Annotated in this window: 94 protein-coding genes and 2 pseudogenes (2 of these 96 cut by a window edge); 35 read left to right on the forward strand and 61 right to left on the reverse strand. The window is 72.3% G+C overall.

What is annotated here, in order from left to right; all coding sequences use genetic code 11:
• From ACZ4M3_RS23510 to ACZ4M3_RS23530, 5 genes are all read right to left on the reverse strand, one after another.
• Positions 1-1037 carry the 5' portion of a phosphocholine-specific phospholipase C gene (locus ACZ4M3_RS23510; protein ID WP_467735630.1) on the reverse strand. The gene continues 1024 nt to the left of window position 1, outside the view, so the window shows 1037 of its 2061 coding nt (coding positions 1-1037); its start codon is at positions 1035-1037; the stop codon falls past the left edge of the window.
• A 398-nt stretch (positions 1038-1435) separates the two neighbouring features.
• A complete protein-coding gene (gene msrB / locus ACZ4M3_RS23515; protein WP_467735632.1) occupies positions 1436-1849 on the reverse strand; it encodes a peptide-methionine (R)-S-oxide reductase MsrB in 414 nt (137 codons plus the stop codon).
• Positions 1850-1870: 21 nt separating this feature from the next.
• Positions 1871-3289 (reverse strand): UDP-N-acetylmuramate--L-alanine ligase, encoded by a 1419-nt coding sequence (gene murC / locus ACZ4M3_RS23520; protein WP_467735634.1) that lies wholly within the window; start codon positions 3287-3289, stop codon positions 1871-1873.
• 46 nt (positions 3290-3335) lie between these two features.
• Positions 3336-3803, reverse strand: a complete 468-nt coding sequence (locus ACZ4M3_RS23525) for an indole-3-glycerol phosphate synthase (protein WP_467735636.1) — start codon at positions 3801-3803, stop codon at positions 3336-3338.
• 147 nt (positions 3804-3950) lie between these two features.
• Positions 3951-4724: a pyrimidine reductase family protein gene (locus tag ACZ4M3_RS23530; RefSeq protein WP_467735638.1), complete on the reverse strand. Its 774-nt coding sequence runs from the start codon at positions 4722-4724 to the stop codon at positions 3951-3953.
• Between the two features lie 84 nt (positions 4725-4808).
• Between ACZ4M3_RS23530 and zapE the strand changes: the two genes are divergently transcribed.
• From zapE to ACZ4M3_RS23550, 4 genes and pseudogenes are all read left to right on the forward strand, one after another.
• The gene (gene zapE / locus ACZ4M3_RS23535) at positions 4809-5867 is read left to right on the forward strand and encodes a cell division protein ZapE (protein ID WP_453354091.1); all 1059 of its coding nucleotides are present in this window, start codon (positions 4809-4811) and stop codon (positions 5865-5867) included.
• Between the two features lie 87 nt (positions 5868-5954).
• Positions 5955-6380 (forward strand): OsmC family peroxiredoxin, encoded by a 426-nt coding sequence (locus tag ACZ4M3_RS23540; protein ID WP_467735640.1) that lies wholly within the window; start codon positions 5955-5957, stop codon positions 6378-6380.
• A gap of 124 nt (positions 6381-6504) precedes the next feature.
• Positions 6505-7386: pseudogene (locus tag ACZ4M3_RS23545) on the forward strand (PPK2 family polyphosphate kinase).
• An 18-nt stretch (positions 7387-7404) separates the two neighbouring features.
• Positions 7405-8295 carry a polysaccharide deacetylase family protein gene (locus tag ACZ4M3_RS23550; RefSeq protein WP_467735642.1) on the forward strand — a complete coding sequence of 297 codons (891 nt, stop codon included), beginning with the start codon at positions 7405-7407 and terminating at the stop codon, positions 8293-8295.
• Positions 8296-8321: 26 nt separating this feature from the next.
• On the opposite strand, the gene ACZ4M3_RS23555 is transcribed toward ACZ4M3_RS23550, so the two are convergent.
• Positions 8322-8996 carry an AIM24 family protein gene (locus tag ACZ4M3_RS23555; RefSeq protein WP_467735644.1) on the reverse strand — a complete coding sequence of 225 codons (675 nt, stop codon included), beginning with the start codon at positions 8994-8996 and terminating at the stop codon, positions 8322-8324.
• Positions 8997-9067: 71 nt separating this feature from the next.
• Between ACZ4M3_RS23555 and ACZ4M3_RS23560 the strand changes: the two genes are divergently transcribed.
• The 4 genes from ACZ4M3_RS23560 to ACZ4M3_RS23575 all read left to right on the forward strand — a co-directional run bounded on the left by ACZ4M3_RS23560 (position 9068) and on the right by ACZ4M3_RS23575 (position 14716).
• Positions 9068-9841: an aminoacyl-tRNA hydrolase gene (locus tag ACZ4M3_RS23560; protein WP_467735646.1), complete on the forward strand. Its 774-nt coding sequence runs from the start codon at positions 9068-9070 to the stop codon at positions 9839-9841.
• Positions 9842-9970: 129 nt separating this feature from the next.
• Positions 9971-11275 (forward strand): MbnB/TglH/ChrH family RiPP precursor modification enzyme, encoded by a 1305-nt coding sequence (locus ACZ4M3_RS23565; protein ID WP_467735648.1) that lies wholly within the window; start codon positions 9971-9973, stop codon positions 11273-11275.
• A complete protein-coding gene (locus tag ACZ4M3_RS23570; RefSeq protein ID WP_467735650.1) occupies positions 11272-12279 on the forward strand; it encodes a TIGR04222 domain-containing membrane protein in 1008 nt (335 codons plus the stop codon). The genes ACZ4M3_RS23565 and ACZ4M3_RS23570 overlap by 4 nt, the downstream gene beginning before the upstream one ends.
• Before the next feature lie 814 nt (positions 12280-13093).
• The gene (locus ACZ4M3_RS23575; RefSeq protein ID WP_467735652.1) at positions 13094-14716 is read left to right on the forward strand and encodes an alpha/beta hydrolase; all 1623 of its coding nucleotides are present in this window, start codon (positions 13094-13096) and stop codon (positions 14714-14716) included.
• 112 nt (positions 14717-14828) lie between these two features.
• Here the strand turns inward: ACZ4M3_RS23575 and hemQ are convergent, their stop codons facing one another.
• Positions 14829-15542, reverse strand: a complete 714-nt coding sequence (hemQ, locus tag ACZ4M3_RS23580) for a hydrogen peroxide-dependent heme synthase (protein ID WP_467735654.1) — start codon at positions 15540-15542, stop codon at positions 14829-14831.
• Between the two features lie 23 nt (positions 15543-15565).
• A complete protein-coding gene (hemG, locus tag ACZ4M3_RS23585) occupies positions 15566-17026 on the reverse strand; it encodes a protoporphyrinogen oxidase (RefSeq protein WP_467735656.1) in 1461 nt (486 codons plus the stop codon).
• Positions 17027-17171: 145 nt separating this feature from the next.
• On the opposite strand from hemG, the gene ACZ4M3_RS23590 reads away from it, so the two are divergent.
• Positions 17172-18554: an FAD-dependent oxidoreductase gene (locus ACZ4M3_RS23590; protein WP_467735658.1), complete on the forward strand. Its 1383-nt coding sequence runs from the start codon at positions 17172-17174 to the stop codon at positions 18552-18554.
• 109 nt (positions 18555-18663) lie between these two features.
• Here the strand turns inward: ACZ4M3_RS23590 and hemE are convergent, their stop codons facing one another.
• A complete protein-coding gene (gene hemE / locus ACZ4M3_RS23595) occupies positions 18664-19728 on the reverse strand; it encodes a uroporphyrinogen decarboxylase (RefSeq protein ID WP_467735660.1) in 1065 nt (354 codons plus the stop codon).
• A gap of 91 nt (positions 19729-19819) precedes the next feature.
• On the opposite strand from hemE, the gene ACZ4M3_RS23600 reads away from it, so the two are divergent.
• From ACZ4M3_RS23600 to ACZ4M3_RS23610, 3 genes and pseudogenes are all read left to right on the forward strand, one after another.
• Positions 19820-20476: a DUF3000 domain-containing protein gene (locus tag ACZ4M3_RS23600; protein WP_453356590.1), complete on the forward strand. Its 657-nt coding sequence runs from the start codon at positions 19820-19822 to the stop codon at positions 20474-20476.
• A gap of 273 nt (positions 20477-20749) precedes the next feature.
• Complete coding sequence (locus ACZ4M3_RS23605) at positions 20750-21412, forward strand: helix-turn-helix transcriptional regulator (protein WP_007267191.1); 663 nt, start codon at positions 20750-20752, stop codon at positions 21410-21412.
• Between the two features lie 136 nt (positions 21413-21548).
• A pseudogene (locus tag ACZ4M3_RS23610) lies at positions 21549-22815 on the forward strand (HRDC domain-containing protein).
• Positions 22816-22844: 29 nt separating this feature from the next.
• Here the strand turns inward: ACZ4M3_RS23610 and ACZ4M3_RS23615 are convergent.
• On the reverse strand, positions 22845-23006 hold the full coding sequence (locus ACZ4M3_RS23615) for a hypothetical protein (protein ID WP_467735663.1): 162 nt from the start codon (positions 23004-23006) through the stop codon (positions 22845-22847).
• Positions 23007-23738: 732 nt separating this feature from the next.
• Here ACZ4M3_RS23615 and ACZ4M3_RS23620 point away from each other — a divergent pair.
• The 3 genes from ACZ4M3_RS23620 to ACZ4M3_RS23630 all read left to right on the forward strand — a co-directional run bounded on the left by ACZ4M3_RS23620 (position 23739) and on the right by ACZ4M3_RS23630 (position 28119).
• Positions 23739-24965, forward strand: a complete 1227-nt coding sequence (locus ACZ4M3_RS23620; RefSeq protein ID WP_463409602.1) for a thiolase family protein — start codon at positions 23739-23741, stop codon at positions 24963-24965.
• Positions 24962-27091, forward strand: a complete 2130-nt coding sequence (locus ACZ4M3_RS23625) for a 3-hydroxyacyl-CoA dehydrogenase NAD-binding domain-containing protein (RefSeq protein WP_467735665.1) — start codon at positions 24962-24964, stop codon at positions 27089-27091. Before ACZ4M3_RS23620 ends, ACZ4M3_RS23625 begins: the two co-directional genes overlap by 4 nt.
• A 107-nt stretch (positions 27092-27198) precedes the next feature.
• Positions 27199-28119, forward strand: coding sequence for an endonuclease/exonuclease/phosphatase family protein (locus ACZ4M3_RS23630; protein WP_467735667.1), 921 nt, complete (start codon positions 27199-27201; stop codon positions 28117-28119).
• On the opposite strand, the gene ACZ4M3_RS23635 is transcribed toward ACZ4M3_RS23630, so the two are convergent.
• The 3 genes from ACZ4M3_RS23635 to ACZ4M3_RS23645 all read right to left on the reverse strand — a co-directional run bounded on the left by ACZ4M3_RS23635 (position 28116) and on the right by ACZ4M3_RS23645 (position 35178).
• Positions 28116-29564, reverse strand: coding sequence for a hypothetical protein (locus ACZ4M3_RS23635; RefSeq protein WP_467735669.1), 1449 nt, complete (start codon positions 29562-29564; stop codon positions 28116-28118). The genes ACZ4M3_RS23630 and ACZ4M3_RS23635 overlap by 4 nt on opposite strands.
• A gap of 37 nt (positions 29565-29601) precedes the next feature.
• Positions 29602-33324: a bifunctional glycosyltransferase/CDP-glycerol:glycerophosphate glycerophosphotransferase gene (locus ACZ4M3_RS23640; protein WP_467735670.1), complete on the reverse strand. Its 3723-nt coding sequence runs from the start codon at positions 33322-33324 to the stop codon at positions 29602-29604.
• Positions 33325-33675: 351 nt separating this feature from the next.
• Positions 33676-35178 (reverse strand): hypothetical protein, encoded by a 1503-nt coding sequence (locus ACZ4M3_RS23645; RefSeq protein ID WP_467735672.1) that lies wholly within the window; start codon positions 35176-35178, stop codon positions 33676-33678.
• Between the two features lie 307 nt (positions 35179-35485).
• Between ACZ4M3_RS23645 and ACZ4M3_RS23650 the strand changes: the two genes are divergently transcribed.
• Positions 35486-36553, forward strand: a complete 1068-nt coding sequence (locus tag ACZ4M3_RS23650) for an LCP family protein (protein WP_467735674.1) — start codon at positions 35486-35488, stop codon at positions 36551-36553.
• Positions 36554-36601: 48 nt separating this feature from the next.
• On the opposite strand, the gene ACZ4M3_RS23655 is transcribed toward ACZ4M3_RS23650, so the two are convergent.
• The 11 genes from ACZ4M3_RS23655 to ACZ4M3_RS23705 all read right to left on the reverse strand — a co-directional run bounded on the left by ACZ4M3_RS23655 (position 36602) and on the right by ACZ4M3_RS23705 (position 52841).
• On the reverse strand, positions 36602-38098 hold the full coding sequence (locus ACZ4M3_RS23655; protein WP_467735676.1) for an amino acid permease: 1497 nt from the start codon (positions 38096-38098) through the stop codon (positions 36602-36604).
• Positions 38099-38202: 104 nt separating this feature from the next.
• Complete coding sequence (dxs, locus tag ACZ4M3_RS23660; RefSeq protein ID WP_467735678.1) at positions 38203-40119, reverse strand: 1-deoxy-D-xylulose-5-phosphate synthase; 1917 nt, start codon at positions 40117-40119, stop codon at positions 38203-38205.
• A gap of 253 nt (positions 40120-40372) precedes the next feature.
• The gene (locus ACZ4M3_RS23665; RefSeq protein ID WP_467736041.1) at positions 40373-41662 is read right to left on the reverse strand and encodes a sugar ABC transporter permease; all 1290 of its coding nucleotides are present in this window, start codon (positions 41660-41662) and stop codon (positions 40373-40375) included.
• A 26-nt stretch (positions 41663-41688) separates the two neighbouring features.
• Positions 41689-42477: an ATP-binding cassette domain-containing protein gene (locus ACZ4M3_RS23670; RefSeq protein ID WP_053684862.1), complete on the reverse strand. Its 789-nt coding sequence runs from the start codon at positions 42475-42477 to the stop codon at positions 41689-41691.
• 169 nt (positions 42478-42646) lie between these two features.
• Positions 42647-43759, reverse strand: a complete 1113-nt coding sequence (locus ACZ4M3_RS23675) for a sugar ABC transporter substrate-binding protein (RefSeq protein ID WP_467735680.1) — start codon at positions 43757-43759, stop codon at positions 42647-42649.
• Between the two features lie 117 nt (positions 43760-43876).
• A complete protein-coding gene (locus ACZ4M3_RS23680; protein WP_467735682.1) occupies positions 43877-45091 on the reverse strand; it encodes an ROK family transcriptional regulator in 1215 nt (404 codons plus the stop codon).
• Between the two features lie 210 nt (positions 45092-45301).
• Positions 45302-46228 carry a carbohydrate ABC transporter permease gene (locus tag ACZ4M3_RS23685; RefSeq protein WP_467735684.1) on the reverse strand — a complete coding sequence of 309 codons (927 nt, stop codon included), beginning with the start codon at positions 46226-46228 and terminating at the stop codon, positions 45302-45304.
• Positions 46229-46241: 13 nt separating this feature from the next.
• The gene (locus tag ACZ4M3_RS23690) at positions 46242-47186 is read right to left on the reverse strand and encodes a carbohydrate ABC transporter permease (protein WP_467735686.1); all 945 of its coding nucleotides are present in this window, start codon (positions 47184-47186) and stop codon (positions 46242-46244) included.
• Between the two features lie 22 nt (positions 47187-47208).
• Positions 47209-48657 (reverse strand): N-acetylglucosamine/diacetylchitobiose ABC transporter substrate-binding protein, encoded by a 1449-nt coding sequence (gene ngcE, locus ACZ4M3_RS23695; RefSeq protein WP_467735688.1) that lies wholly within the window; start codon positions 48655-48657, stop codon positions 47209-47211.
• 313 nt (positions 48658-48970) lie between these two features.
• On the reverse strand, positions 48971-51685 hold the full coding sequence (acnA, locus tag ACZ4M3_RS23700) for an aconitate hydratase AcnA (RefSeq protein ID WP_467735690.1): 2715 nt from the start codon (positions 51683-51685) through the stop codon (positions 48971-48973).
• Between the two features lie 154 nt (positions 51686-51839).
• Complete coding sequence (locus ACZ4M3_RS23705; RefSeq protein ID WP_467735692.1) at positions 51840-52841, reverse strand: LacI family DNA-binding transcriptional regulator; 1002 nt, start codon at positions 52839-52841, stop codon at positions 51840-51842.
• A gap of 165 nt (positions 52842-53006) precedes the next feature.
• Here ACZ4M3_RS23705 and ACZ4M3_RS23710 point away from each other — a divergent pair, with 165 nt between their 5' ends.
• On the forward strand, positions 53007-54902 hold the full coding sequence (locus ACZ4M3_RS23710) for an amidohydrolase (protein WP_467735694.1): 1896 nt from the start codon (positions 53007-53009) through the stop codon (positions 54900-54902).
• A gap of 128 nt (positions 54903-55030) precedes the next feature.
• On the forward strand, positions 55031-56560 hold the full coding sequence (locus tag ACZ4M3_RS23715) for a helix-turn-helix domain-containing protein (protein WP_136212660.1): 1530 nt from the start codon (positions 55031-55033) through the stop codon (positions 56558-56560).
• Positions 56561-56593: 33 nt separating this feature from the next.
• Here ACZ4M3_RS23715 and ACZ4M3_RS23720 read toward each other — a convergent pair whose 3' ends face one another.
• Complete coding sequence (locus ACZ4M3_RS23720) at positions 56594-56863, reverse strand: hypothetical protein (RefSeq protein ID WP_467735696.1); 270 nt, start codon at positions 56861-56863, stop codon at positions 56594-56596.
• A gap of 153 nt (positions 56864-57016) precedes the next feature.
• On the opposite strand from ACZ4M3_RS23720, the gene ACZ4M3_RS23725 reads away from it, so the two are divergent.
• Positions 57017-58429: a cytochrome P450 gene (locus ACZ4M3_RS23725; protein WP_467735698.1), complete on the forward strand. Its 1413-nt coding sequence runs from the start codon at positions 57017-57019 to the stop codon at positions 58427-58429.
• On the opposite strand, the gene ACZ4M3_RS23730 is transcribed toward ACZ4M3_RS23725, so the two are convergent.
• Complete coding sequence (locus ACZ4M3_RS23730; RefSeq protein WP_467735700.1) at positions 58426-59979, reverse strand: MFS transporter; 1554 nt, start codon at positions 59977-59979, stop codon at positions 58426-58428. The two genes, ACZ4M3_RS23725 and ACZ4M3_RS23730, sit on opposite strands and share 4 nt — an antisense overlap.
• A 97-nt stretch (positions 59980-60076) precedes the next feature.
• Between ACZ4M3_RS23730 and ACZ4M3_RS23735 the strand changes: the two genes are divergently transcribed.
• The gene (locus tag ACZ4M3_RS23735) at positions 60077-62128 is read left to right on the forward strand and encodes a S9 family peptidase (protein ID WP_467735702.1); all 2052 of its coding nucleotides are present in this window, start codon (positions 60077-60079) and stop codon (positions 62126-62128) included.
• A gap of 64 nt (positions 62129-62192) precedes the next feature.
• Here the strand turns inward: ACZ4M3_RS23735 and ACZ4M3_RS23740 are convergent, their stop codons facing one another.
• The 14 genes from ACZ4M3_RS23740 to ACZ4M3_RS23805 all read right to left on the reverse strand — a co-directional run bounded on the left by ACZ4M3_RS23740 (position 62193) and on the right by ACZ4M3_RS23805 (position 78513).
• Positions 62193-63173 (reverse strand): ABC transporter ATP-binding protein, encoded by a 981-nt coding sequence (locus ACZ4M3_RS23740; protein WP_467735704.1) that lies wholly within the window; start codon positions 63171-63173, stop codon positions 62193-62195.
• The gene (locus tag ACZ4M3_RS23745) at positions 63170-64162 is read right to left on the reverse strand and encodes an ABC transporter ATP-binding protein (protein ID WP_467735706.1); all 993 of its coding nucleotides are present in this window, start codon (positions 64160-64162) and stop codon (positions 63170-63172) included. The genes ACZ4M3_RS23740 and ACZ4M3_RS23745 overlap by 4 nt, the downstream gene beginning before the upstream one ends.
• Positions 64162-65148 (reverse strand): ABC transporter permease, encoded by a 987-nt coding sequence (locus ACZ4M3_RS23750; protein ID WP_467735708.1) that lies wholly within the window; start codon positions 65146-65148, stop codon positions 64162-64164. Before ACZ4M3_RS23750 ends, ACZ4M3_RS23745 begins: the two co-directional genes overlap by 1 nt.
• Positions 65145-66095, reverse strand: coding sequence for an ABC transporter permease (locus ACZ4M3_RS23755; protein ID WP_467735710.1), 951 nt, complete (start codon positions 66093-66095; stop codon positions 65145-65147). The genes ACZ4M3_RS23750 and ACZ4M3_RS23755 overlap by 4 nt, the downstream gene beginning before the upstream one ends.
• Before the next feature lie 20 nt (positions 66096-66115).
• On the reverse strand, positions 66116-67861 hold the full coding sequence (locus ACZ4M3_RS23760) for an ABC transporter substrate-binding protein (protein ID WP_467735712.1): 1746 nt from the start codon (positions 67859-67861) through the stop codon (positions 66116-66118).
• A gap of 134 nt (positions 67862-67995) precedes the next feature.
• A complete protein-coding gene (locus ACZ4M3_RS23765) occupies positions 67996-68706 on the reverse strand; it encodes a GntR family transcriptional regulator (protein WP_467735714.1) in 711 nt (236 codons plus the stop codon).
• Positions 68707-68746: 40 nt separating this feature from the next.
• Positions 68747-69691 (reverse strand): ornithine cyclodeaminase family protein, encoded by a 945-nt coding sequence (locus tag ACZ4M3_RS23770; protein WP_467735716.1) that lies wholly within the window; start codon positions 69689-69691, stop codon positions 68747-68749.
• Positions 69688-70743 carry a proline racemase family protein gene (locus ACZ4M3_RS23775; protein WP_467735718.1) on the reverse strand — a complete coding sequence of 352 codons (1056 nt, stop codon included), beginning with the start codon at positions 70741-70743 and terminating at the stop codon, positions 69688-69690. Before ACZ4M3_RS23775 ends, ACZ4M3_RS23770 begins: the two co-directional genes overlap by 4 nt.
• Positions 70740-71744 (reverse strand): proline racemase family protein, encoded by a 1005-nt coding sequence (locus ACZ4M3_RS23780; protein WP_467735720.1) that lies wholly within the window; start codon positions 71742-71744, stop codon positions 70740-70742. The genes ACZ4M3_RS23775 and ACZ4M3_RS23780 overlap by 4 nt, the downstream gene beginning before the upstream one ends.
• Before the next feature lie 17 nt (positions 71745-71761).
• The gene (locus tag ACZ4M3_RS23785; RefSeq protein WP_467735722.1) at positions 71762-72685 is read right to left on the reverse strand and encodes a dihydrodipicolinate synthase family protein; all 924 of its coding nucleotides are present in this window, start codon (positions 72683-72685) and stop codon (positions 71762-71764) included.
• Positions 72686-72771: 86 nt separating this feature from the next.
• Positions 72772-74190: an FAD/NAD(P)-dependent oxidoreductase gene (locus ACZ4M3_RS23790; RefSeq protein WP_467735724.1), complete on the reverse strand. Its 1419-nt coding sequence runs from the start codon at positions 74188-74190 to the stop codon at positions 72772-72774.
• Positions 74171-74485 carry a (2Fe-2S)-binding protein gene (locus ACZ4M3_RS23795; RefSeq protein WP_467735726.1) on the reverse strand — a complete coding sequence of 105 codons (315 nt, stop codon included), beginning with the start codon at positions 74483-74485 and terminating at the stop codon, positions 74171-74173. The genes ACZ4M3_RS23790 and ACZ4M3_RS23795 overlap by 20 nt, the downstream gene beginning before the upstream one ends.
• A gap of 328 nt (positions 74486-74813) precedes the next feature.
• Positions 74814-75983 (reverse strand): NAD(P)/FAD-dependent oxidoreductase, encoded by a 1170-nt coding sequence (locus tag ACZ4M3_RS23800; protein WP_467735728.1) that lies wholly within the window; start codon positions 75981-75983, stop codon positions 74814-74816.
• A 115-nt stretch (positions 75984-76098) separates the two neighbouring features.
• Positions 76099-78513 carry a collagenase gene (locus tag ACZ4M3_RS23805; RefSeq protein WP_467735730.1) on the reverse strand — a complete coding sequence of 805 codons (2415 nt, stop codon included), beginning with the start codon at positions 78511-78513 and terminating at the stop codon, positions 76099-76101.
• Between the two features lie 209 nt (positions 78514-78722).
• On the opposite strand from ACZ4M3_RS23805, the gene ACZ4M3_RS23810 reads away from it, so the two are divergent.
• The gene (locus ACZ4M3_RS23810) at positions 78723-80093 is read left to right on the forward strand and encodes an aminopeptidase P family protein (RefSeq protein ID WP_467735732.1); all 1371 of its coding nucleotides are present in this window, start codon (positions 78723-78725) and stop codon (positions 80091-80093) included.
• Between the two features lie 34 nt (positions 80094-80127).
• Here ACZ4M3_RS23810 and ACZ4M3_RS23815 read toward each other — a convergent pair whose 3' ends face one another.
• Positions 80128-80382, reverse strand: a complete 255-nt coding sequence (locus ACZ4M3_RS23815; protein WP_467735734.1) for a hypothetical protein — start codon at positions 80380-80382, stop codon at positions 80128-80130.
• Positions 80383-80744: 362 nt separating this feature from the next.
• On the opposite strand from ACZ4M3_RS23815, the gene ACZ4M3_RS23820 reads away from it, so the two are divergent.
• The 5 genes from ACZ4M3_RS23820 (at position 80745) to ACZ4M3_RS23840 (ending at position 83634) form a co-directional block, all read left to right on the forward strand.
• Positions 80745-81041, forward strand: coding sequence for a hypothetical protein (locus tag ACZ4M3_RS23820; RefSeq protein WP_467735736.1), 297 nt, complete (start codon positions 80745-80747; stop codon positions 81039-81041).
• Complete coding sequence (locus tag ACZ4M3_RS23825) at positions 81034-81897, forward strand: hypothetical protein (RefSeq protein ID WP_467735738.1); 864 nt, start codon at positions 81034-81036, stop codon at positions 81895-81897. The genes ACZ4M3_RS23820 and ACZ4M3_RS23825 overlap by 8 nt, the downstream gene beginning before the upstream one ends.
• 167 nt (positions 81898-82064) lie before the next feature.
• Positions 82065-82319 carry a hypothetical protein gene (locus ACZ4M3_RS23830; protein ID WP_467735740.1) on the forward strand — a complete coding sequence of 85 codons (255 nt, stop codon included), beginning with the start codon at positions 82065-82067 and terminating at the stop codon, positions 82317-82319.
• Positions 82316-82609, forward strand: coding sequence for a hypothetical protein (locus tag ACZ4M3_RS23835; RefSeq protein ID WP_467735742.1), 294 nt, complete (start codon positions 82316-82318; stop codon positions 82607-82609). The genes ACZ4M3_RS23830 and ACZ4M3_RS23835 overlap by 4 nt, the downstream gene beginning before the upstream one ends.
• Before the next feature lie 164 nt (positions 82610-82773).
• Positions 82774-83634, forward strand: a complete 861-nt coding sequence (locus ACZ4M3_RS23840; protein ID WP_467735744.1) for a helix-turn-helix domain-containing protein — start codon at positions 82774-82776, stop codon at positions 83632-83634.
• Positions 83635-83660: 26 nt separating this feature from the next.
• On the opposite strand, the gene ACZ4M3_RS23845 is transcribed toward ACZ4M3_RS23840, so the two are convergent.
• The 3 genes from ACZ4M3_RS23845 to ACZ4M3_RS23855 all read right to left on the reverse strand — a co-directional run bounded on the left by ACZ4M3_RS23845 (position 83661) and on the right by ACZ4M3_RS23855 (position 85616).
• Complete coding sequence (locus ACZ4M3_RS23845; RefSeq protein WP_467735746.1) at positions 83661-83996, reverse strand: hypothetical protein; 336 nt, start codon at positions 83994-83996, stop codon at positions 83661-83663.
• A 100-nt stretch (positions 83997-84096) separates the two neighbouring features.
• Positions 84097-84495, reverse strand: coding sequence for a RidA family protein (locus ACZ4M3_RS23850; protein ID WP_467735747.1), 399 nt, complete (start codon positions 84493-84495; stop codon positions 84097-84099).
• Entirely contained in the window at positions 84492-85616 is a 1125-nt protein-coding gene (locus ACZ4M3_RS23855; protein WP_467735749.1) for an acyl-CoA dehydrogenase family protein, read from the reverse strand. The genes ACZ4M3_RS23850 and ACZ4M3_RS23855 overlap by 4 nt, the downstream gene beginning before the upstream one ends.
• Before the next feature lie 98 nt (positions 85617-85714).
• Between ACZ4M3_RS23855 and ACZ4M3_RS23860 the strand changes: the two genes are divergently transcribed.
• The 3 genes from ACZ4M3_RS23860 to ACZ4M3_RS23870 are packed head-to-tail and all read left to right on the forward strand — an operon-like array spanning position 85715 to position 89057.
• Complete coding sequence (locus tag ACZ4M3_RS23860) at positions 85715-87334, forward strand: AMP-binding protein (RefSeq protein WP_467735751.1); 1620 nt, start codon at positions 85715-85717, stop codon at positions 87332-87334.
• 4 nt (positions 87335-87338) lie between these two features.
• Positions 87339-88142, forward strand: a complete 804-nt coding sequence (locus tag ACZ4M3_RS23865; protein ID WP_467735753.1) for a PaaX family transcriptional regulator — start codon at positions 87339-87341, stop codon at positions 88140-88142.
• Between the two features lie 51 nt (positions 88143-88193).
• A complete protein-coding gene (locus tag ACZ4M3_RS23870) occupies positions 88194-89057 on the forward strand; it encodes a GNAT family N-acetyltransferase (RefSeq protein ID WP_467735755.1) in 864 nt (287 codons plus the stop codon).
• On the opposite strand, the gene ACZ4M3_RS23875 is transcribed toward ACZ4M3_RS23870, so the two are convergent.
• The 5 genes from ACZ4M3_RS23875 to ACZ4M3_RS23895 form a co-directional block, all read right to left on the reverse strand.
• Positions 89054-91303, reverse strand: coding sequence for a bifunctional salicylyl-CoA 5-hydroxylase/oxidoreductase (locus ACZ4M3_RS23875; RefSeq protein WP_467735757.1), 2250 nt, complete (start codon positions 91301-91303; stop codon positions 89054-89056). The two genes, ACZ4M3_RS23870 and ACZ4M3_RS23875, sit on opposite strands and share 4 nt — an antisense overlap.
• 4 nt (positions 91304-91307) lie before the next feature.
• Positions 91308-92135: an enoyl-CoA hydratase family protein gene (locus tag ACZ4M3_RS23880; RefSeq protein ID WP_467735759.1), complete on the reverse strand. Its 828-nt coding sequence runs from the start codon at positions 92133-92135 to the stop codon at positions 91308-91310.
• 114 nt (positions 92136-92249) lie between these two features.
• A complete protein-coding gene (argF, locus tag ACZ4M3_RS23885; RefSeq protein WP_467735761.1) occupies positions 92250-93272 on the reverse strand; it encodes an ornithine carbamoyltransferase in 1023 nt (340 codons plus the stop codon).
• Positions 93273-93375: 103 nt separating this feature from the next.
• Complete coding sequence (locus tag ACZ4M3_RS23890; RefSeq protein ID WP_467735763.1) at positions 93376-94602, reverse strand: arginine deiminase; 1227 nt, start codon at positions 94600-94602, stop codon at positions 93376-93378.
• 66 nt (positions 94603-94668) lie between these two features.
• Positions 94669-95166 carry a hypothetical protein gene (locus tag ACZ4M3_RS23895; protein WP_467735765.1) on the reverse strand — a complete coding sequence of 166 codons (498 nt, stop codon included), beginning with the start codon at positions 95164-95166 and terminating at the stop codon, positions 94669-94671.
• A 241-nt stretch (positions 95167-95407) separates the two neighbouring features.
• Here ACZ4M3_RS23895 and ACZ4M3_RS23900 point away from each other — a divergent pair, with 241 nt between their 5' ends.
• Positions 95408-96217: a serine/threonine-protein kinase gene (locus tag ACZ4M3_RS23900; RefSeq protein ID WP_467735767.1), complete on the forward strand. Its 810-nt coding sequence runs from the start codon at positions 95408-95410 to the stop codon at positions 96215-96217.
• Positions 96218-96229: 12 nt separating this feature from the next.
• On the opposite strand, the gene mmuM is transcribed toward ACZ4M3_RS23900, so the two are convergent.
• On the reverse strand, positions 96230-97108 hold the full coding sequence (mmuM, locus tag ACZ4M3_RS23905; protein WP_467735769.1) for a homocysteine S-methyltransferase: 879 nt from the start codon (positions 97106-97108) through the stop codon (positions 96230-96232).
• A gap of 15 nt (positions 97109-97123) precedes the next feature.
• Complete coding sequence (locus ACZ4M3_RS23910; RefSeq protein WP_467735771.1) at positions 97124-98047, reverse strand: LLM class F420-dependent oxidoreductase; 924 nt, start codon at positions 98045-98047, stop codon at positions 97124-97126.
• 203 nt (positions 98048-98250) lie between these two features.
• Between ACZ4M3_RS23910 and ACZ4M3_RS23915 the strand changes: the two genes are divergently transcribed.
• Positions 98251-98499 (forward strand): hypothetical protein, encoded by a 249-nt coding sequence (locus tag ACZ4M3_RS23915; RefSeq protein ID WP_467735772.1) that lies wholly within the window; start codon positions 98251-98253, stop codon positions 98497-98499.
• Between the two features lie 47 nt (positions 98500-98546).
• On the opposite strand, the gene ACZ4M3_RS23920 is transcribed toward ACZ4M3_RS23915, so the two are convergent.
• The 4 genes from ACZ4M3_RS23920 to ACZ4M3_RS23935 all read right to left on the reverse strand — a co-directional run bounded on the left by ACZ4M3_RS23920 (position 98547) and on the right by ACZ4M3_RS23935 (position 101399).
• Positions 98547-99032 carry a DUF6099 family protein gene (locus ACZ4M3_RS23920; RefSeq protein WP_467735774.1) on the reverse strand — a complete coding sequence of 162 codons (486 nt, stop codon included), beginning with the start codon at positions 99030-99032 and terminating at the stop codon, positions 98547-98549.
• A 123-nt stretch (positions 99033-99155) separates the two neighbouring features.
• Positions 99156-99569: a nucleotide pyrophosphohydrolase gene (locus tag ACZ4M3_RS23925; RefSeq protein WP_467735776.1), complete on the reverse strand. Its 414-nt coding sequence runs from the start codon at positions 99567-99569 to the stop codon at positions 99156-99158.
• A complete protein-coding gene (locus ACZ4M3_RS23930; RefSeq protein ID WP_467735778.1) occupies positions 99566-100933 on the reverse strand; it encodes an AAA family ATPase in 1368 nt (455 codons plus the stop codon). The genes ACZ4M3_RS23925 and ACZ4M3_RS23930 overlap by 4 nt, the downstream gene beginning before the upstream one ends.
• 67 nt (positions 100934-101000) lie before the next feature.
• Positions 101001-101399 carry a cell division protein SepF gene (locus ACZ4M3_RS23935; protein ID WP_136212627.1) on the reverse strand — a complete coding sequence of 133 codons (399 nt, stop codon included), beginning with the start codon at positions 101397-101399 and terminating at the stop codon, positions 101001-101003.
• Positions 101400-101621: 222 nt separating this feature from the next.
• Between ACZ4M3_RS23935 and ACZ4M3_RS23940 the strand changes: the two genes are divergently transcribed.
• Positions 101622-102539, forward strand: coding sequence for an NADP-dependent oxidoreductase (locus ACZ4M3_RS23940; RefSeq protein ID WP_467735780.1), 918 nt, complete (start codon positions 101622-101624; stop codon positions 102537-102539).
• Positions 102540-102609: 70 nt separating this feature from the next.
• Here ACZ4M3_RS23940 and ACZ4M3_RS23945 read toward each other — a convergent pair whose 3' ends face one another.
• From ACZ4M3_RS23945 to ACZ4M3_RS23970, 6 genes are read right to left on the reverse strand one after another with little or no spacing between them, the layout of a single operon-like run.
• Complete coding sequence (locus ACZ4M3_RS23945; RefSeq protein WP_467735782.1) at positions 102610-103941, reverse strand: LLM class flavin-dependent oxidoreductase; 1332 nt, start codon at positions 103939-103941, stop codon at positions 102610-102612.
• A gap of 38 nt (positions 103942-103979) precedes the next feature.
• The gene (locus ACZ4M3_RS23950) at positions 103980-104900 is read right to left on the reverse strand and encodes an ABC transporter permease (RefSeq protein WP_467735784.1); all 921 of its coding nucleotides are present in this window, start codon (positions 104898-104900) and stop codon (positions 103980-103982) included.
• A complete protein-coding gene (locus ACZ4M3_RS23955) occupies positions 104897-105727 on the reverse strand; it encodes an ABC transporter ATP-binding protein (protein WP_467735786.1) in 831 nt (276 codons plus the stop codon). Before ACZ4M3_RS23955 ends, ACZ4M3_RS23950 begins: the two co-directional genes overlap by 4 nt.
• An 8-nt stretch (positions 105728-105735) precedes the next feature.
• Entirely contained in the window at positions 105736-106776 is a 1041-nt protein-coding gene (locus tag ACZ4M3_RS23960) for an ABC transporter substrate-binding protein (RefSeq protein WP_467735788.1), read from the reverse strand.
• 38 nt (positions 106777-106814) lie between these two features.
• The gene (gene ssuE / locus ACZ4M3_RS23965; RefSeq protein ID WP_467735790.1) at positions 106815-107372 is read right to left on the reverse strand and encodes an NADPH-dependent FMN reductase; all 558 of its coding nucleotides are present in this window, start codon (positions 107370-107372) and stop codon (positions 106815-106817) included.
• Positions 107373-107417: 45 nt separating this feature from the next.
• Complete coding sequence (locus ACZ4M3_RS23970; RefSeq protein WP_467735792.1) at positions 107418-108365, reverse strand: TauD/TfdA dioxygenase family protein; 948 nt, start codon at positions 108363-108365, stop codon at positions 107418-107420.
• A 1796-nt stretch (positions 108366-110161) separates the two neighbouring features.
• On the opposite strand from ACZ4M3_RS23970, the gene ACZ4M3_RS23975 reads away from it, so the two are divergent.
• The 3 genes in view from ACZ4M3_RS23975 to meaB are tightly spaced (at most 9 nt apart) and all read left to right on the forward strand, a layout consistent with a single transcriptional unit that may run on beyond the window.
• On the forward strand, positions 110162-112021 hold the full coding sequence (locus ACZ4M3_RS23975; RefSeq protein ID WP_467735794.1) for a methylmalonyl-CoA mutase family protein: 1860 nt from the start codon (positions 110162-110164) through the stop codon (positions 112019-112021).
• Entirely contained in the window at positions 112018-114210 is a 2193-nt protein-coding gene (gene scpA, locus ACZ4M3_RS23980; RefSeq protein WP_467735796.1) for a methylmalonyl-CoA mutase, read from the forward strand. The genes ACZ4M3_RS23975 and scpA overlap by 4 nt, the downstream gene beginning before the upstream one ends.
• 9 nt (positions 114211-114219) lie before the next feature.
• Positions 114220-115103, forward strand: the 5' portion of a protein-coding gene (meaB, locus tag ACZ4M3_RS23985; RefSeq protein WP_467735798.1) for a methylmalonyl Co-A mutase-associated GTPase MeaB. It continues 103 nt past the right edge of the window; 884 of the gene's 987 nt are visible here — the first part of the coding sequence; it begins with the start codon at positions 114220-114222; its stop codon lies beyond the right edge, outside the window.

A 115103-nucleotide genomic window follows, 5' to 3' on the forward strand; every position in this document is an offset into this window, starting at 1 on the left:
TCGTCGTAGGTGATGAAGAACGCCGTCTTCGCCCACACCGCGGGGTTGGCGGTCAGCGCGTCAAGGACCTGCGAGATGTACCAGGCGCCGAAGTTGACCGGCCAGTTCGGGTGCTCGCTGAACGCCTCGGGGGCGGCGATCCAGGAGACCTGGGGCAGGGTGCCGGCCACGACGTCCGCACGGAGCTTGTCGAAGTAGCCGTCGCCGGCCTTGGCGTTGGTGCCCGTACGGGCCTTCTCGTAGAGGGCGCTGCCCGGCTGGGCGTCGCGGTAGCTGTTGAAGTACAGCAGCGAGTTGTCGCCGTAGTTGCCGCGGAACGCGTCGCTGATCCAGCCCCAGGAGCCGGCCGCGTTCAGGCCGTCGCCGATGTCCTGGTAGATCTTCCAGGAGACCCCGGCCGCCTCCAGCCGCTCGGGGTAGGTCTTCCAGCCGTAGCCGGCCTCCTGGTTGCCGAGGACCGGGCCGCCGCCGACGCCGTCGTTGCCCGTGTAGCCCGACCACATGTAATAGCGGTTGGGGTCGGTGGCGCCGATGAAGGAGCAGTGGTAGGCGTCGCAGACGGTGAAGGCGTCGGCGAGCGCGTAGTGGAACGGGATGTCGTTCCGCGTCATGTACGCCATCGTCGTCGCGGTCTTGGCCGGGACCCACTTGTCGTACTTGCCGTTGTTGTAGGCCTGGTGGCCGCCCGCCCAGTCGTGGTTGAGGCCCTCGACGAACTGCATGCCCAGGTCGGCCACCTGCGGGTTGAAGGGGAGGACGTCCTTCGTGCCGTTGGACTGGTAGAAGACGGACTTGCCGTTGTCCTGGAGCACGGGCCTCGGGTCGCCGAAGCCGCGGACGCCCTTCATCGTGCCGAAGTACTGGTCGAAGGAACGGTTCTCCTGCATCAGGACGACGATGTGCTCGATGTCCTGGATGGTTCCGGTGCTGCCCTGTGCCGGAATGGCGGCGGCCCGAGCGATGCTCTCGTTCAGCATGGCGGCGGCGGCCGTGCCGCCCGCGATCTGCAGGAACCTGCGGCGGTTGAGTTCAGCCACGGTGAAGACCTCTGGGGGTGTGGAGGGGGTCGAGGGGCGCCCCAAGGACAGCGGTCCCGGGGGGCCGGACGGAGATCCTCGTCTGACCTTGCGCCGTACAAATGGAGAACGGAAGGGCTCACGGAACCGGCCCGCGCTCCGCCGGGGGAACGGTACGACGCCCGGACCGCGGCCAACAGACTCCGTACGCAAGGGACTTGACGCGCGGGTCGGCTACTCGGGCACCGCACACGGCCCGAGGACGCGCTCTCCTCCGACGAGCTCCACCGGGAAGCGGCCCGCCACACCGCTCCGCCCGGCCCGCTCGGACGGCCTGACACGTGAGCCCCCGGCCACCATCGGTGGCCGGGGGCTCACGGCAGCTCGGGGCGTGGCCGGCTACGGCATGCGCGCGTCGGTCAGCCCGCGTCCGCGGCCGGGGTCAGCCGCAGGGAGATGCTGTTGATGCAGTACCGCTGGTCGGTCGGCGTCGGGTAGCCCTCGCCCTCGAAGACGTGGCCCAGGTGGGAGCCGCACTTCGCGCAGCGGACCTCGGTGCGGACCATGCCGTGCGAGGTGTCCGCGATCAGCTCGACCGCGTCGGTGTCCTTCGGGTCGTAGAAGGACGGCCAGCCGCAGTGCGACTCGAACTTCGTGTCGGAACGGAACAGCTCGGCGCCGCACGCCCGACAGGAGTAGACGCCTTCCGTCCTGGTGTCGGTGTACTCACCACGGAAGGCCGGTTCGGTGCCCGCGAGACGCAGCACCTGGTACTCGGACGGGGTCAGCTCCGCCTGCCACTGCTCGTCCGTCTTCTCGACCTCGTACGCCATGACGTTCCCGCTCCCTCTGGCCTAGCTCGACAGGCGGGCGAGGATCTGCGGTCCCAGATCCGTGACGTCGCCCGCGCCCATGGTGAGAACGAGATCACCGGGCTTCGCCATTCCCGCGATGACGTCGGCGACGGCGTCCTTGTCGTGCTCGGCCGCGACGTCGGCGCCCGCGGTCCGGGCCGCTTCGATGATGAGCTCGCTCGTGACGCCGGGCAGCGGGTCCTCGCGGGCCGGGTAGATGTCCAGGACCACGGAGGCGTCGGCCAGGGCCAGGGCCAGGCCCATCTCCTTGCCGAGTTCCTGCGTGCGGGAGAAGAGGTGGGGCTGGAAGACGACGAGGATGCGCGAGTCCCCGGCGGCGCCGCGGATGGCCTCCAGGTCCGCGGTCATCTCCGTGGGGTGGTGCGCGTAGGAGTCGATGACCTGCACGCCCGCGGCCTCGCCCTTGAGCTGGAGGCGGCGCTTGACGCCGGTGTACTTGCCGAGGGCGGAGGCGAGGTTGTGCGCCGGGATGCCGAGCGCGACACCGGCGGCCAGGGCGGCGACGGCGTTGTGCGCGTAGTGCCGGCCGGGGACGGAGACGGTGAAGGTGAGCATCCGCCCTCCCCCGGCCTCCGCCGTGGGGGACCCCAGGACCACGGTGACCTCGCTGGTCAGACCGCGCGGAGTGATCTTCGTGATCCGGACGTCGGCGTCCGCCTCCTCGCCGTACGTGACGACCCGCAGACCCTCCCGGCCGGCCACCCGGGCGGCGATCTCGGCCGCGCCGGCCTGGCCGTGGGCGACGACCAGGGTGCCGCCGGGGACGATGTTCGAGACGAAGGTCTCGAAGGACTCGTAGATCTCCTCCATCGACGCGTAGTTCGCGTGGTGGTCGAGCTCCGCGTTCAGGATGATCGCGACCTGCGGGGCGTACTTGTGGAAGCTGCGGTCGCTCTCATCCGCCTCGGCCACGAAGATGTCGCCCTCGCCGTGGTGGGCGTTGGAGCCCGGGGCGTCGAGGTCGCCGCCGATGGCGTAGGAGGGGTCCAGGCCCAGGGCCGAGAGGGACACCGCCAGCATGGAGGTGGTGGTGGTCTTGCCGTGCGTGCCCGCCACCGCGATCGGCCGCAGGCCGTCCATCAGGGCGGCCAGGGCGTCGGACCGGTGCACGACCGGGATGCCGAGTTCGGCGGCGCGGGCCAGCTCGGGGTTGTCGGCGCGGATGGCGCTGGAGACGACCACGCAGGTGGAGTCGTCCGCGAGGTGGCCGGCGGCGTGCCCGACGTGCACCGTGGCGCCGTGGGCGCGCAGCGCCTGGGCGGTCTCGGAGTCACGGGCGTCACTGCCGGCCACCCGCGCGCCGCGCTGGGCGAGGATCTTCGCGATGCCGGACATGCCGGCCCCGCCGATGCCGATGAAGTGGGGCCGTTCCATGGCGGTCGGCAGGCCGGGCTTCATTCAGGTCGCTCCAGGAATCGATTGCTAGGGGTGAGCCGGGGCCAGCCTATTCGTTGTGGGCGAAGAGCTTGAGCACCGGAACGCCGACCTTGTGCCGCGCGCGGGAGGCCCAGTCGCGGTGGAAGAACTCCTCGACGAAGTGCGGCGCGGTCAGCACGATCACCTCGTCGGCCGCGGTCTCGTCCACGACGGCCCTGAGCCGGTCGAGGGGGTGGTCCTCGACGAGCTGGCCGACGGCCTTGGCGCCCTTTCTGCGCAGGGCTTCCAGCGAGTGTTCCAGGGCCTGGGCGGCGGGGCGGCGGGCGGCGGTGCCCTCCGGCTCGGCGCCCTCGTGGAGCGCCTCGGGGAGCTCGCCGAGCGCGACGTCGTCGATGGCGCGCAGCAGCCTGTCCTGGTCCCCCCTCGGTTGCATGAGGACGATGAACGACACTTCGTCGTCTCCGTGCAGGGTGGTGACGAAGTCCACGTCCACCGGGGTCAGCGGCTGCTCGATCATCAATACGCTCGTGAACACGGACGCCCTCTCCTTCATGGGCCGAGGCCGGGGGGCCGGCCTCTGCGGAAACCATCCTGCCCCGCTCTCGCGCGGGCTTGCGCGGATATATCTGCCCAGGTATGTGCCCACCGGAAGCAAAGCGGAACGGCGAATTCCGCCCCTTGTTCAGATTCGACGGTAACTGGTGAAGAGGAACCCGGCCTCCTCCAGCACACTCGCCGCCGCGAGCCGGTGCGGAACCGTGACGGAGGGGCCTCCGGCGATGCGCTGGGCACCGCCCGCCGTGAGCATCGGGGAGATCGTCAGGCACAGCTCGTCGAGCACGTCGGCGGCCACGAACTGCCCCAGCAGCCGGGGACCGCCCTCGGTGAGCTGGCGGCGCAGTCCGCGCGCGGCGAGTTCCCGTACCGCCCGGGCGGGGTCGACGGCCGCCCCGTCGCCCGCGAGCACGACCTCGGCCCCGGCCGCGGCCGCCTGCGCCACCCGGTCGGCGGGGGCGGCGGCGCCGGTGACGACCAGCGTGGGCACGAGGGGGGAAGTGAACAGCGGCAGGGAGAAGTCCAGGTCCATGCTGGCCGTGATCACCGCGATGGCGGCCGCCGGGCCCTGTCCCGCGGCGCTGCGGCGCTCTGCGAAGGCCTCCCGGGCCCGCGCCGGGCGGTAGCCCTCCTGGCGAACCGTTTCCGCGCCGACGACGATCACGTCCGCCAGGGCGCGCAGGGTGCCGAAGATCTGCATGTCGGTCTCGCCGGAAATGGGCTGCGAGCGGCCGTCGTGCTGGGCGGCTCCGTCGAGGGTCGAGACCATGTTGGCCCGCAGCCAGTGGCCGTCGGGGCCGAGCGGGGGGTACGCGTAGGCCTCCGCGAGCTCCTCCAGCGACCACGGCCGGTCGCTCCGGTCTGCTGATGTCTGATCGGTCACAGGGAACAGGCGTCGCATCGATGCAGTGTGCCACGGCCCGTAGAGTTAAGGGCTGTGTCAACCTCTCTCACGACCTCCGGTCAGGCCTCCGGGCGGCAGCCGATAGCCGACGCGGGTCCCCAGGCCCTGTGTGCCCGGGCCCCCCGCGTGCCCGCCGAACGACTGGTCGCCGAGATGGTGCCGCCGCCGCGTTTCGACTCGGTGCGCTTCGACACCTACGAACCCGACCCCACCCAGCCCAGCCAGCGCGAGGCCGTCACCGTGCTGAGCGCCTTCGCCGCGGGGCTGGGCGGGGCGCACGCCAGCGGCTCGGGCAGGCGGCGCTGGTTCTCGAAGAAGCCCGCTGCCCCGGCCGCCGCCCCCGGCGGGGTCTACCTCGACGGCGGCTACGGCGTCGGCAAGACGCACCTGCTGGCCTCGCTGTGGCACGCGACCCCGGCCGAGCCCGCGCTGAAGGCCTTCGGCACCTTCGTGGAGCTGACGAACCTGGTCGGCGCGCTCGGCTTCCAGCAGACCGTGCAGACCCTGGGCGGGCACCGGCTGCTGTGCATCGACGAATTCGAGCTGGACGACCCGGGCGACACCGTACTGGTGTCCTCGCTGCTGAGCCGGCTCGTCGAGCAGGGCGTGGCGCTGGCCGCGACCTCCAACACGCTGCCCGGCAAGCTCGGCGAGGGCCGGTTCGCCGCGGCCGACTTCCTGCGGGAGATCCAGGGCCTGTCGGCGCACTTCCGGCCGCTGCGGATCGACGGCCAGGACTACCGGCACCGCGGGCTGCCGGAGGCGCCGGCGCCGTTCTCCGACGAGCAGGTGGCCAAGGCGGCGTACGCGACGCCGGGCGCGAGCCTGGACGACTTCCCCGGGCTGCTGGAACACCTGGCGAAGGTGCACCCGAGCCGCTACGGAGCGCTGACGGACGGGATATCCGCGGTGTGCCTGACCGATGTCGGCCCCGTCCCGGACCAGTCGACGGCGCTGCGGCTGGTGGTCCTGGCCGACCGGCTGTACGACCGCGAGATACCGGTCCTCGCCTCGGGCGTGCCCTTCGACCGTCTGTTCAGTGAAGAAATGCTCAACGGGGGTTATCGGAAGAAGTACTTCCGCGCCATATCCCGGCTCACCGCCCTGGCACGCGACGCGAAGGGGCTGGTGGCCCAGTAGGTTGGGTGGCGCCGGGCCGTTCGCGCGTACGGATCGTCATGCGTACGGCCGGTCCGGTCGTTTCCCACTTCTGCGAAGGGATCCACCATGGCCACCACGCGTACCGCGCACACCACCTGGGAGGGCAACCTCCTCAAGGGCAGCGGTGTCGTCTCCCTCGACTCCTCGGGTCGAGGATCGTTCGACGTCTCCTGGCCTTCGCGCGCCGAGGCCGCGAACGGCAAGACCAGCCCGGAAGAGCTGATCGCCGCCGCGCACTCCAGCTGCTACTCGATGGCCCTCTCCCACGGCCTCGACGGTGCCGGCACCCCGCCCACCCGGGTCGAGACCAAGGCCGACGTGACGTTCCAGCCGGGTGAGGGCATCACCGGCATCCACCTGACGGTGCGCGCCGAGGTTCCGGGGCTGGACGCCGAGGCCTTCGCGGCCGCCGCCGAGGACGCGAAGAAGAACTGCCCGGTCAGCCAGGCCCTGACGGGTACGACCATCACCCTGAGCGCCGAGCTGATCTGACGCGGCTCCCGGCCCGGCCGGTCGCTCGCGGTGGCGGACCCCGCCCTGCCGGGCGGCCGGCCGTGCGCCGCCGCCCCCGATGCCCGATGATCGACGGAGTCGACTGATCGGGGTGGTGGACGCGATGGCGAAGAAGAAAGGCGCTCGGCGGCCGGCGGAGGCCGGGCCGCCGCCCGCCCTGCGCGAGGTGCTGCGCGTCCCGGCCGGCCGGGTCGACCTCGGCGCCGTCGACACGTCCGCGACCCCGGGCGGCCCCTCCCGCAAGGCGGACGGCGTGGCCGACACGGCCAGGATGGCCGGCCCGCTCGCCTCGCTCCAGGAACGGCTGTACGCCGCGAGCACCGCGGGTGACCGGCGCCGGCTGCTGCTCGTCCTCCAGGGCATGGACACCAGCGGCAAGGGCGGCACGGTCAAGCACGTGATCGGCTTCTTCAACCCTTCGGGCTGCCGGGTCCAGGCCTTCAAGGCCCCCACCCCGGAGGAACGCAGCCACCCCTTCCTGTGGCGGGTCACGAAGGCCCTGCCCCGGCCCGGGGAGATCGGCATCTTCGACCGCTCGCACTACGAGGACGTGCTGATCGCCCGCGTCCGCGAACTGGTTCCCGTGGAGACGGTGGACCAGCGGTACGAAGAGATCAACCGGTTCGAGGAGTCGCTCGCCGACGACGGCGTGACCGTGGTGAAGGTCTTCCTCCACATCTCCTACGAGGAGCAGCGCGAGCGGCTGCTGGCCCGGCTCGACGACCCGACCAAGCACTGGAAGTTCAGCCCGGGCGACATCGACGAGCGCGCGCTGTGGCCGGCCTACCAGCGGGCGTACGAGCTGGCGCTGGAGCGCTGCTCCACGGATGCCGCGCCCTAGTACGTCGTACCCGCCGACCGCAAGTGGTATCGGAACTGGGCCGTCGGCAGGCTCCTGACGGAGCATCTGGAGGACATCGGTCCGCGCTATCCGAGTGCTGATTTCGACGTAGCCGAGTGCCGCGCGCGGCTACTTGCCACATAGTCGGATATTTTGCCTGGCGTGACCCTCTCCGTAGCAGTGCGCAAAGCCGCGGCCGTGGCCGCCCTCGGTGCCGCCCTCGCCGGCTGCGGGGCCGGCGGCGGCTCGCCGAAGCCGGCCAACGAAGCCCGGATGGGCACCCCGGCGGCTCCCCCGTCCGGCTCCCCGTCCGCCGCAGCTTCGGGCTCCCCGAAGGCCGGCGCGCCGGCCGCCGTTCCGGTGCTGCCGCCCGGCCCGAACGGACTGACGCCGGTCTTCGAACGGGCGAAGCAGCGCACGGACAAGACGGTGGCGCTCACCTTCGACGCGGACATGACGTCCGATCAGGGGCCGCGCGCCGCCTCGGGGGAACGTTTCGACAACCCGGAGCTGATCTCGTCCCTGCGCGCCCTCAAGGTGCCCGCCACCATCTTCATGACCGGCCGCTGGGCGGAGGAGTACCCCGACCAGGCGAGGGCCATCGGCACCGATCCCAACTTCGAGATCGCCAACCACTCGTACAGCCACCACGCCTTCAAGTCCCCCTGCTACGGGCTCCCCGCGCTCGACGCCGCCGCCGCGAGGGCCGACGTGGACCGGGCCTTCGACGCCTTCCGGAAGGCGGGCGCGGTCAACACCGTCCCCTACTTCCGCTTCCCCGGCGGCTGCTACGACGACCAGGCGCTGCGGGCGCTGTCCCCGGCCAAGGTGACGGCCGTGCAGTGGGACGTGGTCAGCGGCGACGCCTTCGCCAAGGACCCCGACGCGGTGGCCGAACAGGTGCTGGCCGGGGTCAGGCCGGGCTCGGTGGTGGTCATGCACTGCACGCGCAGCGCCGCCCCGGTCACCGAGCAGGCGGTCCGCAAGGTGGTCCCGGAGCTGCGCAAGCGCGGCTACCGCTTCGTGAAGGTCTCCGACCTGATCGGGAAGTAGCCCGGGCCGTTGCCGGAAGGGGCCGTTCAGTGCGCCGCGGTCACCTCGGTGACCTCGCTGGGGCGGACGATGACGAAGCCCTCCCCGCTCAGCTTGAGCTGTACGGCCTCCCCGGAGCCGCCGCGGATCATCGACCCGATCGACTGGGAGCGGTGCAGCCCGGTCTCCAGGGCCGCGCTCCAGCCGACCACGGCGTCCGTGTCCACGTACACCGGGGCCTGCGCGGTGACCGGGATGATGATCGGGTTGCCCTCGCAGATGACCGCGAGTTTGCCGGTGCCGGTGAACAGGCTGTTGAACAGTCCGCCCCCGGCCATGCCCGCGCCCTTGACCATCCTGATCTCGTAGGAGAGCGACGGGTCGAAGCACAGGACGTTGCGTCCGTTGATGGTCAGGGCGTCGCCGGGCTCGAACTCGACGATGAAGCAGTTCGCGGCCTGGTGGGCGAACCAGGCCTCGCCCTGGCCGCGCACCGACATCAGGGCCAGCCCCTCGCCGGTCACCGCCCGCTTGAGCATGCCGCCTATGCCCTGCCCCTTGCGCTCGAACTGGAGGTTGCCGCGGAAGGCGACCATCGAGCCCTGGCGGGCCAGCATCTCCCCGTTGACGGTGTACTTGACGGACTTCGCGTTCTGGAGGGTCATCCCCGCCACGGCGGCGGGCTGGACCAGGTTCTCGGACGCGAAAAGATCACTCTTCATGGGCCCGATCCTCGCCCGGACGGCACCCCTGCGGCATCCTCCTGAAGTCGGAGGCTGGCAGACTGGGCCGGATGAGCACCGAGGACACCCAGGCCCCCCGGGACACCGCCCCCGTACCGGCCGTGGGGGCCGACAGCCCCTTCCGCAAGGAGCACGCGGCCCGCGACGAGGCCCCCCAGTTCGTGCTGCCGCTGGTCGTGCGGATCGAGAAGACCGCGCCGCCGGCCAGGACCGACGCGCTGGAGACGGCGGCCCGCGCGGTGCTCGTGCTGCTGACCGACGAACGCTCGCACGGCGAGGGCGAGTGGGCCGGGGCCGTCCGCGACTGGCAGGACGCCCGGATCCGCAAGGTGGTCCGACGGGCCCGCGGGTCGGAGTGGCGCAAGGCCGGGACCCTGCCCGGGGTCACGGTCGGCGGTGACGGCCCGTCGGGTGCGCAGACCGAGGTACGGGTCTTCCCGCCGGTGCCGCTCGACGGCTGGCCCAAGGAACTGGCCAAGCTCCAGGTGTCGGGCACCGACCTCGACGACCCGGAACCGGTTGCTCCGGCGGCACCGGGCGTGCCCGTGCTCTGGCTCAACCCGGACCTGGACATGTCGGCCGGCAAGGCGATGGCCCAGGCCGGCCACGCGGCGCAGCTGGCGTGGTGGGAGCTGACCCCGGCGGAGCGCGACGCCTGGCGGGACTCCGGTTTCCGGCTGGCCGTACGGACGGCCCCGCGCGAGCGGTGGGCGGAGCTGAGCGGGAGCGGGCTGCCGGTGGTACGGGACGCGGGGTTCACGGAGATCGCGCCGGGCTCCTGCACGGTGGTCTCGGACCATCCGGCGCTGCGGGCGCGGCTGTAGCCCCGCCGGAGCCCGTCCCGCCCGTGGGCGGAACCTCAAATCCAGCTCTGAACGTCCCCTGCGGCGGGTTGGGCGAACTCCGCCGGGGCCATCACATCGGCGTAGGACCGATGGAAGGGGGCGGGGGACATGAAGCCCATGGCACACCTGGGGGTCGGCATCGGCTGGCGGCCCGAGATCGCGGAAGCGGTGGAACGGCTGCCGGGCCTGGAGTGGGTCGAGGTGGTGGCGGAGAACATCTGCCCGGGCCACCTGCCGGCCCCGCTGACCCGGCTGCTGGAGCGCGGCGTCCGGGTCGTCCCGCACGGGGTCTCGCTCGGCCTCGGCGGCGCCGACCGCCCGGACGCCGGGAAGCTGGCCGCACTCGGGGAGCGGGCGGTGGCGCTGGGTGCTCCGCTGGTCACCGAGCACATCGCGTACGTACGCACCTCCTCGCCGGCGCTGGAGGCCGGGCACCTGCTGCCGGTGCCGCGCACCCGGGAGGCGCTGGACGTGCTCTGCGAGAACGTCCGCATCGCGCAGGACGCGCTGCCCGTGCCGCTGGCGCTGGAGAACATCGCCGCGCTGTTCCCGTGGCCCGGGGACGAGCTGACGGAGGGGAGGTTCCTGACCGAGCTGGTGGAGCGGACCGGGGTGCGGCTGCTCATCGACGTGGCGAACCTCCACACCAACCGGGTGAACCGGGGCGAGGACCCGGCGGCGGTGCTGGACGCGATCCCGCTGGAGGCGCTGGCGTACGTGCACGTCGCCGGGGGCGTGGAGCGGGACGGGGTGTGGCACGACACGCACGCGCACCCCGTACCGGGGGTGGTGCTGGACGTACTCGCGCAGTTGCGGGAACGGGTGGAGCCGGCCGGGGTCCTGCTGGAGCGGGACGACGACTTCCCGCCGGAGGGTGAGCTGGCGGGGGAACTCCGGGCCGTGCGGGAGGCACTGGCCGCCGGGGTCGCCGGGGCCGCCCCGTCGAAGCGGGTGCCGGCTCCCCGGGACCCGGTCCCGGACGCCGTACGGTCCCCCGTGCCGGACGGGGTCCGGACCCGGCTCGGGCTGCGGCAGGCAGCGCTGCTGTCGGCGCTCGTCGCGGGCACTCCCGTACCGGAGGGCTTCGACCGGCAGCGGATCCGGGTGCAGGCCCGGGCGCTGGCCGCCAAGCGGGCGTCGGTGGTGGCGAAGCTGGCCCCCGAGCTGCCGGCCGTCCTGGGCGGCGAGGACGCGTACCGCACCGCGTTCCTCGGCTACGCCCGCGGCCGCCCCATGACGGCCGGATACCGCCGGGACGCGCTGGACTTCGCCGAGCACCTGCTGGTCCGGGACCTCCCGGCCGACCCGGCCGCCCGCCGCCGACTCACCGCCTGGTGGCGGGAGCGGGCCGGGGCGCGGCCGCCGGGCCGGGTCGCGCGCTGGGCGCGGGCGCTGGTCGGGAAGGCCGCGTGAACGCGCTCGCCGTGGCGGTCTGGCTCGCCGTGGCGGCCTCCACCGTGCTGCTCTTCCGCGGCCCGGGCGGCGGACGTTCCGCGTCGTCCGGGGCGGCGGCGTACCTGCACGACCTGTCCGAGGCCGCGTTCCTGGTGGGCGGCCCGGGGACGGTCGTCGACAGCGCGCTCGTCGCGCTGCTGTGCGACGGCCGGCTGGTGGTCGGCGGCCCGGGAATCGTGCAGGCCAGGCCCGGGGTGCGGGGCGCCGACGTCGCCGAGCGCGCCGTGCTACAGGCCCTGGGACGGGCGCCGTCCGGGTGGCTGTACCAGGTGCGGTACGCGGCCATGGCCGACCCGGCCGTACAGGAGACGGGGGACGCCCTGGCCGACCGGGGGCTGATCACCGTGCCCGGTTCGGGGCGGGGGCGGCGCCGTTGGGGGCTGGTCCAGGCGGTGGTGTGCGCGCTGCTGGTGCCGCCGTCGCTCGTACTGACCTTCGTGGCGTGGGATACGGATTCCGGGTTCCAGGTGCCGTTCGTCTGCGAGGTGCTGCCCGTTCTGGTGGCCGGGTTCGGCTTCGGCATCGCCGGCGCCCGGCGCGCCCGGCGGCGGATCACCCCGGCGGGGCGGGAGGCGCTGGGCGCGATGCGGGCCCGGTACGCGGGCGACCACACCCCGCGGGTCCGGACGGCCCTGTTCGGGCTGCGCGGCCTGCGCGACCCGTACCTGCGGCAGCAGCTGGTACCGGCCGCCCGCGGCACCCGCCTGGCCGCGGCGCAGTCCAGCGCGCGGCGCACCGCCGGTTCCGACTCGTCCGGCTCGGCCGCCGAGTTCGCGCCGCTGGTGTGGTGCGCGGCGACCGACACCGGCCCCTCCTGCGGCTCGTCGGGATCGAGCTGCTCGTCCAGCTCCGGCTGCTCGTCCAGCTCCGGCTGCTCGTCCGGATCCAGCTGCTCATCGGGGTCCAGCTGCTCATCGAGCTCCAGCTGCTCGTCCGGGTCCAGCTGTTCCAGCAGTTCCTGACCGCCCATCGAACCACGCGCGGGGCGCGGGCGAGGCGCCGCGGCCGGCAGCGACGCTCGCGGCCCGCCGGTCCACCCAGGCCGAGGCCCGGGCAGGCCGGGGTCCGATCGCCGGGGCCGGGGCAGCCCCAGGCTGACCGACTTGCCGTCGACAGGGCCAAGCCACCGCCCACTCGGCCCAACAGGCCCGGGGTCCGGTCGCCGGGGCCGGGGCAGCCCCGGGCTGACCGACTTGCCGTCGACACGGCAACTCCCCGCCCGCTCGGCCTGACCAGGCCAAGGGCACGGATGGCCGGGCAGGCCGGGCGCCGAAGCACGCCGGGGGCCGATCAGGCCGAGGTTGGGCGGTTAGCCGTAGCCCACGGCACCGCCACCCGCCGCCCGACCCGACCAGCCCCGGGGCACCGGGCAGGCGGGGGGGGGCCGAGGCACCCGGGGGCCGACAGGCCGAGCCCTCCGTGCAGGTCGGCGCCAGCAGGCCCACGGCACGACGGACCCAGGCAGGGGCGCGCCGGCAGAGCTGATCAACCGGGCAGGCCGGGGGCGCCGGACAGGCCGAGGCAGAGGCGCCGGGCAGGCCCGGGCGCCGGGCGGTTGGCCGTGGAGCACGGCGACGCCACCGTGCGCCCGGCCCGAAAAGGCTGGGGGGCTCCAGGGCCGCCGGGCGGGCCGGGCGGTAGCAGGGTCGGGCAGGGCGGAGGGCGGCTGGGGTACGGCAATGGGGGGAAGGGTGGGCGACACCCGGGGTGGGGTGCTGTACACGGGGGCGACCGGCAGCATCTGATCGGACCAGCCGATGAGATGCGAGGGCCGCCATGCGGAGGAAGCTCACACGCCGCGCGGTCACCGCGGCAGTCCTCGGCCTCGCCCTGGCCGGTCCCGTCCCCGCCCGGGCGGCCGACGGGGACGCCGAGGCGACCGGGGCCGAGCTCGTCGCCCGCAACCCGCCCCCGCTCGCCTTCGGGCCCTGCCCCGACGCCGAGGCGCTGCCGGACCCCGTCCGGTGCGCGACGCTGCGCGTCCCGCTCGACTACGCCCGCCCCGACGGCCCCCGGATCTCCCTCACCGTCAGCCGCGTCCCGGCCACCGGCCGCGGCGGAGCGGCCCGCCAGGGCGCCCTCGTCTACAACCCGGGCGGCCCCGGTGCCTCCGGGATGGCCTTCCCGCTCTTCGGCGGCCTGCCCGCCTGGGAGCGCGTCGCCGCCGCCTACGACCTCGTCGGTTACGCCCCGCGCGGGGTCGCCCGCTCCGCCCCGCTGTCCTGCCAGGGCCCCGCCGCCCGCGCCCAGGCGCCCACTCAGGTCCCGGCCGATCCCTCACCCGCGTACAAGCGGCAACGGCTCGCCGCCGCCCGGGCCTACGCCCGCGGCTGCGCCCGGCGGGCCGGCGCCGCCCTGCCGTACTACACGACCCTGAACAACGTGCGGGACCTGTACGTGCTGCGCGCCGCGCTCGGCGAGCCGGAGCTGAACTTCCTGGGGGCCTCGTACGGCACCTACCTCGGGGCCGTCTACGCCACCCGCTACCCGGCCCACCTGCGCCGGATGGTCTTCGACTCGGCGGTCGACCCCGACCCGCGCCGCGTCTGGTACCGCGACAACCTCGACCAGGGCCCCGGCTTCGAGCGCCGCTGGTACGACTTCCGCGCCTGGACCGCCCGGCACCACGACACGTACGGCCTCGGCAGCACCCCGGAGGCCGTGCTCGGCGCCTACGAACGCGTCCGGGACGCGGTGGCCCGGACCCCCGCCGGCGGGGTGGTGGGGACGGGCGAACTCCACGCCGCCTTCCTCCAGACGGCGTACTACGACGACGTCTGGCCGGACCGGGCCCGGGCGCTGGCCGCCTTCCTGCGCGGTGACCCGGGCCCGCTGACCCGGCAGGCCGCGCCGGATCCGGCCCGCGCGGCCGCCGTGGAGAACGCCACGGCCGTGTACACGGCGGTGCTGTGCAACGACGCCGACTGGCCGGCCGACTGGGAGACCTGGGACCGGGACAACACCGAGGTGGCGCGCCGGGCGCCCTTCGAGACCTGGGCGAACGCGTTCCTCAACCTGCCCTGCGCCTCCTGGCCGGTGCGCGAGCGGCAGCGCCCGGTGGACGTGCGGGCCGGGCTGCGAGGGCTCCCCCGCACCCTGATCGTGGCGGCGGAACGGGACGGGGCGACCCCCTACCGGGGCGCGCTCGAACTCCAGCGGCGGCTCGGCGCGCGGGCCGCGCTGGTCACCGAGGAGGGGGCCGGTCACCACGGGGTGTCCGGCGGCCGCAACGACTGCGTCGACCGGCACGTGGAGCGGTACTTGCTGACGGGTGACACCCCGGGGCGGCGTGCCACGTGTGCGCCGCATCCGGAGCCCGCACCGGTGTCGCTGGACGAGCGGGCGGCGGCGGGCACCCCGGGGAATGCTCCCAGGGCGCTGCTGCCGCCTGTCGTCTGAACTTCCGGGCGGGGTCTCCGGCTGCGTCGATTCGGGGGCGGGGCCTCCCGATCACCGGCGGCCGCCCCAAGTCACGGAGGCACTGCGCCGGTCCTTCCCCCCAGGGGAGGTATCAGGCGAGCCCGGCCACCAGATCGGCGACGGACTTGCGGCGTCCGGTGTAGAAGGGCACCTCTTCCCGGACGTGCATACGGGCCTCGGAGGCACGCAGGTGACGCATGAGGTCGACGATGCGCCACAGTTCGTCGGCCTCGAAGGCCAGCAGCCACTCGTAGTCGCCGAGCGAGAACGAGGCGACGGTGTTGGCGCGCACGTCGGGGTAGCCGCGGGCCATCTTGCCGTGGTCGGCGAGCATCCGGCGGCGGTCGTCGTCGGGCAGCAGGTACCAGTCGTACGAGCGCACGAACGGGTACACGCTGACGTACTCGCGCGGGTTCTCGTCGGCCAGGAACGCCGGGATGTGGGACTTGTTGAACTCGGCCGGGCGGTGCAGGGCCATGTTCGACCAGACCGGCTCCAGGGCGCGCCCGAACGTGGTGCGGCGGAACAGGTTGTAGGCGGTCTGCAGTTCGTCCGCCGTCTCCGCGTGCCACCAGATCATGATGTCCGCGTCGGCCCGCAGGCCGGAGACGTCATAGGTGCCGCGGACGGTGATGTCCTTGGCGGCCAGCTGATCGAAGAGTTCCTGGACCTCGTCGGCGAAGCCGGTGCGGTCCTCCGGGAGAACGTCCTTCAGCTTGAAGACGGACCACAGGGTGTAGCGAATGACCTCGTTCAGGTCCTTCGCCTTCTTCCCCGCGTTGGGAATCTTCTCTGGTGCAGTCATGTGCCTATTGTCCCGTGTGCTGATCAGTGGTCTGTGCCAGGGGTGCCGAACGTGCCGCCGAGGGCGCCGAGCACCACGTCGGCGGCCTTGTCGGCGCTCGCGACGCACGCCGGGATCCCCACCCCGTCGTAGAGCGCACCGCACACCGCGAGGCCGGGCAGGGCGGCGACGGCGGCCCGGATCCGGGCGACCCGGGCGAGGTGGCCGACGGGGTACTGGGGCAGGCCGTCGTCCCAGCGGGTGACGGTGGAGGCGACCGGGCGGGCGGCGAGGCCGACGGCCGCGCCGAGGTCCCGCAGCGAGACCTCGACCAGCTCGGCGTCCTCGCGCTCCAGCACGGCCTCGTCGCCGTAGCGGCCGACGGACGTGCGCAGCAGGAAGAGGTCCGGGTCGGCGCCCGACCAGGCCCATTTGTTGCTGGAGAAGGTGGCGGCCTTGATGGTGCGGCCGTCGACGGGCGGCACGAGGAACCCGCTGGCGCCGCCGCCGGTGATCGTGGGAGGCAGGTCGGAGCGCCGGAAGGCCATGGTCACCAGGGCCATGGAGGCGTACTCGACGCTGCGCAGCTCGGCGGCGGCCGTGGGCGCGAGCGCGTCGAGCAGCCGGGCGGCGGGTCCGGCCGCGGTGGCCAGGACCACGCCGTCGGCCTCGATGACCTCGGACCCGGCGACCACCCGCCAGCCTTCGGGGGTACGCAGCACCTCCCGCACGGGACGACCGGTGTGCAGGCCCGCTCCGGCGGCCCGGCAGGCGTCGGCTACGGCGAGCGGCAGCCGTCCGATGCCGCCCTCGATGCCGGCGAAGACCGGACCGGCCGCCTGGGGCAGCGCCGCCGCCCGGTGCTGCAGTTCCCGTACGCCGTCGCCGAGCAGCGCGTGGGTGCGGGCGGCCGCGTAGAGCTGCGGCACGGCGGCCCGCATCGAGATCCGGTAGGCGTCGCCCGCGTAGACCCCGCCGAGCAGCGGTTCCACCAGCCGGTCGACGACTTCGCGGCCGAGGCGGGCGGCGACGTACTCGCCGACGGCGACGTCCTCGCCGATCTCGGCCGGCGGCAGCGTCGGCTCGGCCCCGATCCGGGCGAGGCCTTCGGCGGAGAGCACCCCGGAGGCGGCGAGCGGCTCCAAGTCGCCCGGCACGCCCATGACATGGCCGCGCGGCATGGGCCGCAGCGCGCCGCGGGTCCACAGCCGGGCGGTGGCGGTGGCGGGCGCCCGGAGCGCGTCGCCGAGCCCCACCGCGCGGGCCAGGGCCACTGCTTCGGGGCGGCGGGCGAGCATGGATTCGGCGCCGAGGTCGACGGGGGCCCCGGCCAGCTCGCCGGCGTGCAGCTTGCCGCCGAGGCGCGGCCCGGCCTCCAGGAGCGTGACGCGGACGCCGTCGCCGAGCAGCCGGTGGGCGACGGCGAGGCCGGCGATGCCACCGCCGATGACGACGACGTGACCGGGGGTTCCCGGCCGGTCCGTACGCATGTCCGCTTCGTGCATGGACACATCGTCGCAGACCGATCAGCGGGGCCGGACGCCTCGTCCCCGCGGCCGGGCGGCGGTCGGGAACGGAACACGCATTCGGCCGTTCGCCCGTAGCGTGTCCTGCACGTGACGGTGGCGCAGGCGGAGGACGGTGCGGACGATGGCAGCGGAACGACTGGTGGTGGTCGGCGGCGACGCGGCGGGGATGGCCGCCGCTTCCCAGGCCCGGCGGTTGAAGGGCCCGGCGGAGCTCGCGATCACCGCGTTCGAGCGCGGGCACTTCACCTCGTACTCGGCGTGCGGCATCCCGTACTGGATCGGCGGACGGGTCACGGACCGGGACGACTTGATCGCCCGTACCCCGCAGGAGCACCGGGCCCGGGACATCGACCTGCGCACCCGCACGGAGGTGGTCGAACTCGACCTGGCCGGGCAGCGGGTCCGCGCCCGGGACCTCGAATCGGGCGAGGAGGGCTGGACGGGGTACGACAAGCTCGTGCTGGCGACGGGCGCCCGCCCGGTCCGCCCGCGGCTGCCCGGCATCGGCGCGCACGGGGTGCACGGGGTGCAGACCCTGGACGACGGGCAGCGGCTGATGGACACCCTGGAGCGGACCGCGGGCCGCAGGGCGGTGGTGGTCGGGGCCGGCTACATCGGGGTGGAGATGGCCGAGGCCCTGGTGGTGCGGGGCTACGAGGTGACCGTGCTGCACCGGGGGGAGCAGCCGATGGCCACCCTGGACCCGGACATGGGCGCGCTGGTGCACGGCGCGATGAACCGCATGGGCATCCGGACGGTGGCCCGGGCCGAGGTGACGAAGATCCTCACGGACGAGGAGGGCCGGGCCGTGGCGGTGGCCACGGCTTCGGGTACGGAGTTCCCGGCGGACGTGGTGGTGCTGGGCATCGGGGTCGAGCCGCGTACCGCCCTGGCCCGGGCGGCGGGGCTGCCGCTGGGCGAGTCGGGCGGGCTGCTGACGGACCTGTCGATGCGGGTCCGGGGCCACGAGAACATCTGGTCGGGCGGCGACTGCGTGGAGGTCCTGGACCTGGTGGCGGGCCGCAACCGGCACATCCCGCTGGGCACGCACGCCAACAAGCACGGCCAGGTGATCGGCTCGGGCGTGGGCGGCGGCTACGCGACGTTCCCGGGGGTGGTGGGCACGGCGGTGAGCAAGGTGTGCGAGCTGGAGATCGCGCGGACGGGCCTGCGCGAGAAGGACGCGCTCTCGGCGGGCCTGCGCTTCGTGACGGCGACGATCGAGTCGACCACCACGGCGGGGTACTACCCGGGCGCGGCGAAGATGACGGTCAAGATGCTGGCGGAGCGCCGTACGGGCCGGCTGCTCGGCGTCCAGATCGTCGGCGGCGCCGGGTCCGCGAAGCGGGTGGACATCGCGGCGGTGGCCCTGACGGCGGGGATGACGGTGGACCAGGTGGTGTCCCTGGACCTCGGCTACGCGCCGCCGTTCTCGCCGGTCTGGGACCCGATCCTGGTGGCGGCCCGCAAGGCGGTGTCCGCGGTGCGGGCGGCGGACGCCTAGGCGGCCCTGCGGGGCCGTCCCCGTTCCCCGGGGCTCCGTCCCGGACCCCGCGCCTCAAGCGCCGGCGGGGCTGGTCTTTCCAGCCCGTCCGGCGTTCGAGGCGCGACGGCTAGCGCTGCGTGCGGGTGTGGACGTAGTCCACCAGGCGGGTCAGGGCGTCCGGGTCCGTGGTCGGCAGGACGCCGTGGCCGAGGTTGAAGACGTGGCCCTCCAGGCCGGCCGCGGCCGCGAGGACCTCGTCCGTCTTGGCCTCGACGGCCTCGGGGGTCGAGAACAGCACGGCCGGGTCCAGGTTGCCCTGGAGCGCCTTGCCGGGGCCGACGCGGCGGGCGGCCTCGTCGAGCGCGACCCGGTAGTCGACGCCCACGACGTCCGCGCCGGCCTCGCCCATCAGGCCGAGCAGCTCGCCCGTACCGACGCCGAAATGGATGCGCGGGACCCCGTACGAGGCGACCGACTCCAAGACCTTCGCCGAGGCCGGCATCACCGAGCGCCGGTAGTCCGCCGGGGCCAGCGCGCCGACCCAGGAGTCGAAGAGCTGGACGGCGGAGACGCCGGCCTCGATCTGGACCTTGAGGAACGCCGCGGTGATCTCCGCGAGCCGGTCCAGCAGGTCCGCCCAGAGCTGCGGGTCCCCGTACATGAGGGCCTTGGTGTGCTCGTGGTTCTTCGACGGGCCGCCCTCGACCAGGTAGCTCGCGAGGGTGAAGGGCGCTCCGGCGAAGCCGATCAACGGCGTGGCGCCGAGTTCACCCGTGAGCATGCCGATCGCCTCGGTGACGTACGAGACGTCCTCGGGGGTGAGGTCGCGCAGCTGTGCGAGGTCCTCGCGGCGACGGATCGGCTGGGCCACGACCGGGCCGACGCCGGGCTTGATGTCCAGGTCGACGCCGATGGCCTTGAGCGGCACCACGATGTCGGAGAAGAAGATCGCCGCGTCCACCTTGTGGCGGCGCACCGGCTGGAGCGTGATCTCGGTGACCAGGTCGGGCCGCATGCAGGAGTCCAGCATGGCCGTGCCCTCGCGCACCTTGCGGTACTCGGGGAGGGAGCGCCCGGCCTGCCGCATGAACCACACCGGGGTGTGCGGCACCGGCTCGCGCCGGCACGCCTTCAGGAAGGCGGAATCGTACGTCTGACTCGGCTGGCCCGTGGGGCGGTGGATGGCGCTCACGAGCCAAATCTTCGCACGTATGAAGAAGTGCCCGGCCCGGTGCGGGTGTCCCTGCGCCGCACGGGCGCTCGTTCCGCCTAGTCTTCCCCGCATGGCTGCGGCTCAGGGACGATTTTCAGATGGCGCTGACGGTGCGGACAGCGCGAAGGAGAGCTCCGTCCCGCTCCCGTTCCGGCGGGCGGTCGACGGCTTGAAGAAGGCGCGGCTGCGTTCCGGCATCGAGATCGAACCGACGAAGCCGCCGCAGCGGCTGGCCCCGCACGCCTACGCGCTGGAGGCCGCGGTGGTCGACGGTGAGGACGACCTCGCCGACGGCCGGCTGATCCTGCTCCACGATCCGGCCGGGCACGACGCCTGGCAGGGCACCTTCCGGCTGGTGACGCTCGTACGGGCGGAGCTGGAGCCGGAGATGGCCGCCGACCCGCTGCTGCCGGAGGTGTCCTGGTCCTGGCTGACGGGGGCGCTGGACGCGCGCGGGCTGACGTACGGGGAGGCGAGCGGGACCGTCACGATGGCGAGCTCGCACTACTTCGGCGGTCTCGCGGAGCGGCGTCCGGCCACCCAGATCGAGATCAGGGCCTCGTGGACGCCCCGCGAGGGGGTGGGCGGGGTGCCGGACACCGCGGCGCACCTGTCGGCCTGGTGCGAGTTGCTGTGCCAGATCGCCGGGCTGCCGCCGGTGGGTCCGACGGACTCGGGCACCGGTGTGGTCTCCCTGCCACAGCGGCGCGGCCCGCACCACCCGTAGCCGGGGGGCCGGACGGCCCACGGGACGGACGGCGGGGCCGCCGCCGGCCCCGCGCCGGGAGTGCCGGACGCTCGGAACGGGGCGCTCCGTGCGGCCTTCTGATCATCGCTTGATCGATCATGCGTCCGAATTGCCCGAATTGTTACTCACCAAATCGTGATCATTCCCTAAAGCCGGGCGGGTGACGTGCCGAAAGAGTCAGTGACCATCAGCACGGTGCGACCGGCTTCCTTCCCCGAGCCGGACGCCCCGCCACTCCCCCAGGAGGCCTAGGTGTCCGTTCTTCTCGAGCAGCCCGCAAGCCTGGTCGCCTACCGCCCGAACAAGCCGACGGCCATGGTCGTCGTGGCCGACCCGCGCGTCCGTTCCACCGTGACCCGCCATCTGTGGGCCCTCGGAGTACGTGATGTGATCGAGGCGTCGTCCATCGCGGAGGCCCGCCCCCGCGTCGGCAGCCCGCGCGACATCTGCGTTGCCGACGTACACCTGCCCGACGGCTCCGGTCTCACCCTGCTCTCCGAGACCCGCGCCGCCGGCTGGCCGAACGGCCTGGCCCTGTCCGCCGCCGACGACATCGGCGCCGTACGCAACGCCCTCGCGGGCGGAGTCAAGGGCTACGTCGTCACCGGCACCCGGACCAACATCGGGCTCCCCACCCGTCCCGGCGCCGCCCCCATCGGCGCCGCGGCCGCCCGTATGCACCGCCGCCCCCCGGGTGCCCCGAGCCACCCGGGCGGCTACCGCGAGCTCTCCGGCCGTGAGGTCGAGGTACTGCGCCTCGTCGCGGAGGGCCAGTCCAACAAGGCCATCGGCGTATCGATGGGCCTGTCCGCCCTGACCGTCAAGTCCCACCTCGCCCGGATCGCCCGCAAGCTGGGCACCGGCGACCGGGCCGGGATGGTCGCCGTCGCGCTGCGGACCGGGATCATCCACTGACCCCGCCCGGAGGCTCCTGGGCGACGTCCCGGGGAACCCCCGGGAAACGTCCGCCCCGCACCCCCGCTCCACTCCCGCGCCCGTCGACGGAACGTTCCGGCGACGGGCGCGTCACATCCACGGATACCCTTGAGCGGTGACCGACGCCCAAGAGACCGCAGCAGACCTGCGCACCACCACCGGGGGCGGCCCCCCGGACGACGTCGACAAGGCGCCGATTCCCTTGCTCGAACCCCGCGAGGGGATCCCTCCGGTGGTCGCCGACGAGGACGCACTGGCCCGGGTGGTCGCGGCCTTCGCCGCGGGCACCGGACCCGTCGCCGTCGACGCCGAACGCGCCTCCGGGTACCGCTACGGCCAGCGCGCGTACCTGGTGCAGCTGCGCCGCGAAGGTGCCGGATCGGCGCTGATCGACCCGGTGGGCTGCCCCGACCTGTCCTCGCTGGGCGACGCCCGGCACGGAGTGGATCCTGCACGCCGCCACCCAGGACCTGCCGTGCCTGCGTGAAATAGGCATGACCCCCACCTCCCTGTTCGACACCGAGCTGGCGGGCCGGCTGGCCGGGTTCCCGCGGGTCGGACTGGGCGCGATGGTCGAGGGCGTGCTGGGCTACGTGCTGGAGAAGGGCCACTCCGCCGTCGACTGGTCCACCCGGCCGCTGCCCGAACCGTGGCTGCGCTACGCCGCGCTCGACGTGGAGCTGCTGGTGGACCTGCGGGACGCGCTGGAGAAGGAACTGGACCGGCAGGGCAAGCTGGAATGGGCCCGCCAGGAGTTCGAGGCCATCGCCTCGGCACCACCCGCGCCGCCGCGCAAGGACCCGTGGCGCCGTACGTCCGGCATGCACAAGGTGCGCCGGCGCCGGCAGATGGCCGTCGTACGGGAGCTGTGGGAGTCGCGCGACCGGATCGCCCAGCGGCGCGACGTGTCGCCGGGCAAGGTGCTGGGGGACGCCGCGATCGTCGAGGCCGCCCTGGCGCTGCCCGCGAACGCCACCGCGCTGTCCGCGCTGCCCGGCTTCGGGCAGCGGATGGGGCGCCGGCAGCTGGAGCAGTGGATGGCCGCGGTGGACCGGGCGCGGGCGCTGCCCGAGAGCGAGCTGCCGCAGCCGGGGGCGACCCCGGCCGGCCCGCCGCCGCCGCGGTCCTGGGCGGACAAGGACCCGGCCGCCGCGGCGCGGCTGTCGGCGGCCCGCGCGGCCGTCTCCGCTCTGGCGGAGGGGCTGAACCTGCCGCAGGAGAACCTGATCGCCCCGGACACGGTCCGCCGGCTGTGCTGGGAGCCGCCGCAGCGGCTGGAGCCGGAGGCGGTGTCCGAGGCCCTGACCGGCTACGGCGCCCGCCCGTGGCAGGTCGAGCAGGTCACCCCGGCCCTGGTCGAGGCCCTCGCCGCGACCGCCTGAACCGGTCGGCGCGGGCTTGCGCGGGGTCCTCACACGATGGGCGTGAGGGCCCCGTCCTCGTCCCGGTCGCAGGCACCCGAGGTCGCGCCCTCGGCCTTGCCCCGCTTGAGCCCGTGCTCGGACATGGTGTGCACCAGGGCCGCCCGGCGCTCCCACGGCACCTGGCGGCTCGCGCAGGAGATCCGGAACATCGGCTTCTTCGAGCCGGGATGAGCCGGTAGAGCTCGGGGAGCCGGCCACCGGACCGCCCCATGTGGCGCCGTCCGGGGTCGGTCGCCGTGATCGCGTCCCAGACGATGTCGGCCATGCCGGCCTCGCGCTGGTCCGGGCGGTGCACGTCCTTGTCCCAGCCGGTCTGGAATCCGGACTTCGTCCCGACGGTCGTCGGGAAGCCGAAGGCCGCCGCCGGGGCGGACCCCGGCAGGGTCACCGGCGCGCCGAAGTCGGTCCCGGCGTAGGCCGGCGTGCCGGTGCAGACCGCCGCGTCCCGCCCGTGGGCGTGCCGTTGCGTTCCCGGACGAAGAGCTTGACGGGCTCGCCGGTGTCCGCGGGGATGGTGGAGTCGTGGGACACGTAGTGGTCGTGACGACGGGTGCGGGCATCGCGGCGCTCCATGGTGTCGGCGGCCCCGGGTGGGTACCGGGCGGCCCCAGGGGTGGGTGGCGGCGGTCGTCCGGTGCCACTGACGTGACCGGGCCGGGCCGTCGCGCAACCCGGCCGGGGCGGCGCCGGCGCTCCGACCGCCCGGGCGCGCGGCCGGGGCGCACGGCTCGGCCGGGTGATCCGGAGTGTGACCTTCGCCGCTGTTCCGGGTGGGGGTGTGCACATTGGTTACCCGCAAGTAGCATGGGCCGGGTGAGCGGCCGCTCAGTGAGTGGCGCCCACGCGCAGCAGTGCCATCCCGCACCTGGAGGAGAGCCAACGTGCCTCGTACCGTCAGGGACGTCGTCTTCGTCGACGGCGTCCGCACCCCGTTCGGCAAGGCGGGCCCGAAGGGCATCTACCACGAGACCCGCGCCGACGACCTCGTCGTGAAGGCGATCCGGGAGCTGCTGCGCCGCAACCCGGACCTGGACCCCAAGAAGATCGACGAGGTCGCCATCGCCGCGACCACGCAGATCGGCGACCAGGGCCTGACGCTGGGCCGCACGGCCGGCATCCTCGCCGGTCTTCCGCAGTCGGTCCCGGGTTACTCGATCGACCGCATGTGCGCCGGTGCGCTGACCGCCGTGACCGCCGTCGCCGGCGGTGTGGCCTTCGGTGCCTACGACGTCGCCCTCGCCGGCGGTGTCGAGCACATGGGCCGCCACCCCATGGGCGAGGGCGTCGACCCGAACCCGCGCTTCGTCTCCGAGAAGCTGGTCGACGAGTCCGCCCTGTTCATGGGCATGACCGCCGAGAACCTGCACGACCGGTACCCGACGATCACCAAGCTCCGCGCCGACGAGTACGCCGTGCGCTCGCAGGAGAAGGCCGCCAAGGCGTACGCCGACGGCAAGATCCAGCAGGACCTGGTCCCGATCTCGGTGCGCAACACCAACGAGGCGGCGGGCGAGACGGGCTGGGGCCTGGTCACCTCCGACGAGCCGATGCGCCCGGGCACCACGCTGGAGAACCTGGCGAACCTCAAGACTCCGTTCCGTACGCACGGGCGGGTCACCGCGGGCAACGCCGCCGGTCTCAACGACGGCGCCACCGCCGCGATCATCGCGTCCGAGGACTTCGCCCGGGAGAACAACCTCCCGGTCAAGATGCGCCTGGTCGCGTACTCCTTCGCCGGTGTCGAGCCGGAGGTCATGGGCTACGGCCCGATCCCGGCCACCGAGAAGGCCCTCGCCCAGGCCGGTCTGACGATCGACGACATCGGTCTGTTCGAGATCAACGAGGCGTTCGCGGTCCAGGTCCTCGCCTTCCTGGAGCACTACGGCATCGCCGACGACGACGCCCGGGTGAACCAGTACGGCGGCGCGATCGCGTTCGGCCACCCGCTCGCCTCCTCGGGCGTGCGCCTGATGACGCAGCTGGCCCGGCAGTTCGAGGAGCAGCCGCACGTCCGCTACGGCCTGACCACCATGTGCGTCGGCTTCGGCATGGGCGCCACGGTCATCTGGGAGAACCCGAACTTCAACGCCGAGGGAGACTCCAAGTGAGCACCACCGCTGAGCTCCTGAAGGGTGCGGCCGAGCTGTTCCCGGACGAGGTCGTGACCCAGGCGCACGTGCGCCACCTGGACCTGCCGTTCGGCGCCGGGCGCTTCGCGCTCATCACGCTGGACAACGGTTTCGACCACACCAAGCCGACCACCTTCGGCCCGCAGTCCCTCGCCAACCTGAACGCGGCGATCGACCAGGTCGAGCAGGAGGCCACCGCCGGCTCCATCGTCGGCGCGGGCATCACCGGCAAGCCGTTCATCTTCGCGGTCGGCGCCGACCTCAAGGGTGTCGAGCTGCTCAAGAACCACGACGAGGCGCTCGCCATCGGCAAGGGCGGCCACGACGTCTTCAAGCGGCTGTCGGCCCTGGCCGTCCCCACCTTCGCGTACTACAACGGTGCGGCGATGGGCGGCGGCGTCGAGGTCGGTCTGCACTGCACCTACCGCACCGTCTCGAAGGCCATCCCGGCCTTCTCGCTCCCCGAGGTCTTCCTCGGCCTGGTCCCCGGCTGGGGCGGCTGCGCCCTGCTGCCGAACCTGATCGGCCCGGAGCGCGCGGTCTCGGTGATCATCGAGAACTCGCTGAACCAGAACCGGCAGCTGGGCGGCAAGCAGGTCTTCGAACTCGGCATCGCGGACGCGCTGTTCGAGGGTGCGGACTTCCTGGAGCAGTCGCTGCTGTGGACCGCCCGCGTCCTGAACGGCGAGACCGAGGTCGTCCGCGCCGAGATCGACCGCGGCGACGCCTGGGACGCGGCCGTCGCCAAGGGCCGCTTCATCGCGGACTCCAAGGTGCACGGCGCGGCCCCGGCCGCCTACCGCGCGCTGGAGATCATCGCGGCCGCCAAGGACGGCGACCTCCAGGCCGGTTTCGACGCCGAGGACAAGGCGCTGGCCGACCTCATCATGGGCGGCGAACTGCGCTCGGGCATCTACGCCTTCAACCTGGTCCAGAAGCGCGCCAAGCGCCCGGCCGGTGCCCCGGACAAGTCCCTGGCCCGTCCGGTCACCAAGGTCGGCGTGGTCGGCGCGGGCCTGATGGCCTCGCAGCTGGCGCTGCTGTTCCTGCGCCGCCTGGAGGTGCCGGTGGTCCTCACCGACATCGACCAGGAGCGCGTGGACAAGGGTGTGGGCTACGTCCACGCCGAGATCCAGAAGCTGCTCGGCAAGGGCCGCATCAACCAGGACAAGGCCAACCGCCTGACCGCCCTGGTGAGCGGTGTCCTGGACAAGGCCGAGGGCTTCGCGGACGCGGACTTCATCATCGAGGCCGTGTTCGAGGAGATGTCCGTCAAGCAGAAGGTGTTCGCGGAGGTCGAGGCGGTCGCCCCGGCGCACGCGATCCTCGCCACCAACACCTCCTCGCTGTCGGTGTCGGAGATGGCCTCCAAGCTCCAGCACCCGGAGCGCGTGGTCGGTTTCCACTTCTTCAACCCGGTCGCGATCCTGCCGCTGCTGGAGATCGTCCGCGGTGAGCAGACCGACGACGCCTCCCTGGCCACCGCCTTCGGCGTGGCCAAGAAGCTGAAGAAGACCGCGGTCCTCACCAAGGACGCCCCGGCGTTCGTGGTGAACCGCATCCTGACCCGCTTCATGGGCGAGATCCAGAACGTCATCGACGAGGGCACCCCGGTCGCCACGGCGGAGAAGGCCATCGAGCCCCTCGGCCTGCCGATGTCGCCGCTGGTGCTGCTGGAGCTCGTCGGCCCGGCGATCGGCCTGCACGTCTCCGAGACCCTGAACCGCGCCTTCCCGGAGCGCTTCACCGTCTCCCCCAACCTCAAGCGGGTCGTCGAGGCCGGCAAGCGCGGCTTCTACGTCTACGATTCCGGCAAGCCGGAGCTGGACCCCGAGGTCGCCGCCCTCCTCGTGCAGGGCGACTCGGCCTTGACCGAGGAGCAGGTGCGCGACCGCGTCCTGGACGCGGTGGCGCAGGAGATCGGCCTGATGCTGGAGGAGGGTGTCGTGGCCGAGGCCCAGGACATCGACCTCTGCCTCATCACGGGCGCCGGCTGGCCCTTCCACCTGGGCGGCATCACGCCGTACCTGGACCGGGAGGGTGTCTCCGAGCGGGTGAACGGCAAGAAGTTCCTCGCTCCGGGTGTGGCGAGCGTGCCCGCGTAGCACCCCCGGCACGATCCGGTTGCCCGTCCGCGGAAACCTCCGCGGGCGGGCAACCGTACGTCTGACCAGGTCGCATGACGATCCGATCACTGGCCTATGATGCGGGGATGCCCTGGGATACCCGTCTGTTCCGTAAGCGCCGGGCACTCGTCCCGGCCGTGGCGGGTGCGCTGGTGTGCGTCCTGGGCGCGGTCTACGGCGTTCACGCGAGCGGGCAGCGGCAGGACCGTTCTGCGGACCTCCCGTTCGATCTGCCGTCGGCCGCCGCCCACGACGCCCGGTTCGTCACGTGGAACATGTGCGGCGTCCCCCAGTGGGACTGCAAGGACATGGCCGGCACCGCCAGGACCGAGGAGCTCTGGAAGCTGGCGTCGGCCGCCAACACGCGGGCGGTCCTCCTCCAGGAGGTCTGCTCCGGTGACCTCTCCCAGGTGGCGGGCAGGCTGGGCGCGTCCTGGCACACCTCCTTCCGGCCCTACATCACCGTCGCCAAGACCGGGGACCGCAGCCCGGTGCTCTGCGAGAACCCGGACCGGGGCAGCGCGGGGTTCGCGATCCTGGCCCACTCCGAGCTGACGAAGGTCTTCCTCCTGCCCACCCCGCAGCCGAAGGAAGGGCTCCAGCGCGGGGTCCTGTGCGCCTCGCTGGCGGCAGAGGACATCCGCGTCTGCTCCGCCCACCTCACCCCGAAGGGCGACGACCGGGAGCTGCGGGGCGACCAGCTGCGGGAGATGGTCCGCGTGTCCGTGGGGAAGCGGGCCGTGGTCGGCGGGGACTTCAACGGGGTGCCGCCGGGGCAGGACAACCCCAACACGTGGATGTGGCCGTCCGAGTTGTACTCCAAGCTGCGCGAGTGCGACCAGCGGGGCTCCTCACGGGCGGGGCGGCCCACCCACGAGGACGGCGACAAGATCGACTACCTCTTCACCTCGCTGACCCGGTCGGGCTGCGAACTCGCCCCCTGGGGCGTATCGGACCACCGTGCGCTGGTGCTGCGCGTGCCCCTCGGGGACGCTCCGTCGTCCTAGAACCTCGGGGCGGCGTACATGCCCTGTACGGTGAACGAGGCCACGGCGGGAGCGGATTCGACGCCGTTCACGTCCAGGGCGACCACCTCGACCGCGTGCGGGCCCGCGGGCCAGGCCCAGCCCGCGTCCCAGAACCAGGCGCCGTCCTGGGCCACCGGGCACACACCGAGGACGGCGCCCCGCTCCCGGAAACCGACCTGCACCGCGCCCGGCGCGAAGCCCGTGAACTGCACCGCGGGACCCTGCTGCCCCTGGAACTCCGGTGAGACCACCACCGGGGGGTGCGGCTGACTCGGCAGCGCGGCGGGGGCCATGGTCCGGTCCACGACGGTGAAGGCGACCTCGACGCGGTCCGAGTGGAGGTTGCTCGGGTCCACGCCGAACAGGCGGACCGCGTGCCGGCCCTTGCGCATCGGGGTGGTCGGTTCCCAGCTCCAGCTGCCGTCGGCGGCCACCGGGGCCGAGTCGAGGTACTTGCCGTTCTCCCAGAGGCTGACCCGTACGGCGCCCACGGCGGTTCCCGCCAGCAGGACCTGGTTCTCGGGCAGCAGCCCCTCGTGCGCCGGGGCCAGGACCACGGGCCGGGGGAACACCGAGTCGTCCCGTATCTGCGAGGTGGCCGAGAGGTAGCTGTCGATGGCGGAGGTGTCGCGGCCGGGCTGCTCCCCGCCGCTCTTCACCATGCCGATGCGCGGGGCGATGCCGCTGACCAGCATGCCGAGCAGCCCCATGATGGTGGGGATGCTCCAGTAGGTCACCTTCGCGTGGTTCTCGATGAGGACCGAGTCGTTGAAGATGAGGTTGAAGTTCTCGTACCCCTGGAAGAGTGCGAGGAAGGGCTCGACCTGTTGCGGGAACTGCTCGTCCTGGGGCGAGGACAGCACGTAGATGTTGGCCCGCCGGTTCGGGCTGCGCTGGACCAGGTCGGGCAGGACGGCGTCGAGGTACCGGACGTGCTCGTCGGTGACCGCACCCATCATGTGCTCGGCCACCGCCGGGAGTTCCGCGCGCACGTAGCTGCCGACGAGGAACTGCGGAATGACGGACACGATGTTGCCGAAGCCGTACTTCAGGCCGAAGTACAGCGCGGCCGAACCGCCCTTGGAACCGCCGAACATGGTGCAGGCGCCGGGGCTCAGTCCCAGGGCGTTCATCACGCGCGTGATGACGGCGGCCACGGACCGCTCCACCGCGAAGTCCAGGTTGCGGCACAGGTAGTAGGTGTTGCGGCCGTCGAACACGTCCCGGATCCAGAGGATGTTGGACTGCGTCTTGTCCAGAATGCCGTTGCACCAGCCGTAGTCGTCCGTCGCCGCGAAGTTGGCGAACACGACGAGGAGGTGGCGGTTGCCGTTCTTCGCGTGGGAGAAGCGGTACTCGACCGGGACCTCGCCGGAATCGTCGACTCCCGTGACGATCTGACCGCTCTTCGCTGCCTGGGACATGTGGGGGAATTCTCTCCTGTCGAAGGTCTGCCAAGACCTAGCGGCCGGGCCAGGCCGACACGTCGGCGCTCGTCATGTGTGCTTCCCGCTGCATGGGCAGCCCGGCGAGGGCCCGGTGTCCGGCGGCGGGCACCGGGCCCGCGACGGGGGCGGGCGCCTGGGCCTGGCTCTCGTCGAGGTCTCCCCCGGCGACGAGCAGCCGGTCGGCCAGTCGCGCGGAGGCGAATCCGTCGTCGAGGTCGCAGAAGTCCTGCTGGAACCGCCGGTAGTGCCCGTCGTAGTTGGCCCGTACCTGGTCGGCATGCCTGATCGCGGAGATCAGCTGCTCGGAGTCGAAGAGCAGCGGCCCCGGGGCGTTCTGCTCGAAGTCGAAGTAGAAGCCGCGCAGCGTGTCGCGGTAGTGCTCCAGGTCGTAGGTGAAGAAGAGGATCGGGCGCCCGGTGTTGGCGAAGTCGAACATCAGGGACGAGTAGTCGGTGATCATCACATCGGTGATGAGCGACAGCTCCGCCATGTCGGGGTAGTCGGACACGTCGAAGACGAACCCGTCGCCCGCACCGGGGACCGGGTCCACGACGTTCGGGTGCCGGCGGACCATGAGGACGTGGTCGGCGCCCAGGCGTGCGCGGGCGTCGTCCAGGTCGATCCTGAAGTCGAACTTGTACTTGCCGGGTGCGTAGAACTGGTCGTCGCGCCAGGTGGGGGCGTACATGACGACCTTCTTGCCGGGCGGCAGGCCGATGCTGCGGCGGATGGCCTCCGCCCGGCCCTGCACGCCGGGGCGGCGCAGGATGTCGTTGCGGGGGTAGCCGCAGGCGAGCATCTCGCCGGGAAAGCCGAAGGCCCGCTGGAGGATCGGGGTGGAGAAGCTGTTCGGGGACACCAGGATGTCCCAGTTCTGCACCTCCTTCTCGACGCGCTCCAGGTAGCGCTGGTCGGCGAAGTGCACGGCTTCGATGTCGTGCCCGATCTTCTTCAGCGGCGTGCCGTGCCAGGTCTGGACGACGATCTGGTCGTCACGCTTCAGGAACCAGTCGGGCAGGTGGTTGTTGGCGACGACGTACTTCGACCGGGCCAGGGCCTCGTACCACTCCTGCGACCACATGCGGACGGCCCGGGCGGTGGGGGGCACGTCGACCTGGTCGTCCTTGACGACCCACAGGTGGTCCAGCGGGGTCCCGCGCCGGACGAGTTCCTCGTGCAGCGCGCGCGGGCTGTCGGAGTACTGCGTGCCCTTGAAGGCGTCGAAGAGCACCGCGGGAAGGACCGGCTTGCGCCGGGCGGCGGGGTACGTCTCGGTGCGCAGCAGCTTCTGCCGGTAGGGGCCGCGGGCGGTGTCGGGCATCGCGGAGTGCACGAGGAGGGAGAGCCGGTCGTATGCCTCGGCCTGGACCTCGTAGCGGCGTCCGGCGGGGTCCTCCAGCTCGCCGGGGAGCGCCCGGATCAGGTCCTGCTCCAGCTTGATCATCCGGTCTTCGCGGCGGTCCTCGCGGGCGACCGAGGACGGGTCCTGGGTGCGCAGGAAGAAGTCCCAGCGGCCGGCGGCGAGCGGCACGGTGCCGGCGAGGGTGCGGACCTCGGCGGGACGGACGACCGCGCTGAAGGACCCGCCCGACCAGGTGAGGGGAAAGGCGCGTTCGGCTCCCTGGGCGCGCGAGCGGACGACCAGGTGGGAGGCCGTGTAGTCGGAGTGGGAGAGGCGGTCGACGGCCGCGTAGTAGCCGTCGATCTCCAGCGCGCCGTCCTCCTCCCGCCAGTCCACGCGGGTCGCCATCGGGAGGGTCGCGCGCTCGAAGAGCACGAGGTACCCCGAGCCGTTGCGGTGGACGACGACCTCGCGGTCGCCGTCCGCGTCCTGGAGGTCGCGTGGCATGCGGTAGTGGCCGTCAGCGGTGTCCTCGGCCACCACGGGATACAGGGGGGCCTTGCGGCCCTCCACGTGCATCGTGGTCTTCCACCCGTTGCTGCCCATGTTCCAGGAGGCGGGGGCGCCGCCGTCCGCGTCGGAACGCGAGCCGGGCACGAGGTTGGACAGCGGGACGCGGGTGACGAAGGTGCACCACCCTTCCCCGCCCGCGGTGAACTGGACCCAGGAGTCGTGCTGGGCGGCGCCGGCGAGGCTGCGCACCCGGAACTTCCCCCACTCCGGCACCTTCGGGCCGAGGTACACGCCGCCGAGTTCGATGTGGTTGCCGACGATCCGGTGGCGGGTGATCCGGCATCGGACGACCTCGACGCGCAGCTTGAGGCTTCCCTGGAGGAAGAGCGGCAGGACGCGGGTGTTCTTCTCGACGTAGACGTACGGCGGGGAGGCGGCGCTTCCCGCACTACCGCGGGCCAGCCCCTTGTACCGGAAGAGGCCGCGGCTCAGCACGCCGGCGGCGACGTCCCAGGTGCCCTCGACCCACTTGCCCTTCTGCTTGAGGCGCGTGACGTCGAAACTGGTCTCGAAGCCGGACCAGTCGTAGCAGTAGCGGCTCTGGCCCGACTGCTCGGTGGCCTGCGGGTAGTAGGTGGTCTTCGCGACGTTGACCAGGGTCCGGCCCTGCTTCTTGTTGCGCAGCGCGATGGCCTTCACCGACATCCGGCGCTTGTGCACGTTGATGAAGCGGATGTACGCCGCGCCCTTGATGTGCAGTTCCTCGTCGACCCACGCCATGTCGGCGACCTGGCCGTGCAGGGACAGCTCCTTGTCGAGGCGGTACGCCTTCTTGTCCAGGCCGAGGTTGCGGTCGCCGAGGTGGGGGTAGTTGAGGTAGCGGTGGAAGCGGCGCCGCACGGGCATCGGGCCGCCCTTGCGCTCGAACTCGATGACTTCGAGGAGTTCTTCGAACTTGCCGCAGCGCACCAGGTGCCACTTCACGCGGGCGTCGGCGGGCAGCTCGTCGATGATGTCCTCGTCGGCCTCGTCGAGGAACTGGTTGGCCCACTCCATGAAGGCGTTGTGGTATTCCTCGTCCGCGTCGGGCAGCACCTTCAGGTGGAGCATGAGGTCCGACTTGAGGCAGGCGAGGTCGTACTTGCGCTTGTGCTCGGTGAAGGCGCGCGAGCGGTGGGAGCCGAGGAACCGGCTGACGGACTGCACGGCGGCGACGCGGTCGCGGAGGTTGGTCAGTTCGGTGTGGCGCTGCGTGATGGAGGGGGCCGAGGAGCCGTCGCGGCGCCGCCAGAAGTAGACGAAGTCGGTGATGACGTCGACCTTGGCGGCGCGGAAGTGGGCGACCATGTTGACCCAGGAGTCCTCGTACAGGACGCCCTCGGGGAACTCCATGAAGTGGTAGTCCCAGAAAGACCGCCGGAAGAGCTTGTTCCACACGGTGCGGTCGTAAATGAGCGCCTCGAACCGCGTGATGTGCGTGTGACGCCGTTCCTTCGCCATCGGCGTCTTGTGCAGGGGCGACTGCCACTTCTTGCTGGAGTTCATCATCTGGACATTGCCCGAGACGAAGTCGGACTCCGAGCCTTCGAGCCGGCGCACGAGGAGTTCGTAGGCGTACTCGGGTATGACGTCGTCGCCGTCGACGAATGCCAGGAACTCGGCCTCCGGGTGCGCCGCGCGTATGCCCGTGTTGCGCGCGTGTCCGGGGCCCTGGGAGTGCTGGCGGATGAGGCGGAAACGGGGGTCGCGGGCGCAGAAACCGGCGGCGATGCGTGTCGAGCCGTCGGTCGAGCCGTCGTCGACGAGGATGACCTCAAGGTCGGTGAAGGTCTGCCGCGCGATCGATTCCAGACACTCGTCGAGGTATTCCTCGACGTCCATGAACGGGACGACGACACTCAGCCGAGGTCTTGGCGACAACACGTGCTCCTCCGATGACGCGCCCCGCAGCGGCGTATCCACCCCCGTGAACGCAGTCTGACGCCAACAAGAACAGATGTGATCAGTTATCTGTCCTTCACAGGTAGCCTCATACTAGATCACGTCCAAGTCTGAACGAATCCCCGACTGCATCGCACCCGATTGGGGTACATCGGGTAAAGATGTGGTATAGCGCAGGCCCGGCAATGATCAATCGCAAACAGCGAATCCCTCCCCCCTGCGACAGTGGGGAGGGACTCGGCAGGGCTCGTGACCGCCCGTCAGCCTGCCCGCGCCGGGCAGGCGTACTGGTCAGGCCAGATCCAGCCAGGGTTCGAAGGCGAGGGCCTGCTCGTCCGGAGCCTGGCGCGCCACCGCGAGACGGGCTCCCGGCCCGAGTGTGGCGATCATCACCCGCTCGTCCCGGTCCCGGACGACGGCCGGGGGCATCAGGGTCCGCTGCCCGGTCGTTGACCACCAGACCCCGGAGTCCGGCCGGCCGTCCACGTGGGTCCCGATGATGCAGTGGCCCTGCTCGTCCTCGGCGGCCAGCACCGTGCAGCTCCAGCCGCCGACGGCGACCCCCGGCGCGGCGCTCACCCGGCCGCGGACCGTCGGGCCGTTCAGGCCCACCGGTCCGTACGCACCCCACCCCCACTGGCACAGTTCGCCGGTCTCGGCGTACCGGTAGCGCAGCGCTCCGCTTTCGGGCGCCGCGGCGAGACTGCCCGGCAGGGCGTGGACGTTGGGACCTCGGTCCGACTCCCACGCCCACTTCGGCGCGGCGCGGTACCAGCGGACCACGCCCGGCTCGTCGCGCATCCGCGCGATGAGGTCGATCCTTCCGTGCGGCGTCCGCATCGCCACGATCTCGTCCGCGGCCTTGTGGCCCCCAAGGTGGAACCAGGGCGCCCAGCTGCCGTCCGCCCGCTGGTGCCGGGCGTTGAGCGTGTCGTAGCCGTTGCGCAGGAACACGTACAGCGTGCCGCCGTCGTCGTAGGCCGCGACGGGGGCGCCGACGTAACGTCCCAGCAGCGGCTCGCCGCGGTGCGGGTTGGCCAGCACGCGCCAGGGTCCGAGCGGCCGGCCCGTCTGGTACTGGAGCGCAACGACGACCTCGACGTTCCAGTCCTCCTTCCCGCGCCGGACGCGGCGCAGGCCGACGAGGGCGGGGTAGCCGTCCGGGCCCTGCGCGACCGACAGCGCGGGCAGCAGACCGGGGGCGTCCAGCAGCTGCGGGCCCGTCCACCGCCCGCCCGCGCCTTCGGTCCACCGGGCCACGGCGCCGGGCACCGGCAGGTAGGCGGAGACCCGCCCGTCGGTCCCGCGGACCGCCCACGCGGTCGGCGCGGGATAACGCGGGCGGGACACCGGTGCGGGCCAGGCAAGGCGGTCCAGGACCCGGCAGTCGGTGAAGACCGGGTACCCGGTCTCGCGCTGGTACTCCTCCACCGCGTCGAGCACGGCCAGCGCCAGGGCGCCCTCCCGTTCGCCGGCGTCGTCCGCCTCGGCCACGTCCCGGCCGGCGAGCGGGTCGCACGTCAGGACCCGGTCGGGCGCCACGTCGTGCAGGTGCCGTAGCAGGGCCCGTTCGAGGTTCTCGGCGGGCAGGCCGCGCGGGGGGCCGTCGACCGGGCAGCCGCGGCTGCCGGCCTCCGCCGCGGCCCGGCTGAAGTCGGCGCGCTCCGACTCCGTACCGGCCTCCAGGCAGAGCACGGTGACGTGTCCGGGGCCGGTCTCCTCGCCCAGGAGTACGGCCGCGGTCCCCGGCCCGGGCGTGATGAGGAGGATCCGGCTGCCCCCGGCTCCTGCCACGGAGTCCCTTGCGACCTGCGGTTGTGCGCCGTGGCGGTCACCGCCTCGACGTTTGGCCGAGTGCCCCATGCTTCTCCCTGCTTCCTCTCCGTGCCCGCCGCAAGTCTCACGCAGCATGCGCGAGCACGATAAGGGCACTCCCGTTCGACGTGCACGTTTGCCTATAGTGACCCGGGTACCGCACCACCCTGGCAACCCCGAGGCCCCGGTCCGGCTGCCGCGCGCGTCCGACCGCCCCTGGCCCCCGCAAGACGGCGGTCACTATCTCACGACGACCGACCCATCGGGATCAGAGGACACCTACGGCATGACCCAGGCAACCGAAGCACCCTCACTCTCCCCCCAAGCTCCGCGCAAGGCCCGTGGGAAGAAGCGAATATTCGGCATCATCTCGCTCGTCCTGCTGGTCCTGCTCCTCGGTGCCGGCGGCGTGGGCTGGTGGATGTACAGCAGCCTGAACAGCAACATCTCCAGCGTCGACCTGGACAAGGCGATCGGTGACAACCGGCCGCCCAAGATGGTGGAGAACGCCCAGAACGTCCTGGTCCTCGGCTCCGATTCGCGGGCCGGCGCGAACGGGGAGCTCGACCACGGCGACGTCAGCGGAGCCCGCTCCGACACCGCGATGCTGGTGCACATACCCGAGGGCCGGTCCCGGGCCACCGCGGTCAGCATCCCCCGCGACACCCTGATCAGCCGGCCCGAGTGCAAGGACAAGGACGGCGCCACCGTGCCGCCCGCGAACCGGGTCATGTTCAACTCCGTCTACTCGGTGGCCGGTCCGGCCTGCGTGGTCAAGACCGTCGAGCAGCTCTCCGGGATCCGCGTGGACCACTTCGTCGAGGTGGACTTCGCCGGCTTCAAGGAGCTGGTCGACGCCCTCGGCGGGGTCACCGTCACCCTCGACAAGCCGATGAGCGGGGCCAAGGGCGGCCTGAAGCTCGACGCGGGCACCCACCGGCTGAACGGCACCGACTCGCTCAAGTTCGTCCGTACCCGGTACGGCTACGGTGACGGGAGCGACCTCGGACGCATAGGCCTCCAGCAGAAGTTCATGCTGGCCATGCTGGCCGAGATGAAGAAGCAGGACGCCCTCGGCAACCCGGCGCGGCTCTACAAGCTCGCCGACGCCGGGACCAAGTCGCTCACCACCGACTCCCAGCTCGCCTCGCTGACCGCGCTGGCCGACTTCGCGCAGAGCATGAAGGGCGTCGACCCGGAGACGATGGAGACCATCATGCTGCCGGTGGCCTACGACAAGGTCGACCCGAACCGGGTGATCGTCGCCCAGCCGCAGGCGACCCAGCTGTGGGACGCCCTGCGCGCCGACCAGAAGATCCCCGCTTCGGCGAAGGACTCCCCGGCCAAGGGCTGACCCGTCGGTGCGGCCGTCGGGTGCGACGGCCGCACCACAGGGCTTCCGTCAGTACTCGGCGTCCGCTCCCGCCTTGGCGAGGCGGCTGTTGTGGCGCCCGTAGAGGAAGTAGACGAAGAAGCCGATCACCATCCAGATCGCGAACCGCAGCCAGGTCTCGGCCGGCAGGTTGAGCATCAGCCAGAGCGACGCGGCGATCGACAGGATCGGCACCACCGGCACCCATGGAGTGCGGAAGGCCCGGTGCAGGTCGGGGCGGGTGCGGCGCAGGATGATCACGCCGAGGGCCACGACCACGAAGGCGAACAGCGTGCCGATGTTGACCAGTTCCGCGAGCTTCTCCAGGCTCGTGAAGCCCGCGACGACGGCGATGATCACGCCGAGCGTGATGGTCGCCCGGTAGGGCGTGCGGTACTTCGGGTGGGTGACGGAGAAGAAGCGGGGCAGCAGTCCGTCACGGCTCATCGCGAAGAACACCCGGGTCTGGCCCAGCAGCAGGATCATGCACACCGTGATCAGGCCCACGGACGCCCCGAGGCTGATGGCGCCGGAGAAGAAGGGCTGGTTCACGGACTTGAAGGCCTCGGCGAGCGGGGCGGTGGCCGACATCTCCGTGTACTTCTGCATGCCGGTGACCACCAGCGTCACGGCGACGTAGAGCACCGTACAGATGATCAGGGAGCCGATGATGCCGCGCGGCATGTCCCGTTGGGGGTTCTTGGTCTCCTCCGCCGCGGTGGCCACGACGTCGAAGCCGATGAAGGCGAAGAAGACGAGGGAGGCCGCGGTGAAGATGCCCATGACACCGAAGTTGGTGGGCGCGTAGCCGAAGAGCAGCTGGACCAGCGGCGCCTTCCAGCCGCTCCCGGCGGGCTGCGGCTCGGCCGGCGGGATGAACGGCTTGTAGTTGTCGGCCTTGATGAAGAACAGGCCCCCGATGATGACCAGCAGCACCACCGTGACCTTGATGGCGACGACGATCGCGGTGATCCGGGCCGACAGCTTCGTCCCCACCACGAGGATCGCGGTCAGCACCAGGACCAGCAGGAAGGCCAGCAGGTCGAAGGTCCCTCCCCCGTCCGGCCCCGACAAAGCGGCCGGCATGTCCCAGCCCAGGTTGGTGCTCATGAGCTGGCGCAGGTACCCGGACCAGCCGACCGCCACGACGGCGGTGCCGAGCGCGAACTCCAGCACGAGGTCCCAGCCGATGATCCAGGCCGGCAGCTCGCCGATCGAGGCGTACGAGAAGGTGTACGCCGAACCGGCCACCGGAACGGTGGAGGCGAACTCCGCGTAGCAGAGCGCCGCGAGGGCGCAGACGATGCCCGCCGCGACGAAGGCCAGGGCGGTGGCGGGTCCGGCGTTGTTCCGTGCCGCGATGCCCGTGAGGACGAAGATGCCGGTGCCGATGATGACGCCCACCCCGAAGACCGTCAGGTCCAGGGCGGAAAGCGACTTCCGGAGCGCGTGTTCCGGCTCTTCCGTGTCCCGGATGGACTGCTCCACCGTCTTGGTCCGGAAGGGACTTTTCAGATCCTTGCTCACCGACGCACCTCCGGCTGGTGACGAGGCACACGAACGGGCCGGGAGGCCCACCCCTCAAGGGTGATCTCCCGGCCCGTCACGTGCAACCGCGAGTAGCCCGCCGGTCAGTCGACGGTGGCGGCCGGCTCGCTGTCGTAGCGTCCGTCCAGCTTGGCGACCAGACCCGTCACCTGCCGGGCGATGTCGGGCGCGGTGAGCCCGATCTCGGCCAGGATCTCCTTGCGCAGCGCGTGGTCCAGGAAGCGCTGCGGGATGCCGAAGTCGCGCAGCGGTACGTCGACCCCCGCGTCGCGCAGGGCCTGCGCGACGGCCGCGCCCACCCCGCCGGTACGGCCGTTGTCCTCGACGGTGACGACCACCCGGTGCTGCTCCGCGAGCGGGGCCAGCGCCTCGTCGACGGGCTTGACCCAGCGCGGGTCGACGACGGTGGTGGAGATGCCCTGCTTGTCGAGCAGGTCGGCGACTTCCAGGCACATCGGGGCGAGCGCGCCCACCGAGACGAGCAGTACGTCCGGCCGGGTGACCTCCGGGGCCGGGGTGCGCAGCACGTCCATGCCGCCGATCCGGCCGACGGCCGGGACGGCCGGGCCCACGACGCCCTTGGAGTAGCGCACGACGGTCGGCGCGTCCTGTACCCCGACGGCCTCGCGGAGCTGGGCGCGCAGCTGCTCGGCGTCGCGCGGGGCGGCCAGCCGCAGGCCCGGAACGACCTGGAGGATGGACATGTCCCACATGCCGTTGTGGGAGGCGCCGTCGTCGCCGGTGACGCCGGCCCGGTCCAGGACGAAGGTGACCCCGCACTTGTGCAGGGCGACGTCCATCAGGACCTGGTCGAAGGCCCGGTTGAGGAAGGTCGCGTAGACCGCGAAGACGGGGTGGACGCCGCCGGTGGCGAGGCCGGCCGCGGAGGTCGCGGCGTGCTGCTCGGCGATGCCGACGTCGAAGATGCGGTCGGGGAAGGTGTCCGCGAACTTCTTGAGGCCGACCGGGTGGAGCATGGCCGCGGTGATGGCGACGATGTCCTCGCGCTCGTGGCCGAGCTTGACCATCTCGTCGGCGAAGACGGAGGTCCAGCTGGCGGCGGCGGCCTTGACGGGCAGACCGGTGTCCGGGTGGATCGGGCCGATGCCGTGGAAGCGGTCGGCCTCGTCCTGCTCGGCGTGCGTGTAGCCGCGGCCCTTCTGGGTGAGGCAGTGCACGATGACCGGACCGCTGAACCGTTTGGCCCGCTGGAGGGCCGACTCCAGGGCCTCGATGTCGTGGCCGTCGATGGGGCCGATGTACTTCAGGCCCAGGTCCTCGAACATGCCCTGCGGGGCGATGAAGTCCTTGAGGCCCTTCTTGGCGCCGTGCAGCGTCTCGAAGAGCGGCTTGCCGACGACCGGGGTACGTTCCAGGAGTTCCTTGCCGCGGGCGAGGAAGCGCTCGTAGCCGTCCGTGGTGCGCAGGGTGGCCAGGTGGTTGGCCAGGCCGCCGATGGTGGGCCCGTAGGAGCGCTCGTTGTCGTTGACGACGATGACGAGCGGGCGGTCCTTGGCGGCGGCGATGTTGTTGAGCGCCTCCCAGGCCATGCCGCCGGTCAGCGCGCCGTCCCCGATGACGGCGGCGACGTGGTGGTCCTCGCGGCGGAGCACCTCGTTGGCCTTGGCCAGTCCGTCGGCCCAGCCCAGCACCGTCGACGCGTGGGAGTTCTCGATCACGTCGTGGTCGGACTCGGCGCGCGAGGGGTAGCCGGACAGGCCGCCCTTGGAGCGCAGGTTCGCGAAGTCCTGGCGGCCCGTGAGCAGCTTGTGGACGTAGGCCTGGTGGCCGGTGTCGAAGAGGACCTTGTCCTTGGGCGAGTCGAAGACCCGGTGCAGGGCGATCGTCAGTTCGACCACGCCGAGGTTGGGGCCGAGGTGCCCGCCGGTCTTGGAGACGGCGTCGACGAGGAAGGACCTGATCTCGTCGGCGAGCTGAGTGAGCTCCTCCTGGCTGAGCCGGTCCAGATCGCGCGGTCCCTTGATGCGGGTCAGCAGCACCCGTGCCTCCTTGCAGTTGCTTGCTGGTCTGTCGAGTCTAATGTTCCGCTCGCGACGAGCATCATCGGGCGGTACCGGGGCGGTCACGCCTTTGTCATACCTGTACACGTCCTCGCACGCTCACACATCCCAAACGGGCGCATACCCGCACAGGCGTACGCACACATGTACGCACACGTGCCCGGCGCCACACGAAGTGGCACCGGGCACTGTGACGGTTCTTACCGCCGGGTCTCCGCCTGCGGCCGCGCCGTCAGGCGCGTCCGGCGGTCTTCTGGGTCTTGCGGGTGACCGAGTCGATGACCACGGTGGCCAGCAGGACCGCGCCGGTGATCATGTACTGGATCGGCGTCGCGATGCCTTCCAGGGCCAGACCGTACTGGATCGAGGTGATGACCATGACGCCGAGGAGGGCGTTCCAGGTCCGGCCCCGGCCGCCGAAGAGGCTGGTGCCGCCGATGACGGCCGCCGCGATCACGTTCATCAGCAGGTCGCCGGCGCCGGCGCTCTGGTTGGCGGCCGCGATCTTGGAGGCCCAGAAGAGGCCGCCGATGGCGGCGAAGGTGCCCGCGATGGCGAAGACCGCGATGCGGATGCCGGTGACGTTGATGCCCGCGCGGCGGGACGCCTCGACGCTGCCGCCGAGGGCGAAGATGTTGCGGCCGAAGGAGGTACGGCGCAGGACGAAGTCCGTGCCGACCAGCACGACCAGGAAGAGCACCACCGCGAGCGGGAGGCCCTTGTACTGGTTGAACACCGCGGCCGGGCCGAACGTGAACACCGCGAGCACGGCCGTGCGCAGCACGATCTCGCCGAGCGGCCGGGACGGGACGCCCGCGGCCTGCCGACGGCGGTTGTCGAAGAAGGAGGCCAGGAAGTAGGCCGCGACCGCGATCGCCGCGAGGCCGTAGGCAGCCGCCACGTCCGTGAAGTAGTACGTGGTGAGCTGCCCGACGACGCCCTCCGGGTCGAGGTTGATCGTGCCGTTGCTGCCGAGGATCTGCAGCATCGCGCCGGACCAGAACAGCAGGCCCGACAGGGTGACGGCGAAGGCCGGGGCGCCGATCCGGGCGAAGAAGAAGCCGTGGATGGCACCGATCAGCGCGCCGCCCGCGACGGCGACGAGGATCGCGAGCCACTCGTTCACCCCGTGGGTGACGGCGAGGACGGCGACGATCGCGCCCGAGACACCGCTGACCGAGCCGACCGAGAGGTCGATCTCGCCGAGCAGCAGCACGAAGATGATGCCGACGGCCATCATGCCGGTGGCGACCATCGTGATGGCGATGTTGGTGAGGTTCTCCGGGGAGAGGAAGTTCGCGTTCAGCCCCTGGAAGATGCCCCAGATGATGATCAGGCCGAGGACGACCGGGATGGAGCCCAGGTCGCCGGCCTTCATCTTGCGGCCGAACTCGCTGAGGTAGCCGGAGAATCCCTGCTCGCGGACGAGCAGGCGGGGGTCGACGGCCGGGATGGCGTCCGTCGCGGCGGCCGGGTTGACCGGATCGACGTGCTGCGCCTGGCCGGCGGGACCCTTGTCCAGCGGACCGGCGGGAGGGTTCTGGGTGCTCACTTGCGGGCCTCCCCGGTACGGGCCGCCCGGCGGGTCACGGCGTTGTCCGTGGCCCCGGTGATGGCGGAGATGATCTCTTCCTGCGAGGTGTCGGCGACGCTGAAGACGCCGTTGTTGCGGCCCAGCCGCAGCACCGCCACCTTGTCGGCGACGGCCTTCACATCGGCCATGTTGTGGCTGATGAGGATGACGGCGTGGCCGCGCTCGCGCAGCCGCTCCACCAGGTCGAGGACCTGGGCGGTCTGCTCGACGCCCAGGGCCGCCGTGGGCTCGTCGAGGATGACGAGCTTGGGCTCGCCCAGCATCGAACGGGCGATCGCCACGGTCTGGCGCTGACCGCCGGACAGCGAGGCGATGGGGATCCGGACACTGGGGATCCGGATGGACAGGGTGGTCAGGAGCTCGCGGGCGCGGCGCTCCATCTCCACCTCGTCGAGGATGCCGCGGCGCTTGAGCTCGCGGCCGAGGAAGAGGTTGCCGACGACGTCGATGTTGTCGCAGAGCGCGAGGTCCTGGTAGACCGTCGCGATGCCCAGGTTCTGGGCGTCGTGGGGCTTGCCGATGGAGACCGGGCGGCCCTCCCACTCGATGACTCCGTCATCGATCGGGTGCACGCCGGCGATCGTCTTGACCAGCGTGGACTTGCCGGCGCCGTTGTCACCGACGAGGGCGACCACCTCACCGGAGTGGATCTCGAGTTCTACGTCGGTCAGGGCCTGGACGGCGCCGAACCGCTTCGAGACCCCTCGCAACGCCAGCACGGGCGCAGCGGACACATGAACCATCTCCTTCGCCGCCTGACCGGCGGGGATGTCGTGCAAAAGAGCAGGAACGCGAATGGGGCTATGGGGGAAATTCAGAGAAACGTTTCTGTACGGCGCCCCGCGGATGGCGGGGAAAGGACGCGGGGCGCCGTACAGGCGCGGGGGCCGCCCCGTCCGGGGCGACGGGGCCTTACTTCAGGCCGAGGCTGGCGCAGGCGGCCGCGTACTTGTCGGTGCAGATCTCGTCGGCCGTGTAGACGCCGTCCTTGATGACGGTGTCCTTGATGTTGCTCTTGGTGAGCGAGACGACCGGGATCAGCACGGACGGGACGCCCTTGGTGGTCGGGCTGTCGACGTTCTGGTTGACGATGTCGCTGATCTTCTCGTGCTTGGCGAGGGCCACGGCCATCTCGGCGGCGGCCGAGGCCTCCGGCGCGTACGGCTTGTAGACGCTCATGAACTGCTCACCCGCGACGATGCGCTGCACACCGGCGAGCTCCGCGTCCTGGCCGGTCACCGGCGGCAGGGGGGACAGGCCGGCCGCCTTCAGGGCGGTGATGATGCCGCCGGCCATGCCGTCGTTGGCGGAGTAGACGCCGATCACCTTGTCCTTGCCGAGCGCCGAGAGCGCTCCCGCCATGTTGGTGTTGGCGTTCTCCGGCTTCCACTCCTTGGTGTCGTACTCCTTGCCGATGGTCACCTTGCCGTCGAGGACGGAGTGCGCGCCCTTCTTGAAGAGGGCGGCGTTCGGGTCGGTGACGGAGCCGTTCATCATGACGATCTGGCCGTCCTTGGCCTTGTCGCCCAGCGCGTCGAGCAGCGCCTTGCCCTGGACCTTGCCGACCTCTTCGTTGTCGAAGGAGGTGTAGGCGTCGATCGGGCCCTCGGCGAGGCGGTCGTAGGCGACGACCGGGATGCCGGCGTCCTTGGCCTTCTTGACCGAGCCGGCGATGGCCTTGGCGTCGACCGCGTCGACGATCAGGACGTCCACCTTGTTGGTGATCATCGTGTCGACCTGCGAGTTCTGCGTGGTCGCGTCCTGCTTGGCGTTGGCGTAGACGACCTTGGCCTTGCCGCCGGTGAGGTCGGCGACCTTCTTCTCGATGAGCGGCTTGTCGAACTTCTCGTATCGGGCCGTCTGGTTCTCCGGAAGGAGCAGGCCGACGGTGATCGCGTCACCCTTGGCGGCAGCCGATTCCTTCGTCTTGTCGCCGGACTCCTTCGCGCTCCCACAGGCGGCGAGGGAAACGGCCATGGCGCCGGCGGCGACGGCAACAGCGGCTCTGCGCATACGAGTGTTCATTGGTTGAACCTCCCTGACGAGGCCGCGACAGTGCGGCCGAGGTGGATGCGAGTCAACCCCGGCCACAGTTTGCCGTCAAGGAGTGAATCCTTAACGAGATGACAACGGTGCCATCCGTTATCTAACTGAAGACATCAGGGCGGGAGCCCGCACTCCGATTCCATTTTCCGCCAAAAGCGTCGAATCGCCCATCTCGCTCAGTACGAGAGCCAGTGCGCCGAGTACTTCCGCGCGGCCGCCCAGCGAGCCGGTGAGCACCGAGAGTTGCCGGGCCGCGCTGGGGATCGCGTACCTCCCCACTGATTCACGGATGGGAGCCAGGACGAGTTCACCGGCTTCGGCGAGCGAGCCGCCGAGCACCACCCGGCTGGGGTTCAGCAGGTTGCACAGGCTGGCCACGCCGCTGCCGATGTGCCGGCCCACGTCGGTGATGACCCGGCGGCAGCCGGGGTCGCCCTCGCGGGCCAGTTCGACCACCCGTTCCATCGTCAACTCGGCTCCGTGGCTGCTCTGCAGGAGGGGCAGGACGTAGCGTGCGGCGGCGAAGGTCTCCAGGCAGCCGCGGTTGCCGCAGCGGCAGACCGGGCCAGACTCGTCCAGGGTGATGTGCCCGATCTCGCCCGCCGTGCCACCGGGTCCGCGGTAGATCTGGCCGTTGATCACCAGGCCGGCGCCGACACCGCTCGCGACCTTGATGTAGGCCAGGTCCTTGACCCCCCGGCCGCTCCCCCAGACCAGCTCGCCGAGCGCGCCGAGGTTGGCGTCGTTGTCCACGTACACGGGTACGCCCAGCCGGCTGGACAGCTCCTGGCGGGGGTTGATCCCGGCCCAGCCCGGCAGGATCGCGGTGGAGCCGAGGGTGCCGGACTCCACGTCGATGGGGCCGGGGACGCCGAGGCCGACGCCGATGACCTTGTCGCGGCTCACCCCGACGCCTTCGATCAGCCGTCCGACCAGCGCTTCCGCGCGGTCGAAGCCCTCGGTCCAGGAGGCGTCCACGTCCAGCGGCTCGGAGTCCTCGGCGAGCACCTGGTGGGCGAGGTTGCCCACGGCCACCCGCAGGTGGGTGTGGCCGAAGTCGACGCCGATCACGATGCCGGCGTCCCCGCTGAGCGAGACGCTGCGGGCGCGCCGGCCGCCCGCCGAGGTGTCGGTGACCTCGACGGTCCCGCCTTCCTTCAGTTCGCGGACGATGTTGGAGACCGTGGCCGCCGACAGTCCGGTGGCCCGGGCGATCTCCGCCTGCGTCAGTGAACCCGCGAGCCGGACGGCCCGCACGACGCGTTCGAGGTTCGCGCGATGCAGCGACGACTGCGATCCGGGAGTCTGCACGACTCATCCACTCCTGCCCATAAGCGACGGCCGGCCGTCGCCCCCCGGCCGGCCTCAGGGCTGAGTGCTCCGAGACGCCGGCGTCTCTCCAACTTGTGAACCTTAAGTCGAGCCTTTGGGCCGTCAGACGTCAAGAGGCTGACGCAGCACGAATCGGTCACTAAAGGGCATATGGAGTGAAACACGGCCGCACATATCGTGTGAGCGGTCCTACTTGAGGGTGGCGGAGGTCAGGCCGGCCTGGATCTGGCGCTGGAAGGAGAGGTAGACCACCAGCATCGGGATCATCGCGATGGTCACGCCGGCGAACAGCACCGGCAGGTCCGTCTCGTAGCCCATCTGGTACTGGAGCTGGATCAGGCCCTGGGTGAGCAGGTAGCGCTCGGGGTCCGATCCGCTCTGGGGCTGCATCAGCACGGAGGGCAGGATGTACTGGTTCCACTGGCCCAGGACATTGAATATCCCGACGCTGATCAGGCCGGGCTTGGCCATCGGCAGCATCACCTGGAAGAAGATCCGGGTGTCGGAGGCCCCGTCGATCACCGCCGCCTCGTGGACGGCCGTGGGCAGCGTCCGGAAGAACGAGTGCATGAAGAAGACGGTGAACGGCATCGAGTACGCCACGTAGACGAGGATCAGGCCCTGGTACGTGTTGAGCATGTCCAGGCGCTTGACCATGAAGAACAGCGGGACGAGCGCCAGGAAGACGGGGAACATCGCCCCGCTGACGAAGAAGTAGTAGACCACCCGGTTGCCCGGGAAGGGGTAGCGGGCCAGTACGTACGCCGCCATCGACCCGAGCAGCATGGTCAGCGGGACCGAGAACACCAGCACGATCAGGGTGTGGGCGAAGTAGTCCCCGATGCCCTTGTCCCAGGCGCGGGAGAAGGCGTCGAAGTGCCAGTGCGAGGGCCAGCTCAGGGCCGAGCCGCCGATCTGCGAGTCGGTCTTGAAGGAGCCGAGCGCGAGCCAGACCAACGGCAGGACGATCAGTATCGCCCAGAGGGCCAGGAACCCGTGCGAGAAGACGTTGAGCACCGTGCCGTCGGAGCGGCCGGTGCCGCCCCCCTTGGCGCGGCCGGCGCCGCCGGGACGCTCGGCGGCGGCCTCTCCGGGGGCCTTGATCACTGTGGTCATCGGTGTCTCCCGCTCAGAACTCGATGCGCTCGCGGCGGGTGGCGCGCAGCGTGACGATGGAAAGGATCATGGTCAGGACGAGCATGACCACGCCCATGGCGCAGGCGTATCCGCTCTTGCCGAAGTAGAGGAAGTTGCGCATCAGCACGGTGGCCATGACCTCGCTGTGGTGGTCCGGGCCACCGCCGAACTGGCCCGAGGTCATGGTGGACACCAGGACGAACATGTCCATCGCGGCGATGCCCAGGTAGACGGCGGAGGTCTGCACCGAGTCCCACAGCAGGGGCAGGGTGACCTTGAAGAAGGTCTGGGCGCGCCCGGCACCGTCCAGCAGCGCGGCCTCGTAGATGTCCTTCGGGATGGACTGCATCGCGGCGGAGAAGAGCACCAGGTAGAAGCCGACGCCGTGCCAGACGACCACCAGGAGCAGGCACCAGAGCACCAGGTTCGGCTCGTTGAGCCATTCGACGGGGCGGGTGGGGTCGACGAGGCCGATCTTGGTCAGGAAGCCGTTGAGCAGGCCGCCCGCGTCGCTGCGGTACACGGCGCCGAAGAGCACGGCCAGGATGGCCAGGGAGAGGACCTGCGGGAAGAAGTAGACGATCTTGTAGATGCCCGATCCGCGTACCCCCCGCACCCCGCCGGCACCGCTGCGGCCGCCCGCGTTCACCATGAAGGCGAAGAACAGGGCGAGCAGGATTGTGATCACCGGGACGAACACCAGGAGCAGCAGGTTGTGCCAGAGGGCGCCGCGGAAGACCTCGTCCTTCATCAGCGCCGCGTAGTTGTCCAGGCCGACGAATCCGAACGTCGGGGACTGCCCCGACCAGTTGGTGAAGGAGTAGCCGAACGTCTGGATGTAGGGCCAGATGACGAAGGTCAGGTACAGCGCGAGCGGCAGGATCAGGAAGCCGGTGATGAAACCGCCCCGTCCTCTGCTGCGGGCAACGTGGCTCATGATGTCCGTCCCGTCCGTGACGTCAGCTGCGGCGGTTGTTCTTCGCGTTCGGGTCCTTGGCAGCCTTGTCTACCGCAGCCTGGGCCCGCTTGATCCATTCCTTGGGCTGGATCCGCTGGGCCATCAGCTCATTGGACGCGTTCTGGATCTCGGTGTCCATTTCGCTGTACCAGTCGGGGTACAGGTAGTTGAAGGTGTTGGTCCCGGCCGCCTTGACCGCCGCCACCGCCGACGCGGTGCCCGGCCGCAGTTTGACGCCGGGATCCACGCCGTCCTTGACGACGGTGAGGGAGTTGGCCTGCTGGGCGAAGGTGGTCGACCATTCGCGTGACAGCATCGAGCGCAGGAATTCCAGTCCGCCGGCCTTGTTGGCGGCCTTCTCCGGGACGATGAAGGGTTCGCCCGCCCCCGCCCGGATGGCCTCGAAGGGCAGCTTGCTGTCGGCCAGCAGCGGGACCGGCAGGAACTTCATGTCGAAGTCCTCCGGGGTCTGCTTGAGCTGCTCGTTCTCCAGCCAGGAGCCGGAGGGGATGAAGGCGGCCTTGTACTGGTTCCAGGCGGTCTGGGACTCCGTGTGGGTGAGGCCGTTGGTGCCCGGCATCAGCAGGCCCTTCTCGACGACCTCGTACACCGCCTCGACCGCCGCGAGGGCCGCGGGGTTGCCCTCGAAGGCGTTCGGTTCGAGGTTGTCGATCGCCTTCATCGCCTCCAGACCGCCCTTCTTGGCGATCAGGTCCATGATGACGACGTTGATGTAGTACGGGTACTTGCCCTGGTGGGCGAGCCCGCCGAGGCCGGCCTCCTTGGCCTTCGTACAGACGGCCAGGAACTCGTCCCAGGTCTTGGGCTCGGTCCAGCCCTTCTCCTTGAAGAGCTTGCCGGAATACCAGAAGCCGAACACGGTGTAGACGTAGTAGAGGGCGACGAACTTGCCGCCCTGGGTGCCCTGTTCGACGGTGCCGGGGATCAGCATGTCCCGGACCTTCTTGGCCGGGTCGTCCAGGGAGGGCGCGTCGAGGACCTGGGTGAGGTCGGCGAGCTGGCCGCCCTTGGCGAGGACGTCGACCTTGATCTGCTGGGCGCCCGAGTCGTCGATGACGTCCGGCGGGTTGCCGCCGTTGAAGCGCGGCTGGAGCTTGCCGGTGATCTCCTGGGTGCCCAGGTGGGAGCTGGTGGTGCCCCACTTCTTGTCGAAGGCGGCTTCCCAGGCCTTGGCGTAGTCGTCGCCGAACCCGCCCTTGAAGACGACGACGTCCATCTTGCCGCCCTTGGCCACGCCGAAGGGGTTCTCCTTGGAGACGGCTCCCTTCGCGGGGCCGTTCGTCGTCGTGTCGCCGCCGGAGGCGCAGGCGGAAAGGAAGCTCATCGTCGGGACGGCGATCAGGCCGAGTGCCGCGGAGCGCTTGATCAGGTCCCGGCGGCCGAGGCCCTCACCGGTGCTGTGCTCGCCGTGGGCGGAGGTGGATCCCATGCTCAAGTCCTCGCCTTCGTCAGGAGTGTGAAGGAGGAAGGAACACCACGGCGGCTGCCGTGCGCGCGGCATCGCCGCAGGTCCCCACCGTCCCCCCGTCCGGGGCCGCTCGTCTCGCGGCGGCCCGGACGGCCACAGGTATAGTCCACTTCCGCTCGGGTGAGCAAGATCGTGCACAAGTATCTGCCCCGGCTTTTCCGAGTTGAGACCTCACCGTCACCTGGCTGGCCGATACCCGACGGTCCGAAAAGGCGGAAGGGCCGTACCCCCTTTCGGGGATACGGCCCTCGGGTGCCGCTCGGCGTCCGCGTGGCTAGCCGCGGATCAGGTTGCGGAGCACGTACTGCATGATGCCGCCGTTGCGGTAGTAGTCCGCCTCACCAGGGGTGTCGATGCGCACGACCGCGTCGAACTCCACACCGGTGTCGGTGGTCACCTTGACCGTGCGCGGGGTGGTGCCGTTGTTCAGCTCCTCCACACCGGTGAAGGAGAAGGTCTCCTCGCCGGTGAGGCCCAGCGCGGCCGCCGAGGCGCCCTCGGGGAACTGGAGCGGGAGCACGCCCATGCCGATCAGGTTCGAGCGGTGGATGCGCTCGTAGGACTCGGCGATGACGGCCTTGACGCCGAGCAGCGCGGTGCCCTTGGCCGCCCAGTCGCGGGACGAGCCCGAGCCGTACTCCTTGCCCGCCAGGATGACCAGCGGGATGCCGGCGGCCTGGTAGTTCTGCGAGGCGTCGTAGATGAACGAGACCGGCGCGCCGTCCTGGGTGAAGTCGCGGGTGAAGCCGCCCTCGGTGCCCGGCGCGATCTGGTTGCGCAGGCGGATGTTGGCGAACGTACCGCGGATCATGACCTCGTGGTTGCCGCGGCGGGAACCGTAGCTGTTGAAGTCGCGGCGCTCGACGCCGTGCTCCGTGAGGTACTTGCCGGCCGGGGTGTCGGCCTTGATCGCACCGGCCGGGGAGATGTGGTCGGTGGTGACCGAGTCGCCCAGCTTCGCCAGCACGCGGGCGCCGGCGATGTCGGAGACCGGGGTGGTCTCCATCGTCATGCCCTCGAAGTAGGGGGGCTTGCGCACGTAGGTGGACTGCGGGTCCCACTCGAACGTGTTGCCGGTCGGGATGGACAGCGCCTGCCACTGGGCGTCGCCCGCGAAGACGTCCTGGTAGGACTTGTTGAACATGTCCTCGCCGATGGCGTTCGCCACGACGTCGTTGACCTCGGCCTCGGAGGGCCAGATGTCCTGGAGGTAGACCGGCTTGCCCTCGGTGTCGATGCCGATGGCGTCCTTGGTGATGTCCACCTTCATGGAGCCCGCGATGGCGTACGCGACGACCAGCGGCGGGGAGGCCAGGTAGTTCATCTTGACGTCGGGGTTGATCCGGCCCTCGAAGTTGCGGTTGCCCGAGAGCACCGAGGTGACCGCGAGGTCGGCCTCGTTGATCGCCTTCGAGATCTCCTCGTCCAGCGGACCGGAGTTGCCGATGCAGGTGGTGCAGCCGTAGCCGACCAGGTTGAAGCCCAGCTTGTCCAGGTACGGGGTCAGGCCGGCCTTGTCGAAGTAGTCGGTGACCACCTTCGAGCCCGGGGCCAGGGTGGTCTTCACCCACGGCTTGCGGGTCAGGCCCTTCTCGGCCGCCTTCTTCGCCACGAGCGCCGCGGCGACCATGACGTAGGGGTTCGAGGTGTTGGTGCAGGAGGTGATCGCGGCGACGGTGACGGCGCCGTGGTCGATCTCGAACGAGGTGCCGTCGGCCAGCGTGACCAGGGTCGGCTTGGTCGGGATGCCGTTGGCGGAGGCCGGGGCGTCGGACGCCGGGAAGGACTCCTTGCCGGCCTCCTCGTCGTCGCTGACGTAGTTGCGGACGTCGACGGCGAACTGCTCGGCGGCGTTCGCGAGGACGATGCGGTCCTGCGGGCGCTTCGGGCCGGCGATGGAGGGGACGACCGTGGAGAGGTCGAGCTCCAGCTTCTCGGAGAAGTCCGGCTCGGCGGCCGGGTCCAGCCACAGGCCCTGCTCCTTGGCGTACGCCTCGACCAGCGCGACCTGCTGCGCGTCGCGGCCGGTCAGGCGCAGGTACTTCAGCGTCTCGTCGTCGATCGGGAAGATCGCGGCGGTCGAGCCGAACTCCGGCGACATGTTGCCGATGGTGGCGCGGTTCGCGAGGGAGGTGGCGGCGACGCCCTCACCGTAGAACTCGACGAACTTGCCGACGACGCCGTGCTTGCGCAGCATCTCGGTGATGGTCAGCACGAGGTCGGTGGCGGTGGTTCCGGTCGGCAGCTCGCCGGTCAGCTTGAAGCCCACGACGCGCGGGATCAGCATGGAGACCGGCTGGCCGAGCATCGCGGCCTCGGCCTCGATGCCGCCGACGCCCCAGCCCAGCACGCCCAGGCCGTTGACCATGGTGGTGTGCGAGTCGGTGCCGACGAGGGTGTCGGGGTACGCCTGGCCGTTCCGGACCATGACCGTGCGGGCCAGGTGCTCGATGTTGACCTGGTGGACGATGCCGGTGCCCGGGGGGACGACCTTGAACTCGTCGAAGGCGGTCTGGCCCCAGCGCAGGAACTGGTAGCGCTCCTTGTTGCGGCCGTACTCCAGCTCCACGTTCTGGGCGAACGCGTCGTTGGTGCCGAACTTGTCGGCGATGACCGAGTGGTCGATGACCAGCTCGGCCGGGGCCAGCGGGTTGATCTTCGAGGGGTCGCCGCCGAGGGCCTTCACGGCCTCGCGCATGGTGGCGAGGTCGACGACGCAGGGGACGCCGGTGAAGTCCTGCATGATCACGCGGGCCGGCGTGAACTGGATCTCCTCGCTGGGCTGCGCCTGCGAATCCCAGTTGCCGAGGGACCGGATGTGGTCGGCGGTGATGTTCGCGCCGTCCTCGGTACGGAGCAGGTTCTCCAGCAGCACCTTCAGGCTGTAGGGAAGGCGGGCCGCGCCCTCGACCTTGTCCAGCCGGAAGATCTCGTACGACTCGTCGCCCACCTGCAGCGTGCTGCGGGCGTCGAAGCTGTTCGCCGACACGACAGTCTCCTTCATGCATGATTTCGCGCGTATAACCGCATCCTGCCGCCACGCCCCATGGCCAATCCGCTAAGGTAAGGCTAAATTAGGTAACCCTTACCAGCGGGGGCGGCTGCGGTACGCCTTCGGCAGATATCTCGATGTCGAGATAACTCTAGTACATGTCCGGGGGAAGGGACGAGGCGCGCACCCGCAGTCCTGCCGCGACGGTCAGCTGGCCGGGCGATTCCGCTTCCCCGGACTCGATCAGCGCCACCAGCGCGGACACCGCGCGGACGGCGATCCGCTCCGGATTCAGGGTGACGGTGGTCACGGGCGGTTGGTTCTCGGCGTACCCGGGATCCTCGCTGGCGCAGACCAGCAGCAGGCCGTCGGGCGTACGGATGCCGTGGCGCGCGGCGGCGGCCAGCGCCTGCCGGCCGCCAGGGTCGTACACGCAGTAGACGGCGTCGGGCCGGGCGGCCGACCCGAAGGCGCGGTCAAAGGCGTGACCTGCATGGTCGTCGGGATCGAAGGGGATCACCAGCGGCTCGGCGCCGCGCCGCGCGCACCACTGTTCGTAGGCGGACGTGACGGCCCCGGTGTAGAACTCCCGGCCGTAGCCGGAATGCAGTGCGATCCGGCGGGCTCCCGAGGTCGCGAGGTGGTCGAGCACCTCTCGCGTGGTGCTCGCGTGGTCGTTGTCCACCCATATGTCCGACGGCCACGGGTCCGGCGGGCGGCCGTCGAAGACCAGCGGCAGGCCCCGGGCCCGCAGGGCGCGCAGCACCGGGTCCCCGGCCGGGCTGTCCAGCAGCAGCATCCCGTCGACGGCGAGGGTGTGCCACAGCGGCTCGCCGCCGCGGTCGGCGGGCAGGGTGGTCAGGGCGTAGCCGTGGGCGTGCGCGGCGGAGGTGGCGGAGGTCAGCAGCCGGGAGAAGTAGGCGATGCCCGCGAAGTCCCAGGCGGAGCCCGCGTACGTGGTCACCGCCACCCCGAGGGTGCGGGTGCGGGGGCCGCGCCGGGAGCCGTAGCCGAGGCCGGCCGCCACCTCGCGGACCCGGCGGCGGGTGCCGTCGGCGAGGCGGCCGGTGCCGTTGAGGGCGTGCGAGACGGTCGCGGTGGAGACCTCCGCGGCGCGCGCGATGTCGGCGATGGTCGGTCCGGGGCCGGGCACGGGGTCATCGTACGGGCGCGGGCGGGCGGCCCCTCGGCGACGGGATGCGCTCCGCCCGGGGGCGGAGTGCGGAATCCGTCGCTCGGGGCGGGTTCTGGTTAACGGGTTAATCACCCAGTGTCCACGCCACGTACCGACACCGCCGTACCGATGTCTGGAGTGGCCATGACCCCTTCCCCCCTGTCCCGCCGAGGGCTCCTCGCGTCCGCCGGGGCCGCCTCGGCGGCCACCCTGCTCGGCGCCGGCGCGGCCTCCGCCGCCTCCTCCGGGCCTTCCGGGGGCCGGGGTTCCGCCGCCCTGGTGTTCCACAACGCCCGGGTGTACACCGGCCGGGCGGGCGGGCCGCAGGCCGAGGCCGTCGCGGTGGGCCGGGACGGCCGGATCCTGGCCACCGGTACGAGTGCGTCCGTACGCCGGCACGCGGGCCGGGACACCGAGGTGGTCGACGCCCGCGGCAACACCGTGATGAGCGGCATCCACGACGGGCACGTCCACCCGCTGGGCGCCGGGGAGCGGTCGCTGCGCCCGTCACTGGCGAGCGCGGAGACCACCGTGGCGGAACTCACCGCCCTGCTGACCGGGTTCCTCGCCGACACCGGCGGGGCGGGCGCGGAGCCCGACGGCTGGCTGGTGGTGGAGGACTGGAACCCGGTCGGGCTGCTGCCCGCGGGGACCGCCCCGCACCACGCGATGCTGGACGCGCTGCCCACGCGGCGCCCCGTCGTCCTGGTCGGCGGTGACGGGCACAACCTGTGGGCGAACCAGCGGGCCCTGGACATCGCCGGGATCACCGCGGCCACCCCGGACCCGGTCGGCGGCAAGGTGGTCAAGGGGAGCGACGGACAGCCGACGGGCGTGCTCAAGGACGACGCGCAGGAACTGGTGAAGCGGCACCTCCCGGAGCCCTCCACCGCCGAACTGGTCGCGGCCTGCGCGAAGGTACTCGAACTCGCGGCGGCGTCCGGGGTCACGACCATGATGGACGCCCTGGTCGGCCGGCACGAGCTGGAGCTGTACCGGGCGCTGTCGGCGGCGGGGAAGCTGCCGCAGCGCATCGTGCCGGCCATCCGGCTGGACGCCGGGCAGGCCAAGGACCCGGCGGCCTCGCTGGCGTACGCGCGCGGCCTGCGGCGGGAGTTCGAGGGGGTCCGGGGGCTCCGGTTCGGGATGATCAAGGTGTTCCTGGACGGGGTCATCGAGTACCCGGCGCAGACGGCCGCGCTACTGGAGCCGTACCTGGACGGATCGGGCAGACCGACCGGCAACCGGGGCGAGCTGTACACGTCGGCGGGGGACTACGGCCGGCTCGCCGCGGCGTTCAACGCGGCGGGCTGGCAGATGCACGCCCACGGCCTGGGTGACCGGGCGGTCCGTACCGCTTTGGACGGGTACGAGTACGCCAGGCGGGTGACGGGGCATCGGGACGCACGCAACGCGATCGCGCACCTCCAGATCGTCGATCCGGCCGATCTGCCCCGTTTCGCCCGGCTCGGCGTGGCCGTCTGCATGCAGCTCCAGTGGGCTTCGCGCGACACCTGGACGATGGAGGCGCTGCTGCCCTACATCGGCCCCCGCCGCCACCGTTGGATGTATCCGGCACGGAGCATCGAGAAGGCGGGGGCGCGGCTGACCGGCGGCTCGGACTGGCCGGTGGACGTCCTCCAGGTGTGGAACCAGCTGCGGACGGCGATCGACCGGCAGGGCGCGTTCGGCGAGGGCGAGCTGTACCGGGAGCTGGAGGGGCTGAGCCGGGACTCGGTCCTGCGGATGCACACCTCGGGCACGGCCTGGCAGTTGCGCCAGGAGGAACTGACCGGCACGGTGGAAGCGGGCAAGGCGGCCGACCTCGTCCTGCTGGACCGGGACGTGACCCGCTGCCCGGTGGCCGACATAAGCGACACGGGCGTACGAATGACCCTGGTCGGCGGACGCGTGGTGCACGACGCGGAGTCGGCGACGGGCCGGGCGGCCACCGCCCGCGCGCAGCGCGCCCGGTCGGCCCCGCGGCCGGCCTCGTACGCGGCGGTGCACGGCGGCCGGCACCACGCCTGCGGGCACTGAACGGGCCCGCGACCAGGGGCCGGTCGGCTGACCCGGGGTCAGCCGACCGGCCCCCCGGCCACGGTGGGTAACACCCGTCCGCCACACCCCGTTCGGCCCCCATCTCATATCTGAGATACGGTGCACCCATGGCAGACGACTACCTCGTACGTATCGGCAAGCTCATCCGTGACGCCCGTCAGCACCGGGGCTGGACGCAGAGTCAGCTTGCCGACGCGCTCGGCACCAGCCAGAGCGCCGTCAACCGGATCGAACGCGGCAACCAGAACATCAGCCTTGAGATGATCGCCCGAATCGGCGAAGCCCTCGACAGCGAGATCGTCTCTCTGGGCTACGCCGGACCCATGCACCTGCGGGTCGTCGGCGGCCGCCGCCTCTCCGGTGCCATCGACGTCAAGACGAGCAAGAACGCGTGTGTCGCGCTGCTGTGCGCCTCGCTGCTCAACAAGGGCCGTACGGTGCTCAGGCGGGTCGCCCGCATCGAGGAGGTCTACCGCCTCCTCGAAGTCCTGAACTCCATCGGGGTGCGCACCCGCTGGATCAACGACGGCGTGGACCTGGAGATCGTCCCGCCGGCCCGCCTCGACATGGACGCCATGGACGCGGACGCGGCCCGCCGCACCCGCAGCATCATCATGTTCCTGGGTCCGCTGCTGCACCGCATGGACCAGTTCCGGCTGCCCTACGCCGGCGGCTGCGACCTCGGCACCCGCACCATCGAGCCCCACATGATCGCCCTGCGCCGCTTCGGCCTGGAGATCACCGCGACCGAGGGCATCTACCACGCCCAGGTCGCCGCCGGGGTCAGTCCGGACCGCCCGATCGTCCTGACCGAGCGCGGGGACACGGTCACCGAGAACGCGCTGCTGGCCGCCGCCCGGCACGACGGCGTCTCCGTCATCCGCAACGCCTCCTCCAACTACATGGTCCAGGACCTCTGTTTCTTCCTGGAGACCCTGGGCGTCAAGGTGGAGGGCATCGGCACCACCACCCTCACCGTCCACGGCGTCCCGAACATCGACGTCGACGTGGACTACTCGCCCTCCGAGGACCCGGTCGAGGCGATGAGCCTGCTGGCCGCGGCCGTGGTCACCGAGTCCGAACTGACCATCCGCCGGGTGCCGATCGAGTTCATGGAGATCGAGCTCGCGGTCCTGGAGGAGATGGGCCTCGACCACGACCGCTCGGCGGAGTACACCGCCGACAACGGCCGCACCCGCCTGGTCGACCTGACGGTCCGCCCGTCGAAGCTCGAAGCGCCGATCGACAAGATCCACCCGATGCCGTTCCCCGGGCTGAACATCGACAACGTCCCGTTCTTCGCGGCCATCGCCGCCGTCGCCCAGGGCCAGACCCTGATCCACGACTGGGTGTACGACAACCGGGCCATCTACCTGACCGACCTCAACCGCCTCGGCGGCCGGCTCCAGCTCCTGGACCCCCACCGCGTCCTGGTCGAGGGCCCGACCCGGTGGCGCGCGGCGGAGATGATGTGCCCGCCCGCCCTCCGCCCTGCGGTGGTCGTCCTCCTGGCGATGATGGCGGCCGAGGGCACCTCCGTCCTGCGCAACGTCTACGTCATCAACCGCGGCTACGAGGAACTGGCGGAACGCCTCAACTCGGTCGGCGCCCAGATCGAGATCTTCCGCGACATCTGACCCGCGCTGCGGATCTGAGACGGGCCCCCCGTCTCAGATCCGCACCCACTCCACGGGCGGACTCCGCCCGACGGAAGCCGCTGCGCAGAGCTTCGGAATGTGGGAGGCGTCCGTGGAAATCACCTTCACCGGGCCGCCCGAAGCGGCGGCGGTGGCCACGACGAGCGAGTCCACGACGTTCTCGTGGCCGTCCGGACCCGCGCCCTCCAACAGCCTCGCGGCGCGATCAGCGATGTCCTCGGTGACGGGGATGACGGTGAGTCGTGACCTCAGCCACGCGAGCCGCTGGGCGACATCGAGCACGAGCGTGACCTTGCGGTCGTCATCAGCTATCCCACTCCGAGTGGGATACGAGTAGCGGCCGGGACCAACGGCGGGATCCGGCCAGGCCGGAGCGGACCGGGGGCGGGGGGAGCGGCAGAATCGGGGGCTCGGGACGGCGTCGAGGGGGCGGCCATGACAGTGGACGGTACGACGGGAACACGCGCGGGTACGGAGGTGCCGGTGCTGGCGGGGGCGCCGTTGCTGGGGTCGCTGTTCGACCTGACCTCGGATTCGCTCGGTACCTACCTGCGCGCCCAGCAGCGGCACGGTGACGTCGTGCGCGTCAGCGCCGGGCCGCCCGGCCTGCGCACCGAGCTGTACTGCGTCTTCTCCGCGGAGGGCGCGCAGCAGGTCCTGGCATCGGAATCGGCCAACTTCCGCAAGGACAACCCCTTCTACCAGGAGATCCGGGAGTCCCTCGGCAACGGCCTGCTGACCAGCCAGGACGAGGAGTACCTGCGCCAGCGCCGACTGGTGCAGCCGCTGTTCACCCGCCGCCGCGTCGACGGCTACGCGGACGCCGTCGTGGCCGAGACCCGGGCGACGCTCGACAGCTGGGCGGAGGCCGCCGACGGGATCGTCGACGTCTCCGCCGAGATGATGCACCTCGCTCTGCGCGCGGTGGCCCGGATCCTGTTCGGCACCGATGTGGACGCCGCCGTCGACGTCATCGACCGGTCCTTCCCCGTCATCACGGAGTACGTGCTGCGGCGCGGCTACTCCCCCGCCAACATTCCCCGGAGCTGGCCCACCCCGGGCAACCGGCGGGCGGCCGCCGCGATGGAGGAGCTGTACGCGGTCTGCGACCGGATCATCGCCGAGCGGCGGGGCGCACCGGCAGGCGAGGACGGCGCAGACGGCACGGAGGCGGACGACCTGCTGACGCTGCTCGCCGCCGCGCAGAGCGCCGACGACGCCGCCTTCGACGCCACCGAACTGCGCGACCAGGTACTGATCTTCCTGCTCGCCGGCCACGAGACGACCGCCACCTCGCTGGCCTTCACCCTGCACCTGCTGGGCCGCCACCCCGAGCACCAGGAGCGGGCGTACGAGGAGGTCTCCCGGGTGCTGGGCGACCGGGCACCCGAGGCCGCCGACCTCGACCGGCTGCCGTACCTCACCCAGGTGCTCAAGGAGGCGATGCGCCTCTACCCCGCTGCGCCGGTGATCGGCCGCCGCGCCGTCGCCGCGAGCCGGGTCGGCGGACTCACCGTCCCGGCCGGCGCCAACGTGATCCTCGCGCCGTGGGTCACGCACCGCCACCCGGCCTACTGGCCGGACGCCGACCGCTTCGACCCGGAGCGCTTCACCCCCGGGGCCGAGGCCGACCGCCCGCGCTACGCCTGGTTCCCCTTCGGAGGCGGCCCGCGCGCCTGCATCGGGCAGCACTTCTCCATGCTGGAGTCGGTGGTCGCGCTCGCGGTGCTGCTCCGGGAGTACGAGTTCGAGGCCGTGGACCGGGAGGTCCCGGTCGGCGTCGGCATCACCCTGCGCGCGGACGGCCCGGCCCGCTGCCGGCTGCGCCGGCGGGCGCGAGACGCCTAAACGGCCGCGGTCGGGGTGTGGTTGCCCTGGAGGCGGGCCAGGTCCGAGGGGCGGACCTGGATGACCACCAGGGCGATCACCGCGGCGATCAGGGCGAACGCGGCCCCCACGATGAACGCCGCGCTCACGCCGGAGGCCAGCACCTGGTCGCCCCAGGGGTCGGGGAGCTGGCCGGTGCGCAGGAAGAGGGCGCGCTGCCCCGGGTCGGCGGTGGCGAGGAAGGCCGGGACCTGGGTGTGGGCCTCGTTGCGGCTGGCGGTGCCGAAGACCGTGACCAGGATCGACAGGCCGAGCGACCCGCCCACCTGCTGCGTGGTGTTGAGCAGTCCGGACGCCGCTCCCGACTCCCGGTCGGGGACGTTGGACAGGGCCATCAGCGTCAGCGAGACGAACTGCATGCCCATGCCGATGCCGAAGATGAGCATCGGGCCCAGGATGCTGCCGAGGTACGTCGAGTCGACGTCGGTCTGCGTCAGCCAGGCCAGTCCGGCCGCCGTGCAGAGCGCGCCGCCCACCATGAAGGGTTTGGGCCCGAACCTCGGCAGCAGTTGGGAGGCGAGGCCCGCGCCCATCCCGATGACCACGCTGACCGGCAGGAACGCGAGGCCGGCCCGCAGCGGGCTGAATCCCAGCACGTTCTGGACGAACAGGGTCAGGAAGAAGAACATGCCGAACATCGCGCAGGCCAGGAAGAGCATGATGCCGTAGGTCCCGGCCCGGTTGCGGTCGGCGAACATGTGCAGGGGCGTGATCGGCTGCGCCGAGCGCCGTTCGTTGATGATGAAGAGGGTCAGCAGCACCACGGCGAGACCGAACGAGCCGAGGGTCAGGCTGTCGCGCCAGCCCTCCTGGGACGCGCGGATGAACCCGTAGACGAGGGCGACCATGCCGGTGGTGCACAGCAGCGCGCCCGCGAGGTCGAAGTGCCCGGGGTGGCGCTCGGACTCCCGGATGACCCTGACGGCCGTCAGGGCGATGGCCAGCGCGATCGGGACGTTGACGAAGAACACCCAGCGCCAGTCGAGCCATTCGACGAGGACACCGCCGGCCAGCAGTCCGATCGCGCCGCCACCCGCCGAGACGGCGGCGAACACGCCGAAGGCCCGGTTGCGGGCCGGTCCTTCACGGAAGGTCGTGGTGATCAGTGCCAGAGCGGTCGGGGAGGCGATGGCGCCGCCGATCCCCTGGAGGGCGCGGGCGCCCAGCAACTGGCCTTCGTTCTGGGCGAGTCCGCCGAGCAGGGAGGCCAGGCCGAAGAGCAGCACGCCGAAGATGAAGACGCGTTTGCGGCCTAGGATGTCGCCCGTGCGGCCGCCGAGGAGCAACAGGCCGCCGAAGGTGAGGGTGTAGGCGCTGACCACCCACGACAGGCTCTCGGTGGAGAACCCCAGCGCGGTCTGGATGTGCGGCAGTGCGATGTTCACGATGGTGATGTCGAGGACCACCATGAGCTGGCAACTGGCGATGACGAACAGGGCGAGCCGGTTCCCGCCGCTTTCCCGGACCTTGCCGTCGGTCCCCGTGCTGGTCGGCACTGTGTTCCCGTCCACCCCTCCGACGCTAAACCTGCCACCAGGGGCCCACCACTCGAATGGCCTAACGAAAAACCCCTGTACCGTGTGATATTTCACATGCCAGACTAAGATCATGGACGACTTCCTCAGGCTATCCGCCGCCACCAGCAGGTTCACGTACGGGGCCCCGCGCGCCTTCCGCTTCGGCGACGACGGGCGGCTGCTCTGGTTCCTGCGCTCGACGGGACCCACCGACCCGGTGGACGCCCTCTGGGTCCTCGACACCACGACCGGCACCGAAACCCGCCTCGCCGACCCCCGGCAGCTGCCGCCCGGCGCCCTCCCCACTACCGAACGCCGACTGCGGGAGCGGATCCGGCTCGTCGCCGCCGGCATCGGCTCGTACGCCCTCTCCGGCGACGGCCGCCGGGCCGTGTTCGCGCTGCACGGACGGCTGTACGAGGTCAGCTGCGACGGAGCCGCACCGCCCGCGGAGCTCCCCGCCGCCGGCCCCGCGCTCGACCCCCGCCCGAACGCCGACGGCAGCCGGGTCGCGTACGTCAGCGCCGACGCCCTGCACACCGTCCCCGGCGGCCGCGTCAGCCCGGACGACGGGGCGCGCTGGGGCGTCGCCGAGTTCGCGGCCGCCGAGGAGCTCGACCGGGACCGCGGGCACTGGTGGTCCCCGGACGGGCGGACCCTGCTGGCCGCCCGGGTCGACGAGTCCGCCCTGCAACGGCGCTGGATCGGCGACCCGGCGCACCCGGAGCTGCCGGTGGAGGACTTCGCGTACCCGGAGGCGGGCGGACCCAACGCGGACGTCCAGCTGTGGGTGCTCGGGCCGGGCGGCGAGCGGGTACGGCTCGACTGGGACGCGCAGACCTACCCGTACGTCTCGGACGCCGGGTGGGAATCGGCCGGGGAGATCCTGCTGACCGTCCAGGACCGGCTCCAGCGCACCGTGCTGCTGCTCACCGCCGACCCGGCGACCGGCGCGACCCGCGAGCTGTCCCGCACCACGCACCCCCAGTGGGTGGACCCGCTGCCCGGGACTCCGGCCCGGCTGCCCGACGGGCGGATGCTCACCGCCGCCGACACCCCGGGCGGCGCCGCGCGCGCCCTCGCCGTCGACGGCAAGCTGCTGACCGGCGACGGGATCCAGGTCCGCCAGGTGGCCGGGTCGTACGAGGGCCGGCTGCTGATCGAGGCCGGGCAGCGCGACCCCGCCGAGCAGCAGGTGCTCCTGCTCGACCCCGACTCCGGCGAGCTGACCGCGCTCGCCGACGGGCCGGGGGTGCACAGCGTGCTCGCCGCGTCCGGGGCGCTGCTGCTGACCAGCGCGGACGCCGACGGGATACGCCGGACCGTACGCACCGCCGACGGGCGCGAGTTCAGCCCCGCCGACCTGGCCGAACCGCTGCCCCACCGGGTGGTCCCGGTGCTGGAGCGGGTCACCGAGCACCGCCTCCCCACCGCCCTGGTGCTCCCTCGCGGGCACGTCCCGGGCACCCGGCTGCCGGTGCTGGTGGACGGCTACGGCGGCCCCGGCTTCCAGGACGTCTCGGCGGAGCCGCGCCGCTGGCAGCACCGCCAGTGGTGGGCCGACCAGGGCTTCGCGGTGGTCACCATCGACAACCGGGGTACCCCGTACGTCTCACCGGCCCACACCCACGCCATGTACCGGGGCTTCTCGGACGTCACCCTGGAGGACCAGGCGGCCGCCCTCCAGGCGCTCGGCGCCCGGCACCGGGACCTCGACCTCACCCGGGTCGGGGTGCGCGGCTGGTCGTACGGCGGCTACCTCGCGGCCCTCGCCGTACTGCGCCGCCCCGATCTCTTCCACGCGGCCGCCGCCGGAGCCGCGCCGACCGACTTCCGGCACTACGACACCGCGTACACCGAGCGCTACCTGGGTCTCCCCCAGGAGCACCCCGAGGTGTACGAGCGGGACTCGCTGATCCCCGACGCACCCCGGCTGACCCGGCCCCTGCTGCTCGTCACGGGTCTGGCCGACGACAACGTCCACCCGTCCCACACCCTGCGGCTGTCGCGGGCCCTGACGGACGCGGGCCGCCCGCACCGGCTGCTGGCCCTGCCGGGCGTCACGCACATGACGCCGAACGGCACGCGGGAGAAGGTCATGCTCCAGGAACTGGACTTCTTCCGGAGCGAACTGGGCCTGTGACGGGTACGGGACCCCGCAGCCGACCGGGTCGGCTCCGGGGTCCCGTCTGCTCCCGGGGTCCCCGTCAGTCCCCCGGGAAGTGGCAGGCCACCTCGCGGGAGGCGGCGATCCGCAGCAGCGGGCGTTCGGTGCGGCAGACCTCCTGCGCCTTGGGGCAGCGCGGGTGGAAGGTGCAGCCGGGCGGCGGCGCGGCCGGGCTCGGCGGGTCGCCGAGCAGGACGATCCGCTCGCGCCGGCGCTCCGCCGCCGGATCGGGCAGCGGGACGGCCGACAGCAGGGCCCGGGTGTACGGGTGCTGGGGGTCGTCGTACAACAGGTGCTTGTCGCCGCTCTCCACGATGCGGCCCAGGTACATGACGGCCACCCGGTCGCTGACCCGCTTGACCACCGACAGGTCGTGGGCGATGAACACGTAGGCCAGGCCCAGTTCGCCGCGCAGCCGCTCCATCAGGTTGACGATCTGGGCCTGTACGGAGACGTCGAGGGCGGAGACCGGTTCGTCGGCGATGACCAGCCGGGGGCTGGTGGCGAGCGAGCGGGCGATGCCGATGCGCTGCGCCTGGCCGCCGGAGAACTCGTGCGGATAGCGGTCGATGTGCTCGGGGATCAGCCCGACCAGTTCCATCAGTTCCGCCGCCCGGCGGCGGGCGTCCCCCGCCGTCCAGCCCTGGACCAGCAGCGGGTCGCAGATGATCCGGGCCACCGTCTGCCGCGGGTTGAGGGAGGAGTGCGGGTCCTGGAACACCATCTGGATGTGCTTGCGCAGCGGTCGCAGGGCGCCCTGGGACAGCCGGCTGATGTCCCGGCCGTCGAACTCGACGCTGCCCGCGGTCGGTTCCAGCAGCCGCACCAGCATCCGGCCCGTCGTGGACTTGCCGCAGCCCGACTCCCCCACCAGCCCGAGGGTCTCCCCCTCGGCCAGGTCGAAGGAGACCCCGTCGACGGCGCGCACGGGCGCCCCCCGGCGCCCGGTCACCGACCGCCGGCCGGGGAAGGTCATGGTCAGGTCGCGTACGGAGAGCAGCGGTCGCGGTGTGGCGGTCATCGGGTCACCTCGGCGGGGGCGCCGGCTCCGGCGAAGTGGCAGGCGACGGTGCGCGCGGGCCCTTCCCCGTACGGTTCGAGCTCCGGGCGTTCACCGGTGCAGCGCGCGGCGGCCTTGGGGCAGCGCGGTGCGAAGGCGCATCCCGGGGCGGGGGTCAGCAGGGACGGCGGGAAGCCGGGGATGGCCCGCAGGGGCGCGTCGTCGGCGTCGTCGAGCCGGGGCAGCGAGTCGAGCAGGCCCCGGGTGTAGGGGTGGGCGGGCTCGGCGAACAGCTGGTCGACGGGCGCCTGTTCCGCGGCCCGGCCGCCGTACATGACCAGCACCTCGTGGGCGACCCGGGCCACCACCCCCAGGTCGTGGGTGATCAGCACGACGCCGAGTCCGCGGTCCTGCTGGAGGCGGGCGATCAGCTCCAGGATCTGGGCCTGCACGGTGACGTCGAGGGCGGTGGTCGGCTCGTCGGCGATCAGCAGGTCCGGTTCGCAGGCCAGCGCCATCGCGATCATCGCGCGCTGCCGCATGCCCCCGGAGAACTGGTGCGGGTACTCCCCGGCGCGGCGGGCGGGTTCGGGGATGCCGACCTCGCCGAGCATGTCGACGGCCCGCTTGCGGGCGGCGGCGCGGCCGGCTTTGAAGTGCACCCGGAAGTGCTCGGCGATCTGCTCGCCGACGGTGTAGTAGGGGTGCAGGCTGGACAGCGGGTCCTGGAAGATCATGGCCATCTTGCGGCCGCGCAGCCGGGACAGTTCCCGCTCGGACAGGCCGGTGAGTTCCCGTCCGTCGAGGGCGACGGAACCGCCGATCGCGGCTCCCCGGTGCAGGCCCATGACGGCGAGCGAGGTGACGGACTTGCCGGAGCCGGATTCCCCGACGATGCCGAGGGTGCGCCCGGCCTCGACGGTGAACCCGAGCGAGTCGACGGCGCGGACGGTGCCGCGCGGGGTGCTGAACGTGACGTGCAGGTCGCGTACTTCAAGGAGAGCGGCCATCAGTACCTCACCCTCGGGTCGATGACGGCGTACAGGAGGTCGACGGCGAGGTTGGCGACGACGATGAAGAACGCGGCAAGCAGCGTGACGCCGAGCACCACCGGCTGGTCGGAGCTGACGAGCGCCCCGTAGAAGAGCCTTCCGATGCCCGGGAGGCCGAAGATGGATTCGGTGATGACCGCGCCCGCGAGGAGCCCGCCGAGGTCCATGCCGAAGATGGTGAGGATCGGGGTCATCCCGGAGCGCAGGCCGTGCTTGACCACGACGGTGCGTTCGGGCATGCCCTTGGCCCGGGCGGTACGGATGTACGGCTCGGCCATCGCCTCGATCATGGAACCGCGGCTCTGGCGGGCGTACATGGCGGCGTACAGCAGGGCGAGCGCGGTCCAGGGCAGCAGCAGGTTCGACGCCCAGCCGACCGGGTCGTCGCCGAGGGAGTGGTAGGAGGGGTAGGGCAGCAGCCCGGCGACCCGGATGACCCCGTAGATCAGCATCACGGAGGTGAAGTAGACGGGCAGCGAGGCGGCGGCGACGGCGCCGACCATCAGGACCTTGTCGGTGGCGGTGTCCTTGCGCAGGGCGGCGGTGACCCCGGCGCCGAGGCCGAGCAGCAGCCACAGCGCCGCGGCGCCGAGGGCGAGGGACGCGGAGACCGGCAGCCGGTCCATGAGCAGGTCCCAGACGGGGAGGGAGTTCTCGTACGAGTACCCGAGGCAGGGGAAGTCGCACTGGACGGCGTACTGGCCGCTGCCGAGGGTGCGGCCGGTGAAGATACCGCTCAGGAAGTCGAGGAACTGTCGCCACACGGGCAGGTCGAGGCCGAGGTACTCCCGTACGTCGGCCAGCCGTTCGGGGCTGCAGGTCTTGCCGCAGGCGGCCGCGGCGGGGTCGGAGGGCAGGACGTAGAAGATGAGGAAGGTGACGGCGGCGATGGCGAGCAGGACGCCGGCGAGGGCGAGCAGCCGGCGGACCAGGTAGAGGATCACGTCCGGCCGCCCCTCGGGTCCAGGATGTCCCGCAGGGCGTCACCGAGGAGGGTGAAGGCGAGCACGGCCAGGAAGAGGAAGACGCTCGGGATGACGAAGTACATGGGGTCGGTCTCGTAATAGGCCACGGACTCGGCGATCATCTGGCCCCAGGACGGGGTGGGCGGGCGGACTCCGACGCCGAGGTAGCTGAGGGCGGCCTCGGTGCTGATCATGCCGGGGATCAGCAGGGTGGTGTAGGCGATGACCGGGCCCGAGACGCCGGGGAGGATGTCGCGGGTCAGGATGCGCCAGGCGCCGGAGCCGCCGACGCGGGCGGCGTCGACGTATTCGCGGTGTTTGAGGGAGAGGGTCTGGCCGCGGACGACGCGGGCGACGCCGGGCCAGCCGAAGAGGCCGATCACGGCCGTCATGAGCACGATGCGGTTGACGTCCTTGGCCACCGACAGGACCGCGATCATGAAGATGAGCGAGGGGAAGGACATGGTCAGGTCCATCAGGCGGGAGAGCACCGCGTCGGTGCGCCCGCCGAAGTAGCCGGCGGCGGTCCCGGCGGCCGTGCCGGTGACCACCACGATCGCGGTGGCGGCGAAGGCGATCAGGAGGGAGACCTGGGCGCCGTTCACGACGCGGGAGAAGAGGTCGCGGCCGGTGACGGGTTCGACGCCGAGCCAGTGGGCCGGGCTGATCCCGCCGAGGGAGCCGAGCGGTTGCCCGCCGAGGTAGGGGTCGATGGCGGCCTTGTCGAACTCGTCCGGGGCCCAGCCGCCGAGGGTGCCCAGCCAGGGGGCGGTGACGGCCATCAGGACGAAGAGGAGGACGACGCCGAGGCTGACGCGGACGGCGGGGCGGCGGCGGAGTTCCCGTCGGGCGAGCTGCCAGGGGCTGCTGCCCGGGGGGACCTCCTTGGCCGGAGCGCCCTGCGCCGGTGCGGTGGTGGTGGTCATGGGTTCAGGGCCTCGCGGTCTCAGCCCTGGCTCTTCGCCGGGTCCTTGAGGCCGACGCCGGCGTAGTCGATGGTGCCGGTCCAGGCGGGGTGGCCGTAGGCGCCCGCGATGTTGGGGCCGACGAGCAGGGGCTTGCGCTCCAGCAGGACCGGCACCGCCGGCGACTTCTTCATGATCTCCGCGTCGAGGTCGATCCACGCCTGGGCGGCCTGCTTGGGGTCGGCCATGGCGTTGATCTCGTCGATCCGCTTCATGGTGGCCTCGTCGCGGAACTGACTGTAGTTGCCCTGGTTGCCCTTGTCCTTGATGGTGCGTCCGTCGAAGACGAACGGGATCCACGTGGAGCCGGAGGGGTAGTCGGGGCACCAGCCGCTGTAGGTCATGTCGGGCGTGGTGGAGAGGTCGCCGATCACGTCGTAGTAGGCGCCCGGGTCGACGGTGTCGATGACCACCTCGACGCCGGCGCGGGCCAGGCCCTGCTGGATGGCCTCGGCGCGGCCCTTGTCGCCGGTGGACACGGCGAGGGAGACCTTCAGCTTGTCCTTGCCCGCGGCCTTGAGGAGTTCCTTGGCCTTGGCCGGGTCGCCGGACGGGGCGATCTTCAGGGTGTCGGGCTGCTTGCCGCCGGACAGGGCCGGGGGCAGGTAGGCGGTGGCGACCTCGTTGAGGGCCGGTCCGCCGCCCGCGGTGATCACGGATTCCTTGTCGACGGCGTACTGCATGGCCTCGCGGACCTTGGGGTCGTTGAAGGGCGGCCGGGAGGTGTTGAGCTGGAGCATCACCGTACAGCCCTGGGACTCGGAGAGCAGGCGGCCCTTGATGTCGGGCTTGGGCAGCACCTTGGGGGCGCTCTCGGGCCGCATGGTGGAGTACTGGACGGCGGAGGCGTCGGCGCCCTCGCCGGCGATGATCCGGTCGTCGATCTGGCCGCCCTTGAGGCCCATGACGACGACGAACTTGTCCGGGTACGCCTTGCGGACGGCGTCGGTCTTGGCGTCCCAGTGTTCGTTGCGGACCAGGACGAGCTTCTTGTCGCGGTCGTACGACTCGATCTTGTACGGGCCGGAGGAGAACGGGCGGGCGTCGTACTGCGTGCCCTTCTCCTGCGACTGCGGCACGGGCGCGAAGGTGGGCAGGGTGGCCGTGGCGGAGAACTCGGCCACGGGGCGCTTGAGTTCGAAGACGATCGTACGGTCGTCGGGGGTCTTCACGGAGTCCAGGTGCTGCCCTTGCAGCGGGCCCTTGTAGCCCTCGGCGCCGGCCAGGTACTGGGCGGCGTAGTCGGGGCCGCCGGTCAGGTCGGGGGCGAAGGAGCGCTCGACGTTGTACTTGATGTCCTGGGCCTTGACGGGCGTGCCGTCCTCGTACTTGACGCCCTCCTTGAGGGTGAACGTCCAGGTCTTGCCGCCGTTGGAGGGGGTGCCGAGGTCGGTGGCGAGGTCGGGGACCAGTTCGCTGCCGGCCTTGCCGGGCTCGGCCTTGAAGGTGACCAGTGTGCGGTAGAGGAGGCGGGTGCCGAAGTCCATCGCCGGCATCGTCCAGTTGCGTGCGGGGTCGAGGTGGGAGAAGTCCTGGTTGGACAGGACGGTGAGGGTCCCTCCCTTGACCGGGGTCCCGCCCACGGTCTTGCCGTCGTTGCCTGCCGCGGGGTTGGCGGCACCCGAGCCGCCGGCCGAGCCCTTCTTGGGGTCGGAGCAGCCCGAGGCACCGAGTGCGAGAGCTGCCACCAGGGCTGTGGCGAGGGCGAGTCGGGTGCGCTTGGTCATGGTCACTCCAGTGAAGGGCCGCGCTCTATGATGTGACCGGTAACATAGTAATGTGAAATTGTACTGACAAGAGGTAGGCGCCGCCGTTATCCAGCCGTGTCCAAACTTGGCCTGCTACAAGGGAGTTGAAGCTGTCAGACGCCGGATCCCAGACCACCGGACGGCCGGCCGACCGGTTCGTCACGGCCCTGCGCCCAGAGGGAGCGGACGTGCCCCAGGTGACGGACCATGCAGGCCTCGGCGGCCGCGGCGTCGCCGCCGATCATCAGGTCGAGCAGCTCGATGTGCTCCTCCGCCGACGAGACCAGCTTGCCGGCCTCGTCCAGGCCCGTCAGACCGTAGAGCCGGGAGCGCTTGCGCAGGTCGCCCACCGTCTCCACGAGCCGGTCGTTCCCCGAGAGCGCCAGCAGGCTGAGGTGGAAGCGGCGGTCCGCCTCCAGGTAGCCGATCAGGTTGTGCTCGCGGGCGCTGCTGACGATCTCCTCGGCGATCGGGCGCAGGGCCTCCAGCTGCTCCGGAGTCGCGAGTTCGGTGATCCGGCCGATGGTCGGCACCTCGATCATCGTGCGCAGCTCGGTGTACTGGTCCAGGTCCCGCTCGCTGACCTCGGTGATCCGGAAACCCTTGTTGCGGACGGGCTCGACCAGCCCCTCGCGGGCGAGGTCGAGCATGGCCTCGCGCACCGGGGTGGCCGACACGCCGAGTTCGGCCGCCAGGCCGGGAGCCGAGTAGACGCTCCCGGGGCGCAGTTCACCCGCGATCAGGGCGGCTCGGAGGGCGTGACCGACCTGGTCACGGAGCCGTTCCTGGGCCTTGATGAGGCTGTGCTGCTTCAGGTCACCCATTGCTGTTCCTCCGAGCATCGCAGGGGAACAGCGTACAATGTCACGTTGCTTCGCCGGCCCCTGCCGTCCGGTACAGGGCGACCGCCACGGCCAGATCCTCCCAGGCCATCCCCACGCTCTTGAAGAGCCGCGGACCGCTTTCCCGGCCCGGCGCCGGATGGCGGCCGGCGACGAGGTCGGCCAGGGTGCCGGTGATGTGCCCGGCGCGGATCGCGCCCTCCGCCTCCGGGATCAGCAGATCGCCCGCCTCGCGCAGGGCCGCCGCGCGCGACTCCACGTACACGGCCGACCGGCGCACCAGCGCGGTGTCGGTCTCCCGGGCGTCCGGCTCGTGCGAGCCCACCGCCACGACCGTCGCACCGGGACGGACGAGCCGCCCGTCGAACAGCGGGGTACGGGCCGTGGTGCAGCAGAGCACCAGGTCGGCGCCGGACACGTCCCCGGCCGTACCGGTCCGGGCGGCGAGCCCCAGGGCCCGGGCGTGCGCGACGAGCCGCCCGGCCCGGTCCGGGGTCCGGGCGACGACGGTGACCTCGGCCAACTCCAGCTCCCCGCGCACGGCTTCGAGGTGTCCGTACGCCTGCGGGCCCGCCCCGAAGAGGACCAGCGTCAGCGGCCGGTCCCGGGGCGCGAGGTGGCGCAGGGCCAGCGCCGACACCGCCGGGGTGCGCAGCGCGGTCAGGGCCGCGCCGTCGAGCAGGGCCAGCGGGCGCAGGGTGGGGCCGTCCAGGAGGAGGTACGAGCCGGTGATCCGGGGCAGCCCGAGCGCGGCGTTGCCCGGCGCGACCCCCGCGATCTTCACCCCGGCGTACGCCCCGGCCGCGGCCGGCATCAGCAGCAGCTCCCCGCCGGGTACCGGTACGGCGCTGCGCTGCGGGCAGGCCTCCGGGTCGAGCCCCGCGCGCAGCACCCCGGCCAGTGCGTCGGCGGCTGCGGCCGGGCTGAGCAGCCCGGCCACGTCCTCGGCGGAGAGCTGCGCGATCACAGCAGGAACCCGGCGCCGAGCGGGTCGTACGGGTCGACGGTGAAGGCGTGCTCGCCGGTGCGGTAGGCCGTCCCGGTGACCTCCGTGACCGGCTCGTCCGCGCCGCCGGGCACCACCCGGCCGGTGAACACCGTGCCGATGACCGACTCGTGCAGCAGGTCCTCCCCCTCCCCCAGCCGCCCGTCCTGCGCGAGCAGGGCGAGCCGCGCGGAGGTCCCGGAGCCGCAGGGCGAGCGGTCGGTCTGCCCGTCGGCGAACACCGTCACGTTGCGCTGGTGCGGCCCGAAGGGGGTGTCGGGCAGTTCCTCGTACAGGATCACCCCGTACACCCCCGAGAGCAGCGGCCCGCCGGGGTGCCAGGTGCCCGGGTGCGTCGCCAGCGCCGCCCGGATCTCCTGCCCGGCGCGCACCAGCGAGGGCAGGGCGGCCGTGGAGACGTCCAGCCCGAGGTCCCGGGCCGCGACCGCGGCGTAACAGGCCCCGGCGTGCGCGATGTCCGCCTCCGCCAGGCCCAGGCTGGTCGCGACCGGCACCTTGCGGGCGCCGACCCGGGCCGGGACGTTGCGGAACGTCACCCCGGTGGTGCGGCCGCCGGAGCGGTGCACGGTGGCGGTGACCCGCCCGGACGGCACGTCGATGCGGACCTGCGCGCTGCCGTCGTCCGGAGCCGGGACCCGGCCGGAGTCCACGGCCCAGGCGCCGAGGGCCATGGTGCCGTGGCCGCAGGCGGTGGAGTAGCCGTCCTTGTGCCAGAACAGCACCCCGAAGTGGGCCCCGTCGTCGTCCGGCGGCACGACGAACCCGCCGTACATGCCGGCGTGCCCGCGCGGTTCCTGTACGAGGAGGCGCCGTACGTCGTCCAGCGCGCCGCGGCGCGGGGCGGTGGCCGAGCCTCCGGGGCCGATGGCGGTGGCACAGCGCTCCGCGACGGTGTCCCCGGGTACGGCGGGCAGTCCTTCGGCGGCGGTGTCGACGATGCGGAAGGGTTCGCCGGCCGCGTGGTAGTCGGTGGTGGGGACGGTGACGGGGGCGTTGTCGGGGGCGGCGGTCACAGCAGGAACCCTCCGGGGAACGGGTCGGCGGGGTCGAGGAAGTACTGGGCGGTGCCGGTGATCCAGGCCCGCCCCGTGACGGTGGGGATCACCGCGGGCAGGCCGCCCACCGTGGTCTCCCGCACGAGCCGGCCGGTGAACTCGGTGCCGATGAAGGACTCGTTGACGAAGTCGGCGCCGAGCGGCAGCAGTCCCCGGGCGTGCAGCTGGGCCATCCGCGCGCTGGTCCCCGTACCGCAGGGCGAGCGGTCGAACCAGCCGGGGTGGATGGCCATGGCGTGCCGGGAGCGGCGGGCGTCCGAGCCGGGGGCGGCCAGGTAGACGTGCTTGACCCCGGCGATCGAAGGGTCCTCGGGGTGGACGGGCCGGTCGCCGGAGGCGTTGACGGCGTCCATGACGGCGAGTCCGGCCTTGAGCAGGTCCTCCTTGCGGGCCCGCTCGAAGGGCAGCCCGAGGGCGTCGAGTTCGACGAAGGCGTAGAAGTTGCCGCCGTAGGCGAGGTCGTAGGTCACCGTGCCGAATCCGGGCACTTCGGCCTTCAGGTCGAGTCCGGCGCAGAAGGAGGCGACGTTGGTGAGGGTGACGGCGGTGGCCGCGCCGTCCTCGACCCGGACGTCCACGCTCACCAGCCCGGCCGGGGTGTCGAGCCGGACGGTGGTGACCGGTTCGACGGCCGGGACCATGCCGGTCTCGACCAGGACGGTGGCCACCCCGATGGTGCCGTGCCCGCACATGGGCAGCAGGCCCGACACCTCGATGTAGAGCACGCCGAAGTCGGCGTCGGGGCGGGTGGGCGGCTGGAGGACGGCGCCGCTCATCGCGGAGTGGCCGCGCGGCTCGTACATGAGCAGGGTCCGGACGTGGTCCAGGTGCTCCATGAAGTAGAGCCGCTTGTCGGCCATGGTGGCGCCGGGGACCACCCCGACTCCCCCGGTGATCACCCGGGTCGGCATGCCCTCGGTGTGCGAGTCCACCGCGTGGTAGATGTGGCGCGTGCGCATGGGTCCCCCAGCAGGTGTTAGTTGAGTCCCTCGGCGAGGGCCTTTTCGGTGGCGGCGCGGACGGCCGCCTCGGTCTCGCCGGTGAGCGGGAAGCGCGGCGGGCGGGTGGCGCCGCCGGGGCGGCCGGCCAGGTCCATGGAGAGCTTGATGGCCTGCACGAACTCGGTCTTGGAGTCCCAGCGCAGCAGCGAGTGCAGGGACTTGTAGAGCGGCAGCGCGGTCGCGAGGTCGCCTGCGACTGCGGCCCGGTACAGGGTGGCGCAGGACCGCGGGAGGGCGTTGGGGTAGCCGGCGATCCAGCCGACGGCGCCCGCGAGGGCCAGTTCGAGGAGCACGTCGTCGGCGCCGATCAACAGGTCCAGGCCCGGGGCGAGTTCGGCGATCTCGTAGGCCCGGCGGACGTCCCCGCTGAACTCCTTGACGGCGACGATGCTGCCGTCCCCGTGCAGCCGGGCCAGCAGTGCGGGCGTCAGGTCCACCTTGGTGTCGATGGGGTTGTTGTACGCGACGACGGGCAGCCCGGCCCCGGCCACCTCGGCGTAGTGGGCGCGGACGGCGTCCTCGTCGGCGCGGAACGCGTTCGGGGGCAGCAGCAGGACGGACCCGGCCCCGGCCTCGGCGGCCTGGTCGGCCCAGCGGCGGGCCTCGGCGCTGCCGTAGGCGGCGACCCCGGGCATGACGCGGGCGCCGTCGCCGGCCGCCTCGACGGCGGTGCGCACGACGCGGGCGCGCTCCTCGTCGGTCAGGGTCTGGTACTCGCCGAGGGAGCCGTTGGGGACGACGCCGTCGCAGCCGTTGTCGATCAGCCAGGCCACGTGCTCGGCGTAGGCGTCGTAGTCGACGCCGAGGTCCTCGCGCAGGGGCAGCGCGGTGGCGACCATGATGCCGTGCCAGGGGCGGGTGCGGGGCTCGGTGGGCGCGGGGGTGGGCGCGTGGGTCATGTGGAACTCCCTAAGGTGATGTGTGACATTTTACTAAGGGTCGTGAGGTGGCCACAAGGGTCCGGACCAGCCGGATCCGGATCGGCTCAGCGGGTGTCCGGCGGAAGTTCGGCCAGTCGGCCCAGCGGGACGGGGCAGGACAGGGGGCGCCGGTCGGGGGCCGCACCCGCGGCGGACGTGGCCCCGCCCGCCAGGGCGGTGACGGCGGGGCCGCACATCCGGCCCTGGCACCAGCCCATGCCGGCCCGGGTGAGCAGTTTGACGGTACGGGCGTCACGCGCCCCGAGGTCCCGGACGGCCTCGCGGATCCGGCCGACCGGAACCTCCTCGCAGCGGCACACGTCGGTGTCCTCGCGCAGCCAGCCCGGCCAGCCTTCGCCGGGGCGGTGCGCGGCGGCCATCGCCCCGGCGAAGGCGCGCAGCCGCGAGCGGCGGCGCGCCAGGGCGGCGGGCGCGGGCCGGCCGGCCAGCTCGAAGGCGGCCAGTTCCCCCTCGATCAGCGCCAGTTGGGCGCCGCCGATGCCGCCGGTCTCGCCCGCGGACCAGATGCCGGGGACGGAGGTGCGCTGCCGCGCGTCCAGTTCCAGTGCGACGGTCCCGTCCGCGCCGGGCCGGGTGGCGCAGCCCAGGGCGGTCGCCAGTTCCAGCTGGGGCACGAGGCCGTGGCCGACGGCGAGGGCGTCGCACGGGATCCGGCGTTCCGTGCCGGGCAGCGGCCGCCAGTCGCCGTCGAGGCGAGTCACGGTGACGGCCTCGATCCGGCCCCGGCCGTGGGCTTCGGTGACCGCGTGCCGGGTCAGGAGGCGGACGCCGTGGCGCAGCAGCGCGCCGCCGTACGTGGCGCCTTCGGCGAGCTTGCCGGGGTTGCGCAGCAGGGCGGCCAGCCGCCCTGCGTACGCGGTGTACGAGGCGGCCTCGACGACGGCCGGGACGGTGGCTCCGGCCGCCGCGAGCGAGCCGGCCACGGCGAGCAGCAGCGGCCCGCTCCCGGCGACGACCACCCGCTTGCCCGGCAGCACCAGGCCGCCCTTGAGCATGGCCTGGGCGCCACCGGCCCCCACCACCCCGGGCAGGGTCCAGCCGGGGAAGGGCAGTTGCCGCTCGTAGGCACCGGTGGCCAGCAGCACGGCACGGGCCCGAACGGTGACGGACCGCTCCTCGGGACCCGCGACGGCGTGCAGCGTCCATGCGCCGCCGCCGTCCGGGACCACGGCCCAGACGTGGTGGGCCGGCAGGTACGTCACCCGCCCGGCCGACTCGTGGGCGCGCAGGGCGGCTTCGCGGGAGGCGAAGGCGCCCCACCCGTGGTGCAGGGCCTCGGGGCGTTCGGCGCCGAGTGCGGGGGCGGGCCGGCGGTAGAACTGGCCGCCGGGGCGCTCCCCCGCGTCCAGCAGCGCCACCCGCAGCCCGAGGCGGGCGGCGGTGACGGCGGCGGCCAGCCCGGCGGGCCCGGCTCCGACGACGGCGAGATCGTACTCCGCGCGGTCAGACGGCGAGGTCGGCACGGCCGGTCCCTTCCTGGGTGGTGACGGAGTCCCCGGGGCGGGCGGGGACGAGGCAGGCGCGCTGGTTGGGGCGGCCGTTGACCGTGACGAGGCAGTCGTAGCAGCTGCCGATCCCACAGAACGCCCCGCGCGGCGCGCCGCCTTCGCGCGTGGTGCGCCAGGCGAGGATCCCCGCGCTCCACAGCACGGCGGCGATGCTCTGCCCCGCCTGCGCGGTGAGCTCGCGCCCGTCGAAGCGGAGCACGTACGTGGCGGTGGGGGCTCCGCCGACGAGGGTGCGGGGGGTCCGGCTCATCGTCCGTTCTCCTTCACGTGCGCGTGCGGTGGGTCGACCCGACCCCGTTCCAGCCCCGTGGGGGCACCTCCCAGCGGTAGCTGGGGGACCTTGAGGCGCTCGTTCCAGCCTCGCCGGCGTTTGAGCCACGAGGACCCGGGAGCAGCGCCCCCGCAACGGCGCCTCTCGTTCCAGCCTCGCCGGCGTTTGAGGCGCGGGGGCTCGGGGGCAGCGCCCCCGCAACGGCGCCGCACCCGGGCGGGGGCCGGGGCGGAGCTCCGGTGAACGGGAGAAGGGCGGGGCGGGGAGACCTGCCCCGCGCAGCGGCCGCCGGCCGGCGTGGGCCGGGTCACCGGGAGTCCGGCCGGCCGGACGGGCCGAAGCGGTCCGGGCGGAACGCCCCCAACGGCAGCGGGGGTTCCGCGCCGGTCAGGGCGGCCGCGATCAGGACCCCGGTGCCCGGGGCCAGGCCGATGCCCGCACCCTCGTGCCCGCAGGCGTGCAGCAGACCGGGCACCCGGGGGTCGGGGCCGATCGCCGGGAGGTGGTCGGGGAGGTAGGGGCGGAAGCCGTGGTAGGTGCGCAGCACTCGTACGTCGGCCAGTACCGGGAACAGCGCGGCCGCCTGGGACGCGAGCCGGCGCAGGGCCTCGACGGACAGGGCCCGGTCGAAGCCGACCCGCTCCCGGGTGGCCCCGATGAGCACCGGGCCCGAGGGGGTGCCCTCGACCACCGCCGAGGACTGGAGGGCGGCGGATCCGCTGGCCACGTCCGCGATGTAGTCGGCGGCGTAGACCTTGTGCCGGACCACCCTCGGCAGCGGCTCGGTCACCAGGACGAAGCCGCGGCGCGGGAGCACCGGCAGGTCGGTCCCGGCGAGTTCGGCGATCCGGCCGCCCCAGGTGCCGGCGGCGTTGACCACGGCCGGGGCGAGGAGTTCCCGGGTGCGGGTCCGCACTCCCCGTACCGTCCCGCGCTCCAGCACCAGGGCCGTCACCTCCTCGCCGAGGTGGACCAGGGCCCCCGCCGCGGCCGCCGCCGCCAGCAGCCGGGCCGCCGCCTGGGCGGGCTGGACCTGGGCGTCCTGCGGGTAGTGGAAGCCGCCCGCGAGTCCCGGTGCCAGGTGCGGCTCCAGCTCGCGCAGGTCGTCCGCCCCCGCCTCGACGGCGGTGACGCCCGCGGCGCGCTGGCCTTGCGCGAAGCTCCGCAGCGCCTTGAGCGAAGCCTCGTCCGGGGCGACGACCAGGCCGCCCTTGTCCTCGTACTCCATCTCCCGCGGCAGGAGGGCGGCGAGTTCGCGCCACAGGCCCGCCGACAGCAGGGCCAGTTCGAGCTCGGGCCCGGCTTCCTTGTCGGAGACGAGCAGGTTGCCCTCGCCCGCACCGGTCGTGCCGCCGGCCACGCTGCCGCGGTCGATGACGGCCACGCGCAGTCCCGCGCGGGTGGCGTAGTACGCGCACGCGGCTCCGACGACACCGGCGCCGATGATGACGGCGTCCAGGCTGCTTCTCTTGGGCACGGCAGTAATATGTCACATTCTTTATCGAGTGCCTAGGGTCGCCCGGAGCTCGCCGGGGTCGCCCCCGGACCGGTCCCCTCCCCCGTTCCGAACGGGGACCGGTCCGGGGCCGCGGTCAGCTGCGCAGCGGGCCCTCGCAGCTGTAACTCGACGTCCCCGCGACGTGGTTGGTCCAGATCTCCACGGGGCCGAAGGAGCAGTTCATGTCGGCGAGGTTGTTGGAGGCCGGGGCCGACCGGTCGAGGATGAAGTAGTCCACCGTCTCGGACATGTCCTTGAAGTTCTGGTCGTCGTTGCGCCAGTTCTTCAGGTTGGCGGTGATCCGGCCGGTACAGGTGAACCGGCGCTTGCCGGGGTCCCCGTTCTCCACGCAGTCGGGCGTGTTGTAGGTGGCCGTCGCGAACGAGGCCTTCACGTTCGCGAGCGCGGCATCGCGCAGTTGGTCGTTGGCGGTGAAGGTGGTGTTCGGCACGTACAGCTGGTCGACCTTGGCGATCTGGACGTCCAGGAACTTGTCGTAGTCGCGCTGGAGGTAGGTGTCCGCGCCCATCCGGTGGCGCCAGGCGTCGAATCCGGCGACGTCGTTCGCGCGCAGGTGGGCGTACATCTCGCGGAGCAGCGTGGGCTTCTCGGTCCAGAGGAACTCGAAGAACGTGCCGGCGTAGTTGTAGAAGCGGAACCCGTCGCCGTCGTAGGTGGCGTTGAGCAGCTGCTCGACCGACATCCGGGGGCCGCCGCCCGCGGTGTCGGCGATGACTCCCTTCACCAGGGACTTGCGGACGGCTATCCCGTTGTCGCGGGTGGCGCCGTCGAAGAACTCGGCGGTGCCCTCGTCCATGGCGGTGGTGCGGTCGCCCTCGTACCAGGGACCTTCGCCGAAGAAGCCGGGGACGGCGAACCGGCCGTTGAGGTAGTGCGTGTACTCGTGGCGGAAGAGCTCTTCGAGGGTGAGGGAGGAGTCCTGCGGGACCCGGCGCTGGTAGGTGTAGAAGGTGGCGCCGTTCTCGATGTACATGCCGCCGTTGTTGGTGCCGTAGCCGTTCAGCATCGTCTGGTAGGTGACGTAGTCGGCGCGGGAGGCGTACAGCACGATGTTCAGCGTGGTGTTGGGGTCGCCGGCGAGCGGCTGGTCGGTGCCCAGGACCCGGTGGAACTGCGTCTTGACCTGCTTGCTCGCGTAGTAGAGCTGGTCGACGGTGGCCCGGTCGAGGGCGGTGCGGACCTTGATGCCGCCGTTGTCGTAGGTGTAGGTGTTGGGGAAGAGCATCTTCTCGATGTCCTCCTTGCACACCCCGTACGGCTTGCAGGCCTCGTAGGTGTTCAGCCAGGAGACGATCTTCGCCCACTGCTCGCTGCCGTTTCCCCAGCCGGTCTTGACCGGTCCGAGGAGGCCGCCGAGGTCGGCGACGACCTGGTCCTTGAGGCCGTCGATCTGGCCGAAGCGGCCGTACTCGCCGAGCGCGTCGCGGGCCGCCCAGGCGTTGGCGCCGCCCTTGAGGTGGGTGTACCCGGCGAAGGCCTTGAAGTTCGCCCGGTAGGCGGGGTCGGCGGACACCGCCGCGTGGAAGGCGCTGTCCTCGTTGCCCGGGTACACGCCGAGGTAGTTGATGGTGAGGGCCGCGAGGACGGCGCCGCCCCAGGAGGCGTCCTGGTTAGTGGCCGGGTGCGAGGCGTCCAGGGTGGCCAGCACCTTGGTGATGAGGCCGAGCTGGTACTGGCGCAGGCCGGGGCCGGTCGCGTAGAGGGCCTCGCGCAGGGTCCGGGCGTTGGAGGGCGTGGCGTCGAAGGTGTGGGCGGCGTTGCCGAAGTCGGCGATCGCCTTGCGCATCGCGTCGACGGTCGGGGCGTCGGTGAGGTCGATCTCGTCGCGCGAGAAGTCGTGGTACACGGCGGCGTGCAGGAAGGTGAACATCTCCTCCAAGTGGGAGGAGTTACGGCCGTCGTGGGCGGCGGCCAGGCTGGATATCCGGCGGGAGACGGCCTGGACGTGGGCGTCGTCCATCACGGGCGCCAGCCGGGCGTCCCAGGTCCAGATCAGGCCGCGCAGGCAGCCGTCCGCGAGGACGGCCGGGTCCGCGAGGAAGTCGGCGAACTGCTCGGGCGACAGCCCCTTGATCCCGTCGAGGGTGCAGGGCACGTTGACGGCCAGGCCCCGGGTGGTGGGGGTGCTCCGGTCGGTCGCGGCCTTCCCGCTCGGGTCCGTCCGCTGCGCGGAGGCGGTGGTGCCCGCGGCCGGCGCGGCGCCGGGAACCTTGCCGTCGGATATCGCCTGGCCACCGGGGGCCGGCGCCGGTGCGGCGGTGGTGGTCGAGGCCAGGGCGTCGGCGCGGTGCTCGACCTCGTCGAACGGGTTCGGCGCGATGGCGCCGGGGGCTCCGCCGGTGCCGGCCGCGGAACCGGAGGCGAAGGTGGCGGGTACCGGGGCACCCGCGTCTGCCGCATGGGTCACGGCCTGGCCGGCGGAGGCGAGGAGCGTGACGGCGACGGCGACGGAGAGGAGGGACGAACGCACAGCTCTGTGCTGGGACACCAAGGACTCCTGTGGGGAAGGGAGGGCGAGGACGTGCGGAGGTGCACGAGGTACGAGGTGCATGAGGTGCGAGGTGCGGGAAGTGCCCTGCTTCACGCGGCGTTTGACGGGGATTAACGCGGCGCGGTGTGAGCTGTAACATAGTAATGTGAAATTGCACTGACAACCCCTGTGCGCCCACCAGTTCGCTTCTCTTTCAGGGAGCCCCCGTGACCGACGCCTCCGCCCGCCTCCACACGGGCAGCCACGACCTGCCCGTTTCCCCGGAGCTGTCCCGTTTCATGGCGGGCGGCTGGACCCCTACGCCGCTGCCCGGTTCGAGCAGGACTCCGGCGTACGACGTCACCCCCGCCCGGCGCGCCCGGCTCTCGGCGCTCTTCCCGGGCGAGCGGCTGATCGTCCCGGCCGGCGAACTCAAGGTCCGCTCCAACGACTGCGACTACCGCTTCCGGCCGCACAGCGCGTACGCCTGGCTGACCGGCCTGACCGGCGAGGACCAGGTGGGTCACGTCCTGGTGCTGGAGCCTGCCGGGCCGCACGGGCACGAGGCGGTGCTCTACCTGCGCCCGCGCTCGCCGCGCGCCGACGGCAACGAGGAGTTCTACCGGGACCGCCGGTACGGGGAGTTCTGGGTCGGCCGCCGCGCCGACCTGGCCGAGGCGGAACGGCTGACGGGCATCCGCTGCGCCCACCTGGACTCACTTGGTGCACCGACCGGCCGCGACGCCTCCTCGGACGATGAACTCGCCACCGCGCTCTCCGAGTTGCGCCTGGTGAAGGACGCCTGGGAGGTGGAGCAGCTGCAACTGGCGGTGGACCACACGACCGCCGGGTTCGAGGACGTCGTACGGGCCCTGCCGCGCGCGCTGGCACACCCGCGCGGCGAGCGCTGGCTCGAAGGGGTCTTCGGCCTGCGCGCCCGGGCGGAGGGCAACGGGACCGGGTACGACACCATCGCCGCCTCGGGCGCGCACGCCTGCGTACTGCACTGGATCCGCAACGACGGCCGGCTGGACCGCGACGATCTCCTGCTGCTGGACGCGGGAGTGGAGACCGACACCCTGTACACGGCGGACATCACCCGCACCCTCCCGCTGTCCGGGCGGTTCTCCCCCGTCCAGCGGCAGGTGTACGAACTGGTCCTGGCCGCCCAGGAGGCGGGCATGGCGGCGCTGCGGCCGGGCGCCAGCTTCCGGGACTTCCACCGGGCGGGCATGCGGGTGATCGCGGAAGGGCTCGCGGAGTGGGGCGTGCTCAAGGACGCGGAGGGCGACCTGCACCGGCGCTACACGCTGTGCAGCAGCGGCCACATGCTCGGACTCGACGTCCACGACTGCGCGAAGGCGCGGGCGCAGACCTACCTGGACGGGGTGCTGGAGGAGGGCCAGGTCCTCACCGTGGAGCCGGGCCTCTACCTCCAGCCCGACGACGAGACGCTGCCCGCGGAACTGCGTGGCATCGGGGTGCGCATCGAGGACGACCTCGTCATCACGGCGACCGGCGCCCGGCTGATGTCGGGCGCCCTGCCGCGCACGGTCAGCGGCATCGAGGAGTGGATGGGAACGCTGCTGGCCGGCTGAACCCGCCGCCCGGACGCCGCCGCCCGGACCGGCCCTAGAGCCCGCCGGGCGCGGCGCCGCATTCCGCGCACGGGGTGACGCCGGCCGGCTGCGCGGCGGCCGGCGCGCCTTCCGCCTGGGGTTTCAACGCCGGTTCCCGGCTGGACAGGACGTGCTTGAAGCGTTGCTGGCGGCGTAGTTCGCGGACGTCCATCGCGTGCATACGGCCCACCCCGGATGAAGTCCAGGCGGCGCATCCCGTGCCCAGTACGGCGCAGATCAGGGCGATTCTCAGGAGGGTGTCTGGCACAACAGCGGGTCCTCTCCGGTGACTGGTGACAAGGGCGTGTGTCATGGGCCCTCTCGTACCTCGACATAACGCAGCGGCATATGCAGGGTTGCGCAGCGTCAGCCGATTGCAGCCAGGGGAGGGAAGATCGGCGGCCGCGGACGGAGCGGGCCCGGGGCGCGTGAGCGGGCACGCGCGCCCCGCTACGGCGCAGTAAGCGCCGTCGGCCGGTGCGTTCCGCGCGGTCGCCGCCGCCACGGTCCGTCGCCGGCTGTTCCGTACGGCCGAGAAATGATTAAACGCAAGGGTCAAATGGCGTTTACCAGGCACGCCATCACCTGGATGGACCACACCCTCCCCGTCGCCGGGAGCGTTTATGGACTATGACAAATGCAAAGCACTCGGCAATGTTCCCGCAGCGCGCGCAAGGCGAGGGCGACGACCTCGGCACCTGGGCCGCGAGGGCAGGCGAATGGACGTACACGGCCTGGACCCCCGAAAAGGGCGCGTCCCTGCACCAGGAGGGGCAGAAAGTGGATCTCCACTACTCGTCCTCGATCTTCGAGGACTTCCTGGAGACGATGAACCGGCTCCAGGCCGAATTCGGCCGACGGTCATCGGACGCGGGGCCGTCCGGGATCTCCACCGACGAGCACTCGGGGAACACCTCCCGTGTTTGAGCACTACGACGGGACCGGCTCGCACCACCCGCAGCCGGACGCCACCGCGTTCTGGCCGGCTCCGGACCTGGAGCAACACACCGCGCACCAGCAGCCGTTCCTCGGGCCGGGCGAAATGAACGCCCCGTGGGACCCGGCGGAGGAACTGGCCCAGCTCCTCCAGGAGGCCAGCCGGCCGAGACCGGCGAAGACGTTCGACCCGTTCGGCTTCGACGAGGCCGGCGATCCGGGCGCTCCCACCGGTCTGCTCACCGATCCGCCCCCGGTGACCGGCGAACGGCCGCGTCCGCCCGTCCGCCACGGGCACCGCAGGACGCCGTCGGCGACATCGGTGGTGACCCTGCTCAGAACGGGGAGCTTCTTCACCGCCCTGCTGGTCGCCGTCATCGCGGCCGTGGTGAGCACCTTCAGCGGTCTGGCCATCTGCGAGGCCCTGCGGCTGAGCGCCGGCCCGCGCACGGCGAGCGACGTCGTCAGCTGGTGGCCACTGCTGATCTACGGACCTTGGCTGGTCGCTTCACTGTCCATCCTCCGGGCCGCCCTACATCAACGCCGTGCCGTTCATTCCTGGTCCATCGTCCTGCTGTTCTCCACCCTTGCCACGCTCCTGTGCATGGCCCAGGCGTCCGGCACCTTCGCGGCGCAGGCGGCCGCCACGCTCCCGCCCATCGCAGCACTGGCCTGCTTCCAGCAACTCGTCCGGCAGATCACCCTCACCCGGCCGCCGCGCCAAGCCACCCCGCGACACCGCCAGCGCCCGTTCCCGCTGCTGCGACCGCCGGCCGCCGGACCCGTTCCGGACCCCGCACTGCCGACCTACCCGGTACAGCACGCTCGGACGTGGCCGGCTTCGTGAACACGTGGGTCCTTCCCGGACTCAAGGAGTGTGATCTTGCACCACAGGAACGAAGATCCAAACCCATAAGTCACGGGCTTCACACGGTCTCAGCCCTACGGGTACGCCCCGCACCCCCGCACGTCCGCCGAAGGTTCCCCCGAGGTCTCCCGCGAGAGGACACGATCATGCCCCACGAACCCACCCACGCCGAGCGGCTCCGGTACAAGCGGAGCCAGGACGCCGCCTACGAGCTCGGCGAGGAGGCCGTCACGAACCTCCAGGCCGCACTCGCGCTCGCCGGCCTGACCCTGCCCTCGCTCTGCAACGACGGGCCCGTGGGCTGCCGCGGCTTCGTACGGCTCGGAGGCTGCAGCGCGGCGGTAGCCAACCGGCTCGCCGAGGTCATCGCCGCCGGCGCGCGGGCGCTGCAAGACCGGTGAGCGTGCCGCCCGAGGGGCTCGACCCCTACCGGTTCCCGGGGATGCGCGGCCTGCCGAACGAAGAGGCGGGCGAACACCCGTGGCTCCGGCTCCCGTATCCCCGGCCCACTTCCCCGGTCCGGCCTTCGCCGGGATTCCTCAGCCCCTCGCGCCGCCTCGACCTACAGGCCTGTCTGACCGCCGCGGGCATCACCCTCGTCCCGGAGGACCTGCACGCGATCGAAACGCTCGCCGGTCTCGACGAGACCACCTACACGGCCGTCCGGCGATGGATCAGCAGCATCCACTGACCGCGTCTCCCCCTGCCGTTCGAGCCGCATTAGTCCGAACTGATGACGCTGGGCGTACGGATGCCCCGCGTGTCGGATCCGGTATGCACAATGCGTTTTGCCGATGTCGGCCGTGGGGTGAGGTGACCTCTGCGTGATGTTCTTGAGCTGGAGGTACACCGCCCATGGCGGCCAACGGAAATCCCACGGTCAGAAGGCGCCGGCTGGGCGCGGAGCTTCGCCAGCTGCGCAAGGCCACGGGCATGACGTCCCTCCAGGCGGCGAAACACCTGATGGTGTCCCAGCCCAAGATCAGCCTCATCGAGACCGGACGCCGCCCGATCAACCCCCGTGACGTACGCGACCTGTGCCGGATCTACGGCATCACGGACCAGCCGTTCGTCGACTCGTTGATGCGCATGGCGCGGGAGTCGGGCCGCCAGGGCTGGTGGGTTTCCTGCGGCGACGTTCCGTACGGGGTCTACATCGGGCTGGAGACGGAGGCCTCGTCCATCCACTCCTACGAACCCCTGGTGATCCCCGGTCTCCTGCAGACTCCCCGCTACGCGGCCGCGGTCATCGCCGAGACGGTCCCGTGCCCCACGGCCGAGCAGGCCGCCATCAGCCTCGACGTGCGGCTGCGGCGCCAGCACCGCGTGCACCACCCGGCCCGGTCGTTCCGCTTATGGACCATCCTGGACGAGTCCGTGCTGCACCGGACCGTCGGCAACCGCGAGGTCATGCGCGCCCAGCTGGAACACCTGAACTCCCTCGGCGCGGAGCCCCACATCACCGTGCAGGTCCTTCCCCACAGCGCCGGGGCCCACCCCGGGGTCTTAGGGCAGTTCTCCATCCTCACGTATCCCGAATCGGACGCGGGAGTCGTCTACCTGGAACGCTTCACCAGCGACCTGTACCTGGAGAAGCACGCCGACCGGCACCCGTACCAGGTCATGTACGACCACCTCCAGGCGCAGGCGCTCAATCCCGATGCCACGCGCCAGTTCGTCGACAACATGATCAGGACGTACGGCAGGGCCCGTTGACGCGGTCAACGGGCCCTGCCCGGGCTTCACCAGCGCCCGCCGTCACCGCCGTGGTGGCTGCGGCCGGACCCGTTGTCGTCCCAGCCGCCGTTGTTGCCGCCGTCGTCGTGCCAGCCGGCGTTCTTCCAGCCGCCGTTGTTCCAGTGGCCCTGGGAGTCGTGGTTGCGGTTGCCGTTGTTCCAGCTGCCGTTGTCGTGGTGGTCGTTCCCGCACCCGTCGCGCCCGTCGTCCCCCCGCCACTGGTCGGAGCCGTGCTGGTGGTGTTGCGGGAGGGTCGCGGCGGACGCGCCGCTCACCGGCATCAGGCCGAGCGTGATTCCGGCGGCCGCTGCCACGACCGCAGCGATGATCCCACGGCGCATATCGATGCACCTCCGAGTATCGAGGATGTTCTGTGCAAAAAGGGCACTTCAACCCTCTCTCCTCTCCCTGCCGCTGTCAAAGGCGCCCGCGGGGTCGGAGTCAGTCCAGGACGGCGATGCCGTCGAGTTCGACCAGGGCCTGTTCGTCCCACAGCCGGACGGCGCCGATCACCGCCATCGCCGGATAGTCGCGGCCCGCCAGGGCCCGCCAGATCCGGCCGAGTTCCGGGGCGTGCCGGCGGTACGACTCCACGTCCACCGGATACACCGTCACGCGGGCCAGCCGCTCGGGGGTCCCGCCCGCCGCCGCGAGCGCCGTGAGCAGGTTGGACAGCGCGCGCTCGAACTGTTCCGGCAGGCTGCCCCCCACCACCTTGCCGGAGCCGTCCAGCGCGGTCTGGCCGGCCAGGAAGACCAGCCGGGAGCCGGTCGCCGCGACGGCGTGCGAGAAGCCGGCCGGTGGGGCGAGGTCCGCCGGGTTGACGCGTTCCAGGCTCATCGGGCCGCCGCCTCCCGGTAGAGCTCCTTGGCGATGATCGTGCGCTGGACCTCGCTGGCCCCCTCGTAGATGCGCGGGGCGCGGACCTCCCGGTACAGGTGTTCCAGCAGGTGGCCCCGCTGGAGGGCGATCGCGCCGTGCAGCTGGACCGCCTGGTCCACCACGTACTGGGCCGTCTCCGTCGCCAGGAGCTTCGCCATGGCCGCCCGCCGCGGCACCTCGGGGGATCCGCTGTCGTAGGCCCCGGCGGCCGCGTAGACCAGCAGCCGGGCGGCCTCGGTCCGCGTCGCCATCTCCGCCACCCGGTGCGCCACCGCCTGGAGGTCCGCCAGGACCCCGCCGAAGGCGCCGCGGACGGCCGTGTGGGCCAGCGTCGCGTCCAGTGCGGCCCGGGCCATGCCCACGGCGAAGGCTCCGACGCTGGGCCGGAACAGGTTGAGGGTGTCCATCGCGACGCGGAACCCGCGGCCCGGATCGCCGAGCACGTCCTCGGGGCCCACCGGCACCCCGTCGAAGGAGAGCGAGCCGATGGGGTGCGGGGAGAGCATGTCCAGCGCCTCGCCCGTCAGGCCCGGCCGGTCGGCCGGGACGAGGAAGGCGGTGATGCCCTTGGCCCCGGGGCCCTCACCCGTACGGGCGAACACGGTGTAGAAATCCGCCTCCGGGGCGTTGGAGATCCACCGCTTCTCCCCCGTGAGCCGCCAGCCCCCGCCGTCGCGCTCCGCCGCCAGGGCCAGCGCCGCCGCGTCCGAACCGGCGCCGGGCTCGCTGAGGGCGAACGCGGCCACCAGCCGGCCCGCCCGGACCCCCGGCAGCCACCGCTCCCGCTGCGCCGGGCTCCCGGCCCGCAGCACCGGGTGCGCGCCCAGCCCCTGGAGGGCCAGCGCCGTCTCGGCCTCCGTGCAGCCGTACGCCAGCGACTCCCGCAGCAGGCACAGCTCCAGCGCGCCCGCCACGAACACCCGCTCCAGCAGGCCCTCTTCCCCGAGCGCGGCCAGCAGCGGCCGGTTGACCCGGCCCGGCCCGCCCTTCTCGGCCAGCGGCCGCAGCCGTTGCGCCGACAGGGCGCGCAGCCGCCCGCACCATTCCTCTTCGTCCGTCCCGAGCGCGAATCCGGTCATGCAAACAACCCCGCATCTATCGCGTCCTGTTGACTGCCGTCACCGTCACGATACGCTCGTCGCGCGACCCGCGACCGTCCCGAGGGGGCGAACCAGCCTTGGAGCTCAAGCCTTCCGCGCACGTCGACACCTTTACCCGCGACCGCCTGCCGCCCGGCGGAGCCTGGCCGCGGCTCCTGTTCGACCTGCCCGAGCTGGCCTATCCGGACCGGCTGAACTGCGGGGCCGAGCTGCTGGACGCCACCATCGACCGGTTCGGGCCGCACCGCCCCGCCTTCCGGGGCGGCGACGGGGAGGTGTGGTCGTACGGGGAGCTGCGCGAGCGCGTCGACCGGCTCGCCCACGTCCTCACCGCCGAGCTCGGCGTCGTCCCCGGAAACCGGGTGCTGCTGCGCGGCCCGACCAGCCCGTGGCTGGCCGCCTGCTGGCTCGCGGTGCTGAAGGCGGGGGCGGTGGCGGTCACCGTACTGGCCCAGCAGCGCGCCCAGGAGCTGGCCACGGTGTGTGCGATGGCCGAGGTGCGGCACGCCCTGTGCCACGTGGACGTGCTGGACGACCTGGTCAAGGCCGAGGTGCCGGGGCTGCGGATCACCCCGTACGGCGGGACGGCCCCCGACGACCTCCTGCACCTCGCCGCGGGGCACGCGGGACCGTTCCCCGCCGCCCCGACCTCCGCCGACGACGTGGCCCTGATCGCCTTCACCTCCGGCACCACCGGCCGCCCCAAGGGCTGCCTGCACTTCCACCGCGACCTGCTCGCCGTGGCCGACACCTTCTCGCGCCACGTGCTGCGCCCCCGACCCGACGACGTGTTCGCGGGCAGTCCACCGCTCGGCTTCACCTTCGGGCTCGGCGGTCTGGTGGTCTTCCCGCTGCGCGCCGGGGCGTCCTCGCTGCTGCTGGAGCAGGCGGCGCCGCGGCAGCTGCTGCCCGCGCTCGCCGAACACCGGGTGACGGTCCTGTTCACCGCGCCCACCGCCTACCGGGCGATGCTGGACACCCTCGGCCCCTACGACGCCGGTGCCTACGACCTCGGCGCGCTGCGCCGCTGCGTCTCGGCGGGCGAGAACCTGCCGGCCGCCACCTGGCAGGCCTGGTACGAGCGCACCGGGCTGCGCATCATCAACGGCATCGGGGCCACCGAACTGCTGCACATCTTCATCTCGGCCGCCGACGAGGACATCCGGCCGGGGACCACGGGCCGGGCGGTGCCGGGCTGGCAGGCCCGCGTCGTGGATCCGGCGGGTCGGCCGGTGCCGGACGGGGAGCCGGGGCTGCTGGCCGTCCGGGGGCCGGTGGGCTGCCGCTACCTGGCCGATCCGCGGCAGGCGGAGTACGTACGGGAGGGCTGGAACCTGACCGGGGACACGTACGTGCGCGACCCGGACGGCTACTTCCGGTACGTCGCCCGCGCCGACGACATGATCATCTCCTCGGGGTACAACATCTCGGGCCCGGAGGTCGAGGAGACCCTGCTGCGCCACCCGGACGTGGCGGAGGCCGCGGTGGTCGGGCGCCCGGACGACCGGCGGGGCCAGGTCGTGGTGGCGTACGCGGTCCCGCGAGAGGGGGCCACACTGACGGAGGAGGCGCTGCGGGCCTTCATGCGGGCCGAGCTGGCACCGCACAAGTGCCCGCGCTCCTTCGTCTTCGTCCCGGCGCTCCCGCGGACGCCGACGGGCAAACTGCAACGCTTCCGGCTGCGCGATCTAGAGTGAACCCGTGGCCGAGCAGCACACCCCGCGATCCCTGATCGTCACGTTCTACGGTGCCTACGGGCGGGCCTTCGAGGGCCCGGTCCCGGTGTCCGCGCTGATCCGCCTGCTGGGCGCGGTCGGCGTGGACGCACCCTCCGTCCGCTCGTCGGTGTCCCGGCTGAAGCGGCGCGGCTTCCTGCTGCCCGCGCGGGCGGCCGACGGGTCGGCCGGGTACGAGCTGTCCGAGGAGGCCCGGCAGCTGCTGGAGGACGGCGACCGGCGGATCTACGGGTCCCCTCCCCGGCTGTCGCAGGAGTGGCTGCTCGCCGTCTTCTCCGTCCCGGAGCAGGAACGGCACAAGCGGCACCTGCTGCGTTCCCGGCTGGCCCGGCTGGGCTTCGGCGCGGTGGCGCCGGGCGTCTGGATCGCCCCGGCGCACTTGTACCAGGAGACCGGCCGCACCATGGAGCGGCTGCACCTGACCCCGTACGTGGAGCTGTTCCGCGGCGCCCATCTCGGTTTCGCGCCGACGGCCGAGGCGGTGGCCCGCTGGTGGGACCTGACGGCGCTGGCCAAGCAGCACGAGGAGTTCCTCGACCAGCACGAGCCGGAGCTGCGGGCCCTGCAGCGCGGTCCGGACCCCACCCCGGAGCAGGCCTACCGCGGCTACCTGCCGGCCCTGGACAGCTGGCGCCGGCTCCCCTACGCCGATCCGGGGCTGCCGCGCGAGCTGCTGCCCGCGGACTGGCCGGGCGACCGCGCGGCGGCCGTCTTCGCCGAACTGCACGCCCGGCTGCGGGCCGCCGGGGCCGAGTTCGTGCAGCCGTAGCACCCGAAAAGGAAGTGCGGGCGCGGCATGCGGCGGGCAGGATCGGCCGGCATGACCTGGACCTTCAGCTCCGACTTCGCCGCCTTCACGGCCGCCGCGGGTCCGGCCGTCGCCGCGCGGCCCGTGCCGAACACCTCCCTGCTGACGGTCATGGACGCGCTGGAGCGGCGCGGCCCGACGGCCTACGGGTCCGGCACCCCGTTCTTCGGCTGGTGGACCGGCGCCGACGGGGCCGTGGCCGGGGGCCTGCTGTGTACCCCGCCGCACCCGGTCCTGCTGGGCACGGTGCCGGCCGGGGCGGTGGCGGCGCTGGGTACCGCGATGGCCACCGAGCCGCTGCTGGCGGGGGCCGACCGCTGCAACGTCCGCGGCCCGGACGCGGCGGCGCTGGCCGCAGCGTGGGCCGAGCCGTCCCGGATCGCGGAGCGGAGCCGGCTGTACCGGCTGGCCGGCCTGATCGCCCCGGACCCAGTGCCGGCGGGCCGGTCCAGGGTCGCCACCGAGGCGGACGTGGCGCTGCTGGTCGGGTGGGTCGACGCGTTCAAGCGCGAGTCCGGAGAGCCCGGCAGCGCCTCCGAAGCGGTTCTGCGCCACCGGATCTCGTACGGCGGGATGCTGCTGTGGGAGCAGGCCGGTGTGCCCGTGTCGATGGCGGGCTTCTTCCGCCCGATCGGCTCGGTCTCCCGCGTCGGGCCCGTCTACACGCCGCCGGAGCGGCGCGGCCGGGGGTACGCCGCCGGGGTCACGCACGCGGTGAGCGGGGCGGCGTACGCGGCGGGCGCCGCGGACGTGCTGCTCTTCGCGGACCTGGCCAACCCCACCAGCAACGGCGTGTACCAGCGCCTGGGGTACGTCCCGGTGGAGGACCGCGTCGTACTGGCGGCCGGCTGGGGCAGCGCTGGGAACAGGCCCTAGCCGCGCCCGGTCGGCGGCTTGCGGCTGCCCGCCCGGTAGGGGGCCGGCCAGGGCGCGGCCGGGCCGGTGTAGGACTGGTCGGCGGCGGCGTGCAGGGTCCAGTGCGGGTCGTAGAGGTGTGGGCGGCCCACCGCGCAGAGGTCGGCGCGACCCGCCAGCAGCAGGGAGTTCACGTCGTCCCAGGAGGAGATCGCCCCGACGGCGATCACCGGGACGCCCAGGGCGTTGCGGATCCGGTCGGCGTACGGGGTCTGGTAGGAGCGCCCGTACTCCGGGGTCTCCTCCGCCACCACCTGGCCCGTGGACACGTCGATGGCGTCCGCGCCGTGGGCGGCGAAGGCGGCGGCGATGCGTTCGGCGTCCTCGGGGGTGGTGCCGCCGGGTGCCCAGTCGGTGGCCGAGAGCCGCACGGTCATGGGGCGGTCCTCGGGCCAGACCTCGCGGACCGCGTCGAAGACCTCCAGCGGGAAGCGGAGCCGGTTCTCCAGGGAGCCGCCGTAGGCGTCGGTGCGCTTGTTGGTGAGCGGGGAGAGGAAGCCGGACAGCAGGTAGCCGTGCGCGCAGTGCAGTTCGAGCAGGTCGAAGCCGCAGGCGGCGGCCCGGCCCGCGGCCCGGACGAATTCCGCCCGGATCGCGGCGAGTTCCGCGGTGGTGAGGGCGCGCGGGACGGCGGAGACGCCCGGCCGGTACGGCAGGGCGGACGCGGCCACCACCGGCCAGTTCCCCTCGGGGAGCGGGTCGTCCATGCCCTCCCACATCACCTTGGTCGAGCCCTTGCGGCCCGAGTGGCCGAGCTGCACGCCGATCGCGGCTCCGGGCGCGCAGGTGTGCACGAAGTCGGTGATCCGCTTCCAGGCGGCCGCCTGTTCCGCCGTGTACAGGCCCGCGCAGCCCGGGGTGATCCGGCCTTCGGCGCTGACGCACACCATCTCGGTCAGCACCAGGCCCGCACCGCCGAGGGCCCGGGCTCCGAGGTGCACCAGGTGGAAGTCGCCGGGCAGGCCCTCGCGGGCCGAGTACATGTCCATTGGTGACACCACGACCCGGTTGCGCAGGGTCAGCCCCCGCAAGGTGAGGGGGGTGAACATCGGCGGGGTCTGCTCGTCGGGGCAGCCGAAGTCGCGTTCCACGGCCCGGGTGAACCGTTCGTCGCGCAGGCGCAGGTTGTCGTGGGTGACCCGGCGGCTGCGCGTGAGCAGGTTGAAGGCGAACTGCCGGGCGGGCTGGTCCACGTACCCGGCGATCTCCTCGAACCAGCGCATGCTGGCGGCCGCGGCCCGCTGGGTGCTGGCGACGGCCGGCCGCCGCGCGGCCTCGTACGCGGCGAGCGCGGCCGGTACGTCCGGCGCGGTGCGGACCGCCTCGGCGAGGGCGAGGGCGTCCTCCACGGCCAGTTTGGTGCCGGACCCGATGGAGAAGTGCGCGGTGTGGGCCGCGTCGCCGAGCAGGACCACGTTGCCGTGCGACCAGCGCTCGTTGACGACGGTACGGAACCGCGTCCAGGCCGAGCGGTTGCCGTGCAGCGGCCGCCCGCGCAGGGCCTCGCTGAAGATCTTGGCGCAGCGGGCCGCCGATTCGGTCTCGTCGCACAGGTCGAACCCGGCCGCCCGCCACACCTCCTCGCGCATCTCGACGATGACGGTGGAGGCGTCCGCCGCGTACGGGTAGGCGTGCAGCTGCATCACGCCGTGCTCGGTCTCCGCGATCTCGAAGCGGAAGGCGTCGAAGGCGAAGTCGGCGGCGAGCCAGACGTACCGGCAGCGCCCGCCGGTCACGGTCGGCGCGAACCGGTCGGCGCCGGCCTCGCGGGTCGCGCTGTGCACCCCGTCCGCCGCGACCACCAGGTCGTGGGAGCCGGCCAGGGCGAAGGCGTCCGGGGCCTCGGCGCGGAAGCGGAGCCGGACGCCCAGCCCGGCGCAGCGCTCGTGCAGGATCTCCAGCAGCCGGCGCCGTCCGAGGGCCGCGAAACCGTGGCCGCCGGAGGTCAGCAACCGGCCGCGGTGCACGACGTCCACGTCGTCCCAGCGGACGAACTCCGCGCTCAGGGCCGCGTACACCGCGGAGTCGGCCTGCTCGATCCCGCCGAGCGTCTCGTCGGAGAGGACCACGCCGAAGCCGAAGGTGTCGTCCGGCGCGTTGCGCTCCCAGACGTCGACGCGGTGGCCCTGGCGGGCCAGCAGTGCGGCGGCGTACAGCCCGCCCGGTCCGCCGCCGACGACGGCGAACCGCATGGCGTCCGCGGACATGGGGCTACCTCCCCTTCCACTCCGGCGGCCGCTTCCCGGTGAAGGCGGCGTGGAACTCGGCGTAGTCCTGGCCGTGCATCAGCAGCGCCTGCGTGCTGGCGTCGAGCTCGACGGATGCGGCCAGCGGCATGTCCAGCTCGGCGGTGAGCAGCGCCTTGGTCTGCGCGTAGGCGAGGGCGGGTCCGGCGGCCAGCTGCGCGGCCAGCTCGGCGGCCCTGGTGTGGGCCTTGCCCTCCTCGGTGACCTCGCTGAGCAGGCCGATCCGCTCGGCCTCGGGCGCGCGTACGGGCTCTCCGAGCATCAGCAGCCGGGTGGCGTGCCCGAGGCCGACGACCCGGGGCAGCAGGTAGGCGGCGCCCATGTCACCGCCGGAGAGGCCGACCCGGGTGAAGAGGAAGGCGAAACGGGCGGTGGGGTCGGCGATGCGGAAGTCGGCGGCGAGCGCGAGGACGGCCCCGGCTCCGGCGGCCACTCCGTGGACGGCGGCGAGGACGGGGAAGGGGCATTCGCGGACGGCGCGGACCACCTGGCCGGTCATCCGGTTGAAGTCGAGGAGCTGGGCGGTGTCCATGGCCAGGGTGGCGCCGATGATCTCGTCCACGTCTCCGCCGGAGCAGAAGCCGCGCCCCTCGCCGCCCAGCACGAGGGCGCGTACGGAACGTTCGCGGGAGAGTTCGGCGAGCAGATCGCGCAGGTCGGCGTAGGCGCCGAAGGTGAGCGCGTTCAGCTTCTCGGGCCGGTCGAGGGTGACGGTGGCCACGCCGTCCTGCCGGGTCACCCGGAGGTGGCGCCACCGTTCGGTCGCTGGGGTGGAACCGATGAAGGGGCTCACGGATTCGACGGTATCACCGACTCGTGACTGCCGTCACAGAAACGCGATGCATCTGAGGTCACGAGAAAGGGGCCGGTCCTGCCGGACCGGCCCCTTCGGTGGATCCGCGTATGACTATGCGGGCAGCTGCGTGCCGGGCGCCGCGAGGGTCGCCACGAGGACGGCCTTGATGGTGTGCAGCCGGTTCTCGGCCTCGTCGAAGACGACGGAGTGCGCCGATTCGAACACCTCGTCCGTCACCTCCAGGGACTCCAGGCCGTACCGGGCGTGGATGTCGCGGGCCACCTGCGTGCCGAGGTCGTGGAAGGCGGGCAGGCAGTGCATGAACTTCACGTCCGGGTTGCCGGTCGCGCGCAGCACGTCCATGGTCACCGCGTACGGGGACAGCAGCCGGATCCGCTCGTCCCAGACCTCCTTGGGCTCGCCCATGGAGACCCAGATGTCGGTGATGACGAAGTCGGCCTGGGCGACGCCTTCGGCGATCTCCTCGGTCAGGGTGATCCGGGCGCCGCTGTGCTCGGCGAGGGCGCGGGCCGCCGAGACCACGGACGCGGCCGGCCAGTAGGCCTCGGGTGCGACGATCCGGACGTCCATGCCGAGCAGGGCGCCGGTCACCAGGTAGGAGTTGCCCATGTTGAAGCGGGCGTCGCCGAGGTAGGCGAAGGCGATCCGCTCCAGCGGCCGGTCACAGTGCTCGGTCATGGTGAGCAGGTCGGCCAGCATCTGGGTGGGGTGCCAGTCGTCGGTGAGGCCGTTGAAGACGGGGACGTCCGCGTACGCGGCCAGTTCCTCGACGGCGGCCTGGCTGTCGCCGCGGTACTCGATCCCGTCGAACATCCGGCCGAGGACGCGGGCGGTGTCGCGGACCGACTCCTTGTGGCCCATCTGGGAGCCGGACGGGTCGAGGTAGGTGGTGCGGGCGCCCTGGTCGGCGGCGGCGACCTCGAAGGCGCAGCGGGTGCGCGTGGAGGTCTTCTCGAAGATCAGCGCGATGTTCCGGCCCAGCAGGTACTGCTGCTCGGCGCCGGACTTCTTGGCGGCCTTGAGGGCGGCGGCGAGCTCGATCAGGCCGCGGAACTCGTCGGCGGTGAAGTCGAGCTCCTTGAGGAAACTGCGGCCGACGAGGTCGGTGGCCATGGGGACGCTCCAAGATGACGCTGACAGGGGATGCCGGAAGTCTATACGACCATCCGTATTGATATACAGACCCCCCTATCGCCCCATGGCCTCCGCCCGTGGGTCAGACGGCGTCCCGCTCCACCGGGCAGCTCATGCACCGCGGGCCGCCCCGCCCCCGCCCCAGTTCGCTGCCGGGGATCTCGATCACCTCGATGCCCTCCTTGCGCAGATGGGTGTTGGTCGTGACGTTACGCTCGTACGCGACGACCACGCCCGGCTCGACCGCCAGCACGTTGCAGCCGTCGTCCCACTGCTCGCGCTCCGCCGAGTGCACGTCCTGGGTGGCGGTGAGCACCCTGATGCCGCCGAGCCCGAGGGCCGAGGCGATGGCCCGGTGCATGTGCTCCGGCGGGTGGTCGGTCACCTTCAGCTCGCTCGCGCCGGCGCCCGGCTCGATCGTGTAGGAGCGCAGCATGCCCAGGCCCGCGTACTGGGTGAACGTATCTGCGTCCACCATCGTCATCACCGTGTCCAGGTGCATGAAGGCCCGCCGCTTGGGCATGTCCAGCGCCACGATGCTCGTCGCGGACCCGGCGGCGAACAGCCCGCGCGCCAGCATCTCCACCGCCTGCGGGGTGGTCCGTTCGCTCATCCCGATCAGCACGGCGCCGTTGCCGATGACCAGCAGGTCACCGCCCTCGATGGTGGACGGGTAGTCGGCCAGCCCCTGCGACCAGTAGTGGAAGGCGCCGGACGACGTGAACACCGGGTGGTGCTTGTAGATCGCCTCGAAGTGGACGGTCTCGCGCTGCCGGGCGGGCCAGCGCATGGCGTTGATGGAGACGCCGTCGTAGATCCAGGCGGAGGTGTCCCGGGTGAACAGGTGGTTGGGCAGCGGCTGGAGGAGGAAGTCGTCCAGCTCCAGCGCGTGGAAGCGGACGGAGACCGGTTCGGCGTGCCGCTCCAGGAACTCGCGCTTGGTCATGCCGCCGACCAGCGCCTCCGCCAGCCGGTCGGAGGTCAGGCCGTCGAAGACCTGCCGCAGGTGGTCGGTGGCGAGGGGGCCGTACTCCTTCTCGTGGAAGACCCGGTCCAGGACGAGATGTCTCGCCTCCGGGATCTCCAGGGCCTCGCGCAGCAGGTCGCCGAAGAGGTGGACCTCGACGCCCCGGTCGCGCAGTACGTCGGCGAAGCCGTCGTGCTCCTGGCGGGCGCGGCGCACCCACAGCACGTCGTCGAAGAGGAGGGCGTCCTTGTTGCTTGGAGTGAGCCGCTTCAGCTCCAGGTCGGGCCGGTGGAGGATGACGCGGCGCAGCCGCCCGGTCTCGGAGTCGACATGGAATCCCATGCCGTACACGTTCCCAGACCGGACGGCGTTTTGACCCGGGGTCGCCGGGCCCTGTCCGCGGACCGCTCAGCGCAGGCCGAGAAGCGCCGTCGGGGTGCCGATGAGCTCCGGCGCGATCAGCCCCAGCTTGGGGGTGACGACGTTGGGGATCCCGAAGTTGCTGCCGTCGGGCATCGACAGCGGGGCGCCGACGATCGCGCCGGGGGTGCGGGCGTGCAGCGTGGTCTCCTTGGCGTCCAGCGAACCCTCGCCGTCCGTCTCGGGGCGGCCCGCCAGGTTCGGCACCGGGGAGGTGACGAGGGTACGGCCGAGGTCCGTGCTGATCGGGACGACCGGCAGGAGCGGGGTCGGGAGCAGGTCGCCGGTGTGGAAGCGCGGCGCCTCCGGCGCGCCGACCATCGGTACCGGCACCCCGGTCGCCACGCGCGGAGTGTCCACGCCCAGCGTGGTCTTCACGGCGTCCAGCGGGACACCCACCGGAACCGAGTCGGCCACGGCCGGGGTGGCCGCGCCGGCCGCGGCCATACAGGTCATGAGCGCCGCAATGCTTCCGCGCGCGGTCATCTTCATAGGTGACGTTCCGTCCTTCCAGGGTCGCGGACATTCCGCTGCCCTGGATGAACGATCCCGCCGGTGGGTTTCCCGGAGTTCTCGGCGAAAGTTCCCCCATACGACCTAATTACCGCCCGCCCGGAGGCGGCGCCTTTACGCTCCGCGTGACGGGCGGCGGCCCGGGTGCATCCGCTCGCTGCGGTTGCGCGCAGGAGCGCCGCGTCGTGGCCGAGAGGTTGACATCATGTACGCAATGACGACGCACCCGTTTCAGAACGTCACGCATGTCACGGACCTCGAAGCCGCCCTCGACGGATTGGGCACCGTGTTCAGACGGTTCGACGAGCAGGATTCCGGCTGCGTCTCCTACGGTCTGCTGGCTTCGGGGAAGCGTTGGTTCGTGAAGAGCGCCGCGAGTCCGGAAGGGGTCGCGTCCCTGCGCCGCGCGGTGTCGCTTCACGGCCAGGTGTCGCACGCCGCCATCGTCCCCCTGGTGCACTCCTTCACCACGGACGACGGCCTCGTACTCGTCCGTCCATGGATGAGCGGCGAGGTGCTCTACCACCCGACCCGCTCGCAGCGTGGAGGCCGGGCCGTTCCCGGCAGTCCCATGGCCCGGTTCAGGGCCCAGCCGCTCCCACTTGTGCACGCCGCGCTGGAATCCGTCCTCGCGGCAAACGGGGCCGTGGACGACGCCGGGTTCATCGCGGTCGACTTCTACGACGGATGCCTGCTGTACGACTTCGACCGGCACCGGATGGTGCTGTGCGACCTGGACGAGTACCGGCCGGGCCCGTTCGTCCTGGAGGCGGACCGGCTGCCCGGGTCGACGCGCTACATGGCTCCGGAGCAGTTCGCCCGCGGGTCGCTGATCGACTCCCGGACAACCGTGTTCGCCCTGGGCCGGGCGCTCCGTCTCCTCTTGGACGCGGGCGACGAGGAGAGGGAGTGGCGCGGAACACCGGAACAATTGGCGGTGGTCCGACGAGCGACCGCCGCCCCGCCGGGGCGCCGGTTCCCGTCCGTCCGCTCGCTCATCGACGCGTGGCGGGCAGCCACTTGAAGCGCGGCACCCTCAGGACAGGCGGGCCCCGAGGGCTGTGATGGCAGGGGGGCCGATGCGGCAGCAGCCGCCGAGGAGGCGGGCGCCGGTGGTGCGCCAGGCGGGGACGGGCCAGGGGGGCGGGGCGGGCGGGGGGTGCCACCGGCCGGTGGCCGCGTCCCAGACCGAGCCGTCGTTCGGGTAGGCCAGCAGCGGCTTGCGGGTGACGGATGCGGCCGCTTCGAGGGCGGGCCCCACGTCCTGGGGGTCGCAGCAGTTGACGCCGAGGGCGATGACCTCCGGGGTCCGCGCCGCCAGGGCGAAGGCCTCGGCGAGGGGCTGGCCGGCCCGGGTACGGTCGCCGGCCACCGTGTAGCTCAGCCAGGCGGGCACGCCCGTCCCGGCGAGCACGCCGAGCAGGGCCTCGGCCTCGGTGGTGTCCGGGATCGTCTCCAGGGCCAGCACGTCGGGCCCCGCCCGAACCAGCGCCTCGATCCGGGGGCGGTGGAAGGCGGCCAGCTCCGCGACGCCGAGCCCGTAGCGGCCCCGGTACTCGGAGCCGTCGGCGAGCACCGCCCCGTACGGGCCGACCGAGGCGGCCACCCAGACCTCGTGGCCGGCCGCCCGGGCCGCGCGGTCGGCGAGGACGACGCTGCGGCTCAGCAGTGCGCCGGCCTGCGGTGTCCGGCACCCGATCTGGTAGCTCGCGGTGATCAGCACCTCGGCGCCGGCCCGCACGTACGCGGTGTGGGCCGCCTCCACCTGGTCCGGCCGCTCGGCGAGCACCCGGCCCGTCCAGAGGCCGCCGGACAGGTCGCAGCCCTGGGCGGCGAGCTGGTTGCTCAGACCGCCGTCCAGGAGCACGGGCCGGCGGGCGAGTACGTCGGCGAGCGGGCCGGTCGCGCGGGGCACGGGCTGTCGCCTCCCTCAGCCGAGCTGGGACAGCACCTGGGAGGAGATCAGCTCCAGGTGGTCGAGGTCGTGGAGGTCGAGCAGCTGGAGGTAGACGCGGGAGGAGCCGATGGCGCCGTACGCCCCGATCTTCTCCACGACCTCGGCCGGGGACCCGGCCAGGCCGTTGGCCTTGAGTTCCTCCACGTCGCGGCCGATGGCGGCGGCCCGGCGGGCCACCTCGGCGTCGTCCTTGCCGACGCACACCACGAGGGCGTTGGAGTAGACCAGGTCCTCGGGCTTGCGGCCGGCTTCCCGGGCGGCTTCCCGGACCCGGCCGAACTGCCGCTCGCTGTCCGCGATCGACGCGAACGGCATGTTGAACTCGTCCGCGTACCGGGCGGCGAGGCGGGGGGTGCGCTTGGCGCCGTGGCCGCCGATGAGGACGGGCACCTTGGCCTGCGCGGGCTTGGGCAGCGCCGGGGAGTTCTCCACCTGGTAGTGGACGCCCCGGTAGTCGAAGGCGGCGCCGGGCTCGGTGGCCCACAAGCCGGTGACGATGGCGAGCTGCTCCTCCAGCCGGGCCATCCGGTCCGCCGGGAAGGGGATGCCGTACGCCTTGTGCTCCTCCTCGAACCAGCCCGCCCCGAGGCCGAGTTCGACGCGCCCGCCGGACATCTGGTCGACCTGCGCGACCTGGATGGCGAGCACTCCGGGCAGCCGGAAGGTGCCCGCGGTCATCAGCGTGCCCAGCCGGATCCGCTTCGTCTCGCGGGCCAGTCCGGCGAGGGTGATCCACGCGTCGGTGGGGCCGGGCAGGCCGTCGGCGGAGCCCATGCTCAGGTAGTGGTCGGAACGGAAGAACGCGTCGAACCCGAGTTCCTCGGTGGCCCGGGCGACCTGGAGGAGGGTCTCGTAGCTCGCGCCCTGCTGCGGTTCGGTGAAAATGCGAAGATCCATGCTCCCTATCCTGCCCCGCCGACCCCTGCCGGGTGAATCTGCGTCAACCGGACGGCCCCCGGCGCGCCGCCCCAGTGACCAGCGCGGAGGGTGATCGTTGGCTCGGACGGAGCCGGACCGCCCGGCCCGCGCGCCGGCGGCCCCCGTCCGGTGCGTCCACCGCCCCTTCCCCCGCGGAGGGGCCAAGGGCCGAGGAGGCCGCCATGTCCCACGAGGCCGTGCCGGAGACCCGCCGACAGAACCCGCAGGCCGGACCGGCCGCACCCGAGCAGGGCCCCGCCCAGGACGGCGGCGCGCCGAAGGGACTGCTCCAGCAGATGGAAGAACTGATGGCGGCGCTGAACGCGGATCTGTCGCAGCTCGACGCCGACCTCCAGTCCTCCACGGAGCGCACGCCCCCGAGCAGCGCTCCGGCTCCGGACAGCGACGGCCCGTCGCACCGGTCCGCCTGATCGGTACGCGCCGGTCCGGTGCGGAGCGTACGGCGCCGCCCGGCGTGTCAGGACACGCCCGAGGCGGAGCCGCGCTCGCGCACGCTGATGCGGCGCAGGAGGGCCCGTACCCGGTCACTCGATTCGTCAGCCGCGTCGATCGACTCTATGCACTGCCAGTACAACGTCTCGTCGTCCGTCCCGCAGGCCACTCCCACGAGCGCTATACCGACCTCCCCGAGCAGCGCCTGGAGGCCGAGCAGCGCCTGCCGGACGTCCCCCACTTCGGTCAGTTGCGCGGCTCTCGGCGGATAGTCGGGCATGCCGGCCTCGCCGAGCACGGCCGCTCTGTCGAGCAGCCCGCAGCCTCTGCCTCCCGCTTCCCCCAGTCCCCGTGCCTCCGCTCTCAGCTCCGGCGGCCCGGTGACCGCCAGCCAGCTCCCTATCCCCTGCGTCAGCGCCTGTGCCTGCCAGGCCTCGCCCACGATGTCCCACGCAGCCCCGCTCTGTGCCAGCGCGTGCCGGCCGGCCGCGATGAGCCGTACCGCATCCATATGCCGTCCCCCGTCCGCACGACATGCCGCCGTTCCCTCACTACCCAGAGTGAGGGCAACGAGCCAGTAAAGCCAGGGGTATTCGGAAATCTGTGGACACAAAGATGGTTGTGGATGATGCCATCACTCCGAAGAGTGACGATTCGGGCTCGAACCACCCTTGGGAGGGAAGCGGAGCTCGTTCCGCTCGATCTTCGCGGCCAGCGCGTCCAGCACGTCCACCCCGAGGACCTCACAGAACTGCAGCAGGTACGCCAGTACATCGGCGACCTCATCGACCACCCGGTGCGCGCTTTCGGGCCGTTCCATGACCTCGGCCGACTGTTCCGGCGTCAGCCACTGGAAGATCTCTACGAGTTCGGACGCCTCCACGCTCAGGGCCACGGCCAGGTTCTTCGGTGTGTGGTACTCGGCCCAGTCGCGGGCGGCCGCGAAGTCGGCCAGCCGCCGCTGGAGCCGGTAGAGCCGTTCCTCCGGTTTCCCGCCGCCGGTGTCGTGCGCGTCTGTCGCGCCGTGCGCGTCGTGCGTGTCGCTCATGGACCCAGGTCTACCACCGAGACGCCCGGGAGGGCGCGGGCGGTTCCCGCCGTCTCCTCGCCGATCGCCGCGACCAGCCGGATGTGGCCGCGCGCGCACGACAGCAGCGCCAGGCGCAGCAGTTCGGCGCGCTGGCGCCGGTCCAGGCCGACGTCGAAGCCGTCGGCGAGCACGGTGAGCGCCTGCCGCGCGGAGAGCAGTTCGGCGGCGGGGTCGACGGCCAGTACGCCCGGGCCCGTCAGCAGCACGAGGGCCAGGGCCAGGAATCGGAGCTCACCCGCGCCGAGGCGGCCGAGCGCCGTCGCGGGCCCGGCGGGGCCGCGGTCCAGCAGCGCCGTGACGGAGCCGTCCGGACGCGGCCGGACGTCCAGGGCGGCCACCGGCCCCGCGCAGCCGGTACGGGCGGCCTGGGTGAGCAGCGCGTGGCGGGTGCCGCATTCGTGGCGGGTCCGGCGAAGTACGTCGGCCAGGTTCGCGCAGTCACCCCGCAGCCGGCCGGCTCCCGGCCGCACCGGCGCCCGCATCCGGTCCGGGCGGGGGTCGCAGGGGAACACCGAGCGCAGCGCCACCACCACCTGCTCGGCGGCGGCCAGCACCCGCCGCTGCCCGGCCGTGGCCCCGGCGACGCGCAGCGGGAGCAGGGCGGTGCCGAGCAGGTCGTCCGGGAGCGGGGCGCGGGTCACGCCGACGGCTCCGCCGGTCAGCCAGGCCGCCTGGACGGAGCGACGGCCGGGGTCGCGCAGGGCGGTGGTGAGCAGGACCTGCCCGTTCTGGGTGAGCCGTTCACCGACGAGGCGCAGGGCGGGCTCGGCCTGGACGGCGAGGTCGAGCCGCACCGGCCCCAGGGGTCCGTCGACGGTGCAGCCGAGCCGGAAGCCGCGGCGGCGCTCCGCGTCGGGCACGGCGCGCTCGGGCACCCGGGCGCGGGGGTCGGGGAACGCCTCGGCCAGGGTGGCGCCGGAGGCGAGCCGGGACAGCGCCTCGTAGCCGGCCAGGACCTGGGACTTGCCGCTGCCGCTGGGCCCGGTGAACAGCGTGACCGGCTCCAGCGGGAACACCGCCGAGCGGTGCGCGCCGAAGGCCGCGAGGCGTAACTCGGTGACGGCGGGCCGCTGGTGGCGGGCCGCTCGCGGCGCGCCGGCCCCGGCGTCCGCAGCGGTGTCCGCCGCGGTGCCCGCGCCGGGACCCGGATCCGGTCCCGCGTCCGGCCCGGGTCCGGCCCCGCGCCCCGCATCCGGTCCGAGGCCGAGGCCGTGGCCGGGTCCGGGTCCGGGTCCGGCACCGCGCCCGGCGTCCCGAGGGGTGTCCGCGCCGGGTTCCGCGTACGGCCCGCTGTCGAGCCCGGTGTCCAAGGTGGCGTCCATGCGGCGGACAGTACGGGCCGCCGCGGCCGGCCCGGCCCCGGCGAACCGTTCCGCCGCCGGGACCTTCCTACGATCGGGGGACGGCCGCGGCCGCGATGCCCTCTACCTCGGTGCCGACCGGCGCCAGCAGGAACACGTTGCGGTCCACCCGGTGCATCCCGCTGCCCAGTCCGAAGACCACACCGCTGCTGAAGTCCAGGATCCGCTTCGCCACTTCGGTGTCCGCCCCCGTCAGGTCCAGCAGCACCGGGATCTGCGCGATCAGGTACTCCGCCACCTCCCGGGCGTCCGCGAAGATCTGGACCCGGATCACCACGAAGCGCCGCTGCTGTTCGGCCGCCGAAGTCCCGGGCCGCGCGGGGATCGTGCGGTGGTCCACCCGGGAGGGCCACTCGTTGCGACTGCGCAGGGGGACCACCTGCGCGAGTCCCTCCCACTGTTCGTCCGTGACGTCGTACCTGCTCACCGGACCGCCTCGGCCGCGCGCTTCATGTGCATCCCGCCATCCTCTCGCGTTTCACCCGTTCAGCCCAACACCGACACGGCGCACGTGGGGCCGGCCGGCCCGCGGACCGCCCGCGGGGCCCGTAGCCCTACCGGAACACCGGGATCCAGCCGAAAACAGACCGGAAACAGACCGAAGTGGGGCTGCCGGAAATAGGCTCCGTCCGGCTCCGTTGGAACGTCCATGAAGGCAATCACATACAACGCGTACGGAAGTCCCGCAGAACTCTCGCTGGTTGACGTACCGCACCCCCGGGTCGGCCCCAGTGAGGTCCTCGTCCGGGTCAGGGCCGCCGGCGTGAACCCGGTGGACTGGAAGCTCGCCGCCGGTTTCCTCGACTCGACGCTCGAAGTGCGCTTCCCCGTCGTACCCGGCTGGGACGTCGCGGGTGTGGTGGAGGCCGTCGGCGACGACACCTTCGACTACGCCGTCGGCGACGAGGTGTACGGGTACGTCCGCAAGGAGTGGGTGGAGCTGGGCACGTACGCGGAGCTGGTCTCCGCCCCGGTCCGGACCATCTCCCGCAAGCCGCGCAGCCTGAGCTTCGAAGAGGCGGCGGGCATCCCGCTGGCCGGCCTCAGCGCCTACCAGTCGCTGACCCGGGTCGGGGTGACGGCGGGCGAGACCGTCGTCATCCACTCCGCGGCGGGCGGCACCGGCTCCTTCGGCGTGCAGATCGCGGTGGCGCTCGGTCTGCGCGTCATCGGCACGGCCGGTGCGCACAACCACGACTACCTGCGCTCGCTCGGCGCCGAGCCCGTGCTCTACGGCGACGGGGTCGCGGACCGGATCCGGGCACTGGCGCCCGAGGGCATCGACGCGGGCCTGGACTTCTTCGGCGACGGCATCGAGCTCCTCCAGCCGCTGGTCAAGCAGCGCGACCGGGTGGCCTCCCTGGTCGACCCGGACGGCGCGGCCAAGGGCGCGCACCGCCCGTGGACCCGGCCCGACAGCGCCGATCTGGCCTTCCTGGCCGACTTGGCCGACGCCGGGAAGCTGACGGTGAACGTGGCGCACGCCCTGCCGCTCGAAGAGGCGGCCAAGGCGTGGGAGCTGAGCGCGACCGGCCGGATCCGGGGCAAGATCGTCCTCACCGTCTGAGCACTGACGGTCCCGCGCCGCCGGAGCCGAGCGCTCCGGCGGCGTGCGGGACCGTGGCCGGCGGGGCGGCTCAGGCGGACTCCTTGACGTAGCGGTTCACCGGGCGGGCCAGGCCGTAGTTCTCGCGCAGCGTGCGGCCCGTGTACTCGGTGCGGAACAGCCCGCGGCGCTGGAGGAGCGGCACCACGTGGTCGACGAAGTCGGTCAGACCGGTGGGCAGCACGGGCGCCATGATGTTGAAGCCGTCGGCGGCGCCCCGGGTGAACCACTCCTCCAGCTGGTCGGCGATCTGCTCCGGGGTGCCGGCGAAGACCCGGTGGCCGCGCCCGGCGCCGAGGCGGGCGATCAGCTGGCGCAGGGTGAGGCCGTCGCGCCGGGCGAGTTCGGCGACCAGGGTGAACCGGCTCTTGTTGCCGTTGATGTCGCTTTCCTCGGGGAGCTCGGGCAGCGGGCCGTCGAGGGGCAGGCCGGTGAGGTCCGTGCCGAGCATGCCGGAGAGCTGCGCGAGGCCGTACTCGGGCACCTGGAGGTCGGTGAGCTGCTGCTCCAGGGCCTTGGCCTCGGCCTCGGTGGAACCGATGACGGGCGCGATGCCGGGCAGGACCAGCAGGTCGCTCTCGGCGCGGCCGTACTTCGCGAGGCGGGACTTGAGGTCCTTGTAGAAGGTCTGGCCGTCGGCGAGGGTCTGCTGCGCGGTGAAGACCGCCTCGGCGTACTGGGCGGCGAACTCCTTGCCGTCCTCGGAGGAGCCGGCCTGCACGAGGAGGGGGTGGCCCTGCGGGGAACGCGGCACGTTGAGCGGACCGGCCACGCCGAAGTGCTCGCCCCGGTGGGCGGCGGGGTGCAGTTTGCCGGTGTCGGCGTAGATGCCGCGCTCCTTGTCGAGGACGATCGCGTCGTCCTCCCAGCTGTCCCAGAGCTTGGTGGCGACGTCGAGGAACTCGCGGGCGCGCTCGTACCGCAGGCGGTGTTCGAGGTGCTCGTCCCGGTTGAAGTTGCGGGCCTCGTCCACGGTGCCGGAGGTGACGATGTTCCAGCCGGCCCGGCCGTTGCTGATGTGGTCGAGGGAGGCGAACTTGCGGGCGGTGTGGAAGGGCTCGTTGAAGGTGGTCGAGACGGTGGCGATCAGCCCGATGTGCTCGGTGACGGCCGCGATGGCGGAGAGCAGGGTGAGCGGCTCGAAGCCGCCGAGGGCGTTGTAGCGGGCCTTGCCCCACAGCGCGAGACCGTCGGCGAAGAAGATCGAGTCCAGCCGGCCGCGCTCGGCGGTACGGGCCAGTTCCTGGAAGTACCGCAGGTCGGTGACGCGTTCGGGGCTGCTGTCGGGGTGCCGCCAGGCGGCGTCGTGGTGCCCGGCGTTCATCAGGAAGGCGTTGAGGTGGAGGGTCCGCGGTGCGGTCATGGTCTGTTCCTCGGGGTGGGTACGGGCGGGTGCGCGGGTCAGGCGGGGACGCGCCAGAGGCTGAGGCGGCGTTCGACGGTGACGAGGAGCTGGTTGAAGGCCACACCGATCGCGGAGATCGTCACGATGCCCGCGTACATCTGGGGGATGGCGAAGTTGAACTGCGAGGCGTTGATCAGATAGCCCAGCCCCGCCTTGGCGCCGATCATCTCGGCGGCGACGAGGACCAGGATCGACACCGCGCCCGCCAGCCGGATGCCGGTGAAGACCGCCGGGACGGAGGCGGGCAGGATCACCTTCTGGAAGAGCCGCGGAGTGGACAGGTCCATCGAGCGGGCCAGTTTCACCAGCGTCGGGTCCGCGTTGCCCACCGCGCTGATGGTGTTGAGCAGGACCGGCCAGACGCAGGCGTAGACGACGATCGAGATCTTGGACGTCTCCCCGATGCCCAGCAGCAGGACGAAGACCGGCAGCAGCGCGAGCGCCGCGGTATTGCGGAACACCTCCAGGAGCGGCCCGAGCAGTACGGCGACCGGCCGGTACCAGCCGATCAGCAGGCCGAGCGGGACGGCGACGAGGACCGCGATGGCGAAGCCGCCGAACGAGCGGGTGAGGCTGGCCCGGGTGTGTTCGGCGAGCTGTCCGTCGCCGAGCAGCTCCCACCAGGCGCGGGCCACCTCGCTGACCGGGGGCAGGAAGGTGGCGTCGACCAGGCCGAGCCGTGGCGCCGTCTCCCAGACGGCGAGCAGGGCGATGACCGCCGCCGAGCGCAGCAGCGCGGTGCCCAGCCGGCGCAGCGCCGACGCGCCGAGGGCTGCCGCGCGGTCCGTCCGGCGGGCCGTCCGGCGGGCCGGGGCCCCGGGCGGCGCGGGACTTCGTAGCGCCTCGGCCGCCGTGGTGGCGGCGGGCGGCACGGCGAGCGCCGCGGTGTGCGGTGCGGTGTCGGTTCCGGTGCTCATACGGTGGCCTCCTCCTTCTCCAGTTGCTGGGCGCGGGCCACTTCGTCGTGGAGCAGCGTCCAGATCTCGTGGCGGTAGCGGGCGAACTCCGGGCTGGAGCGCAGGTCCTCCCCCGTAGCGCCGGCGCCGCGGTCGCCGAACGACACCGGGACGACGGCCTTGACGCGGCCGGGGCGGGAGGTGATGACGGCGACCCGCTGGCCCAGGTACACGGCCTCTTCGATGCCGTGGGTGATGAACACGACCGTCTTTCCGGTGCGCTGCCAGATGCGCCGCAGCTCGTCCTGGAGCGATTCGCGGGTCTGGGCGTCGAGGGCGGCGAACGGCTCGTCCATCAGCAGTACGTCCGGGTCGTAGGCGAGCGAGCGGGCGATCGCGACGCGCTGGCGCATGCCGCCGGACAGCTCGTGGGGATGCCGGTCCTCGAACCCGGTCAGTCCGACGAGGTCCAGGAACTCCCGGGCCCGGTCCTTTCGTTCCCGGCGCGGGACGCCCCGCGCCTCCAGGCCGAATTCGACGTTGCCGAGGGCGGTCCGCCAGGGCAGCAGAGCGTACTGCTGGAAGACGATGCCCCGGTCGAGCCCGGGGCCGGTGACGGGTTCGCCGTCCAGCAGGATCCGGCCGCTGGTGGGCCGGGTCAGGCCGCCGAGCAGGTCCAGGAGGGTGGATTTGCCGCAGCCGCTGGGGCCGACGACCACGAGGAACTCGCCCGCCTCGATCTCCAGGTCGATGCCGTCGAGGGCGGTGAACTCCTCCTTGTTCTTCCTGTTCTTCTTGTCCTTGGTGGGAAAGGCCTTCGACACGGACTCGAACACGATCTTCGCCATGGCGGCCGTCAGCCCTTCCCCTGCGCGTTGAACTCGTTGGTGTAGAGGTCGCCCGGCTTCAACTGGCCCTTCTTGATCTCGCCGCGCCCGCCGAGCCAGTCCAGCCAGAGCTGGAACTCCTTGTCGGCGATCCGCCCGCCGGTCTCGGCGACCCCGTACGAGCGCCAGTACTGGAGGGTGGAGGTGTCCTCGTTGCGGCCGCGCTTCTTGATGATCTCCGTCATCCGGGCGATGACCTCCTCGCGCGGGGTGGTGCGCGACCACTCGATGGCCTTGCCCACTCCGGTGGTGAAGGTCCGGACGGTGTCCGGGTTCTCCTTGATGAAGCGCCGCGTCATCACGTACGAGCCGGCGCTGAACGCGCCCAGCAGCTCGAAGTCCTTGAACAGCGGACGGATCCCGCCGGTCGCCAGGGCCTTGTCGCGCAGGACGCCGCTGAGCACGCCCACCTCGATCTGCTTCTGTCTGAGGGCCTGTTCCGTGTTGACGGGCGGGACGACGAGGGATTCGACCTTGCTCCCGTCCGCCTTGGAGAGGCCGTTGCGCTCCAGGTAGATGTCGAGGAGGGCCTGGGCGTGGGCGCCCAGGGTGTTCATGCCGACCTTCTTGCCGATCAGGTCGCGGGCGGAGCGGATCGGGCTGTCCTCCAGGACGTAGTAGCCGAGGTACGTGTCCTGGTCGGAGCCGTAGTAGGAGACGACGGCCTGGATCTGGGCCTTGCTGGCGGCCAGCTTGACGATGGCACCGTTGAAGGCTCCGCCGAAGTGGGTCTGGCCGGTGGCGGCGGACTGGATGTCCTGCGGGCCGCTGATGGTGTTGCCGACCCATTCGAGGGTGAGGCCGCCGAGGTAGCCGAGGTCGGCGGCCAGCTCGGGGAGGGTGACCGAGCCGACCGCGCCCTGGTACTTGAGGGTCGTGACCTGCTTGCCCCGGCCGCCGGAGCGGTCGGTGGCGGTGGCCGTGCCGCAGCTCACCGCGGCCGCCGAGATGCCGAGCAGGGTGAGGAACTGGCGCCGGGAGGTGGGGGTCGGGGTGAAGGCTGCGGGCATGGCGGGTCCTTGTCGCGGGAGCTGTGGAGGGTGGACGGTTACGGGGCGGGGGCGAGGGCGGCGGTATCGGCGGCGCGCAGGGCCTCGGCGAACTCGTCGACGGCCTGGAAGAGGTCCAGCTCCGCCTCCGGGCGCAGCCGGTCGGGACCGGCCCCGCGTTCGACGGCGGCGTCCAGGACGAACCGGCCGGCGGTGACGTGGCGGGCGCCGAGCGCCGCGAGGACCGGGCGCAGGGCGTAGTCGATGGTCAGGACGTGGGCGAGGCTGCCGCCGGTGGCGAGCGGCAGGACGGTCTTGCCGGCGAGGCCGTCCTGCGGGAGCAGGTCGAGGAAGGCCTTGAGCAGGCCGGTGTACGAGGCCTTGTAGACCGGGGTCGCGATGACCAGGCCGTCCGCCTCGGCCACGGCCTCCAGGGCGCGGCGGAGCTCCGGCTCGCCGCGGCGGGCGGCGAGGAGGTCGGCGGCGGGCAGCTCGCGCAGGGCGAGGTGCGCCGTCTCGAAACCGGCGTGGGTCAGGCGGCGCAGGACGTGGTCGGCGACCACGGCGGTACGGGAGTGGGCGGAGGGGCTGCCGGTGAGGGCGAGCAGTCTGGGCACGGGGCTCTCCTGGTGCGGCGGGTCGGGGGCGGGAGCGGCTGACGGTCAGGCCGTGGCGGTGTCCGTGGCGGCGGAGGCACCGGAGGCGATGCCGAAGGCGGGGTCGGGCACGCTCTCCGGGCTGATCAGGCGGGACGGGAGCCCGTCGGGGCCGACCGGGACGTCGCCGTCGACGGTGACGCGGCGCAGGGTGCGCTCGTGGTCGTCGGAGTCGTCGACTCCGTAGTGCTGGGTGGCGCGGTTGTCCCAGATCGCGACGTCGCCGGCCTGCCAGCGGTGGCGGACGGTGTTCTCGGGGCTCTCGATGTGCGCCTGGAAGAGGTCGAGCAGGAGGCGCGAGTCACGGCCGGTGAGGCCGCTGATCCGCTGGACGAAGTTGCCGAGGAGCAGGGTGTGTTCGCCGGTCTCGGGGTGGACGCGGACGACCGGGTGCTCGGTGAGGAACTTCGTGGAGGTGAACACCTCGCGGTACTGGGCGAGCGCCGCGGGCAGGGCTTCGGGGCGCAGGGCCGCGTAGTCGTACTCGTTGGAGTGGACGGCACGCAGGCCGTCGGCGAGGGCGCGGAGCGGCTCGGGGAGGCGGGCGTAGGCGGTGGCGGTGTTGGCCCAGAGGGTGTCGCCGCCGTACGGGGGGATGGTGACGGCGCGGAGGATGGAGAAGGCGGGATAGGCGGGCACGAAGGTGACGTCGGTGTGCCACTGGTTGGCGCGGGCGCCGTGGTGGGAGTCGATGCCGAGGGCGTAACGGCCGTCGGCGGAGGGGACGGTGGGGTGCGCGACAGGGGTGCCGAGCAGTTGGGCGAAGGCTTCGTGGCCGGCCTCGTCGAGGTGGTCCTGGCCGGGGAAGAAGACGACCTTGTGGGCGAGGAGCGCGGCGCGGATGCCGGCGACGGTGGTGGCATCGAGGTCGCCGCCGAGGCGGACGCCGTCGATGCGGGCACCGATGCGGCCGCCGATCTTGGTGACGGTAAGGGTGTCAGTGGCGGTGGTCATGAGGGCTCCCTGAAGTGACACCGGCACGGGGAAGGTGCGGGTGTGGGGCGGGGTTGCGGCATGGGTGTGCGACGGGCGCGGCGGGGCGCGGCGCGCTCAGGCGCGGCGGGGGGGCCGTACGGGGTGGTGCGGCGCGCTCAGGCGTGGCGGGGGGCCGGACAGCGGCCCTGACACTCGCCCGGCGCGGTACAGGCGCCGGGGGTGTGGAGCCGCGGGGCGAGGTGCTCGGTCGCGGACATGTCCCGGAGCGTGACAGCGGCCCGACCGGTGGTCAACCCCGGCGCGGCGGCCCGCGGTCAGGCCGCCCCGAGGCTGCCCGCAGCGGGCTGACCTGGGCGTTCTCCGCCCCCGCAGGGCGTCAGGAGGCAGCCGGACCGGCCGAAAACGGTGGCCGGATTTCACGCCTCTGCAACGCCCCCGCCACGGCACCGACGCGCCCGCCCACCGGGCCGCCACCGCCCAACAGCGGCCCGGCGGACAACGCCCCGACCGCCCCCGGCACTACCCGGCCGGACGGGCCGCCGGTCCGCTCCCCCGCACCCACCGCACCACCGGGACGGAGCGCAGGCCCCGCGCCCGACCCCCATCAGGCCGCCACCGGCCGGGTGCGGCCCGGCAGGCAACGCCGCGGCCCGCCCCCGACACCGACCGGCCGGCCGGACCGGACGGGCACTCCGCGCGCCACCGCTCAGCCGGACAGAGTGCAGGCCCGCGCCCGACCCCCGCCGGTCCGGTACCGCCGGATGCGACCCAGCCTCCACCGGGCTCCGCCCGAGCCTCCAACGGGCCGGGGCCCACCCGGTGCGGCCCGACGACCCGGCCCCGACGCGACTGAAAGCCCGCCGGCCCGGCGCGCACGCGACGGCCCCCACACCAACCGGCCGGACGGGCCGGACGAGCGCTCCGCGCACCACCGCACAGCAGGGACAGAAGGCCAGCCCGCGCCCGACCCCCATCAGGCCGCCACCAGCCGGGTGCGGCCCAGCCCCCCAGACTCCGCCCGCGCCCCCACCGCCAAGCCGACGAGGCCGCGCACCCGACCGGGGCCTGCCTGGTGCTGCGCGCCAACCCGGCCGCGCCGGGACTGAAAGCCCGCCAGCCCGGCGGGCAACGCCGCGACCGTCCCCGTCACCAGCCGGACGGACGGGCCGGACGAGCGCTCCGCGCACCACCGCACAGCAGGGACAAAGGGCCAGCCCGCGCCCGACCCCCACCAGTCCGGTCCCGGCCGGATGCCGCCCAGCCGCCACCGGGCTCCGCCCGAGCCTCCATCGGGATGTGGCCTGCCCGGTGCAGCCCGACTGCCCGGTGCCGACACGACTGAAAGGCCGCCAGCCCGGCCGGCAACGCCGCGGCCGCCCGCGGCAGCAGCCCGCCGGGCCGGGAGTCGGGCCGGGACTTCGCCGATCGCCCCCACCGGGGTCTGCCCGAGCCCTCGCGCCGCCTGACGAGGCGGCCCGGCGCTCACCGCGAAACCGAACCGCCGCCGACTCGGCGGGCGGCGCGTCCGGCCGTACCCGGCGCCGAACCGCCCGGCTCCGCCCAGCCCAGCCCTGCCGGAAGCAACCGGCCACGCCAAGCCGCCCCCGGCCTGCCGAGGCCGAAAGCCCACCGGGGCCCGGCCCGGCAACGCTCCCCCGGCGCCCACGGGAGCCCGGCCGCCCCGCCGCCCGGCCGGGGGCACGTCGAACGGGCGCCGGGGACCGAAGCGCCCCGGCCAGGGGGCTGAGCTGGGAGTGCGAGATCACATCCGGCGGTTATGGTCTCGATTGAGCGGCCCCCCTAGCATTCGAGCCATGACGGTCCTGCCTGACGACGGGCTCTCCCTGGCCGCCGAGTTTCCTGACGCGACACATGAGCAGTGGCAGCGCCTGGTTGAGGGCGTACTGCGCAAGTCGGGCAAGGAAGTCACCGGCGAGGCAGCTGAAGACGCGCTGTCCACGACGCTCGAGGACGGGCTCCGCACCCGCCCGCTGTACACCGCCCGCCCCGGCGAGGACGCGACCGGCTTCCCCGGCTTCGCCCCCTTCGTACGCGGCGGCCGGCCCGAAGGCACCTCCGCCTCCGGCTGGGACGTGCGCCAGCGGATCGCCGGGACCGATCCGGCGCGGGTCAACGAGGCCGCGCTGGCCGATCTGGAGAACGGCACCACCTCCCTGTGGCTCACCGTCGGCGCGGGCGGCTTCCCCGTCGCCGGCCTCGGCCGCGCCCTGGAGGGGGTCTACCTCGACCTCGCCCCCGTCACCCTCGACGCCGGCGCCGGATACGCCGAAGCCGCCCGCGCGTTGCTGGCCCTGTACGCCGAGCGCGGGGTGGCCCCCGAGGCCGCCCGGGCTTCCCTCGGCGCGGACCCGCTCGGCCACGAGGCCCGTACGGGTGAACGGCTGGACCTCGCCGGAGCCGCCGCCCTCGCCGCCGAGACGGCCGACGGCTGGCCCCACGTACGGGCCCTGACGGTGGACGCCCTGCCCTACCACGAGGCCGGGGGCAGCGCCGCCGAGGAGCTGGGCCTGTCGCTGGCCACCGGCGTGGCGTACCTGCGGGCCCTCATGGAGGCCGGTCTGGGCCTCGACGCGGCCCTCGGGCAGCTGGAGTTCCGCTACGCCGCGACCGCCGACCAGTTCCTGACGATCTCCAAGCTGCGCGCCGCGCGCCGCCTGTGGGCCCGCGTCGCCGAGGCCTGCGGGGCCCCGGAGGCGGGCCCGCAGCGCCAGCACGCGGTGACCTCGCCGGTGATGATGACCCGGCGCGACCCGTGGGTGAACATGCTGCGCACCACCGTCGCCTGCGTGGCGGCGGGCGTGGGCGGCGCGGACGCCGTCACCGTGCTGCCCTTCGACCACGAACTGGGCCTGCCCGACGCGTTCGCGCGCCGGATCGCCCGCAACACCTCCACGATCCTGCTGGAGGAGTCGTACCTGGCGCGGGTGATCGACCCGGCCGGCGGCTCCTACTACGTCGAGCAACTCACCGACGAACTCGCCCACGCTGCCTGGGAGTTCTTCCAGACCGTCGAGAAGGCGGGCGGCCAGGCGGCCGCCCTGCGCTCCGGCCTGGTCGCCGAGCGGCTCGCCGCCACCTGGGCCGAGCGCTCGAAGAAGCTGGCCAAGCGCCGCGAACCCATCACCGGCGTCAGCGAGTTCCCGCACCTGTCGGAGAAGCCGGTCGTCCGCGAGCCCGCCCCGGCGGGCCCGACCGGTGGTCTGCCGCGCGTGCGGCGCGACGAGGCGTACGAGGCGCTGCGCGCCCGCAGCGACGCGCACCTGGCGGCGACCGGCGCCCGGCCGAGGATCTTCCTCGCCGCGCTCGGCCCCGCGGCCGCGCACACCGCGCGCGCCACCTTCGCCGCGAACCTGTTCCAGGCGGGCGGCGTCGAGCCGGTCCACGAGCCGGTGTCCGTGGACCCGGGCACGGCTGCCGCGGCCTACGCGGCGAGCGGCGCGGACGGCATGGCGGTGCTGTGCTCCAGCGACGCCCTGTACGAGGAGCAGGCCGCGGCGGTGGCCGAGGCACTGCGCTCGGCGGGCGCGACGACGGTGTTCCTCGCCGGGAAGCCCGGCACCGCCCAGGACGCAGTGGACGAGTACGTCTTCGCCGGCTGCGACGCCGTCGCCGTACTGTCCTCCGTACTCGACCGGATGAAGGTGGCGTCTTGAGCACCGCGATCCCCGATTTCTCCGACCTCCCGCTAAACTCCGCGGCGGCCCCGGCCGGTTCCGAGGAGCAGTGGCGGGCCGCCGTCAAGGAGTCCACCGGCACGGCCGCCGCGGACCTGCTGTGGGAGACCCCGGAGGGCATCGGCGTGAAGCCGCTGTACACCGGGGCCGACCTGGAGGGCCTGGACTTCCTGCGGACGTACCCGGGCGTGGCCCCGTACCTGCGCGGCCCGTACCCGACGATGTACGTCAACCAGCCCTGGACGATCCGGCAGTACGCGGGCTTCTCCACGGCGGAGGAGTCCAACGCCTTCTACCGGCGCAACCTCGCGGCCGGCCAGAAGGGCCTGTCGATCGCCTTCGACCTGCCCACGCACCGCGGCTACGACAGCGACCACCCGCGGGTGACGGGCGATGTCGGCATGGCGGGCGTGGCGATCGACTCGATCTACGACATGCGGCAGCTGTTCGACGGGATCCCGCTGGACAAGATGACGGTGTCGATGACGATGAACGGCGCGGTGCTGCCGGTCCTCGCGCTGTACATCGTGGCGGCGGAGGAGCAGGGCGTCTCCCCCGACAAGCTCGCCGGGACCATCCAGAACGACATCCTCAAAGAGTTCATGGTCCGCAACACCTACATCTATCCACCGAAGCCCTCGATGCGGATCATCTCGGACATCTTCGCCTTCACCTCGCAGAACATGCCGAGGTACAACTCCATCTCGATCTCCGGCTATCACATCCAGGAAGCCGGGGCCACGGCCGACCTGGAGCTGGCGTACACCCTGGCGGACGGCGTGGAGTACCTGCGCGCCGGGCAGGCGGTGGGCCTGGACGTGGACGCGTTCGCGCCGCGCCTGTCGTTCTTCTGGGCGATCGGCATGAACTTCTTCATGGAGGTCGCGAAGCTGCGCGCCGCGCGCCTGCTGTGGGCGCGGCTGGTCAAGCAGTTCGACCCGAAGAACGCCAAGTCCCTTTCGCTGCGCACCCATTCGCAGACCTCCGGCTGGTCGCTGACCGCGCAGGACGTCTTCAACAACGTGACGCGCACCTGTGTCGAGGCGATGGCCGCGACCCAGGGGCACACGCAGTCGCTGCACACCAACGCCCTGGACGAGGCGCTCGCCCTGCCCACGGACTTCTCGGCGCGGATCGCGCGCAACACCCAGCTGCTGCTCCAGCAGGAGTCCGGGACCTGCCGGTCGATCGACCCGTGGGGCGGCAGCGCGTACGTGGAGAAGCTCACCTACGACCTCGCCCGGCGCGCCTGGCAGCACATCCAGGAGGTCGAGGCGGCCGGCGGTATGGCGCAGGCCATCGACGCCGGCATCCCGAAGCTGCGCGTGGAGGAGGCCGCGGCGCGCACGCAGGCGCGGATCGACTCGGGGCGCCAGCCGGTGATCGGCGTGAACAAGTACCGGGTGGAGAACGACGAGGCGATCGACGTCCTCAAGGTCGACAACTCCTCGGTGCGCAGCCAGCAGATCGAGAAGCTGCGCCGGCTGCGCGAGGAGCGGGACGAAGCGCGTACGCAGGACACCCTGCGGGCGCTGACGAACGCGGCCGGCAGCGGGGAGGGCAACCTGCTCGCGCTGGCCGTGGACGCGGCGCGCGCCAAGGCGACGGTCGGTGAGATCTCGGACGCACTGGAGAAGGTGTACGGGCGGCACGCGAGCCAGATCCGTACGATCTCGGGTGTGTACCGCACCGAAGCAGGCGAGTCCCCGTCCGTGGAGCGCACGCGTGCGCTCGTCGACCGGTTCGAGGAGGCGGAGGGCCGCCGTCCGCGCATCCTGGTGGCGAAGATGGGCCAGGACGGGCACGACCGCGGCCAGAAGGTGATCGCGACGGCCTTCGCCGACCTGGGCTTCGACGTGGACGTCGGTCCGCTGTTCCAGACCCCGGCGGAGGTGGCCCGCCAGGCCGTCGAGGCGGACGTCCACGTGGTGGGCGTCTCGTCGCTGGCGGCCGGTCACCTGACCCTCGTACCGGCGCTGCGCGAGCAGTTGGCGGAGGAGGGCCGCGAGGACATCATGATCGTGGTGGGCGGGGTGATCCCGCCGGCGGACGTCCCGACCCTGCTGGAGATGGGCGCGACGGCGGTCTTCCCGCCGGGCACGGTGATCCCGGACGCGGCGCACGACCTGGTGACGCGGCTGGCCGCAGATCTCGGTCACGAGCTGTAGGCGCGGCCGATGCCCTCGAAGATCGACATCGAGGCCTACGCCAAGGGGGTGCTCGACGGGAAGCGCGCGTTCATCGCGCGCGCCATCACGCTCGTCGAGTCCACCCTGCCCGCCCACCGGGCATTGGCACAGGCGTTGTTGACGGAGCTGCTGCCGCACGCGGGGCGGGCCCGGCGGATCGGCATCAGCGGGGTGCCTGGCGTCGGCAAGTCGACGTTCATCGACGCGTTCGGCACGATGCTGACGGGCCTGGGCCACCGGGTGGCGGTGCTGGCCGTCGATCCCTCGTCCACCCGGACGGGCGGCTCGATCCTGGGCGACAAGACCCGGATGGAGCGGCTCGCCGTCGACCCGGCGGCCTTCGTGAGGCCCTCGCCGTCGGCGGGGACGCTGGGCGGGGTCGCCAAAGCGACGCGCGAGTCGATGATCGTGATGGAAGCGGCGGGCTACGACGTGGTCCTCGTCGAGACCGTCGGCGTCGGCCAGTCGGAGACGACGGTGGCGGGGATGGTCGACTCCTTCCTGCTGCTGTCGCTGGCCCGGACCGGCGACCAGTTGCAGGGCATCAAGAAGGGCGTCCTGGAACTGGCGGACGTCCTGGCGGTCAACAAGGCGGACGGCCCGCACGAGCGCGACGCGAAGGCGGCCGCGCGCGAACTGTCGGGCGCGCTGCGGCTGATGCACCCTGCGGACGCCGCGTGGACGCCGCCGGTCCTGACGTGCAGCGCCCGCGAGTCGGCGGGCCTGGACGAGGTGTGGAACCGGCTGGAGCAGCACCGGCGGCTGCTGGACGCGGGCGGCCGCCTCGCCGCCAAGCGGGCGGCGCAGCAGGTGGAGTGGACGTGGTCCATGGTGCGGGAGGAGCTGCTGGAGCGGCTCCGCGCCGATCCCGC

It is taken from the genome of Streptomyces sp. NPDC026522, from assembly GCF_055567555.1.

Coding starts and splice junctions, on each gene's coding strand:
- ACZ4M3_RS23675 (WP_467735680.1), bottom strand. CDS start 43,759: ATGAACACTCGTATGCGCAGAGCCGCTGTTGCCGTCGCCGCCGGCGCC.
- ACZ4M3_RS23760 (WP_467735712.1), bottom strand. CDS start 67,861: ATGACCAAGCGCACCCGACTCGCCCTCGCCACAGCCCTGGTGGCAGCT.
- ngcE (WP_467735688.1), bottom strand. CDS start 48,657: ATGGGATCCACCTCCGCCCACGGCGAGCACAGCACCGGTGAGGGCCTC.
- msrB (WP_467735632.1), bottom strand. CDS start 1,849: ATGGCGTACGAGGTCGAGAAGACGGACGAGCAGTGGCAGGCGGAGCTG.
- ACZ4M3_RS23940 (WP_467735780.1), top strand. CDS start 101,622: ATGAAGGCAATCACATACAACGCGTACGGAAGTCCCGCAGAACTCTCG.
- ACZ4M3_RS23955 (WP_467735786.1), bottom strand. CDS start 105,727: ATGGCGAAGATCGTGTTCGAGTCCGTGTCGAAGGCCTTTCCCACCAAG.
- ACZ4M3_RS23780 (WP_467735720.1), bottom strand. CDS start 71,744: ATGCGCACGCGCCACATCTACCACGCGGTGGACTCGCACACCGAGGGC.
- ACZ4M3_RS23850 (WP_467735747.1), bottom strand. CDS start 84,495: ATGAGCCTGGAACGCGTCAACCCGGCGGACCTCGCCCCACCGGCCGGC.
- ACZ4M3_RS23890 (WP_467735763.1), bottom strand. CDS start 94,602: ATGGGATTCCATGTCGACTCCGAGACCGGGCGGCTGCGCCGCGTCATC.
- murC (WP_467735634.1), bottom strand. CDS start 3,289: ATGAAGCCCGGCCTGCCGACCGCCATGGAACGGCCCCACTTCATCGGC.
- argF (WP_467735761.1), bottom strand. CDS start 93,272: ATGGCCACCGACCTCGTCGGCCGCAGTTTCCTCAAGGAGCTCGACTTC.
- ACZ4M3_RS23920 (WP_467735774.1), bottom strand. CDS start 99,032: ATGGATGCGGTACGGCTCATCGCGGCCGGCCGGCACGCGCTGGCACAG.
- ACZ4M3_RS23870 (WP_467735755.1), top strand. CDS start 88,194: ATGACCTGGACCTTCAGCTCCGACTTCGCCGCCTTCACGGCCGCCGCG.
- ACZ4M3_RS23765 (WP_467735714.1), bottom strand. CDS start 68,706: ATGGGTGACCTGAAGCAGCACAGCCTCATCAAGGCCCAGGAACGGCTC.
- ACZ4M3_RS23710 (WP_467735694.1), top strand. CDS start 53,007: ATGACCCCTTCCCCCCTGTCCCGCCGAGGGCTCCTCGCGTCCGCCGGG.
- ACZ4M3_RS23615 (WP_467735663.1), bottom strand. CDS start 23,006: ATGTTCCGGATCTCCTGCGCGAGCCGCCAGGTGCCGTGGGAGCGCCGG.
- ACZ4M3_RS23900 (WP_467735767.1), top strand. CDS start 95,408: ATGACGACGCACCCGTTTCAGAACGTCACGCATGTCACGGACCTCGAA.
- ACZ4M3_RS23845 (WP_467735746.1), bottom strand. CDS start 83,996: ATGCGCCGTGGGATCATCGCTGCGGTCGTGGCAGCGGCCGCCGGAATC.
- ACZ4M3_RS23895 (WP_467735765.1), bottom strand. CDS start 95,166: ATGACCGCGCGCGGAAGCATTGCGGCGCTCATGACCTGTATGGCCGCG.
- ACZ4M3_RS23820 (WP_467735736.1), top strand. CDS start 80,745: ATGACAAATGCAAAGCACTCGGCAATGTTCCCGCAGCGCGCGCAAGGC.
- ACZ4M3_RS23740 (WP_467735704.1), bottom strand. CDS start 63,173: ATGACCGCCACACCGCGACCGCTGCTCTCCGTACGCGACCTGACCATG.
- ACZ4M3_RS23565 (WP_467735648.1), top strand. CDS start 9,971: ATGAAGCCCATGGCACACCTGGGGGTCGGCATCGGCTGGCGGCCCGAG.
- ACZ4M3_RS23855 (WP_467735749.1), bottom strand. CDS start 85,616: ATGACCGGATTCGCGCTCGGGACGGACGAAGAGGAATGGTGCGGGCGG.
- ACZ4M3_RS23590 (WP_467735658.1), top strand. CDS start 17,172: ATGGCAGCGGAACGACTGGTGGTGGTCGGCGGCGACGCGGCGGGGATG.
- ACZ4M3_RS23560 (WP_467735646.1), top strand. CDS start 9,068: ATGAGCACCGAGGACACCCAGGCCCCCCGGGACACCGCCCCCGTACCG.
- ACZ4M3_RS23640 (WP_467735670.1), bottom strand. CDS start 33,324: ATGGACGTCGAGGAATACCTCGACGAGTGTCTGGAATCGATCGCGCGG.
- hemG (WP_467735656.1), bottom strand. CDS start 17,026: ATGCACGAAGCGGACATGCGTACGGACCGGCCGGGAACCCCCGGTCAC.
- ACZ4M3_RS23715 (WP_136212660.1), top strand. CDS start 55,031: ATGGCAGACGACTACCTCGTACGTATCGGCAAGCTCATCCGTGACGCC.
- ACZ4M3_RS23945 (WP_467735782.1), bottom strand. CDS start 103,941: ATGACCGCACCGCGGACCCTCCACCTCAACGCCTTCCTGATGAACGCC.
- ACZ4M3_RS23755 (WP_467735710.1), bottom strand. CDS start 66,095: ATGACCACCACCACCGCACCGGCGCAGGGCGCTCCGGCCAAGGAGGTC.
- ACZ4M3_RS23635 (WP_467735669.1), bottom strand. CDS start 29,564: ATGTCCCAGGCAGCGAAGAGCGGTCAGATCGTCACGGGAGTCGACGAT.
- ACZ4M3_RS23575 (WP_467735652.1), top strand. CDS start 13,094: ATGCGGAGGAAGCTCACACGCCGCGCGGTCACCGCGGCAGTCCTCGGC.
- ACZ4M3_RS23745 (WP_467735706.1), bottom strand. CDS start 64,162: ATGGCCGCTCTCCTTGAAGTACGCGACCTGCACGTCACGTTCAGCACC.
- ACZ4M3_RS23975 (WP_467735794.1), top strand. CDS start 110,162: ATGACGGTCCTGCCTGACGACGGGCTCTCCCTGGCCGCCGAGTTTCCT.
- ACZ4M3_RS23685 (WP_467735684.1), bottom strand. CDS start 46,228: ATGACCACAGTGATCAAGGCCCCCGGAGAGGCCGCCGCCGAGCGTCCC.
- ACZ4M3_RS23600 (WP_453356590.1), top strand. CDS start 19,820: ATGGCTGCGGCTCAGGGACGATTTTCAGATGGCGCTGACGGTGCGGAC.
- ACZ4M3_RS23735 (WP_467735702.1), top strand. CDS start 60,077: ATGGACGACTTCCTCAGGCTATCCGCCGCCACCAGCAGGTTCACGTAC.
- ACZ4M3_RS23830 (WP_467735740.1), top strand. CDS start 82,065: ATGCCCCACGAACCCACCCACGCCGAGCGGCTCCGGTACAAGCGGAGC.
- ACZ4M3_RS23530 (WP_467735638.1), bottom strand. CDS start 4,724: ATGCGACGCCTGTTCCCTGTGACCGATCAGACATCAGCAGACCGGAGC.
- ACZ4M3_RS23910 (WP_467735771.1), bottom strand. CDS start 98,047: ATGGATCTTCGCATTTTCACCGAACCGCAGCAGGGCGCGAGCTACGAG.
- ACZ4M3_RS23555 (WP_467735644.1), bottom strand. CDS start 8,996: ATGAAGAGTGATCTTTTCGCGTCCGAGAACCTGGTCCAGCCCGCCGCC.
- ACZ4M3_RS23950 (WP_467735784.1), bottom strand. CDS start 104,900: ATGAGCACCGGAACCGACACCGCACCGCACACCGCGGCGCTCGCCGTG.
- ACZ4M3_RS23785 (WP_467735722.1), bottom strand. CDS start 72,685: ATGACCCACGCGCCCACCCCCGCGCCCACCGAGCCCCGCACCCGCCCC.
- ACZ4M3_RS23725 (WP_467735698.1), top strand. CDS start 57,017: ATGACAGTGGACGGTACGACGGGAACACGCGCGGGTACGGAGGTGCCG.
- ACZ4M3_RS23540 (WP_467735640.1), top strand. CDS start 5,955: ATGGCCACCACGCGTACCGCGCACACCACCTGGGAGGGCAACCTCCTC.
- ACZ4M3_RS23970 (WP_467735792.1), bottom strand. CDS start 108,365: ATGACCACCGCCACTGACACCCTTACCGTCACCAAGATCGGCGGCCGC.
- hemQ (WP_467735654.1), bottom strand. CDS start 15,542: ATGACTGCACCAGAGAAGATTCCCAACGCGGGGAAGAAGGCGAAGGAC.
- ACZ4M3_RS23650 (WP_467735674.1), top strand. CDS start 35,486: ATGACCCAGGCAACCGAAGCACCCTCACTCTCCCCCCAAGCTCCGCGC.
- ACZ4M3_RS23690 (WP_467735686.1), bottom strand. CDS start 47,186: ATGAGCCACGTTGCCCGCAGCAGAGGACGGGGCGGTTTCATCACCGGC.
- ACZ4M3_RS23670 (WP_053684862.1), bottom strand. CDS start 42,477: ATGGTTCATGTGTCCGCTGCGCCCGTGCTGGCGTTGCGAGGGGTCTCG.
- ACZ4M3_RS23925 (WP_467735776.1), bottom strand. CDS start 99,569: ATGAGCGACACGCACGACGCGCACGGCGCGACAGACGCGCACGACACC.
- ACZ4M3_RS23915 (WP_467735772.1), top strand. CDS start 98,251: ATGTCCCACGAGGCCGTGCCGGAGACCCGCCGACAGAACCCGCAGGCC.
- ACZ4M3_RS23795 (WP_467735726.1), bottom strand. CDS start 74,485: ATGAGCCGGACCCCCCGCACCCTCGTCGGCGGAGCCCCCACCGCCACG.
- ACZ4M3_RS23630 (WP_467735667.1), top strand. CDS start 27,199: ATGCCCTGGGATACCCGTCTGTTCCGTAAGCGCCGGGCACTCGTCCCG.
- ACZ4M3_RS23875 (WP_467735757.1), bottom strand. CDS start 91,303: ATGTCCGCGGACGCCATGCGGTTCGCCGTCGTCGGCGGCGGACCGGGC.
- ACZ4M3_RS23930 (WP_467735778.1), bottom strand. CDS start 100,933: ATGGACGCCACCTTGGACACCGGGCTCGACAGCGGGCCGTACGCGGAA.
- ACZ4M3_RS23960 (WP_467735788.1), bottom strand. CDS start 106,776: ATGCCCGCAGCCTTCACCCCGACCCCCACCTCCCGGCGCCAGTTCCTC.
- ACZ4M3_RS23840 (WP_467735744.1), top strand. CDS start 82,774: ATGGCGGCCAACGGAAATCCCACGGTCAGAAGGCGCCGGCTGGGCGCG.